Source organism: Streptomyces lasalocidi, from assembly GCF_005280215.1.
GTDB classification, from domain to species: Bacteria; Actinomycetota; Actinomycetes; order Streptomycetales; family Streptomycetaceae; genus Streptomyces; species Streptomyces longwoodensis.
Genome location: NZ_SZNQ01000001.1, coordinates 898,987 through 1,014,329, shown reverse-complemented (window position 1 = coordinate 1,014,329; position 115,343 = coordinate 898,987). Strand labels below are relative to the sequence as shown.

Sequence of the window (115,343 nt, the reverse complement as noted above, 5' to 3'; positions counted from 1 at the left end):
GGGCGGCGTGGGCATCGCGGCCGGGCTCCAGGCGCTGTTCCCGGCGATCGGCTTCCCCTTCCCCGACGGCGACCTGGTCGTCACGGCCCTGTCCCTGACCCTGCCGCTCGCGGTCGGCGTCCTGGTCTGCCTCGGCTCCGCCCTGCTGCCCGCCGTACGGGCCGGCCGCACCGCGCCGCTGGCCGCCCTGCGCGACACGGCCGTGGACACCTCCGGCGCCTCCCGCACGCGCGCGGTGACCGGCACCGCGCTGGCCGCGCTCGCCGTGGCCGCGACACTCACCGGCGTCCTGGTCTCCCCGTCGCTCTGGCTGGCCGGCACCGGCGCCGTCCTCGCCCTGGTCGCCTTCGTCGTCCTCGGCCCGGTCGCCTCCCGCACCGCCGTCCGCGTCCTCGGCGCGCCCCTGGACCGGCTGCGCGGCGTCACCGGTGCCCTCGCCCGGCGCAACGCCCTGCGCAGCCCCCGGCGAACCGCCGCCACCGCGAGCGCACTCATGATCGGCGTGGCCGTGGTGGCGCTGTTCACGGTGTTCGGGGCCTCGCTCAAGGCCACCATGGACCAGACCGTGGCGCGCTCCTTCGCCGGCGACGTGGCCGTCAGCACGCCGTCCTTCGGCGCGGGCGGCAGCGGACTCAGCCCCCGGCTCGCCCCCGCGATCGCCGCGCTGCCCGAGGTCGACACGGCCGTGGGACTGGGCCGGGGCGTCGCCGAGGTGAACGGCCGCGGACGGGCCCTGACCGTCACCGACCCGGTCGCCCTCGGGCGCACCTTCGACCTCGGCACGGTCGACGGCTCCCTCGGGCGGCTGGGCACCGACGGTCTCGCGCTCACCCGCACCGAGGCCGACCGCCTGCACCTGGGGCTCGGCGACACCGCACGGCTCGCCTTCACCGACGGCACGCGCGTGCCGTTCACCGTCCGCGCGGTCTACGGACGCTCCGAACTCGCCGGCGACTACGTCATCACCCGCGCCGCCTGGGCCCCGCACCGCACCCAGGACGCCGACACGCTCGTCGCCGTCTCCTTCCGCGCGGGCGTGAGCACGGCCGACGGCAGGGCGGCTGTCGAGAAGGTCGCCGACCGGTACGGCAACCCCGAGGTGCAGACCCGCGACGAGTACGCCCGCTCCTCCGCCGGCGGCATCGACATGATGCTCACCCTCGTCTACGCCCTGCTCGCCCTCGCGGTGCTCATCGCGCTGCTCGGCATCGCCAACACGCTGACCCTGGCCGTCCACGAGCGCACCCGGGAACTCGGGCTGCTGCGGGCGGTCGGCCAGACCCGCGCCCAGCTGCGGGCCATGGTCCGCTGGGAGTCCGTCCTGGTCGCCGCGTTCGGCATGACCGGCGGTCTGGTCCTCGGCGCCTTCCTGGGCTGGGTCCTGGTGGAGGCGTCCGACGGCACCAGCGACACCGCGTTCGCCTTCGCGGTGCCGCCCGTGCAGCTCGCGGTGGTGGCCCTGGTGGGCCTCGCGGCCGGCGCCCTCGCGGGCCTGCGCCCGGCCCGCCGCGCGGCCCGGCTGGACGTCCTGCGGGCGGTCGCGACGGAGTGACGCAGGCGGGGCGGCCGCGACGGAGTGACGCACGCGCTGGGGCGCGCCCGCCAGGGCTGGGATGGACAGGGAAACGTACGTCAGCCGGGACCCGGGCGTACGCCGGCCTACGCACCCTCGGGAGGCGGCACACCTGGAGGCGGCCCCGCCGAGGGCAGCGAGCGCGCCGAGCGCGCCCGGGGCACCGGGCGCATCCGGCGCAGGGGCGAGGGTCTCACCGCCCGGTCAGCCGACAACGGCGGACCGGGCGGGAGCATGGGCGGGCGTGCGGACGTCGAGCGGGTCGGCGACCGGGTCGACCTCGATCTCCGCGAAGCGCCGCGGGGCCTTCTCCGGCACCGGGTGGCGCACCGGCAGCGTCGGCAGCACGGCGGCCGCGTCGAGCGCGGGCAGCGTGAACCAGACGACCTTGCCGGTGTCCCCGTCCGGGCGCGCGCCCCAGCTCTCGCTGACCGCGGCCACCAGCGCCAGGCCGCGCCCGCCGGTGGCGAGCCGGTCGGCGACCTCCATCACCGGGAGCGTCGGGTCGTGGTCGTGCACCGAGACGGTGAGCCGGTCGAGCAGCAGCTCCAGCTCCACGGTGCACGTCTTGTCGGGTTGCGCATGCAGGTGGACGTTCGTCAGCAGCTCGGTCACACCGAGTGCGGCGCGGTCTATCAGGGCGTCCAGATGCCAGTAGCGCAACTGCGCGGATACGATTCTGCGGACCTGGCCGATCCGCGACGGCAGGGCTTGGAGCTCCACCGTGCAGTGCCTGCTTGGGTTGCTGATCACGGCTGCGACTCCCCGACGTGAGGTCCGGAAGAACACGGAGTTCGGATCGATCCAGCAGTGCGCCTGCACAGGGCGGCCGCCTGCTGTCGTGGCCGGCGGGCTGGTTCGCAGCGTTATCGCCGGTAAACCCAGAGTGACGTGAGAACAGCGTGACGCAAGGGGTGGGAGCGCGCAACTCGCGGTCACCGCGCGGCCACCGGGCGCGTCCTCCTCAGCCACCCCGTCCCGCGGCCCGGCGCACCGCCTCGATGAACCGGCCCGCCGCGGGTGGCCCGGGCTCGCCGGGAGCCGGGTCGTGCGCCCGCAGGGTCAGCAGGTACCGGTGACCGTTGAGGTCCGCCAGCGCCCGGCCCGCGGACGCGCACCACGGCCTGGACGCGCGCACCGCCTGCACGGGCGCGCTGTCGATCTCACTGCCGTGGCTGGTGAGCAACTCGAGCCTGCCGCCGCTGATCCGGACCTGCCCGGCCCGGGTGAGCGAGCGCAGTCCGCGCCCGATCCGCACCCCGGTGGCCGTGAACTCCGGCTCCGCCATGCCTGCCTGCCCCTCGTGCGTGGCTGTGCCGGCCCGTGCGCCCGCGGGGCGTTCCGCGGTGGTGCCACGGTGCGTTCCGCGGCGGTGCCATGGTCCTCGTCCGCGGTGGTGCCGCGGTGGTGGCATGGTGCGTTCCGCGGTGGTGCCGTGGTGCGTGGCGCGGTGCGTTCCGTGGTGCGTCGGAAACCGGCTCCTGTCGTGGTTCCTGAGCCCCCGTGCGGTGTGCAGTCTGCCCGGCCCGCGTGGCGAGCACCAGGGTGCGTGAGGCCTCGCCGCGGACCTCCCGGAGCACTCGCGCGAATGCGCCCCCCGGGTCGTCGCACACCTGTCCGGATGCTCGCCCCAGGCTCTCCTTTGAGGCGCTCAAAGTGGTGTTTATGCAGGTGAGAAGCGTGCGGACGGTGTCTATGATCGGTGTGTCGGCCACGCCCGGGGCGCGGTCGGCGCCCGGCGTAAGGAGCCACGACGTGAGCACCACCCAGCAGACCAGGAACGGCGCGACTTTCGACACCCTCGACGTCGACCGCACCGACGGCGGCTACCGCGACTGGCTGAAAGAGGCCGTCCGCAAGGTCCAGGCGGACGCCAACCGCTCGGCCGACACGCACCTGCTGCGCTTCCCGCTCCCCGAGGCGTGGGGCATCGACCTCTACCTCAAGGACGAGTCGACCCACCCCACCGGCAGCCTCAAGCACCGCCTCGCCCGCTCCCTGTTCCTGTACGGCCTGTGCAATGGCTGGATCCGGCCGGGCCGCCCGGTGATCGAGGCGTCGAGCGGCTCCACGGCGGTCTCGGAGGCGTACTTCGCGAAGCTGATCGGCGTGCCGTTCATCGCCGTGATGCCCCGCACGACCAGCGCCGAGAAGATCCGCCTGATCGAGTTCCACGGCGGGCAGTGCCACTTCGTGGACGACCCCCGCACGATGTACGAGGAGTCCGCACGCCTGGCGGCGGACACCGGCGGCCACTACATGGACCAGTTCACCTACGCGGAACGGGCCACGGACTGGCGCGGCAACAACAACATCGCCGAATCCATCTTCCGCCAGCTGGAGTTGGAGCGGTTCCCGGAACCGGCCTGGATCGTGGCCACCGCGGGCACGGGCGGCACCTCCGCGACGATCGCCCGCTACGTCCACTACATGCAGCACGACACCCGCATCTGTGTCGCCGACCCCGAGAACTCCTGTTTCTTCGAGGGCTGGACCACCGGCGATCCGGACGTCACCTGCGACTGCGGCTCACGCATCGAGGGGATCGGCCGGCCCCGCATGGAGCCCAGCTTCGTGCCCGGCGCCGTCGACCGGATGATGAAGGTGCCCGACGCGGCCAGCGTCGCCGCCGTCCGCGCCCTGGACCGCGCCATCGGCCGCCGGGCCGGCGGCTCGACCGGGACCGGGCTGTGGAGCGCCCTCAAGATCGTCGCCGAGATGGTCGCCGACGGACGGCGCGGCAGCGTGGTCACCCTGCTGTGCGACCCGGGCGACCGCTACCTCGACAAGTACTACTCCGACGCCTGGCTCGCCGAGCAGGGCCTGGACATCGCTCCGTACAGCGCGGCGATCGAGTCGCTGCTGGCGACAGGGGTGTGGCCGGACTGACGGGCGGGGCCGACCGGACCGAGGAGGGGATCCGTCGCTGACCAGCCGCGCTGACGGGCCGTCAGTCCTCGTTGCCCGGGCCGGAGTCGCCGGCCAGCACCAGCTCCCGCAGGTGCTCGGAGATCTCCACGCGCGCGTCGGCCGGCAGCCCCGCGTCCGTCACCAGCGTGTCGACCTGCTCCAGCGTCGCGAACGAACTCAGCCCCACCACACCCCACTTGGTGTGGTCGGCGACCACCACCACCCGGCGCGCCGAGTGCACCAGCCGGCGGTTGGTCTCGGCCTCGGCGAGGTTGGGCGTGGACAGCCCGGCCTGCGGCGATATGCCGTGCACCCCGAGGAACAGCAGGTCGAAGTGGAGCGTGGCGATCGCCTGGTCGGCCACCGGGCCCACCAGCGAGTCGGACGGGGTGCGCACCCCGCCGGTCAGCACCACCGTGGCCGCGCCCTGCCGGGGCCCCGAGGTGCGCTGGGCCGCGTGGAAGACGTCGGCGACGCGCACCGAGTTCGTCACCACGGTCAGATCGGGCACGTCCAGCAGGTGGTGCGCCAGCGCGAAGGTCGTCGTACCGCCCGAGAGCGCGATCGCGCTGCCCGGCGTCACCAGACCGGCCGCGGCCCGCGCGATGTCCTCCTTGGCGGTCTGCTCGAGGCCCGACTTCGCCTCGAACCCGGGTTCGTGGGTGCTCGCCTCGACGACCGGCACCGCGCCGCCGTGCACCTTCTCCAGCACGCCCTGCCGGGCGAGCGCGTCCAGGTCGCGGCGCACGGTCATGTCCGACACGCCGAGCTTGCGGGTCAGCTCGTTGACGCGGACGCCGCCGCGGCGCCGTACCTCGTCCAGGATCAGGGAGCGACGCTGCTCCGCGAGGAGGTTCTGATTCTCACTCACGTACGCTCCGGTCCTTTCGCCTCAAGCCGATCGACTGCGTCCCGGTGATCCGGTGATCCGGTGTCCGGGTGGCCGGACGCCCCGGTGTCCCGGTGTCCGGCCGGTCCCGCCGTCCCGGACGGACGCGTGCGGGCGTCCCATCCTCGCACGCCAGGCCCCGGGCGGCGTCACCACCCATCCGACGCGCGCATGTCACCCCACGGTCCCGGGACCGTTCAGGGGGCCGGCGCACCGGTCCGCGGATCGGAGGAGATTCGGTGACGACGCGTGCGCGACGGGGCACGAAGCGACATCCTTGATGTCCGCACGGAGCCATCCCGACGGCGCGTCACGGGGGAAGTGGCAGCAGTGGAAGACGTCCTTTCCGACGGGGCCGCCCGCCCCGCCCGGCCCGCCCGACCGGGCGCGGCCCTTGAACTCCTCGTCCACGGAGTGGGCGGGACCACGCCCGAGCAGATGCTCGGCGATCCGCGGACCGTGCGGATCACCGGCGACGACACGGCCGCCGTCCACCGGCGCGCGGACGACGTCGACGCCGAGAACGGCCCCGGCGGCGCCCCGGACCGGCCCGTCCCCGAGGCGTACGTCTGGTGCAACCTGACCTCCGGCAACGGCAGCCGCGCCCTGTGGCTGCTCCTGCTGCCCTTCATGGTCGTCAACCTCGCCCACTGGATGCGCCCGCCGGCCCACGAGCACACCCGCCTGGTCCGGCTGTACGGGCTGCTGGTCCGCCTCGCCGGACTCACCCTCACCGTGCTGCTCGTCGCCGCCGCCTGCGAGGTCGCCCTGGACCTGACGGCCTGGCAGTGCGCCGGCACGCGCGCGTGCGCCGAGCGGCACACCTGGCTGGGCTTCCTGTCCCCGGCGCTCTCCCACGGCGGCTGGTGGAGCATGCCGGGCCGCCGGCTCGCCCTGGCCGCGCTCGTCCCGACCGCCCTCACCGTCCTGCTGTGGTACCTGTCCCACCGCACCTGGCGGGCGTACGAGTCCCGCGAGCCGCTGACCCGCGCGCCGGAGGCCGAGCACCAGCCGGGGCCGACCGCGCTGGGCCGGCCCGGCTTCTGGTACGGCCGCCGGCTGGTGGCCCGGCTGCGGGCCGCCCACACCGCGGCCGGCCTGCTGACCGTCGCCGCGGCCGTCGGCACCGCCGCGGCCCGCGAGGACCGCCGGCCGGGCGGCCCGGCCCTGCTCGACGCGCTGGGCTGGTGCCTGGTGGCGGCGCTCGTCGGCGGCGCGGCCGCCGTCGTGTGGGTGGTGTGCCGCCGGGGCCGCAGCGAACACCGCCTCGACCGCGCCCTGGACGCCCACCTGGTACGGCGTCTGCCGCTCGCCACGCTCGTCCTGCTCGGCCTGACCACCGTGTACGCAGGCTGGTCCCGCCCCGGCTGGCACGACGCCGACCGCCTCCCCGGCGACACCACCTTCGGCGCCCTCGCCCTCGGCCAGGGCCTGACCGTGCTGGCCCTGGCACTGGTCGCGGCCCTGCTGCACCGGGCAGCGGCGGGGGGAGGGGCGGCCCCGGAGCAGCGGAGCGGGCGTGACTGCTGCGACGGCGGCACGGGCGGTCCCGCAGCAGGGGCCGGTGCCCGGGCAGGAACACCACAGGGCGCGGAGCCGGCCCCGGAGGGCGGCGCGACCGCCCCCGACGAGGCCCCCACCACCCGCGGCCGCGTCGCCCTGTACGGGCTCGGCGGCCCCGCCGTCGCCATGCTGGCCTGCGCCCTCGGGGCCGTGATGTCCGGCGGGGTGGCGCAGCGGGTCGCCGACTGGCTGGACGGCACGCAGAGCTCCTTCGACGGCCCGCCCGCCCTGCTGACCTGGCAGGCGTCCGTGATCCCACTGGTCCTGCTGGTGCTCCTCACGCTGGCCGCGCTGCTCGGCCGCGCCACCTGGCACCGCGCCCGCGCCGAACGCGCCGAGGTGCGCCGCGCCTACGGCATCGCCGACGGCGGTGACCCCGGCCGCACCGGCACCATCGCCCGGGCCCGGGCCATGGCACCCCTCACCGACCGCGCGCCGCTCCTCGTGGGCGTCACCGCGATCAGCACGCTGCTGCTGGGCGCCGGGGCGATCGTCGGGGCGCTGGCCACCGGGCGGACCCCCGGCCGGGCCACCGAGGGGACCTACCCCTTCGTCCACGGCGCCGCCCAGACCGCGCAGGCGCTCGGCTCCTGGCTGATAGGACTCGGCTTCCTGCTCTTCGTCACCTGGGGGCGCCGCGCCTACAAGGACCCTTCCGCCCGGCGCACCATCGGCATCCTCTGGGACGTCGGCACCTTCTGGCCGCGCGCCGCCCACCCCTTCGCGCCACCCTGCTACGCCGAGCGCGCGGTGCCCGACCTGACGTGGCGGATGGCCACCTGGACCCGCGAGACCGGCGGCCGGCTGGTGATCTCGGGGCACTCCCAGGGCAGCGTCCTGGCGGCGGCCGCCGCCTGGCAACTGGAGCCGCGGGACCGGGCGCGTGTCGGGCTGCTGACCTACGGCTCGCCCATCGAGCGCCTCTACGGCCGCTGGTTCCCCGCCCACTTCGGGCCGGCCGCGCTCAGCGCCCTGCACCAGGACGTCGACTGCTGGCGCAACCTCTACCGGCTCACCGACCCCATCGGCGGCCCCGTCCGGCTGCCGGGCACCTGCGGCCCCGCCGTGGACCGCGCGCCGCTGAAGGACCCGCTGGAGTACGGCCGCACGGCCCGCCACCCGCTGCCCGCGCCCCTGCTGGGCCACTCCGACTACCAGGCGGACCCGGCCTTCGCGGAGGAACGCGCCCTGCTGCTGGGCCGCCTGCTGCCCCTGCCCGAACCCCGCCAACCGGGCGCGAGTTGAGGACGGCGGGACCGACACACGCGCGTGCTACGGGAGTTCGGGCAGGTCCTCCGGGAACAGCAGGGTCAGGTCGTCCGTGCTGGGCTCGGCCACCTGGGCGACCCGGCTGGCGTGGCGCTCCACCATCGCCTCGAACGTCTGGCGCGCGGTGCGGCCGTTGCCGAACGCCGGGCCCTTCGGGAGCGCGGTGAAGTACTTCAGCAGGGCCTCCGGGGTGCCGGGCGCCGGCCGGTACTCGTGCTCCTCCGCCTGCTGCTCCACGATCCGCAGCAGCTCCTCGGGGCCGTAGTCGCCGAAGGTGATGGTGCGCGAGAACCGCGACGCCACACCGGGGTTGACCGACAGGAAGCGCTCCATCTCGGCGGTGTAGCCGGCGACGATCACCACGACCGACTCGCGGTGGTCCTCCATCAGCTTCACCAGCGTGTCGATGGCCTCCTTGCCGAAGTCACGCCCGGCGTCCTCGGGGGAGAGGGCGTACGCCTCGTCGATGAACAGCACGCCGCCGCGCGCCCGTTCGAACGCCTCCTGGGTGCGGATCGCCGTGGAGCCGATGTGCTCGCCGACCAGGTCCACCCGGGACACCTCGACCAGGTGCCCCTTCTCCAGCACCCCGAGGGAGGCGAGGATCTCGCCGTACAGCCGGGCCACCGTCGTCTTGCCGGTGCCGGGGGAGCCGGTGAAGACCAGGTGCCGCTTGACCGAGGCGGCCTTCAGGCCCGCCTGCTGCCGGCGCCGGCCCACCTCGATCATGTCGGTCAGCGCCCGCACCTCGCGCTTGACGCTCTCCAGGCCCACCAGCGCGTCGAGTTCACCCAGCACGTCCTGCGAGGTGCGGACCGGCTTCTCCGGCTCCGGCACGTCCGCCAGGGGCCCGGGAACGGTCACGCGCTGCTCCGGGACGGCACCGAGCAGCCCCGGCGACCCGCCCCCCGTCTGCACCGCGGTCTCCGCGACCGGCGGCGGCGTCGGGCGCAGCCCCGCGCTCTCGTCGCTGCTGCAGTCCTCGACCACCGGACCCGAACCGGGCGTCGCGTCCGCTCCGGCGTCCGCGAACTCGTAGCCCCCGCGCGCGCAGCGCTCCGTGCGGCACCGTCTGAGCGTCGTACGGCAGCCGTCTATCACGTGGAAGCCGTAGCCGCCGCTGTTGGTCACCCGGCAGTTGAGGAAGCTGCCCCGGCCGCCGGCCGACACGTAGAAGCCGGCCTCGGCGGGGGAGTCGACCGTGCACCGCTCGACGGTGGGGTCGGCGCCCTTGGTGACGATCACACCGGTCTGGGTGCCGTCCACCGTGCAGTTGTTCAGGGTGCCGCCGCTGCCGTGGTCGCGGAACCACGCGCCCGTGGCCGCGTCCCGGATCCGGCAGTCGTCGAGCTGGGCGGTCGCGCCGTCGCTGACCGACACCGCGGTGTTGCGCACCTGCGACAGGTCGCTGTCGACGACGTCCGCGCGCGAACCGCGGTCCAGGACGAACAGCGCGTCCGGCACGTCGTGGACCCGGCAGGAGTCCAGCACGGCCGTGGCGCCGTCGCTGACCCAGACGGCCGGGTAGTCGCCGGTGCTGTCGAAGATCTCGCACTGGTGGGCGTCCACGCGCGTGCCGGGGTCCCACACCGACAGCCCGTTGCGCCCGAACTGGCGCACCGTCGTGCGCGTCAGCGTCAGCACCGACCGCGAGCGCAGGTCGATGGCGTTCTCCGGGATGTCGTGGATGCGGCAGTCGGCGAGCGTGAGCACCGCGTCGGTGTCCAGGGTGACGCCGTCCGCGTCGGTGCGGTGCACGTCGCAGTCGGTCAGGTGGGCGGTGGCCCGGCCGGTGACCTGGACACCGCTGCCCCGCACCTCGTAGATCTCACAGCCGACCGCCTCCAGCGCGGAGTTGTCGCCGGTCGCGCTCAGACCCGTACCGGACGCGTGGTGCACCCGGCAGCGGTCCAGGCGGGGGTGCCCGCCGCCGCGCACCGCGACGCCGGCCTGCCCGGCCGCGACCACCTCGCACTCCTCGAACACACCGCCACCGCCGTCGAGCACGGCGATCCCGAGACCCGCCGGGTTGTCGACGGTGCAGCGGCGGACCGTGGGGCGGGCGCTGCCGCGCACCTCGATACCGGCCGCGGACCGCGTGACGATCCGCAGGTCCGTCAGCTCGGGCGTGCCCTCCTCGACGAGCAGCGCGGGCGCGGCCGCGTCCTGCCCCTCGATGTGCAGGTCCTGCACCACGGCCGAGGCCCGCACCGTCAACGGCACGCCGTCCACGGGCGCGAGGCGCACCGACCCGGGGGAGCCGTCCGGCCCGCGCAACGTCACCGCCCGCTGCACCACGAGGTTCTCCCGGTAGGTGCCCGGGGCGATGGTGAGCACGTCGCCGTCCGCCGCGGCCTCCAGGGCGGCGGCGAGCGATGCGTACTCACCCGTGCGGCGGCGCCACCGCGATGTGCCGGTGTGCGTCACCTGGACCGTGCCCTGTGCCATGGCGTTGCTGCGCCCCCACCTCGTCGTACTGATGGCTCGTCGCCCCCGGGGCGCCCTGGGGCTCCCTGATGCGCGGGTCGATGCCGAAAGCCTCGGCCGGTCCACCGTAGCGTGCGCGGGGACGGTGGGTTGACCGGAGGCGGAAGGCCGTCAACTGCCGGTACCGGTCCGGCCCCAGTCCGGTCCGACCTTGCTCCACGCCTGGTCCCACCGTGCGTACCGGCGCCGGACCAGGCGCCAGACGATCAGGCGTCTGACCGCCTCCACGGTGCCGGCGGTGAGGAGCGCCCCGCCGACGCCGGCCAGCACCGCGTGCGTGGTCGCCGTCGCCGGGTCCAGGGGACGGGCCGTGACCCGGCCCCGCCGGTCGGTCCACAGCCGGAAGTGGTCCCCGGCGCGCGGCTTGCCGAGGTCGGCGATCACCGCGCCGTGCCGCGGCGTGCCGTCGGGAGCGGTCCAGTCGGCGAGGACCCGGCTGTGGGCGTCCCGCCCGGAGGCCGCCTCGGGGTCGATGCCCAGCGTCGCGTCGTCCAGCTCGCGCACCACCGTGGCCGTCACCTCGTGCCGGGACGACTGCTGCCGGCGCACCGCGTCCTGCAACGCGCCCTGGGCGGTGGCCCCGAGGAGACAGCCCGCGACGGGCGCCGCCAGGAGGACCAGCAGCAGGGCCGACAGCGCCACCCATGCCTCGACCAGGTCCGTCGTGCGGCGCAGCGGATTGTGCCGCCAGCGCCAGAGCCCGCCGATCGCTCGCACGTCCCGCACCCCCTTCCCGCTCCGTGATAACCCCCCGGGGAGCCGTTCGCCCGCCCGGCGGCCGAAGAGAGAGCGACATCACTCGCCGCCCGGCCCTCTCACGAACGTCTCACGACATCCCCAACGACGCGGAGCCGCAAGAGGGTTCCCGGCCGACGGGGCACGAGCGGGTGAGGTGCGGGAGGGAGGAGCGGGAAGGGGTGCAGGGGAGCAGGGGACGCCGTGGGTCAGTCCAGGACCTCGACGGGATCGCCGACCCGGATGGTGCCCCGGGACAGCGGGACCAGGTTCTGTCCGAACACCAGCTTGCCGTCCACCCGGCGGTGGCGGCCCAGCGTGCGCAGCGGCTCGGTGCCGCGCGCCGCCGTGACCTGGTCGGTGGTCGTCACCACGCACCGGCCGCAGCTCTTGGCGACGCGGAAGGGCACGTCACCGATGGTCAGCCGGGACCAGCCGTCCTCGGCCCAGGGCTCGGTGCCCGTCACGACGACGCTCGGCCGGAACCGGTTCATCGGCAGCGGGCCCTCCTCGGCGTGATCGCCCTGCGCGATCAGCGCGTTGAGGGCGTCGAGGGACGCGGTGGTGGTGACGAGCAGCGGGTAGCCGTCGGCGAAGCTGACGGTCTCGCCGGGCAGCGCGAACTCCGGGTCGACGGGTCGGCGCGTGGCCGGGTCGTCCATGTGCACCAGCCGGACGCTCTCGCCGAGGTGGGCGCTGCACCACGCGTGCGCGGCGGCGTCGGCGAGGACGCCCTCCACCTTGTCGCGGAAGATCTCGACCGTGACCGTGCCGACCGGCTCGGGCACCGCGACGTCCAGTGCCGGCCGGCCGGGCGCGGACAGCCGGAGGCCGCCGCCGGGCAGGAGCTCGGCGGCGGCCAGGGCGACGTGCGGGTGCCGACGCTGGGTGACGACCTTTCCCCCGTCGTCGATCAGTGTCCAGCGTCGGTCCCCGGCCAGTCCCCAGGGCTCCACGTCGGCCTCCCGGGGCGCCAGGCCCCGGAACGCCTTGACCGGATGGACGTGGATCGACTGCAGCTTCGCGTTCCCCATGGGCTCATCGTGCCAGGTGGCACCGGCCCGTGGGGAGCGGGCTCAGTAGCCCCGGTACTGCTGGTTGTTGTACGGGTCCTGGTAGGGCGCGGGCGCGGGCCGCGGGGCGGCCGGACGCATCGCGTCGTACCCCATGCCCGGCGCGGCCGGCCGCGGCTGCTGCGGCTGGGCCTGCGGTCCCGGGTAGCCGCGCGGCGCGGTGGCCTGCTGCGGGATGTAGGCCGCGGGCGCCTGCTGGAGCGGGGCGGGCTGCGGCGCCTGCGGATACCCGTAGGAGCCGTAGGAGCCGTAGGAACTGCCGTAGGACGGGGCCGCCGGGAGGGCGGGCAGCGCCGAGGGCAGCGCGGGCAGGCTGCTGCCCGTGTCGTACGCGGCGGGGACCCGGATCGGGGCGATCTGCGGGGTGCCCCGCTCGGCCACGAGCGAGTCGTAGATCGGGGTGTCCGGGAAGGAGGCGGAGGAGTAAAAGCCGCCGCCATAGGTGGAGCGGGGGGAGGTCATGGCACATAAGTTAAGCCCACGATGTGCTGGTTGGGGAGACCGATAAGAGGGTTGTTTTCCGTGTCGGTAACAACCCGCTGTCCCCAATGCGAGCGAACGCGGCGAAAAAGGGCGGCCAACGCGGGCCGCATCCGGTAAAAGCCGAGTTCCCGGCCGGTTACCGGCGGTCGGGGCCGGACGTCCATGGCCTCCTTCGCCCTTCTGCCCCCTCCTTCGCGTCCCATGCATGGGAGTTCGGCCGGGCACCGCATAGGTTGGCCGGTGGACACAGTCGTGGGCGCGGGAACGCGCACGCCGATGCAGACGAGGGGGCGGACATGTCAATGCCGAAGGGGTCGAACACGCCGGTGCCGACGGCGGCCCTGCGGGTCGAGGTGGGCTGGCGGTCCGGGCCCGGCGTCCCCGACGCGGACGTCTCGGCCCTGCTGCTGGCCGGCGGCAAGGTCCGCTCCGACGGGGACTTCGTCTTCTACAACCAGCCCGCGCACTCCTCCGGTGCCGTGCGCCACGAGGGCAAGCGTCCCGCCGGCGGCCGGACGACCGACACGCTCCTCGTCGACCTCGCGCGCGTGGAGCCCGCGGTGGAGCGGATCGTCCTCGCCGCCTCCTCCGACGGCGGCACCTTCGGACAGGTCCCCGATCTCGCCGTCGAGGTCCGCGACGCGGCGCAGGGCGGCGTGGTCGCCCGCTTCGACAGCACCGGCGCCACCGTCGAGACGGCGTTCGTGCTCGGCGAGTTCTACCGCCGCCAGGGCGCCTGGAAGTTCCGCGCCGTCGGCCAGGGGTACGACAGCGGACTCGAGGGGCTGGCCACCGACTTCGGCATCACGGTCGACGAGCCGCAGCACGCGACGCCCCCGCCGGCCCCCGTCACGGCCCCGCGCCCGCCGGTGGCACCGCCCCCGCCCGCGCCGGTGCCCGCCCCGCCGGTCACCGTCCCGCCGCCCGTCCACAACGCCCCGCCGCCCCCGCCCGCCCCGCCGGTCCGCCTCTCCAAGGTCACGCTCACCAAGGCCACGCCCTCGGTGTCGCTCACCAAGCAGGGCGGCACCTCCGGCGCCCTGCGCGTGAACCTCAACTGGGAGGTGCGCAAGCAGTTCTCCGGCTGGGGTGCCAAGCGCGGGCGGGCCGTCGCGATGCACAACGACCTCGACCTCGACCTGTGCGCCCTGTTCGAACTCGCCGACGGCAGCAAGGGCGTGGTGCAGGCCCTCGGCAACGCCTTCGGCTCCCTGCACCTGCCGCCGTACATCCACCTCGACGGCGACGACCGCACCGGCGCCGTGGCGAGCGGCGAGAACCTCACCGTCAACCTCGACCACCGCCAGGACTTCCGGCGCATCCTCGTCTTCGTGACCATCTACGAGGGCGCCCGGTCCTTCGCAGACCTGCACGCCACGGTGACCCTGCAGCCGCAGTTCGGCGCCGCGATCGACTTCTCCCTCGACGAGTGCACCGTCCCGTCGACCGTGTGCGCCCTCGCCCTGATCAGCAACCAGGGCGGCGACCTGGTCGTCCAGCGCGAGGCCCGCTACCTGGTGCCCGAGCGCGGGGTCAGCCCGCAGCGCACCGTCGACCGCGCCTACGGCTGGGGCATGAACTGGACGCCCGGCCGCAAGTAGGGCTCAGCCCTCCTCGGTGACGGCGTCCGGTCGGGCGTAGGTGCGGCCCTTCCAGGCCGCGCCGCGCCCGCGGTAGTGCTGCACCGCCGAGTCCACCGTCATCAGCAGGTAGAGGAACGCGGTGAACGGCAGCAGCGGAGCCGGCCACAGCGGCTGCCGGTAGTAGCGGAGCATCGGCGCGTACGTGCCCGTCATCACCAGCCACGCCAGGCCCCCCGCCGCCGCCGTCACCGCGTCACCGGCCACCAGCCCGGCGAGGAGCGCGAGCGGCGGCACCAGGTACACCAGGGCCAGGCCGAGGACGGTGCCGAGCAGGACCAGCGGGCTGTGCCGCAGCTGCGCGTAGGCGCTGCGCGACACCATCCGCCACAGGTCGTGCAGCCGCGGGTACGGACGCACGCTGTCCACCCGGTCGGCCAGCCCCAGCCAGATGTGCCCGCCGCCGCCCTTCACCGCGCGGGCCAGCGCCACGTCGTCGATCACCGCGTGCCGGATCGCGTCCGGGATCCGGGCCCGCTCGACCGTCCCGGCGCGCACCAGGACGCAGCCGCCCGCCGCGGCCGCCGTGCGCGAGCCGCGCCGGGCGATCCGGCGGAACGGGTACAGCTGGGCGAAGAAGTAGACGAAGGCCGGCACCACCAGCCGCTCCCACAGGCTCTCCACCCGCAGCCGCGCCATCTGCGACACCACGTCGAAGCCGCCCGCGCCCGCCGCCGCGACCAGCGCGCGCAGACTGTCGGGCGCGTGCGCGATGTCGGCGTCCGTGAGCAGCAGGTACTCGGGCTCACGCGCGCGTGCCAGACCGATGCCGTGCCGCACCGCCCACAGCTTGCCGGTCCAGCCGGTCGGCGGCTCACCCGGCGAGGTCACGGTCAACGGCAACCCGCCGCAGCGGCGCGCCAGCTCCCGGGCCAGCTCCCCGGTGCCGTCGATACTGCCGTCGTCGACGAGGAAGACCTCCGCCCGGCCGGGGTAGTCCTGGGCGAGCAGCGACGGCAGGCTGTCCGGCAGGACGGCGGCCTCGTCGCGCGCGGGGACGACCACGCACACCGACGGCCAGCGCTCCGGCTCCCCGCCGGGCGGCAGCCGGACGTCGGTCCGCCAGAAAAAGGCCTGGCACAGCAGGAGCCACACCCACGCGGCGAGGGACACCACGGCGATCCACACGAAGGCGCTCACGGCCGCAGTCTGCCCCACCGGACCGGGCGGCCGGCGCCCATCGTCTATCGTGGCCGGGTGAAGATCGCGCTCATGGACTCCGGAATCGGGCTGCTGGCGGCCACCGCCGCGGTACGGCGCCTGCGACCCGACGCCGATCTCGTGCTCTCCCTGGACCCGGACGGCATGCCCTGGGGACCGCGCACCCCGCAGGACCTCACCGCGCGGGCCCTGGCCGTCGCCGAGGCGGCCGCCGCCCACCGGCCCGACGCCCTGATCGTCGGCTGCAACACCGCCACCGTGCACGCCCTGCCCACGCTGCGCGCCCGCCTCGAGCCCGCGGTGCCCGTCGTCGGCACCGTCCCGGCGATCAAGCCGGCCGCGGCCGGCGGTGGCCCCGTCGCCATCTGGGCCACCCCCGCCACCACGGGCAGCCCTTACCAGCGCGACCTCATCCGGGACTTCGCCGACGGCGTGAGCGTCACCGAGGTGCCCTGCTGGGGACTGGCCGAGGCCGTCGAACACGCGGACGAGTCCGCGATCGACGCGGCCGTCGCCGCGGCCGCCGCGCTGACCCCCGACGAGGTGACCACCGTCGTGCTCGGCTGCACCCACTACGAACTGGTCGCCGAGCGCATCCGCACCGCCGTGCAGCAGCCCGGCACGCCCCCGCTCGTCCTGCACGGCTCCGCCGGCGCGGTCGCCGCGCAGGCCCTGCGCCGCCTCGGCGCCGACCCCGCCCCGGGCGCTCCGGTCACCGGCACGGTGACGGTGCTGCTCAGCGGCCGCGAGGGCGCCCTGCCCGAGCCCGCCCTGGCCTACGCCGAGGGCCGGCTGCTGCGCACGGTGAGCCCCGCCTCCTGACCGCGGGTCACCGGCGCGGACCGTCGGCCGGTCGGCGCAGTCACGCTCCGCCACGACCTACCGGCGCAGCGAAACCTGAGTAACCTCATAGCCATGCGGGACCACCTCCACGGCATGCAGCACCCCCACCCCGACGTCTGGACCGGGCGGGCCACCAACCGGTTCCAGTGGCTGCTCGCGCTCGCCGGCGCCGCCTTCCTGGCGCTCGGCATCCAGCTCGCCGTGGACTCCGCCTGGACGTCCGGCGTCGCCCCCCTCGTCATGTCCGTCGTCGGCTGCATCGCCGCCGGACTGCTGGTCATCTTCGGCACCCTCGCCTTCGTCCACGTCGACCTCAAGCTCGACAAGGAGTGCGTCGAGGTGCGCTGCGGCCACATCGGCGTACCGCGCCGCCGCATCCCGCTGACGCACGTCGCCGGGGCCGAGTTCGAGCCACACGTGACCCCGCGCCACTGGGGCGGCTGGGGTTACCGCTGGCGCCCGCACCAGGGCACGGCCGTCGTGGTGCGGCGGGGCGAGGGCGTGGTGCTGCGGCTGTGGGACGGCCACACCTTCACCATCACCGTCGACGACGCGGAGGCCGCGGTCGGCGCCATCCGCGCCCGCCTGCGCAGCGGGGCGACGGGCACGGCGGCGCACTGAGGCGACCGCACCGGCCGGGAGGGCGATCGGGCTGCGCTGTCGGCGCCGGCGTCCACCGCCGTACACTCCCGGAGTGACCGTCTCCGCACCTCCCGTCGGCCCGTCGGACCAGCTGGAGCCCCAGGCCACGCGGCCTTCGGGCACCGCCCGGCTGCTGCGTCTCGTCCCGGCCGCCGTCGCGGCGCTCTCCGGAGTGCTGCTCTACGTCAGCTTCCCGCCGCGCACCCTGTGGTGGCTGGCCCTGCCGGCGTTCGCCCTGTTCGGCTGGGCGCTGCGCGGCCGTGGCTGGAAAGCGGCCCTCGGACTCGGCTACCTCTTCGGGCTGGGCTTCCTGCTGCCGCTGCTGGTGTGGACCGGCGTCGAGGTCGGCCCCGGACCCTGGCTCGCCCTGGTCGCCGTCGAGGCGGTCCTCGTCGCCCTGGTCGGCGTGGGCGTGGCGGCCGTGTCCCGGCTCCCCGCCTGGCCGCTGTGGGCGGCGGCGCTGTGGACCGCCGGAGAGGCGGTCCGCGCGCGGGTGCCGTTCGGCGGCTTCCCCTGGGGCAAGATCGCCTTCGGCCAGGCGGACGGCGTGTTCCTGCCGCTCGCCGCGGTGGGCGGCACCCCGGTCCTCGGCTTCGCCGTCGTCCTGTGCGGGTTCGCGCTGTACGAGGCCGTCCGCCTCGCCCTGGACAAGCGCCGCACGCGCGAGGTGAGCCGGTCGGCCGCCGCCGTCGCCCTGCTCGGCGTGGCCGTGCCCGTGGTGGGCGCCCTCGCGGCGCGTCCCCTGGTCAGCGACCGGGCGGAGGACGGCACCGCGACGGTCGCGGTCATCCAGGGCAACGTCCCGCGCCTCGGCCTGGAGTTCAACGCCCAGCGCCGGGCCGTGCTCGACTACCACGCGCGCGAGACGGAACGGCTGGCCGCCCGGGTCGCGGCGGGCGAGGTGGCCCGGCCCGACTTCGTGCTCTGGCCGGAGAACTCCTCCGACATCGACCCCTTCGCCTACGCCGACGCGGCCGCCGTGATCGACAAGGCGGCCAAGGCGATCGGCGCGCCCATCTCGGTCGGCGGCGTCGTCGAGCGCGACGGCAAGCTCTACAACGAGCAGATTCTGTGGGACCCGGTCAAGGGCCCCACCCAGACCTACGACAAGCGCCAGGTGCAGCCGTTCGGCGAGTACCTCCCGCTGCGCTCGCTCCTCGGCGCGATCAATGAGAACTGGACCACGATGGTCCGTGAGGACTTCAGCCGGGGCAGCAGGCCCGGGGTGTTCGACCTCGACGGCACCGAGGTGGGGCTCGCCACCTGCTACGAGGCCGCCTTCGACTGGGCCGTGCGCGACACCGTCACCCACGGCGCCCAGATGATCTCCGTGCCGAGCAACAACGCCACGTTCGACCGCAGCGAGATGACCTACCAGCAGCTCGCCATGTCCCGCGTGCGCGCCGTCGAGCACAGCCGCACGGTCACGGTGCCGGTCACCAGCGGGGTCAGCGCGATCATCATGCCGGACGGCAGGATCACGCAGCGGACCGGCATGTTCGTGGCGGACTCCCTGGTCCAGGAGGTGCCCCTGCGCTCCTCCGAGACCCCCGCGACCCGGCTGGGCATCCTGCCGGAGGTGCTCCTGGTGCTGATCGCCGCGGGCGGCGTCGGCTGGGCGGTCGGCGCCGGCCTGCGGGGGCGGCGGTCCCGTTAGGGTCGGGGCATGGCGACTCCCGACTTCATCCGTACCCTGCGGGCCTCGGCCGGACGGCAGCTGCTGTGGCTGCCCGGTGTCACGGCCCTCGTCTTCGACGACGAGGGCCGTGTGCTGCTGAACCGCCGCACCGACACGCGCAAGTGGTCGGTGATCGGCGGCATCCCGGAGCCCGGCGAGCAGCCCGCCGCCTGCGCGGTGCGCGAGGTCCACGAGGAGACGGCGGTGCGCTGCGTCGTCGAGCGGGTGGTCCTGGTGCAGGCCCTGACCCCGGTGACGTACGAGAACGGCGACGTCTGCCAGTTCATGGACATCACCCTGCGCTGCCGCGCCGTGGGCGGTGAGGCTCGGGTCAACGACGACGAGTCGCTGGAGGTGGGCTGGTTCGCGGTGGACGCGCTGCCCGAGCTGAACGAGTTCGGGCTGACCCGGATCAAGCAGGCCCTGTCCGACGCACCCACATGGTTCGACCCCACTAGTCCTTTCTGAGATATAGGCGGCGCCCACATGTGGCGGGGGCGGAGTGGTGCCTAGGGTCGAAGCATGACCTCGCCCCACGCCGTCCCCGGCCCTCACGCCCCCATGCTCGACCTCGGCGGCCGTACCGCGCTCGTCACCGGCGCCGCCGGCGGCATCGGCCGCGCCTGCGCGCTGCGGCTCGCGGCCGCCGGGGCGAAGGTACGCGCCGTCGACCGCGACGCGCGGGGAGTCGAGGCACTCGCCGAGGACGCCGCCCACCTGCCGGGCACCGTCGAGCCGCACGTCCTGGACCTGACCGACCTGGACGCCGCGGAACTGGCCGCCCACGGCACCGACGTGCTGGTCAACAACGCCGGGCTGCAACTGGTGCGGCCCCTGCAGGAGTTCCCGCCGGACGTCTTCCACACCGTGCTCACCGTGATGCTGGAGGCCCCCTTCCGACTCATCCGCGGCGCCCTGCCGCACATGTACGGACAGGGCTGGGGCCGCATCGTCAACATCTCCTCCGTGCACGGACTGCGCGCCTCGGCCTACAAAGGGGCGTACGTCGCCGCCAAGCACGGCCTGGAGGGACTGTCCAAGACCGCCGCCCTGGAAGGGGCCCCGCACGGCGTCACCTCCAACTGCGTCAACCCCGGCTACGTCCGCACCCCGCTGGTCGCCCGGCAGCTCGCCGACCAGGCGCAGGCCCACGGCGTCCCCGAGGAGCGCGTCCTGACCGAGGTGCTGCTCCAGGACAGCGCCGTGAAGCGGCTGATCGAACCCGAGGAGGTCGCCGAGGCCGTGGCCTACCTGTGCAGCCCGCAGGCGTCCTTCATGACCGGCACGTCGCTCGTCCTCGACGGCGGCTGGACCGCGCACTGACCCCCGGCCCCATGGCATCCGGAGTTTTCCACAGGGCTGACGGCGCGGGACGGCCATGGGGAATCCTGTGACCATGTCCCGCGATCCCGTGCAGTCCGCCGAGCGCCCCACCGATGACGGTGCGGCGCCGCCCGGCGACGCCGAGGCGCCCTTCCTCGACCTGCTGGCCCGGGGCGCCACCGCCGACGCCTACGAGCAGCCGGTGCTGCGCGCCCGCGCCGAGGGCCGGCCCGCCGAGCGGATCGCCGCCCTGGAGCACGCCAAGCTGCTCGCGCTGCGCGTGCGCGCGGAGCTGGAGGGCCGGCGCCGGCGCGAGGCCGAGCTGTCGGCGCTGTTCGAGACCGCCCACGACCTCGCCGGACTGCGCGACGTGGACGCCGTCCTGCAGGCCATCGTGCAGCGCGCCCGCTCGCTGCTGGGCACCGACGTCGCCTACCTCAGCCTCAACGACCCGGTGCGCGGCGACACCTACATGCGCGTCACCGAGGGCTCGGTCGCCGCCCGCTTCCAGCAACTGCGCCTCGGCATGGGGGAGGGACTGGGCGGACTGGTCGCCCAGACGGCACGGCCCTACGTCACCGACGACTACTTCCGCGACGAGCGCTTCCGGCACACGACCACCATCGACGCCGGCGTGCGCGACGAGGGCCTGGTCGCGATCCTCGGCGTGCCGCTGATGCTGGGGCCGCACGTGATCGGGGTGCTGTTCGCCGCCGACCGGCGGGCCCGGGTCTTCGAACGCGAACAGATCGCGCTGCTCGGCTCCTTCGCCGCGCTCGCGGCGGCCGCCATCGACACCGCCAACCTGCTCACCGAGACCCGCTCCGCGCTCGCCGACCTGGAGCACGCCAACGAGATCATCAAGGACCGCAGCGGCGTCATCGAGCGCGCCTCCGACGTCCACGACCGGCTCGCCGAGCTGGTCCTGCGCGGCGGCGGGGTCCACGACGTGGCCGCCGCGGTCTCCGAAGTCCTCGACGGCACCGTCGAGTTCACCGAGGCGGACGCCGCGCCCGCCGACGCGCTGGAGGCCTCCCGCGCCGAGGGCCACGCCGTGCCGCACCGCGACGACTGGATCGCCGCGGTCACCGCGGGCGGTGAACTCCTCGGCGCCCTGGTGCTGCGCGGCCACCCCGGGCTCGACCCCGTCGACCAGCGCACCCTGGAGCGGGCCGCCATGGTCACCTCACTGCTCCTGCTCGCCCGCCGCTCCGCCGCCGAGGCCGAACAGCGCGTGCGCGGCGAACTCCTCGACGACCTGCTCGACGCCCGCGACCGCGACCCCCGGCTGCTGCGCGAGCGCGCCGCGCGGCTGCGCGCCGACCTGGACGCCACCCACGTGGTGCTGGCCGCCCGCCTGGACACCTCGGCCCCCGACGCCGACCACGAGGCGGACGCCCGACGCCGCCTGTGGTCCGCCGCCTCCCACCTCGCCGCGACCCGGCAGGGCCTGGCCGCCGCCCGCGACGGCGGCACCGTCCTGCTGCTGCCCCTCGCCCCCGGCGACACCGCCACCGACCTCGCCCGCCGCACCGCGCGCCACCTGGGCACCGCCGTGCACGAACCGGTCACCGTCGGCGCCTCCGCACCCGTGGCCCACCCCGCCGCCGACCCGGACGCCGTGGTCGCCGGGTACGAGGAGGGCCGCCGCTGCCTGGACGCGCTGCGCCTGCTGGGCCGGGCCGGCGACGGCGCGGCCGCCGAGGACTTCGGCTTCCTGGGCCTGCTGCTGGCCGGGGACCGGGACATCGGGGGCTTCGTCGAGCGCACCATCGGCCAGGTCGTCGCCTACGACGCACGGCGCGGCACCGACCTGGTGCGCACCCTCGACGCCTACTTCGCCTGCGGCATGAGCCCGGCTCGCACCAAGGACGCCCTGCACGTCCACGTCAACACGGTCGCCCAGCGCCTGGAGCGCGTCGGCCGCCTCCTGGGCGACGACTGGCAGAGCCCGGCCCGCGCCCTGGAGATACAACTGGCCCTGCGCCTGCACCGGTTGGCGGCCCCGGCCCAGAGCTGAACCCGCGTCCCGCGTCCCGGGACCCACCCGTACGGCACCGGCCCCCGCACGCCGGGCGCGTACGGGGGCCGAGGAGCGATGCCGGTGATCCGGGTCAGGCGCCCGCGGTCCGGGCGTCGGCCGCCGGGGCGGGGGCATCCCCGGTCGCCTCCGCCTCCGTCTCCGCAGCGTCTGCCGCGTCGACGTCGGCCAGGTCCCGGTGCCGGGTCTCCTTGGCGACTCCGACGGCGAGCAGCGTGAGCAGCACCGCGGCGATGACGTACAGGGCGATGGGGGTGGAGGAGTCGTAGTCCGACAGCAGGGCGGTGGCGATCAGCGGTGCCGGGGCGCCCGCCGCGACGGAGGCGAACTGGGCACCCATGGAGGCGCCGGAGTAGCGCATCCGGGTGCCGAACATCTCGGAGAAGAAGGCGGCCTGGGGCGCGTACATCGCGCCGTGCAGCACCAGGCCGACGGTGACGGCGAGGACCAGGTTGCCGAAGCTCGCGGTGTCGACGAGCCGGAAGAACGGGAACATCCACAGCCCGATGCCGGCCGCGCCGAACAGGTACACCGGACGCCGGCCGACGCGGTCCGAGAGCGCACCCCAGGCCGGGATGACGGCGAAGTGCACGGCGGAGGCGATGAGGACGGCGTTCAGGGCGGTCTGCTTGGACATGTCCGCGGAGGTGGTCGCGTAGACCAGGATGAAGGCGGTGATGACGTAGTAGGAGATGTTCTCGGCCATCCGCGCGCCCATCGCGACGAGCACGTCCCGCCAGTGGTGGCGCAGCACGGCCACGAGCGGCAGCTTCTCGGCGGCGTCCGCGCCGCGGGCGGCCCTGCGGGCCTCGGCGGCGGCGAGGGCCTGCCGGAAGACGGGCGACTCGTCGACGGACAGGCGGATCCACAGCCCGACCATGACCAGCACCCCGGACAGCAGGAACGGCACGCGCCAGCCCCAGCTGGTGAACGCGTCGTCCGAGAGCACCGCGGTCAGCAGGGACAGCACGCCGGTCGCGAGCAACTGCCCCGCGGGCGCGCCGGTCTGCGGCCAGGAGGCCCAGAAGCCGCGTCGGCGTGCGTCGCCGTGCTCGGACACCAGCAGCACGGCGCCGCCCCACTCGCCGCCGAGCGCGAAGCCCTGCACCAGCCGCAGCAGGGTCAGCAGCACGGGGGCCGCGGTGCCGACACTGGCGTGGGTCGGCAGCAGCCCGATCGCGAAGGTCGCCCCGCCCATCAGCAGCAGGCTCAGCACCAGCAGCTTCTTGCGGCCGAGCCGGTCCCCGTAGTGCCCGAAGACCAGCGCCCCCAGCGGCCGGGCCGCGAAGCCCACGGCATAGGTCAGGAACGACAGCAGGGTCCCGACCAGCGGGTCGGAGCCGGGGAAGAACAGCTTGTTGAACACCAGGGCGGCCGCGGAGCCGTAGAGGAAGAAGTCGTACCACTCGATCGTGGTCCCGATGAGGCTGGCGGCGACGATGCGCTTGAGGTTCGCGGGCGTCGGGGGAGCGGATGATGCTGCGGAGGCCATGTGCGCCACTTCCTCGTGTGCGGTGGGGACGGTACGTATCGCCACACCGTAGGAATCCGCAGGTCAGGCGCACATGTGGCGGGGCAACATAGTTAGCGGGTCAGCTATGCGCGCGGCCACCATGCCGGCTCATGCACAGGTGGTTCAGGGGAAGGGTCGGTCGTGTCCGGAAAGAGTCCGGAAAGGGTCAGCCACCGCTCAGAGCACGGGGCTGATGTCGGGGGCGCCGAGCCGTACCGCGTCGGCGGTCCGGTCGTCCGGCTGCTGCTGGGCCTCGCGTTCGGCGGCCACCCGCTTCAGGTAGTGGTCGACCTCACGGTCCCGGTCGGCCTGGTCCCATCCCAGGTGGGGCGCCATCAGTTCCGCGACGGTCCGCGCCGCGTCCACACCGCGGTCCCAGGACTCGATGGAGATTCGCGTCCGCCGGGCGAGCACGTCCTCGACGTGACGGGCGCCCTCATGGGTCACCGCGTACACGGCCTCGACCCGCAGGTAGTCGTCGGAGCTCGGCAGCGGCTCGCCGAGCGAGGGGTCGGCCGCGACCAGGGCGAGCAACTCGTGCACCAGGGAGCCGTAGCGGTTCAACAGGTGCTCGATGCGGGCGACGTGCAGCCCGGAGGCCTCGGCGAGGTTGTGGCGGGAGTTCCACAGGGCCGGGTAGCCGTCGGCGCCGAGCAGCGGAACGCGCTGCGTGACGCAGTCGGGCACCTTCTCGTCCAGGCCGCGGACGGCCTCGTCGACCGCGTCCTTGGCCATCACCCGGTAGGTCGTGTACTTGCCGCCGGCCACCACGACGAGACCGGGCACCGGGTGGGCGACCAGGTGCTCCCGTGACAGTTTGCTGGTCTCCGCGGCCTCGCCCGACAGCAGGGGACGCAGACCGGCGTAGACGCCTTCGACGTCCTCCGGGGCCAAGGGCGTGGCCAGGACGCTGTTGACGTGCTCCAGCAGATAGGTGACGTCCTTGGAGCTGAGGGCGGGATGGGCCTTGTCGAGGGTCCAGTCGGTGTCGGTGGTCCCGATGATCCAGTGCCGCCCCCAGGGGATGACGAACAGCACGCTCTTCTCGGTGCGCAGGATGAGCCCGGTGCGGGAGTTGATCCGGTCACGGGGGACCAGCAGGTGCACGCCCTTGGAGGCGCGGACGTGGAACTGGCCGCGCGTACCGGCGAGGGACTGGGTGTCGTCGGTCCACACGCCGGTCGCGTTGATCACCTGCTTGGCCCGCACCTGCGTCTCGTCGCCGGTGTCCAGATCCGTGACGACGGCTCCCACCACCCGCTCGCCCTGCCGCAGGAAGCGGCTGACCCGGGTGCGGTTGGCGGCCAGCGCTCCGTAGGCGGCGGCCGTGCGGACGAGGAACATGGTGTGCCGGGCGTCGTCGACCTGGGCGTCCCAGTACTGGATCGCGCCGACCAGGGCGTCGGAGCGCAGCGCGGGCGCCTCGCGCAGGGCCCGGCGCTTGAGCAGGTGGCGGTGGTGGGGCAGGCCCCGGGAGGTACCGGAGGCCATGGCCATGGTGTCGTACAGCAGCACGCCGGCACCGACGTACGGCCGCTCCCGGATCCGGTGTTGCAGGGGGTAGAGGAACGGCACCGGACGCACCAGGTGCGGGGCCAGGACCTGGAGCAGGAGCCCGCGTTCCTTCAGGGCTTCGGCGACGAGCCGGAAGTCCAGCATCTCCAGGTAGCGCAGGCCGCCGTGGATGAGCTTGCTGGAGCGGCTGGACGTGCCCGACGCCCAGTCCCGGGCTTCGACCAGGCCGACCCGCAGGCCCCGGGTGGCGGCGTCCAGGGCCGCGCCGGCGCCGACCACGCCGCCCCCGACGACGAGGACGTCGAGCTCACCCTCCCCGAGGCGGACGAGGGCCTCCGCTCGGGAGCCGGGCGAGAGAGCCACCGGGTTCGCCATGGTCTCCTCCTCGTGCAGCGTGCAGCGGGTGCGGGCGCGGGGGCGGCCGGCGCGCGCGGCGCGGGCGGCCCCCTCCGGTCGCGGCCGCTCCCGGCCGGGACCTATTCGACCTTGGCCCAGTCGAGCGTGCGCTCCACCGCCTTCTTCCAGCCCGCGTACTGCTCCTCGCGCTGATCCTCGGACCACTGGGGCTCCCAGCGCTTGGACTCCTGCCAGTGGGTGCGCAGTTCGTCCGTGTCCCGCCAGAAACCGGTGGCCAGACCAGCGGCGTAGGCGGCGCCGAGCGCGGTGGTCTCGGCGACGACCGGGCGGCTGACCGGGACGCCGAGGACGTCGGCCTGGATCTGCATGCACAGGTCGTTGGCCGTCACACCGCCGTCGACCTTGAGCACGTCCAGGTGGACGCCGGAGTCCTGCTCCATGGCCTCCACCACGTCGCGGCTCTGGTAGCAGATGGCCTCCAGGGTGGCCCGCGCCAGGTGGCCGTTGTCGTTGTACCGGGCGAGGCCGACGATCGCGCCGCGGGCGTCGGAACGCCAGTAGGGGGCGAACAGGCCGGAGAAGGCGGGGACGAAGTAGATCCCGCCGTTGTCCTCGACGGTACGCGCGAGGCGCTCGCTCTCGGCGGCGTCGCTGATGACCTTCATCTGGTCGCGCAGCCACTGCACCGCGGAGCCCGTGACGGCGATGGAGCCCTCGAGTGCGTAGATCGCCGGGCTGTCGCCGAACTGGTACGCCACGGTGGTCAGCAGGCCGTGCTGGGACCGCACCAGTTCCGTGCCCGTGTTGAGCACCAGGAAGTTGCCGGTGCCGTACGTGTTCTTGGCTTCGCCGGGCGCGTAGCAGACCTGCCCGACGGTGGCCGCCTGCTGGTCGCCGAGCACACCGGTGATGGGGATGGCCGCCCGCAGCGGCCGGGACGTACGGGTCTGTCCGAACGCCTCCCGGTGGGAGGACGGGTTGATGGTCGGCAGCATCGCCCGGGGGACGCCGAAGAAGCCCAGCAGCTCGTCGTCCCAGTCGAGGGTCTCCAGGTCCATCAGCATGGTGCGGCTGGCGTTGGTCACGTCGGTGGCGTGGACGCCGCCGTCGGGTCCGCCGGTGAGGTTCCACAGCACCCAGGCGTCGGTGTTGCCGAAGAGGGCGTGGCCCTGCTCGGCCGCCTCGCGGACCCCGTCGACGTTCTCCAGGATCCACTGGATCTTGCCGCCCGAGAAGTACGTGGCGGGCGGCAGTCCTGCCTTGCGGCGGATGACGTCGCCCTGGCCCGAGCGGTCCAGCGCTGCCGCGATGGAGTCGGTACGGGTGTCCTGCCAGACGATGGCGTTGTAGTACGGGCGGCCGTTGCGCGGGTCCCAGACGACGGTCGTCTCCCGCTGGTTGGTGATGCCGATGGCCGCCAGGTCCTCCGCCGAGAGGTTTCCGTTCCGGAGCGCGGTCTGGATCACCGAGTTGGTGCGCTCCCAGATCTCCACCGGATCGTGTTCGACCCACCCCGAGCGCGGGAGGATCTGTGAGTGTTCCAGCTGGTGCCGCGCCACCTCGTTGCCGGCATGGTCGAAGATCATGAAACGGGTGCTGGTGGTCCCTTGGTCCACCGCGCCGACGAAGTCCGCCATGGGATGCCGCCTCTCCTAGGGCTCTCCCGGGGCGGCCGGAACACGGCCACCCCGGGAGCCGGTCAGCTCTCGTCCGGGGCCGGGACCCGTCCCGCGGGCTCCGGCTCAGCGGTCGGCAGGAACCGGCCGATGAAGAACTTGTACAGGGCCGCCCCCAGCAGGCCTCCGATCAGCGGACCGACGATCGGTACCCAGAAGTAGAAGTTCCCGTACTGATCTCGCCACGCTCCGCCGTACCCGGTGAGGAAACTGGCCAGCCGGGGACCGAAGTCGCGTGCCGGGTTGATCGCGTAACCCGCGTTGGTGCCCCAGGCCATACCGATGGCCACGACGATCAGACCGACGATGAACGGTGCCAGGTTGGCGCCTGGGGGCGTGTTGAGCAGGTCCGTGACCGCCAGGATCAGCAGCAGCAGGATCGCGGTGCCGATGATCTGGTCGCGGAAGGCGCCCCATTCGTGGACCGGCAGGTTCGGGTTGCCGTTGGCGGGCAGGGTGGAGAACACGCCCTGCGTCTTGATCGTGTGGGTGGGATCCGCCTTCGCCAGCGCCTCGGTGTAGTTCCACCGGACGAGCAGGGCCGCCACGAAGGCGCCGGCCGTCTGGGCCAGCGCGTAGGGGGCCACCTTGCTCCACGGGAAGCCCTTGAACGCCGCCAGCGCGACCGTCACCGCGGGATTGAGGTGCGCACCGCTCAGCCTCGCCGCGACGTACACACCCAGCGTGACGCCGAGGCCCCAGGCCCAGGCGATGCTGTCGTGGTTCCCGAGGCCGCCCGGCGGAGTCGTGAGGGCCCCGCCGGCGACCACCTGGGCCACCACGCCACACCCGAAGAGGATGAGGATCATCGTGCCGGCGAATTCCGCTGAAAGCTCGCCGACCAGCCCTGATCGCTTGAGTCGCTCAGCCATGGAAGCCCGCTTCCCGCCGGCCCAAGGGTCGGCCGTCGACTGCCCCGAGTCCTCGGGACATCATTTTAGGACTGGTCGGGGCCATCAGCGCGCTGGGCGCTGACGGCCCCGGGCGCGACGGCTCCGGGCGCGCGTCGCCGCGCGGTGCGGCCGCACCCGGGCGGGCGGCACCGGGCACGCGTCGCGGATGTCCACGGCGTGGCGGCACACTGTTCGTGTGGCGTGCGATCGCGCACGTGCCCGCCCGCCACCGGCCGTGCCCGAGCCGTGCGGACACCGGGCGCGGGCCCGGCCGCCGGTTCCACCCGGGAGGTCCCATGAAGATGCTGATCAACAGTCCGGAGACCGTGGTCGCCGATGCCCTGCGGGGACTGGCCGCCGCCCACCCGGAGCTGGACGTGGACGTGGACCGGGGGGTGGTGGTCCGGCGGGACGCCCGGGACGGCGGGCACGTCGGCCTGGTCTCCGGCGGCGGTTCCGGGCACGAGCCGCTGCACGCCGGGTTCGTCGGGTACGGGATGCTGTCGGCCGCGTGTCCCGGCGAGGTGTTCACCTCGCCCGTCCCGGACCAGATGCTGCGCGCGGCGAAGGCCGTAGAGGCCGGGCAGGGCGTGCTGTTCGTCGTCAAGAACTACACCGGGGACGTGCTGAACTTCCAGATGGCCGCCGAGCTCGCCGAGGACGACGGCGTCCGGGTCGAGCAGGTCCTGGTCAACGACGACGTCGCCGTCACCGACAGCCTGTACACGGCCGGGCGGCGGGGCACCGGGGCGACCCTGTTCGTCGAGAAGATCGCCGGGGCGGCCGCCGAGGAGGGCGCACCGCTGGAGCAGGTGGCCGCGATCGCCCGGCGCGTCAAAGCGTGCTCGCGCAGCTTCGGCGTGGCGCTGAGCGCCTGCAGCACTCCCGCGAAGGGCGGCCCGACCTTCGACCTGCCGGACGGGGAGATGGAGCTCGGGGTCGGGATCCACGGCGAGCCGGGCCGGGAGCGGCGCGCGATGATGCCGGCCCGGGGCATCGCGGAGGTCGCGGTGGGCGCCGTGCTCGAGGAGCTGGTTGAGGTGGCTCCGGCCGACGGGCCTGTCCTGGCCCTGGTCAACGGGATGGGCGCCACGCCGCTGCTTGAGCTGTACGGGTTCCACGCCGAGGTGGTCCGGCTGCTGGAGGCGCGGGGCGTGCCGGTGGCGCGGGCGCTCGTGGGCAACTACGTCACGTCGCTGGACATGGCGGGCTGCTCGGTGACCCTGTGCCGGGCCGACGCGGAGCTGCTGCGGCTCTGGGACGCGCCCGTGCAGACGGCCGCGCTGCGCTGGGGCCGCTGAGCGCGGTCGCAGCCGGTCCCGGAGAGGATCCATGGTCGCGGACGTGCGAGAGCCCGGCCGTCGGCGCAGACTGACGGGGTGACCGGTACGCACCTGACGCGGGGTCGGAACGTCGCCACCGCCGGCCGGGCCGCCTCACAGCCGCTGGCGCTCGCCGCGATGATGTGCGCGGTGTCGATGACGTTCATCGACCAGACCATCGTCTCCATCGCGGCCCCCAGCATCGTCTCCGAACTGCGCCTGTCCGGCTCGGGGATGCAGTGGGTGGTCAACGCCTACCTCCTGTCGCTGGCCGCCTTCTTCGCCCTCGGCGGCCGGCTCGCCGACCTGTGGGGCCCCCGCCGGGTCGTCGTCCTCGGCACGCTCGTGTTCGTCGTGTCCTCGGCGCTGTGCGGCTGCGTGCCCGCCGGTGACCACGCCCTGGCGTGGCTGATCGTCTTCCGCGCCACCCAGGGCCTCGGTGCCGCGCTGCTCTTCCCGGCCGCGCTGGCGGTGGTCGTGGCGGTGTTCCCCGTGGAGCGCCGCGGCCGGGCGCTCGCCCTGTTCTTCGGACTGACCGGTGCGCTGACCGCGATCGGGCCGCTGCTCGGCGGCTGGCTCACCGCCTGGACCTGGCGGGCGATCTTCTGGGTCAACGTCCCGGTCGCCGTCGTCGCCCTGGTCCTCACCGTCCTCGCCCGCATCTCCGACCGCCGCCGCGACGAGCGGCTGGACGGCGTCGGCGCCGTGCTCGTGGCGGTCGGGATGGGCCTGAGCGTGCTGGGCTTCCAGCAGGCGTCGGCGTGGGGCTGGAGCAGCGCCGCGACCTGGGGCTGCATCGTCGGCGGCCTCGCCGTGCTGGTCGTCTTCTGCCGTTACGAACTGCGCACCCGACACCCGCTGATCACCCTCGCGGTGTTCCGCGACCGGGCGTTCACCGTGGACGCGCTGGTGCTGTTCTTCGCCATGACGGCGTTCGTGCCGCTGTTCTTCTTCGCCTCGGTGTACGCGCAGGTGTCGCTGAGCGCCTCGCCCAACCAGGCGGCCCTGTACCTGCTGTACGTCTTCGCCGGCTTCGCCCTCGCCTCGCAGTGGGGCGGCCGCATCCTCGACAAGCGGGGTGCCCGACCGGCCCTGAAGACCGGCTGCGTCGTCGGCGCCGTGGGCTTCTACCTGTGGGCCGGCAAGCTGACCGACCTGTCCATGCACGACCAGTGGCCCTACGCCGCGCTCGCCGGCGCCGGCATCGGCTTCGTCCTGGCACCCGCCTCGACGGACGCGGTCAACCGGTCCATCGACGCCTCCTACGGCGAGGTCACCGGGATCACGCAGACCGTGCGCAACTATGCCGCGAGCATCGGCCTCGCCGTCTTCGGCACCCTGCTGACCCACTCCCTGACCGACCACGTCGTGGACACCCTGGAGTCGCGCGGCCTGTCGTCCGGCGCCGCCCACGCCGTCTCCCGGGACGTCGCCCAGGCGGTCACCGGCAACCCGGACGCGCACCGCCCCGGCGGCGACGGAGCGACGGCCACGACCATGCGGGACGCGATGGCGTCGATCCGCATGGACTTCGCCGAGGCCAACCAGTGGGTGTTCTACGGCATGGCCGCCGCCATGGCCCTCGCCTTCCTCGTCGCCCTCCGCCACCCCGGCGGCGTCGCCCCGGCCCAGGGCGCCGACGCCGCGAGCGAGGGGGTGAGCAGCACGGGAGGTGCGGAGCCGGGGTCGTCCGGGAACGAACGCGACCCGCGTCCCGGCGGATGAGAAGCCGCGCTTGCCGACCCCTCGGCAATCTCCCGCATCGTGCGTGACCAGACGCCGCGAGGGGCACCCGGAGCGGGCGACGGAGGGAGCCCGACATGGCCGATGGTGATTTCTACACACGCGACCGTCCCGATGACGCGACCCTGCCGGAGGACCGGCCCCGGGGAGGTGGGCCCGAGGACTCACCCCGCCGGCGGACGAAGCCCGTCTGGCTGGTGCTCCTGCTGGTGGTGGTCATCGCCGTACTGCTGGCCGTCTTCCTGCCGTGAGGACAGGCCGGCCGCGAACGAGAAGGTCCGCCGGGCGCACCGCCCGGCGGACCTTCCTGTGCGGGGTGCGCGGCTATCCGCGGCGGCCCGCCGGGTCCTGCGCCGGCTCGTCCTCGCCGGAGGCCACGGCCGGGTCCGCGCCGTGGGCGCCCGCCGGTGCCCGGTCGGCGTGGCCCGGCCACCAGGCGGCGTGCCCGATCAGGGCGGTCAGGCTCGGGGTGAAGAACATCGCCATGACGAACGCGGCGATCGCGATGCCGAACGAGACCGCGAAGCCCATCTCGGTGAGCAGCGAGTTGCCCGCCAGCATCATCGTGGCGAAGGTCGCCGCCAGGATGAAGCCCGCCGCCGCGACGGTCGGACCGGCGTGCCGCAGGGCCATGCCGGCCGCCTCGCGCGGATCGCGGCCCTCGCGGGCCTCCTCACGGAGCCGGGCGATCATCAGGATGTTGTAGTCCGTGCCGATGGCCACCACGAACAGATACATGATCACCGGGAGCATGAACATCAGCCCCGGGTGGCCCTGGCCGTTCTGGAAGATCAGCACGGTGGCGCCGAGCGTCGCGCCGAAGCCCAGACCCACCGAGGCGATGAGGTACCAGGGGGCGACGACACTGCGCAGCAGCAGGCCCAGGATGAGCATGATCAGCACGGCGGCGACCGGGAACACCGTCCGGTAGTCGTGGTTGACGGCCGCGTCGATGTCCTTGTAGATCGAGGACATGCCGCCCACCAGCGCCTCGGTGCCGTCGGGCGCGTTGGCGTGGGCGACGTCGCGCACCTCGCCCACCGTGTCGATGGCCTTGTCCGTCGACGCCTCGTACTTGAGGGTGACGGTGAAGTCAGCCGTGGTGCCGCCCTGGTTGACCTGGCTCAGCTTGGCGTCGGCCACGCCGTCCACGGCGCCCAGCTTGCGGGCGTAGGCGTCGAAGCCGGCCTTGTCCAGCGGCTTGCCGTCGGTGCTGCTGAGGTAGACGTCGGTGGGTGCGGCCGCGCCCGCCGAGTACGCCTTCTGCATCTGGTCCTGGACGACCATGGACTCCTTGGTCTTCGGCATGGAGCCCGACGCCAGGTCGAAGGTGGCGTGGAAGCCGAGCGTGCCCAGCGACAGCACCAGCAGCACGATGCCGGAGAGCGCGGCGGTCAGCGCCGGGCGGCGCTGCACCCCGCGGCCGAGCGCGGCGAAGCGGGCGTTCTCCGGTTCCTTCTGCCAGGACTTGGACGGCCAGAAGACCTTCGGGCCGATGAGCGAGACCACGGCCGGGATCAGCGTCAGGCCCGCGATGAGGGTGACGGTGACCGCGATGGCCAGGGCCGGGCCCATCTGCTTGAGGAAGCCGAGCGTGGAGAGCACCAGCGCGAGGAAGGCGATGATGACGGCGCCGGCCGCCGAGGCGATGGCTTCACCCACCCTGGCCACCGCGTTGATCATGGCCTGCTTGGGTTCGTCACCGGCGCGCAGGCGTTCGCGGTAACGGAACATCAGGAACAGGAAGTAGTCCGTGCCCACGCCGAACAGCACGACGATCAGGATCGACGAGACGGAGCTGTTGGCCTGGAGGTCGAACAGCTTGGTGGCGTACGCGATCAGCCCGTTGGCGATGGCGGAGACCAGGCCGATCAGGATCAGCGGCAGTACCGCGAGGATCGGCGCCCGGAAGATGATCAGCAGGGTGACCAGGATGATCACGAACGTGCCGATGCCGATCAGCGCCTCGCCCCGCTTGGACGAGTCCTGCTGGTCGAGGGCCTGCGCCGCCGAGCCGCCGAGCTTGGCCTCCAGCCGGGTGCCCTTGGTGAGCGCCTTGACGTCCTCCCGCAGCACCTTCGCCGCGTCCGCCTGCTTGGGCTGGCCGGCGTTCTTGCTGTCCATCTGCACCAGGGTGAGGGCGTACCTGCCGTCCTTGGACGGCTGGCCGGGGATCACCCGCTGTACCTGGTCGATGTGCTTCTTGCCCAGCTCGGACGTGATGCGGGCCACGTCCTGCTGGTCGGCGGCGGTGAGCTTGCCGCCGTCGGTGCGCTGGTAGAGGGCGATGGCGGACGGGGTGAAGGCGCTGGGGAACGCCTTCTGCTGCACGTCCGCCGCCTTGATGGACTCGTAACTCTTCGGCAGGAAGCTGCTCTCGTCACTGCTCGACGGCAGTCCGGGAGCCGTGGCCACGATCGCCACTGCGGCGATCAGCCAGGCCACGATCGTCCAGACGGGATGTCGGACGACAGTGTTGCCAATACGTCGGAACATGCGGAAGGTCCTCCTGGACAGGAAGATCACCGCAGCCCGGGGAGCGGACCCTGGCACCGGCGACCTCGACCGGCCCGCCCGACGGGCCGGTCGCATCGTTTGCTGAGGCTCACATCGTAGTGGTGCGCAAGATCACTCCGCCGCGCACCCCGGTCTGGACACGGGCCGCCGACCCGACTTAGGCTTTCTGTCCAGAAGTGGACACGTCGTCCAGGAGCGCCACCGGAGGCGATCGGTGGGCGTGCCCGTACGGCGTCGGACAACGAGCGACGGGGGCGTCCCATGGGCGGAGCGCACGACGACGATGAGGCCGACGAGCACCTGGTCCGGGAGGCCGAGAAGATCGCCGTCGCCCTGGGGCGGATGTTCCCCGGTCTGTGCGAGGTCGTGCTGCACGACCTGCGCGACCCGCAGCACGCCATCCGGGTGATCGAGAACAACCTCTCCGGCCGGGAGGTCGGGGACTCCGCGACCGAGCTCGGGCTGGCCCGGATCGCCGACCCCGACTACCCCGGCGTGCTCCAGAACTACCCCAACCGGTTCCCCGACGGACGACCCGTCAAGAGCACGTCCATCGGCATCAAGAACGCCGCCGGCCGGTACGTCGCCGCCCTCTGCCTGAACCTCGACGTCTCGGTCCTCTCCCCGGTGACCCTCGCCCTGTCCCAGCTCGTCGCCACCGACGCCGACCACCCCACGCAGCCCCCGGAGACCCTGCGCGACCGCAACGCCCGCGAGCTGCGCCGGGCCGTCGAGGCGCTGTCGGCCGAACGCGCAGCGACCCCCCGCTCGCTGGGCCGCGCCGACAAGCGCGCGCTGGTGCGCCGGCTGCACCACGACGGCTGGTTCGACCAGCGGGAGGCGGCGCAAACCATCGCCGACCTGCTCGGGGTGTCCCGGGCGACCGTCTACAACTACACCAAGTGACCCCGAGCAAGAGGACACGCCATGGCCGCCGTACCGCCCGTAACGTTCGACGACGTCCGCGGGGCCGCCGCCCGCCTGCGGGGCACCGCCCACCGCACCCCCGTCCTCACCTCCCGCACCCTGGACGAGCGGGCCGGCGCCGAGGTGTTCGTGAAGTGCGAGAACTTCCAGCGGGTCGGCGCCTTCAAGTTCCGCGGCGCCTACAACGCCGTCGCACAGCTCACCCCCGAGCAGCTGGCCCGGGGCGTCGCCGCGTACTCCTCGGGCAACCACGCCCAGGCCACCGCCCTCGCCGCCCGCGAACTCGGCACCACCGCCGTCATCCTGATGCCCGAGGACGCGCCCCGCTCCAAGCGCGAGGCGACCGCCGGGTACGGCGCGGAGATCGTCACCTACGACCGCTACACCGAGGACCGCACCGCGCTGGGCGAGGCCCTGGCCCGGGACCGGGGCCTCGCCCTGATCCCGCCGTACGACCACCCGCACGTCATCGCGGGACAGGGGACGGCCGCGCTGGAGCTGCTCGAGGACACCGGCGCACTCGACGCGCTCCTCGTGCCCGTCGGCGGCGGCGGCCTGATCGCGGGCAGCGCCACCGCCGCCAAGGCGCTGCACCCCGGCGTCCGGGTCATCGGCGTCGAGCCGGAGGCGGGCGACGACACCCGGCGCTCCCTCGCGAGCGGCGAACGGGTCGTCATCCCCGTGCCGCGCACCATCGCCGACGGACAGGCCCTGGCCACTCCGGGCGAGCTCACGTTCGCCCTGAACCGGCGCCTGGTCGACGACGTCGTCGTGGTCTCCGACGAGGAGATCGTCCACGCCATGCGGTTCGCCTTCGAACGCCTGAAGATCGTCCTGGAGCCCAGCGGCGCCAGCGCCCTCGCCGCCCTCCTGGCCCACCGCGTCACCCCCCGCCCCCGCCGGATCGGCGTCATCGCCTCCGGGGGCAACGTCGACACCGCACGGTTCGCCGAACTGCTGGGCGGCTGAGGTGTGAGGACGGACGGTCCACCGACGGTTCGGCGCGTGCCGAACCGTCCGGCCCGTAGCGTGCGGAGTCCTGCGCGGGAGGTGCCCGCGCCGATGACCTCGGAGGCCCCGGTGCCGGAGACGGACCTGAAGCAGCGACTCGTCGAGCGGTTCCAGGAGGTCAACGGCGACCATCCGATGACCGACGCGGACGACGTGTACGTCAGCGCGCAGTTCGTCGCCCTGGAGGAACTGTGCGCGGTCCACGGGCGCGAAGCCGACGCGGTCCGCCGGCTGATGCTGAGCCGGCGTCTGCCGCTCCCGGGATACCTGCGCTCCGACGGTGCCGAGATGGTGCCGGCCGACCTGTTCGCCCTCGCCGACGAGGCCGGCGGCGAGGACCTGCTCGAAGCGTGGTTCACCGCTCACTGGGCCGACCCGATCACCGGGAAGGCCGAGTGGGAGGCGTATCTCAGCGGACAGTACGTGTGCCTGCACTCGGTGACCCCGGCCACCATCCAGCGCAAGGATCACCTGACGGCCGCGATCGGTGGCGCAGTGCACGAGCCGGCCGCCGGCTCCGCCCCATGGTCCGAGCGGCTGCACAGCCTGGTCGACGAACTCGACACCCTGGAGCCGGCGTTCACGGCCTACGACCGCTTCCGGTTCGGCGGACCCACGTCCCGGGACACCTGCATCGACGCCGTGCGCGCCCGCTTCCCGCGCCCGTGACCCGGAGCCCCGGCGGTCACGGCCCCGCGGCCTGCCGCTGCCGAAGGCCACGGGCACCCAGGCCGGACGCGTCGATTGTGGGGCCGCACTCCATATCGGGGGGCGGCCCCCGCTCCTACCGTCCCTCCGCATGACACCGACCAGAGCCGCACACCACCGCATCGCCACCGCGCTCGCGACGCTGCTCGTCGCCCTGGGCCTCGGCCTGGGCGCGCCCGGCAGGGCCGCCGCGTCCTCCCTCCAGGAAGTCACCGGCTTCGGCACGAACCCCGGCGCCCTGCGCATGTTCCGCTACGTCCCCGACGGACTGCCCGCCGGCCGGCCCGTGGTGGTCGCCCTGCACGGGTGCACCCAGAACGCCGCCGGGTACGGCGCCGGCTCCGGCTGGCTCCAACTCGCCGACCGCTGGAAGTTCTCCGTCGTCCTGCCGCAGCAGCAGACCGCCAACAACGCCTCGTCCTGCTTCGACTGGTTCCAGACCGGCGACATCCAGCGCGGCCAGGGCGAGGCCGCCTCCGTCGCGCAGATGGTCGACCGGCACCTCGCCGACGTGGGCGGGGACGCCTCCCGGGTGTACGTCACCGGGCTGTCGGCGGGCGGCGCGATGACGGCCGTGATGATGGCGGCCTACCCGGACAGGTTCGCCGCCGGCGGGGTCGTCGCCGGGCTGCCCTACGGCTGCGCGCAGGCCGCCGGATCGCCGTACGTGTGCATGTACGTCGGAGCCACCCAGACCCCGCGGCAGTGGGGCGACCGGGTGCGCGCCGCCGACCCCGGCCACCCGGGCCCCTGGCCGAGGCTGACGGTCTTCCAGGGCACCGCCGACTACACCGTCAAACCGGTGAACATGACCGACCTGGTCGGGCAGTGGACCGACGTCCAGGGCGCCGACCGGACCGCCGACGTCAGCGACACCGTCGGTGGGTACCCGCACCAGGTGTACCGGGCGCCGTCGGGTGCCGTCGCCGTCGAGACCTACAGCATCACCGGCATGGGGCACGGCCAGCCCGTCGACCCCGGCAGCGGCCCGACGCAGTGCGGGACGGCCGGTGCCTACCTCCTGGACGTCGACCTGTGCGCGGCGTACCGGATGGGGACGGCCTGGGGACTCGACGTGGCGTGATTCCGCCGACCGGGGGACCACGGACCTGACGAGGCGTCAGCCAGAACCGTGTCGCCAGGCGCTTCTCCGTCAAGCGCGGCGCGCACCTCCCCGGGGTTTCACCCGGATGCCCCGCGTTGCGGGCCCGACACGCCGGGACGGCGTTCACCCGCCTGAGCATCCCGAGTGGTGCGAGCCCGGGGCCTGGCTGACGGTGGTTCAGTCAGGGCCGGGTCGGTACAGCTGACGAAGAGCCAGCTGCCCGGTCGTGGCGGAAGGACCCTCACATGCGTTCTGTTCGCATCATCCTCGCCACCGCGGTGGCGTCGGCGTCCCTCGCCGTCGCCGCTCCCGCGGCCTTCGCGGCCGGAGGTGACTGGGACCACGACTCCTCCTCGTACAGCAAGGAGAGCAAGGAACACGGATCCTCCACCAAGGAGCACGACGCCGGCGGGAGCCACGACGGCCCGCGCGGCGGCATGCACACGGGTGGCGGTGCGCTGACCATGACGAAGGGGGACGACCCCGGCGCCCGCGACCCCAAGTTCGACCCGGAGACCTACAAGGACAAGGACAGCGACCACGGCGGCTCGTCCTGGACCAAGGACGAGGGCGGCGAGTCCTCCTCCTGGACCAAGGAGAAGGACAACGAGGGCTGGAGCGGCGACCACGAGAAGCCTCGCGGCGGGATGCACACCGGAGGCGGCGCGCTGGCCGCGCCCACCGTGACCGCGGGCGGTCTGGCCGTCCTGGCCCTCGCAGGGACCGGCCTGTACGCCGCGCGCCGCAAGAAGTCGGCCCACGGCCTGGCCTGATCCATGCCGGACGCGATAGAGCCGCGGCCGCCACCGGTGCATCGTGTGGCGGCCGCCCGGCGTCTGCGCCCCGTCCGCCCTCCTGCCGTGCCCCCAGAGGTGATCCTCGATGACCGTCCCTCCCGCTTCCCCCTCCGGCGACGAGCCCGAACCGGCCGGCCAGGGGTCCCGCGGCGGCCTGACCGTGCTGTGCGCCGTGGCCCTGCTGCTCGTGGCGATGAGCCTGCTCGGCGGCCGTGACCGCGCCGCCGACGACCACGGCACGGCGGCCGCCGCGTCCCACCGGCCGGCCGTCCCGCAGGCCGCCGCCCCGGCGTCGCCCCCCGGTGACGCGCCGGTGCGCGAACTCCCGCGGTCGCGGCCCGTGCGGCTGCTCATCCCGAAGATCGGGGTCGACGCGCCGTTCACCGAGCTCGCCCTCGGCTCCACGGGCCAGCTCAAGCCGCCGCCCGCGAACGACACCAACCTCGTCGGCTGGTACGCCGACGGCGCCTCCCCGGGTGAGCTCGGCACCGCCGTCATCGCCGGGCACGTCGACACCAAGACGTCGGCCGCCGTCTTCGCCAACCTCAACGAGCTGAGGAAGGGCGACGTCTTCCAGGTCCTGCGCGCCGACGGGCGCAAGGCGACCTTCGAGGTCGACACCGCCCAGACGTTCGCCAAGGACGACTTCCCCAGCGAGCGGGTGTACGGCGACACGCCCGACGCCCAGGTCCGGCTGATCACCTGCGCGGGCGACTACGACCGCACGGTCCGCGACTACAAGGACAACCTGGTGGTCTTCGCCCACCTGGTCTGACCCGCCCCGGCGGGCCCGGCCGGACAGCCCCTCCGCCGGTCCCGCCGGTCACCCGCGCAGTCCACACGAATCGCGCGCCGCAGCCGACCGGCACAGGATCGAGTCGCGCCCACGGCGTCCCCCTCCGGCGCCCCCGTCCCCCCCAGCGCCCCGTCCCCTCCCCGTCGAAGGAGTTGTGCCCAGGATGACCACCACGTCCGCGCCCGTCTCGCCGCCGCCGACCGGACAGGCGTCGCAGCGCGTGTCCCAGTCCGTGTTCGACGGCTCCCTGCTCCGCGTCATCCTCCTGATCGACGTCCACGACGGCGCCCAGCAGCAGTTCCTGGAGGCGTACGAGCAGCTCTGCAACCAGGTCGCCTCCGTCCCCGGGCACGTCAGCGAGCAGCTGTGCCAGTCGATCGAGAACCCCTCCCAGTGGCTCGTCACCAGCGAGTGGGAGAGCGCGCTGCCCTTCCTCACCTGGGTGAACAGCGAGGAGCACGTGCGGATGGTCCAGCCGCTGCACAGCTGCGTCCGGGACACCCGCTCGCTGCGCTTCCACGTCGTCCGCGAGATCGGGGGCGCCGGGGCGCAGAACGCCAAGGGGAGCCTCCAGGCCGCCCCGCGCATCGGCGACGGGGTGATCCGGCACGCGCTCACCTTCACGGTGAAGCCGGGCAGCGAGGACAAGGTCGCCGAGATCCTCGCCGGCTACGCCTCGCCCGAGCCGCGCGTCGACGACACCACCCGGCTGTGCCGGACCTCCCTGTTCCTGCACGGCAACCGGGTGGTGCGCGCGATCGAGGTGCGCGGCGACCTGCTCGCGGCCCTGCGCCACGTCGCCCGGCAGCCCGAGGTGCGGGCCGTCGAGGAGGCCATCAACCCCTACCTGGAGCAGGACCGCGACCTCGACGACCCCCAGTCCGCACGCGTCTTCTTCACCCGGGCGGCACTGCCCGCCGTCCACCACGTCACGGTGGAGCAGGAGGACCCGACGGCCCAGCGGCACGCGCTGTTCTACCCGGCCCGGCCGGAGTGCGGGATGCGGCTGGCCGAGGAGCTGGCCCGGCACGACGAGGCGGCGGCGGACGACCCGCGCAGCCCGGTCCTGGGCAGCACGATCTTCCAGCGGGACGACGTCGTGGTACGCCTGCTCGACGTGCGCTTCGGCCTGGACGACGAGGGTCTCGGGCGGTGCCTCGGGCTGTCCGGGGCCGCGCAGGTCAAGGAGCTGACGACGCTGCTGGACGGCCCCGACGCCGTCGGCGTCCAGGACGGCGACCTCCCTCGGATCGTGGAGCTGGCCCGGATGAGGGCGGTCACCGACCGCCGCTCGCCGCAGGACTGACCCCCGCCGCACACACCACGGCCGGCCGGGCCCGCGGGAAGCGGGCCCGGCCGGCCGTGGTGCCGGGGGACGTCCTCGGGGCGTCCCCAAGGAGCCGCCCCGGCCCAGGTCACTTCGGGACGGTGCAGTCGAACGCGTGCAGGTACGAGTTGACCGGCCGCACGTCGTCGACGACCAGCCCCGCCCCGGTCAGGCGGGAGATCATGCTGTCGGTGGTGTGCTTCGCCCCGCCCACGTTCAGCAGCAGCATCAGGTCCATCGCGGTGCTGAACCGCATCGACGGCGTGTCGTCGACGAGGTTCTCGATGACGACGACCCGGGTGCCCGGACCGCCGGCCTCGACGACGTTGCGCAGCAGGCGCGCCGTGCTCTCGTCGTCCCACTCCAGGATGTTCTTGATGATGTAGACGTCGGCCTTGACCGGAACGGCCGTACGGACGTCGCCGGGCACGATCCGCGCCCGGTCGGCGAGGTCGCCGCCGGGCATCAGCCGCGGCAGGGCGTTCTCGACGACCCGCGGCAGGTCGAGCAGACTGCCGTGCATCGACGGGTACTTGTCGAGCAGGCTCGCCACCACGTGGCCCTGGCCGCCGCCGAGGTCGGCGACCGAGGCGCAGCCCGAGAGGTCCAGCAGCGCCGCGACGTCCCGCGCCGACTGCTCGCTGGAGGTCGTCATGGCCCGGTTGAAGACGTCCGCCGACTCGGGGGCGTCCTCGTTGAGGTAGGTGAAGAACTCCTTGCCGTACAGGTCCTCGACGACGTTGCGGCCGGTGCGCACCGCCTCGTCGAGCTTCGGCCAGGCGTCCCACGTCCACGCCTCCGTGCACCACAGGGTGATGGCGCGCAGGCTGTGCGGGTCGTCCTCGCGCAGCAGCCGGGAGGTCGCGGTGTGCGCGTACGTCCCGTCCGGCTGCTCGGCGAACACGTCGTAGCAGGCCAGCGCCCGCAACAGCCGTCGCAGCGGCTTGGGTTCGGCCTTCACGGCGGCCGCGAGGTCCTCGACGGTCATCGGGGTGTCGCCGAGCGCGTCGGCGACGCCCAGCCGGGCGGCGGCGCGGAGGGCGGCGGCGCAGGCCGCCCCGAACGCGAGCTCCCTGAGCCGCATGGGCGGCGGCGGAGCAGTCGGTGCGGTCGTCATACCGCGTCCTTCCTGGGAGTGGGGGTGGGGTTCGTGCCGGCGCTGCGGCGGGTCAGCACAGGCCCGCGGGCTGCGAGGCCCGGCAGGTGTTGTCCTGGAAGGTGTTGTCGACGCCGGACCGCTCGTCGACGAGGTCGGCCGGGGAGTTGCCCTGGAGGTGGTTGCCGGTGACCCGGTTGCGGTCGTTGGTGGCGCCGACCAGGCTCTTCAGCAGGACGATGCCGCCCGACGCGGGCGAGGTGCCCACGTTGTCGCGGACCTCGTTGCCGGTGACGAGGGTGTCCTCGGCGCCGGTGAGGACGATGCCCGACCCTTGCAGGGCGAACAGCCGCGCGGTCTTCGGGCACGACTTGTTGTTGGCGACGACCTGGTTGTCGCGCACGGTGAGGGCGCCGGCCCGGGGCTTGTTCTCGTCGCCGACGACGAACACGCCCGCGCAGTTGCCGGTGACCCGGTTGTGGGCGACGGTCAGGTCGCGCAGCCGGCGCACGGTGACGCCGATCCGGTTGCCCTCCAGCCGGTTGTGCTCGACGACGGTGCCGTCGGTGTCCGTGGCGCCCTGCTCCTCGGCGACGCTGTTGGCCAGGAAGAGGCCGGCGTCGCCGTTGTCGCGGGCGGTGTTGCCGCGGAACGCGCCCCGGACCGACTGCTCCTGGGCGATGCCCCACACCCCGTTGCGCACCGCGGTCATGCCGCGCACGGTGAGGCGGTCGGTGTACGTGGCGTGCAGGCCGTCGTGGCTGAACCCGGACACGGTCAGCGAGGCCACGGTGACGTCCTTGAGGGGGTGGCCCGCGGTCCCCGTGACGCAGATCCCGTTGCCGGCCGCGGCGCAGCCGGCGGCGGCCTTCTGGGTGGCCGGTTCGACGACCGTGCCCCGGCCCATGCCGCGCAGGGTCAGTCCGGGCGTGCTCACCGTGACGCTCTCGTGGTAGGTGCCGAGCGAGACGAGGACGGTGTCGCCGGGCTCGGCCGCGTCCACGGCCCGCTGGATCGACTCGCCCGGTTTGACGACGTGGAGCGCATGACCGGCGGAGGGGGGAGCGGCACCGAGGCCCGCTCCGAGGATCGCCGCGGTGCATGCCAGATATGCGATGCGAGAGTTCGGCATAATCCGTACGATATGCATGCGTTCCGGGTGTTTTTCCGGATAGACCCGTCCGGTGGCGTGTCCCGCACCGGCGCCCCTGCGTCAGTCCGTGCGGCCCGTCGCCGCCACCCCGATGCCCAGGCCGATCATCGTGAGGCCGCCGGCTCCGCCGATCAGGGACAGGCGGCGCGGGGAGCGGGCGAACCAGGTGCGGGCGGTGGCCGCGGTCAGGCCCCACACGCTGTCCGACGCCAGGGCGATGGCGTTGAAGACCAGGCCGAGCAGCAGCATCTGGGCCACGACGTGCCCCTGCCCCCGGTCGACGAACTGCGGCAGCACGGCCGCGAAGAACACGATGGTCTTGGGGTTGGCGACCCCCACCGCGAACCCCTCCCACAGGGTGCGCAGCCGGCCCCGCCCGGCCCCCTCCGCGGCGAACGCCGCCCGCAGCGAACCGCGCCGCCGCCAGGCCCGGACGCCCAGGTACACCAGGTAGGCGGCGCCGGCCAGCTTCAGGCCGGTGAACACCAGCACGGACCGCTCCACGAGCGACCCGACGCCCAGCGCCACCGCGACCACGAGGACGTAGGCGCCCAGCGTGTTCCCGACCACGGTGGTCAGCGCGGCCCGGCGGCCCTGGGCGAGGGCCCGGCCGACGACGAAGAGCACGCTGGGTCCGGGGACCACGATCAGCAGGAAGGACATCGCCGCGAAGGCGAGCAGACGGTCGGTGGAGGGCATGGGGCCATGGAAGCACGGCGGTGGACCGACGTTCCTGCCCTTTTTCCGCATCCCCGGCGGGAGCCGGCCGCCCGGCTCAGGGGGCGGCCGGCTCCTCATGGGGTGAGCGGGGTGCTCACGGGTAGGAGGTCAGGTTCGCCACGTTCGTCGCGGAGTTGGACGGGCCGCCCGTGCCGTTGACGACGTGCCGGATGGTGCCCGTGCCGCCCAGGGACACCGTCACCATGCTGGTGAACCGCACGTTCGGGTTGTTCGGCGCCTCGATGGCGCGCTCGGCGGCGACGGACGGGTTGACGTTGAAGTAGCAGTAGCTGCCCAGCCCGTACGCCTGGTGGGAGGTCACCGAGTCGGCCACCTTGTAGGCCGCGTAGCCCTGGGTGGAGCCGTTGGTCCAGGCCGCCTGGTTCGGCGGGTCGTACGGCATCTCGTTCTGGTAGAAGTACGTGCGGCCGCCGTTGCCGTTCCACACCGTCTGGTACTTCTGGTAGTGCTCGACGAACAGGCCGTACATGGTGACGTCGTCGCCGTTGACGACCAGTCCGGTGTCGGCCGTGTTGCTGGTCCAGCCGACGCCGCTGCCGTGGTCGGCCCGCCAGATCCACATGTGGTCGCCGATGACGTTGTCGCTGTTGACGACGAGGCTGGTGGTGGCCCGGCCGACGCCCGCGCCGCCGACGCGGAAGTACACGTCGTGCAACGAGGTCGGGTTCGCCGCGTGCGAGGCGGCGGAGCCGGTGGGGCCGACCTCCACCAGCGTGGAGGAGTTGGTGGTGCCCGCGTCGATGAGCAGCCCGGCGATCTTCACGCCGTCCACGTCGGCGACCTTGAGCGCGGTGACGCCGTTGTCCGGGACGAAGGTGGCGAGGCCCAGCCCGAGGACCACGGTGTCGGCGCGGTTCACCTGCAGCGTCTGGTCGAGGTGGTAGACACCCGGGGTGACCAGCAGGTTCTTGCCCGCCGCGAGCGCCGCGTTGATCTGCGCCGCGGTCGCGCCCGGCTTCACGACGTAGAAGGTGTCCAGGGACAGGGAGCTGCCCGCGGGTGTGCCGCCGGCCCAGCTGGTCGCCGTGGAGTTGGTGCGCACGGACGGCACGAACACCCGGTAGGCGCCGCCGCCGTCGACGTAGAGGAACGGCTTCTCCCGGCTGACCGGGGTCTGGGCGACCGTCGTGTACGGGGGCTTGGGGAAGCTGGTGCCGGGCACGCCCTGGCTGCCGACGAAGACCATGTTCCAGTTGGAGCCGGTCCAGCTGCCGAGCTGGGAATTGCGGGTCAGCCACTGCTGCTGGCTGCCCGAGTTGACCTGCCCGTCGACCTTGCTGTCGGCCAGCAGGCCGCCGCTGGACCAGCCGTTGTCGTCGAGCGCGAGGTTGCCGCGCAGGTGCATCCGGCGGTACGCCGCCGCCTGCGAGACGGCCCAGCGGTCGCTGCCGCCGGTCGGGTTGACGGAGAGGTTCTCCGCGCCGCGCCAGAAGTTCTGCGTCGCGTTGCCCTGGAACCAGTCGGCCTCCGCGTGCACCGCGCCGTTGACGGTGACCGCGTCGGGGGAGAGGCCGAGGCCCAGCACCTGGGTGTAGAAGCCCACGTTGACGTCGGCGGAGTAGGCGCCGGGCTTGAACATCACCGCATAGCGCTGGGAGCCGAACTGGTTGGTCTCCTGCTGCTGGAAGATCGAGTTCAGGCGGCCCTGGATCGTTGCGGAGGACATCGACGGGTCGAACACGACGACGTTCGGGCCGAGGTCGGGGTTGCTCGACTGGGTCACGGGAACCACCTGGAAGCGCTGGGCGGCCGTGCCGTTGCAGGGGTACTGCACGAACTGCACGCTGTCGGCGGTGGACGCGCCCGGGTCGTCCAGGCACTTGCCGCTGTTGCGGTTGACGAAGTGGTAGGCGCCGCCGCCCTCGTCGACCGGCAGCCACTGCTGGTTGGCCCCGCCGCCGTAACTCCACAGGTGGACCGGGGCGTTGTCGGCGGTGGACACGTCGGCCACGTCGGCGACCTGGTTGCTGTCGTTGCGGTTCGCGAGGCGGACGTAGCCGTCGCTCGTGGCCGTCAGGGACCACTGCTGGGCGGTGCTGCCGTTGCAGGAGTACTGCTGGACGGCCGTGCCGTTGGCGGTCGCGGCCGCGCGGGCGTCCAGGCACCGGCCGCTCGCGGCGTTCATCAGCGTCGCCCAGCCGGTGGGCAGGGCGGTGGGCGCGGCCTCGGCCGGGGCCGCGGTCAGCAGGGCCGCGGCGGTCGTGGCCAGCACCGCCGTGACGACGGTGGCGCGGCGGCCCGTCCGTGGCGGACGTGAGAGGGGGGACACCAGCTCTCCTCGGGGGTGGGGGATCAGGAGGTGCCGGTGAACCTAAAGGTATGGACCACTTACGTCAAGAGGTGAAGTAAGGTTTGACGGAAGGGGGTTGGCGTGGTGCCGCCCCACCGGGCGCGCCCGGGCACGGCGAAGGCCCGCCCGGAGCCGGTCCGGACGGGCCTTCGGGCCCCGACTTCCCCCGGGCTCAGGACGGCTGGTCGGCCGGCCGCGGGCGGCGCGGGATGCCGAGGGCGCACACCGCCCCGGCGAGGACCACCGCGACGCCGACCCACACCGCGGGGTGCAGGCCGTCGACGAACCGCTGCGGGTCCCGGGTGGAGCCGTGGGCGACGAACACCGTGCTCAGCACGGCGATGCCGAGCGCGCCGCCGATCTCGCGGACGGTGGTGTTGGCGCCGGACGCCTTGCCCGCGTGCTCCTTGGCCACCGAGCCGAGCACCACCGCGGCCGTCGGCGCGAAGACGAAGCCCATGCCGATGCCGGCCACGATCATCGGCCCGACCAGCGAGGAGTACGCGGTGTCGGTGTCGGCGACCAGGTTGATCCAGCCGAGGCCGACGCCCTGGAGGAACAGGCCGAGCGCCATCAGCCGACCACCGCCCACCTTGTCGGTGAGCAGGCCCGCCACCGGGGCGACGAACATCGGCATCAGCGTCCAGGCGAGGGTGCGCACCCCGGCCTCCAGCGGGGTGCGCGGCGGCACGATCTGGAGGTACTGGGCGAGCAGGAACAGCGAGCCGAACACACCGAAGTACATCGTCGCGGAGACCACGTTGGTGAGGGTGAAGGCCCGTACCCGGTAGAACGACAGCGGCAGCATCGGCTCGTCGGTGCGCGCCTCCCAGGCGACGAAGAGGGCCAGCAGGACCGTGCCCGCGGCGAACGCGCCGAGCACCTTGCCGGAGGTCCAGCCGTCGGGCTCGCCGTGCACGATGGCCCACACCACCGCGCACAGTCCGGCCGCCGCCAGCAGCATGCCGACGAGGTCGAGCCGCACGCCCGGCAGCGAGCTCTCGCGCAGCGCGAACAGCACCAGCGGGATGGCGACGACGCACACCGGCACGTTGATCCAGAAGATCCACTGCCAGTCGAGGCCGTCCACCACGGCGCCGCCCACCACCGGTCCCATGGCGACCGCCAGGCCGCTGACGCCGGACCAGACGCCCAGCGCCATGCCGCGCAGCCGCTCGGGCACGGCCTGGGACAGCAGGGTCAGCGACAACGGCATCACCGCGGCGGCGCCGAAGCCCTGGATCGTGCGGAAGGTGATCAGCTGGGCGCTGGTGTCGGACAGGCCGCAGCCGATGGAGGCCAGCGTGAACACGACGATGCCGACCACGAAGACCGCGCGCCGGCCGAACCGGTCGCCGAGCGCGGCGCCCGTCATCAGCAGGCAGGCGAAGCTGAGGACGTAGGCGTTGACGAACCACTGCAGTTCCTGCGTGTTCGCCTTCAGGTCGACGGCCAGGGTGTGCAGGGCCGTGGAGACGACGAGGTTGTCGAGCGCGACCATGAACATCGGCACGCTGCACGCGACGATCGCGAGCCACAGCGGCACGCGGCGGCCCTCGGGGGCCGGGGCCGGGGCCGGGGCCCGGCCGGCGTCGAGGACCGGGCTCTCTTCGGACAGGGTCATGAGGATCTCCAGGGGGAGGGTGAACCGTCGGCGGGGGGTCAGGCGCGCGCGGCCTGCTCGGCCAGGCGGCGCTTGGCGTCGGACCAGTCGATGGGCAGCTCGGCCGCCGGGACCTGCCAGAACGTGAAGACCGAGTCCTTCATCACGGGCCGCAGGCCGATCATGATCGACTTGTGGGGCTCGGTGCGGGCGTAGGTGTAGAGCGCGTCCTTGTCCTGCCAGGCCGACAGGGTCCAGAAGGTGCGCTTGAGGGGCTCGGCGATCAGCGAGGCGCCGTAGGCGCCCGGGGCGCGGCAGACCTGCTTCCAGGAGGCGAGGGACTTCACGAAGAAGCGCGGGACGTCGGAGGGGGAGCGGACCTCCAGCCGGGACGCCATGACGAACGCCTCGGCGTCCGGGGCGGGGGTGTGGACGGTGGTCCAGCGCAGGGTGGGCATGGCTGCGGCCTTCTTCGGGTGGGAGGGCGGGGCGGCGGGCGTCGGGCAGGGCGGGGGACCCGAGGGGACCCATTGGATACCTTCACTATCTATGTTAGACAGTAGAGGTATCCAGTTTCCAGAGCGGGGCGGAGCCGATCCGATGCGCATCTCCGAACTGAGCCGCCGCAGTGGCGTCTCCGTGACGACGATCAAGTACTACCTCCGTGAGGGCCTGCTCCCGCCGGGCCGCCAGACCGCCGCCACCCAGGCCGAGTACGACGACCAGCACCTGCGCCGGCTCCGGCTGGTCCGCGCGCTGACCGGGGTGCGCGGGCTGTCGGTGTCCACCACCCGCGAGGTGCTGGACGCCCTCACCGAGCACACCGGCGACACCCACCTGGTGCTGGGCCTCGCCCTCGGCGCCGTCCGCCTGTCCGACGAGACCGCCGAGCACCCCCCGGAGACCGCCGAGGTCGACGCCCTGGTCAAGGAGCTGGGCTGGGCCGTGAACGAGGCCGCCCCGGCCCGCGCCACCCTCGCCGAGACCCTCGCCTCGCTGCGCTCCCTCGGCGTCCCCGTCGACGCGCACACCCTGCTGCCGTACGCCCGTCTGGCCGAGCGGACCGCCGTGCTCGACCTCGACCAGCTCACCGGCCTGGACGACCCGCTGGAGGCCGCCGAGCGCGCCCTGCTGCTGACCGTCCTCCTGGAGCCCGCGCTGATGGCGCTGCGGCGCATGGCCCAGGAGAACGAGTCGGCACGTCGGCACGCCGCCGAATAGCCCCCCGCGGCTCAGGCGCCCAGCTCCCGCAGCAGCTGGGCCGCGGCCTCCTTGCCCGACGAGAACGCGGCCTCGTGCGAGCCGATCTGGTCGTGGTACTGCTGCTTGGAGTGGAAGTAGGAGCCGCACAGCTTCACCCGCGGCCCCTCGTTGACCTGGTAGATGGTCCGCTGCGCCTCCCGCAGCGTCATGTCGATCACCGGGTGCTCGTAGGGGAAGGAGCGGATCACCGTCTCCTCGCGGACCTCCAGCGGGTAGTCCAGTGTCACGAAGTAGTCGGTGTCGGACGTGAATCCGTGCAGCTTGTTCATGTAGTAGGCGACGTACGTGCGCGGCTGCCCGTCCACCGTCACCTTGCCGTAGTTCCACGCCTCCCAGCGGTCGCGGTCGCCGGGCATCACGGAGGCGTCGGTGTGCAGGATCACCGACGAGCGGTTGTAGCGGATCGGGTCGAGCAGCGCGCGCTGCCGCTCGGTGGGGTTCTCCAGCAGGCCGCGGGTGACGTCGCCGTGCGTCGCGGCCACCGCGTAGTCGAAGCGCTCCTCGCCGGAGGCGGTTCGCACGAGGACGCCGTCGGCCTCCTGCCGGATCGAGGTGACCGGCTCGGACAGCCGGGTCTTGGGGTCGATCGCGGCGATCGCCTTGCGCACGTACGACACCGAACCGCCGGTCACCGTGCGCCAGTCGACGCGTCGGCCGCCCAGGCCGCCCTCGTCGTGCGCCATGAAGAACGCGATCACCGTGGTGGCCGGCATCTCCCAGATCAGCTCCGCGGGCACCGACCACACCGCGCTGCACAGCAGGATGAAGTAGCCGTGGCGGAACTCCTGGCTGTAGCCGCCCCGGTCCAGGTACTCGCCCATCGGCAGGTTGGTGCGCTTGCGGAAGAAGTCCCGCCGGCCCTCCTCGTGGAAGCGCCGGGCCTCCCGCCAGATCGTCCGGAAGTACTCCGGGTAGCGGGCGCGGATCTCCTCCTCCGGCAGGTCCAGTTCGTCGCTGCCGTACTGGAACCGGCCGTCCAGGTCGAAGAAGTTGAACCCGCTGACCAACTGCTGGTGGGCGACGCCCAGTTCCTCGAAGAAGGCACCCAGGTTCGGGTAGGCGGGCTTGTTGAACACCACGAACGCGGTGTCGATGCCCAGGACCCGGCCCGCGTCCTCGACCTCGACGGTGTTGGCGTGGCCGCCGAGGCGGTCCTCGCGCTCGAACAGGGTGATGTGGGCGTGCTCGCGCAGGGCGTAGGCGGCGGAGATACCGGCGACGCCGCCGCCGACGACGGCGATGCTGGGCTTGTCGGACATCAGGACTCCTTACGGGGTGGGGTCAGCCGGAGAGGGTCACGGTGTGCAGCCCTCCGGGCCGGGAACGCTCGGTGGCGACGGCCACCACGTGCTGCGGGGTCGGTCGGATCAGGTCGAACTGCCAGCCCGCCAGGTGTCGTCCGCTGTCGTGGACCTCGATGCGGGGGCCGGGCAGACCGGTGAAGGCGAAGCCGGACAGGGTGCGGCGCAGCCCGGTGCCGAGCGCCTTGAGGTAGGCCTCCTTCAGCACCCAGTACGCGGCCACCCGCGCCGCCCGCGCCCGCTCGTCGGTGAGGGCCGCGAGGTCGGCGCGCTCCGGTGCGGCGAAGTGCCGGGGCAGGTGGGCCACCGCGTCCGGGCCCGCGGGCGAGCGCTCGGCGTCCACCCCGCAGGCCCGGCCGGCGTCGGTGACCACGCAGGCGATCAGCCCGTCGGTGTGCGACAGGTTGAAGCGCAGCCCGGTGCCGGCCGGGGCGCACGGCTCCGGCCGGCCGTCCGGGGTGGGCCGGAAGCGCCAGGCCGCCGCCGGGAGGCCGGAGACCGCGCCGAGCGCGTGCCGGGCCAGCAGCAGTGCGGCGGCCCGGCGCAGCCGGCTGCCCGGTGCGAGCGGGCGCTCGCACCGCGCCCGCTCGTCGTCGGTCAGCAGGGCGGTGCCGCCCATGCGCGCCACGAACGCCCCCGTGGCCGCCTCGGGCAGCAGCCACAGGTGACGGTCCGTCAGGTCCACGCGGGTGACGGTGCCGGTCGGGGGGCCCGGGGCCTGCTCGTCGGCCATGTCAGCGGCCGGCCGCGGCGAGGTCGCCGCGCTCGGCCAGCGGGAACTGCCAGTACGAGAACAGCCGGTCCTCCCGGTGCAGGTGCCGCAGCACCCGCATCACCTCGTCGACCGCCGCCGCGTCGGTCACCGCCTCGTGCGGCCTGAGGTGCCGGCGGATCCGCTCCAGCTGCAGGAGCAGCAGCGCCCCGCTGGGCAGCGGGTCCTCCAGCGCGGCCGCCGAGTGGACGTGGGTGTGCACGCACGCGGCGGCCGCGTGCAGCAGGCAGTACTCCTTGGCCAGGTCGAACAGCTCGGCCGACTGGCCGAAGTCCCGGCCCAGGGCGGCCTTCAGCGCCCCGGCCCGCTCGCGCACCGAGTCGCCGTGCGCGAGGAGTTCGGCGGCCACCTCGGCGGCCCGCTCCAGCCACCGCCGCTCCTCCCGCTTGGCCTCCCCGGCCAGCCGCCGCAGCCGGGCCAGCGCGGCCGGCGCCGCGATCAGCGCGTCGTCGCGGCCCCGGGAGAACAACTCCTGGTCCCACGGCCGGTACAGCGGCAGCTCCCGGTCGATGCCGAACAGCACCTCGGCGTGGCCCTCCGCCTCGGCGCGCACGTCCGGCCCGGCGTCCCGCGCGGTGGCGAGCAGCCCCTCCAGCTGGAGCGCGATGTTCTTGAGGTTCACCACGGTGTTGCCGTCGGCGAAGTTCGCCACCGGCAGGTCGCGCAGCATCTTCTGGTGGATGGCGTAGTGCGGCTGGTCGCGCAGGTAGAACCGGGCCCCCAGCACCACGTTGAGCTGCGCGAAGGTGCGCTCCAGCAGCGTCGGCACGAAGTACTTCACCACCGACGACCACACACTGGTCTGCTCGGGCACCACCTGCAGCGCGCGCACCGCGCCGAGGCTCACCGCGTCGGCGACCATGAGGTCCGCGAAGACCTCGGCCAACTGCCGCCGCGAATAGGGGATGTCGCTGACGGTCCGCCCGAACACCTCGCGGCGCTCGGTGAAGTCGAGCGTCACCCGCAGACCGGTGTCCACCGCGGACAGGGCGATCCCGCTGATCAGCGCCCGCGCCGTCTGCGAGGTCTTCAGGGCGATCTCCAGGCCCTGCCCCGGCTTCCCGAGCAGCGCGGAGTCCGGCACGAACACGCCGTCCAGCCGGAAGCCGCTCATGTCGAGGCCGCGCAGCCCGTGCATGCGCTCGCGCGGCAGCTCGTCCACGCTGCCCGCCGGGGTGGCGCGCTTGTCGAGCACGAACACCGAGTAGCCGCCCGGGCCGCCCCGGGGGTCGGTGCGGGCGTGGATGCTCAGCCCGTCGGCGACCCGGCCGTTGCCGATCAGCCACTTCTCGCCGGTCAGCAGCCAGCCGCCGTCGGTCTTCACGGCGGTCGTCTCGTTGGCGGTCAGGTCGCTGCCGTGGCGGCGCTCGGACAGCCCCCAGGCGTACCGGGTGCCGTGCTGGACGGCCTTGACCAGCGCCCGCTTCTGCTCGTCGGTGCCGGCGATCCAGGCGGGCATGAAGGACAGGCTGGTGATGATGAACGCGGTGGCGGTGGTCGGGTCCCGGCGGGCGATCAGCCGCATCAGGTTGAACCCGGTCTCCACGTCACCGGCCTTGCCGCCCTGGGCGCGGGGCAGCGAGTAGTCGGCGGCGCCCCAGCGCTGGAGCAGGTTGACGAACTCGTAGGGATAGTCCTCGCGTTCGTCGTACTCCAGCACGCGCGCGTACGGCATGCGGCTCGCCGGGTCGTGCGGGTCGCCCAGGTGGCTCTCCAGCCGCCGGGCGAGCTCGGTGAGGTCTTCCTTGGGCACGATGGGTCTCCGACGGTCAGGCGAGGTGGACGGGCAGGACGCTGAACAGGCGGTTCGCCGCGTGCAGTTCGACGGCGAGGTCCGCCGCCGGCAGGAGCGCGGCGGCCTCCCGGCGCGGGTCCGTGCCGTCGGCGCGAGCGAGGAGGTAGGCCAGGCAGGCGCCCAGCCAGGCGGGGGTGAACGTCGCGCGGGCCGGGTCGGCCCACGCCAGGTGCACGCAGCAGGCGGCGGCGTGCAGCCAGGCGTAGCGCTCCGCGAGGTCGACCGGGCCGGTGTCCCGGTCGGCGCCGGCGAGCTCGGCGGGGAGCCCGCCGACCGCGGTGACCAGCCGCGTGACCAGGTCCGCGGTGGTGAGTTCGCCGTCCGCCGTCAGCCGGGCGAGGACGTCCGGCGCGGTGTGCGGAAGGGCGGCGGTGACCGGGTCGTGGCCGCGGGCCGTCAGGTCCAGGCGGTCGGGGGCGTAGGGCGGGAGCGGGGCGGTCAGGTCGAAGACCGTGCGGACCTCCCGCACCGCGCGCTCCGCCCCTTCGCGGTCCTCCCCGCCGAAGTGCCGCAGCGACGGCAGCTGCGCGGCGAAGGCGCGCAGGTTCGCCAGGGTGCTCGTGTCGATCACCCGCACGATCGCCGCGTCCCGCTGGAGCTTCTGGAACAGGCCTCCGCCCGGGCCCTCGGTGCGCAGCACCGCCCGCGTCGCGAGGACCGTGCCGCAGCGGCGCAGGGCGTCCTCCGTGCTCTCCGCGACGACGTGCTTGGCCGCGCACCCCCAGACGCTGAACACCTCGGGGGCCACGTGGATCCCGCGCGCCGCGGCCAGCGCGACCGCGTCGGCGGCCAGCAGGGCGGCCGAGGCCACCGCCACCTCCCGCCGCGGGTACGGCGAGCGCAGCACGGTCGTACGGCCCACCCGCCGCCGCGCCGCGAAGTCCAGCGTCAGCCGCAGGGCCGTGTCGGCGCAGCCCAGGCTGCCCGCCATGGACATCACCCGGACCACCTGCTGGGCCTTCATCACCGACTCCAGCGCCTGGCCCTCGGCGCCGACCAGGGCGTCGGCCGGCACCGGGAAGCGGTCGAAGCGCAGGTGGGCGAAGTCGATGCCGCGCATCCCGCTCGCGGGCACGGCCGGGCTCCGCTCGTACCGCCCCGCCCCGTCGGGCAGGTCCAGCAGGACCGCCGAGAAGGCGCCCGGTCCGCGTTCACCGGTCCGCGCCACCAGGTACACCGCCTCGCAGCGCCGGCCGAGGCCCACCATCCACTTCTCGCCCGTCAGCTCCCAGCCGCCGTCCACCGGGGTCAGCCGGGCCGTGTTGGCCAGCAGGTCGCTGCCGTGGTCGGCCTCCGACAGGGCGAACCCGACCGCACCGCCGCGTGCCAATATCCCGGCCGCGTGCTTGCGCTGCTCGGGGGAGCCGTGCAGCGCCAGACAGGTGGCCGCCGTGATGCCGAACATCGTGCCCGGCATCACGTTCAGGTCCCGGCGGGCGGCCGTGCGCACCAGCAGCATGCTGTGCTCGAACGACACGAAGCGGCCGCCCCACTCCTCGGGGAGGTAGTCGAGGTGGAAGTCGGCCTCCCGCAGCGCGGCGCACAACTCTACGGGGAACGCGTCCTGTTCGTCGCGGGCGACGGCCGCGGCGAAACCGTACGGCCCGGCCTCGTCGTAGGGGTCGCCCAGCAGGCGCTCCAGTTCCTCGGGGCTCACCGGGCCCCCTCCAGGGTCGGCGCCTCCAGCGGCACCGGACGGTAGTCGGACACCGACGCCGGGAACCGCACGCCCGCCACCCGCAGCTGGGCCAGCCGGGTCTGGAAGGCGGCCCCGCGCATCAGGTGGTGGGCGACGTCGGCGACCCGGCGGTTGCCCGGCGCCTTCAGGTAGCTGGCGGTCACCCAGTCGTTGAAGGCGCCCATCGCCGGACCGCACCACACCTGGTAGTCCAGGACCCGGTCCGGGTCGCCGACCGTGGACCAGCGCGAGGCCATGCCCAGGTACCAGCGGAAGACCAGGGCCATGCGCCGCTTCGGGTTGTCCGCGGCCCGGGCCAGCTGCTCGGGGTCGCGGCGGCTGAAGTAGCCCACGCAGTCCTGCCAGACGTCGTCGAGCGGGCGGCGCAGGATCTGCTTCTCCAGCCGGGTCCGCTCCGCGTCGGGCAGCGCCTCCAGGCCGTCGTACGCCTGGTACAGCTCGTACAGGCGCTTGGCGCGCATCGGGAACAGGGTGCCCTTCTTCAGCACCTGGAGCTCCACGCCCATCTCGAACATGTCGGCCGCCGGCGCCATCTCGCAGTCGGCGATGCCGGCGTCCGCGAGCAGCGCCTTCGTCGCCTTCGACGCGCCGGACTCCACGCACGACTGGTTGACCGAGCCGGTCACCACGTACGCGGCGCCCATGGCGAACGCGCCCGCCACCGACGTGGGACAGCCCAGGCCGCCCGCCGCCCCGACCCGGATCGGCACGGGGTAGCGGTGCTCGCGCTGGACCGTGTCGCGCAGCCGCAGGATCGTCGGCAGCAGCGCGGTCAGCGGCCGGCGGTCGGTGTGGCCGCCGGAGTCGCCCTCCACGGTGATGTCGTCCGCCATCGGCACGTACTTGGCGAGGTCGGCCTGGTCCGCGGTGATCAGGCCCTGGTCGAGGAGCGCGCTGACCAGGGTGGCCGGGGCCGGCCGCATGAACCGCTCGGCGGTCTCCGGCCGGGACACCTTGGCGATCAGCCGGTGCTCGGCGACGACCGCGCCCGACGGGTCCCGGCGCAGTCCGCTGAGCCGGTACCGCACCACGTGCGGGCTGAGGTTCATGAACGCTGACGCCTCGACGCAGCGCACCCCGTGGCGCAGGAACAGCTCCACGGCCTCGCGCTCCAGGCGCTCCTCGCTCGGACTGTGGATCAGGTTCACCGCGTACGGCAGCCCCGGGATTTCGGCCGCGAACCGCACCAGGGCCTTCTCGATGGTCTCGGGCAGCAGTCCGGCCGCGCCGAAGGAGGCCAGGAAGCCCTCCCGGGCCAGCGCGACCACCAGGTCGGCGGAGGCGATGCCGCCGGCCATCGCGCCCGCCATGTAGGCGTGGCCGACACCGTGCGCGGCCAGGAACGCGGGCGAGCCGAGCGTGCGGGCCGGCAGCGCCGGGGCCGCCGCGAGCAGCGGCACGCCCGCGCCCGTGGTGGGCCCGCCGCCGGACACCGCGCCGACGCCGGACGGGGTGCGCACGACGAAGCAGGGCCGGTCGAGGTCGGCCAGGGCCTGGTAGATGCCCGCCGGGTCGGTGTGCGGGCCGCTCTCTCCGTGCCACCGCAGGGGAGTGGTCTGGGTCTGCATGACGGGGGTCGTCTCCTCGGGCCCGGTCAGGCCTGGTCGCGGGTGTCGTCGGGACGGACCTCGATGGCCACGTCGGTCAGCTCGTAGATGCGCAGGCCCGGCTTCCACAGGTCGGCGTCGGCGATCACGACCAGCCGGTCGCCGTCCCGGCGGACCTCCTTGACGTGCACGTCGAAGCGGAGTTCGCCGTCGTGGCGCAGGATCTGGCCGCGGTACTTCCAGCTCATCGGCACGTTCGTGGCGAGCGCGAACCGCGGCCGCTCGATGCCCTCGGCCAGGCCCTTCTCCAGCACGTACAGGCGCAGCGCCTGGAGGATCGCCTCCACGCCGAGCGAGCCGGGCATCACCGGGTCGCGGTGGAAGTGGCAGTCGAAGTACCACTCGTCGGGGCGGATGCTGCGCAGCCCGTGCAGGTAGCCCTTGCCGTGCCGGCCGCCGTCCTCGACCAGGTCGACGTGGTCGACGAGGTGGAAGTGACCGCCGGGCAGCCGCAGCTCGCCGCTGAACTGCGGCGCGTCGGCGGGCAGTTCGATCCGGCGGACGCCGGTGGGCGCCGCCTGCTCGATCCAGGGCGCCACGTACGTGCCGTTGTCCAGGCCGACCTGGTGGGCGAGGGCCGCCTCGCTGAAGTAGCCGAAGAGGGACTCGCCGGTGTAGAACACCTCGCCGTCGGCGGACAGTTCGTAGCGGAACTTCTGCAGGACGGCCCCCGTCACGGCGCTGGTCATCAGCAGCGTGGAGTGGTGGCGGACCGTCCTGCCGCGCAGGTCGATGTCCTTGACCAGGGTGGCCCGGCCGTCGAGGTTGCGGATGGAGTACTCGGTCTCCGGCTGCTTGAGGGTGGCGCCCAGGTAGTAGCCGAGCAGGATCGCCGCCTGGAGCGAGGTCTCCATGTACACGCAGTTCGGCATGTGCGGGTGGGAGTTCTCGGCGTAGTACCAGGCGTCGGCCGGCGAGTCGTACTCGGTGACCATCTCGGCGCCGGGCCTCAGGTCGCCGCGCGTGCCGTCCAGGCGCATGATGCGGTCGACGAACTGGAAGTCCCCGTTGGGGATGTAGGGCGCGCGGCTGTCGCGGTACACGTCGAACTCCGGGCCCATCGCGGTGCCCAGGTCGCCCTTGGCAGCGTGCGCGAGGTGCAGCTCGTTGATCATCGCGGGCTCGCCGGAGCGGTTGCGCCGCCCCAGGAACTCCGGGACACCGCCGAGCGGCGGCCGGTACGGGGTGCCCTCCTTCTCCCGGATCTGGATGCCGAAGTTGCGCATCCGGATCACCGGCTTGTCGCCGAGGTACACCAGGATGTCGGCGATCACGGAGGGACGCGGCAGCAGCGTCAGCTCCATGACCTCGATCTCGTAACGGATCTCGGAGTGCGCCGGCGTGATCTGGCCGCGCACCTGCACCTCCGTCTCCAGCCCGACGATCGTCTGGAAGCGGGCGTCGGGCAGCACCAGGTGCATGCCCTGGTGCAGCAGGTACGCCTGGAGGGTCTGCACCGCGCCTTCGGCGACCATCGAACCGGCCAGCACCGGGTCGTCCGGGAAGTGGCACTCGAAGTACCAGGCGTCCGGCTCCAGCCGCTTGTACGCGGTGATCGCGCCGAGGCCGCGCGGGCCGCCGGTGCGGTCGATCAGGATCTCGTCGACCATCCGCAGTCGCGCGTCCGGCAGCCGCAGCGCCGGGTTCAGGCCGGGGTCCTGCGCGTGGTGCGGCCCGAAGACGTCCCCCGGGCGCCCGTCGGCCAGCACTTCCAGGTCGGCCGCCGTCAAGTGGTTCCTGTCGGTGTGCGCCAGCGGCTTGAACCAGGTCTTCGTCAGCGCCGCCCGCTGCTGCCGCTCCTTCTCGGTGACGACCACCCCGAGCGGGGTGGCGAGTTCGGCCTCGGAGAAGAAGCCGGCGCAGGCGTCCTTGAGTTCGAGGATCAGCTCGCCGTCGGCGTAGCAGAGGTAGCTGAAGAAGAAGAGGGTGGTGTCGCCCTGGCGGACGAACCGGTTGATGGAGATGTCGTAGCGCAGGGTCTGGCCGGTGCGCGGCAGGTCGCCGTGGAAGACCAGCTTGCTGTCGAGCAGCCGGTAGACCCGCTCGCCCCGGTTGCGGAAGTCGATGCCCAGGTAGCTGATGAGCAGCAGGTCGCACTGCCCGGCCTCGATGGCGACCGCCGGCGGCACCCCGCCGTCGACCGCGTACCAGGCGTCCTCGGGGACGTCGTACTCGGTGCGGATGAACGACGGTTCGTACACCCCGGTCTCGGCCTCCAGGGCGGTGACCCGGGTGACGAAGTGGTACGGCGGCGCGGGCAGCCGGACCCGCTTGGCGTAGCCGTCGACCGGCGCGAACCCGGGCCCGAAGACGTCGGCGATGCGGCCGGTGGCGAAGGCGAGCAGCTGCTGCTCGTCCCAGATGACACCCGGGGTGCGGGCGGGGCCGGTGGGCGCCGGGCCCGTGGGTGCGTCGGGGGCGGGGGGCACGGGCGGTGCCGCCGGGGCCGCCGTCGCGTCCGGGGGAGCGGCGGCGGGCAGTGCGGGCTGCGGCGCGACGGGCGGGAGCGGCCGGGGCCCGGCGGGGAGGGGGCGCGGGGCCGGGGCCACGGTGGGCGCGGGCGCCGTCGCGCGCGGGTCGAGCAGCGCCTCCGCGCGGGCCAGGGTGTGCTCCTGGAGGACGCGCTGGGTCTCCATCACCACGGAGTGGGTGGCGACCATCTGCCGGCGCAGCTCCTGCACCAGGTCCGCGGCGGCGGTGCCGCCGGAGCGGGCGGGGCGCGGCGGTGCGGCCCCGGCGGCGGCCGCGGGACGGGGGCGGGTGCCGGACACGGCGAACCCGGAGGATGACGGGGAAGCGGGGGACACAGGGGTCACGGCGGACGACGGTCCGGCGGGCACGGCGGCCGCTCCCGGCTCCCGCGGGCCGCGCGGGCCACGGGGCTCCTGCGGTTCCGGTGTCCAGGGCAGGAACGCGATCGGCTCACCGTCGAAGGTGATGACCTCGGCGTCGTCGAGGGTCGGATCGGCGGGCATCGGGTCGGTTACCTCCAGCGGAACGGCCGCGACGGGGGCGGGCCGTGCGTCCTTGACGTCGACTGCGGCGCTCGCGGGCGCGGGTGCCGTACGGGCGGCCGGTGCGGCGGACACCGCGGCCGGTGCGGCGGCGGCCCGCGCGGCGACCCCGGCCGGGATCGGCGCGCCCCCGCCCACCGGCACCCGCAGCAGGGCCGGCCGGGCCTTCGGGGCCACCGGGTCCGGGCCGAGCAGCCCGGCCAGGTCGACCGGCAGTCCGTGCGCCGTGAGCCGGGCCGCGAGCTGGGCCACGGACCGGGCGGCCGGCACCCCGCGCCGGTCCACGGGGACGGCGACGTGCTCGGCGTCCCCGAGGGTGTCGCGCACCCAGCGGGTGCAGGTCGCGCCGGGGCCCACCTCGACGAAGTAGCGGAAGCCCCGGTCGTGAGCGGTGCGCACCAGGCGCGGGAAGTCGATCGTGCCGCGCAGGGTGTGCGCGATGCGGCGGGCCACCTCGGCGCGGTCCAGGGTGTCCACGGTGTCGTAGTCGTAGGCGCTGAGCAGCTCCAGGCCGCCCGGCGAGCCCGTGGGGTGGTCGTTGAGCTCGGCGAGGCCCGCCAGCTCCCCGTCCACCACCGGGCAGTGCATGACCGACCCGACGGGTGAGCGGGCCGACGGGCAGCCCAGCTCCTCGATCAGCGCCCGGCACTGGACCGGGTCACCGGCGACGACCGCCTCGGTGGGCGTGTTGACGTGGGTGAGGAACACCCGGTCGTAGCGGGCGAGCGCCTCGGTGATCCGGTCCGCGGACTCCAGCAGCACGAAGCTGCCCCACACCGCCGCGTCCGGGGTGTCCTCCGGCAGGCCCCACAGCTCGCGCACCGTGCGGCGCGGGCCGGTCAGCCGGTCGCGGAACAGCGGGGTCGCGCTGATCCGGTCGTCGCGGCGCGCCGAGCGCAGCCAGCCGCCGGTCGCGAACAGCATGCTCGACTCGCCGAGGCTGTAGCCGAACGCGCCGTGCGCCGGCACGCCCAGCAGCTCGCGGACCAGGTCCGTGTAGAGGACGGCGAACGTGGTGCCGGTGGCGAGCATGAACGGGACGTCCTCGCCCAGTTCGCCCTCCAGCGCCATCAACGCCCGCCGGTCCAGGGCCTCCTGGGAGCGGGGGTAGAGCTGCGCGGCACGGAACATCCGGTCGGGGTCGGTGGCCTCCGCCTCGAACCGGGTGAGCAGCGAGGGGAACGCCCGGAAGAGGTCCTGCCCCAGCCCCGGGTAGGAGTTGAAGGCACCCGGGTAGACGAGCGCCACCTTGCCCTGCGGCCCGATCGGCCGCGGGGCGAAGCAACTGCCCGCCGGTGTGGTCCACTCCTCGCCCCGGGCGTACGCGTCCGCCAGGTGACGGGTCGCCAGCTCCAGCTGCTCAGCCAGTTGTTGAGCGTCCCGGCCGACGAGCACCACCCGCAGCGCGCTGCCCGGCAGCCGCTCGGCCGCGGCGCGGGCCAGTCGGTAGGGATCGGCGCCGCGCTCCAGCAGCTCCTGGTGCCCGGCGACCTCGGCGAGCAGCCCGTCCACGTCTGCCGCGCCGAGCGCCAGCAGCACCGGGGCGCCGGCCCGCCGCCAGTCGGACGGCACGAGGTCCCCGCGGGTGCGCTCGGCGGACAGCACCACGTGACCGTGGGCGCCGTCGGAGCCGATCACGCTGACCGCGGCGTACCGCCGTTCGTCGTTGCCGCCGCGCAGCCAGGGCCGCGAGGCGTCCGGCACGTGGAAGGCGGAGGCCGCGAAGTGGCCGGCCAGCTCCGGGTCCGGCCGCCGCCAGCCGGGTACGCCCGGCAGGTAGCCGTGGTGCAGGCACAGCACCGCCCGCAGCAGCCCGGCCATCGCCGACGCGGCCTGGGCGTCGCCCACCTGCGCCTTGGCGCTGCCCAGTGCGACCGCCCCGGACCCGGCCGGGTACACGCGGGCCAGACCGGCCAGCTCGGCCGCGTCCTGCGCCTGCGTACCGCCCGCGTGGGCCTCCAGGTAACCGACGTGCGCCGGCCCGATCCCGGCCTCGGCCAGGGCCTGCCCGGCCGCCTCCGCGAGCGTCGCCGCGTCCGCCTCCGGCAGCACGCCGTCGACGGGGGCGCAGTGCCGTACGGCGACGGAGTCGATCCGCGCGTACACCCGGCGCCGCACCTCACCCGCGCGGGTGACGACGACCGCGCCCGCGCCCTCGCCGATCCGGCGGCCCCGCTGCCCCTCGCCGAAGCTGAGGCCCGCACCGGCGACCGGGGCGGCGCCGCGCAGCAGCAGGTGTTCGGGGGAGCCCGCCAGGTCGACGGCGCCGACCAGCACCGCCTCCACCGTCTCGTCCAGCAGCAGCAGCCGGGCGATCTCGAGCGCCTCGGCGGTGCCCGCGCCGTCGGAGGAGACCGTGAACGACGGCCCGGTCAGGTTCCACAGCGAGGAGATGCGGCTCGCCATGATGTTGCCGATGTAGCTGAGCACCTCGTTGGCGACGATCGGCTCGTGCACCGCGTCGCGCGTGGCGGCGGCCAGCGCGGCCCGCTGCTCGTCGGTCAGTTCGAGACCGGCCTCGGCGTAGGCGCGGCGCAGGAAGTCGCCCAGGCCGTGCCGGGCCAGGTGCAGGTGGGCGCTCGGCTCGATCTCCATCGCCACCACGACCGCGACCCGCCGCGGCGCGGGCGCCTTCTGCCCGGCCGGCACGCGCCGGTCGTAGCCCGCGTCGCGCAGCGCCTCGTCGGCGACCTTGGACATCAGGGCGTGCTGGAGGTTGTAGTTGCGCAGGTCGGCGGGCGGGATGCGGTGGTCCGCCGGGTCCACGTCCACCCGGTCCACGAACGCGCCCTCGGGCAGCCGGTCGCGGTCCAGGCCGGCCCGCTGAAGGGTGCCGCCGGCCGTGTCCTCCAGGCCCCGCCAGCGGTGCTCGGGCAGCGGCCGGAACGCGTCCGAGCCGTCGTACAGGGCGCGTTCGAAGGCCGCGGCCGAGTCGAGGGTGCCGAAGTGGGCGCCCATGCCGACCACGTCCAGCGCGGGCGGCTCGACGGGCTCCTCCCCGGGCGCCCCGCCCGGCGAGGAGGGCTGCGGGGAGGGCTGCTGGGAGAGCACCACGTGCGCGTTGGTGCCGCCGAAGCCGAAGGCGGACACCGCGGCGCGCCGCGGACCCGGCCGCTCGTCGGGCCAGGGACGCGCGGCCCGCACCAGCGGCAGGTCCGCCGCGAGCGGCTCCTCGACGCCGATCGTCGGGGGCACCTGCCCGTGCGCCATCGACAGGATCACCTTCAGCAGGCTGCTCAGGCCCGCCACGGTCAGCAGGTGCCCGAGGTTGCCCTTCACCGAGCCCAGCGGCGGCACCCCGCCGCGCGGCCCGAACCAGGACGCGACCGACTCGGCCTCCGTGCCGTCGCCGATCGGCGTACCGGTGGCGTGGCACTCCAGGTAGTCGACCTCGTCCGGCCCGAACCCGGCCCGCGCGTAGGCCAGTTCGTACGAGCCGAGCTGGCCCGACGGGTTAGGCACCAGCAGGTGGCGGCCGGCGCCGTCGTTGGACAGTCCGATACCGTCGACGACCGCGTAGATCCGGTCCCCGTCCGCGAGCGCGTCCGCCAGCCGCCGCACCGCGACCATGCCGGCGCCCTGTCCGGTGAGGATGCCGGTCGAGCGGGCGTCGAAGGGCTGGCTGACGTCGTTGTCCGGGTAGGCGTGCAGGTCGGAGAACGACAGGTGGATCAGTGTCGGGTCGGGCGCGCACACCCCGCCCGCCAGCATCAGGTCGGCCTGCCCGGCCGCCAGGTGGTCGCAGGCCAGCTTCAGGGCGTACAGCGCGGAGGAGCAGGCGGCGTCCAGCGCGTAGCGGGGGCCGCCCAGGCCCAGCGCGGCGGCCGTGATGCGGGCCGGTGCGCCGCTGACCCGGGCGTCGGCGGGGTGCACCGCCGACGGGTCGAGCAGCGGTGCCGGCGCGGGCGCCGGGTGCCCGGCGCGCCGTACGCCGTCCAGGACCGCCTCGTGGACCAGCGGCAGGCTGATCCGCGCGGAGGCGGGCGTCGGGAAGGAGTAGTCGCCGATCACCAGGCCGGTGCGGGCGGTGAGGCCCGGGCGGCCGGCGTGGCCGCTGTCGCGCAGCGCCTCGCGGGCCACGTGCAACGACCAGTGGAAGACCCGGTCCAGGCCGGCGAGGTCACCGGCGTCCAGCAGGAACCCGGTGGGGTCGAAGTCGAATCCGGTGACGAAACCGCCCCGCAGGCAGGTGATGGCGTGCGCGGGGTCCGCGTCGCGCGGGTCGGGCGCCGGACCGAAGACGTCCGGGCCGCCCTCCCGGCGGCTGTCGACGCCGTCGCGCAGGTTGCTCCAGAACGCGTCGGGAGTGTCCGCCCCGGGAAACAGGCAGGAGATCCCGACGATCGCGAACTTGCTCATTGGCAGCTGTCTCCTCGCTTCTTGTGCTCGTTCGCCCGCGGGGCGCCCCGGCCGGTGCCGGGGGCCGCCGGTGCCGGGCCCGTCGGACCCGTGCACCCGCGCCCCCGGCACCGGGGCGTCCCGTCCGGCTCACTCGCGAGTCGGCTCAGCGGCCCGCGAACTTCGCGGCCAGCTGCGGGGTGGACACCAGGGACACGCCGGAGAACCGGGCCAGCACCCGCCCGTCGGCCGCGCAGGCCGTCACGGTGAGCGTGGCGCCCGTGCCGTTCACCGACACCGGCTCCGCCACCACCAGGAACGGCTCGCCGTCCGGCAGCGCCTCGAACAGCTCGACGTCCGCCACGCCCATCGGCAGGCTCGCCGTGTCCCGGTGCTGGCGCATCCACACCAGCGCGGCCTGCAGCAGCAGGTCGGCGGTGCCGGGCGCGTACCGCTCGGAGGCCAACGCCCCGCCCTGTGGCCGGTGTTCGGTCAGCGCGCACTCCACGACCAGGCGCGACTCGGCCGACTCCAGCACCCGGCGCAGCCCGCGCAGCGACGGACCGTGGAACAGCGTGCCGTCCTCGTACAGCCCCCGCGCGTCACGGCCACCGCCGAGCGCCGGCAGCCCGGAGACCTGTACGGTCCCCTCGGCCGCGGCACCCCACTGCACCCGCGCCGCGTAGTGCGGCCGTACGGTGCCGTCGGCGCCCTCGGACACGATCCGCACGTCGGCCTCGGCACCGTCCGGCGTCGGGTCGACCGCCAGCCGGAACCGGGCGCCCTCCAGACCGCCGTCGAACACGACGCCCTTGTGCACGGTGAAGTCCCGCACCCGCGCGACCGTCCGGCCCGTCAGCCGTTCGACGGCACCGGCGGCCCAGCCCAGGGCCGCCGCGGCGGGCAGCACCGGGGCGTCACCGATGACGTGGTCGGCGACCAGCGGCTCGGCCGCCAGGGCGTGCAGGTCCCGCTCCAGCACGGCCGCGGCCGCGGGGGCGGTGTCCTCGCGCACCGACAGGGGCGTCGTCGGACCGAGGACCGTCACCACGTCACCGGACCGCTCCGGGGCGAACTGCTCGGCGAACAGCCGGGTTCCGGTGTCCTCGGGGATCAGCGCGATGCCCCGCTCCTCGAACACCGCCTTGATCTGCGGCGACACCATGCCGGAGTCCCAGGCGCCCCAGTTGAGCGAGGAGACGTGCGCCCCGGGGTGCCGGCCCTTGAAGGACGTGGCCCAGGCGTTGAGCACCTCGTTGGCCATGGCGTAGTCGGACTGGCCCCGGTTGCCGAAGAACCCGGCGACCGAGGAGAACAGCACCACGTGGCGCAGCCGTCCGGCCTCCAGCGCGGCAACCACCGAGCGCAGGCCGCCGAGCTTCACGGAGAAGACCCGGTCGATCTCGGCCGCCTTCTTCGCGGCGATCAGCTGGTCGGCGAGGACCCCGGCGCCGTGCACCAGACCGGTGATCCGCTCCCGGTACGGGGCGAGCGCGGCGGCCGTCGCGGCGGCGTCCGTGATGTCCACGGCCAGGTACGCGACCTCGCTGCCGGCCGCGCGGATCTCGGCCAGCGTCCGGCGCACCTCGCGCTCGCCGACGACCGCGCCGTAGAGCTGCTCGACGCGCTTCGGGGTCGGCTTCTCGCCCGAGGCCTTCAGGTGCGCCACGGCGGCGGCCTTCAGCGCGGCCACGTCCGTCAGGCCGTGCGCCCACGCGGGCTCCTCGCCCAGCGCGGTCCGGCCGAGGAGCAGCAGGCCGGGGCGGTGGGCCCGGGCGAGGGCGGCGGCGCAGCGGGCGGTGATGCCGCGCCCGCCGCCGGTCACCACGAGCAGGTCGTCCGCGCTGAGGGCGGCGCCGGTCGCGGCGGGCGCCTCGGCGCCGGGGGTGAGGGCGACCCGGCGGCGGCCGTCCCGGCCCACCTGCACCGGGGCCGGGGCCGCGTCCTGCGCCTCCTGAAGGACCAGCTCCGCCGCCTCGGCGGCACCGAGCCCGGGGGCCAGGTCGACCGCGCGGCAGAACAGCTCCGGTGCCTCCACGGCGAGGGTCTTGACCAGACCGCCGACGCCACCGGCGGGCACCGCGTCCTCCTCGACCCCGGTCAGGCCGAACGAGCCGTCGAGCCGGGTGACCGTGACGAAGGCGGCCCGGTGACCGGCCCGCGCGGCGGACGTCAGCGGCGCGACCAGGTGCTTGGCGACCAGCAGCGTGTGCGCGAGCCGGCGGGTCCCCTCGGCCCACGGCAGCCCGTCCGCGGCGGCGAACACCACCGCGAGGTGAACCTTCTCGTCGCCCAGCTCCTCCAGGCGCGAGGACAGTTCGGTGGCGCCCCAGCCGGCGAGCGGCAGGTCCGTGGCGCCCTCGACGCGCTGCGGGACACCCGGCAGCCGCAACGCCCGCACCTGCCAGCCGGCCGCGGCGAGCCGGGCCGCCGTGGCCCCGGCGACCTCGCTGCCGTCGTCCACGACGAGCGCGGTCGCGCCCTGCGGGTAGGCGTCCACGAGACGGTCGGGGAGGGGCAGGTCGACCAGACCGGCGTGACCGCGGCCGATGGGGGACGGGGCGGGGGCGGGGGCGGCGGTGGAGGGCTCGGCGGGGGTGTTCGGGGCGTTGGTCGGGGTGGTGGTGAGGCCGGTGACGAAGTCGGCTATGTCGGCGAGGGTGCGGAGTTCGGCGAGTTGTTCGGGGCCGACGGGGGTGGGGCTGGGGAACTGTTCCTGGAGGACGCCCATGATTTCGACGCGCTTGATGGAGTCGATGCCGAGGTCGGCTTCGACGTCCATGGCGAGGTCGAGCATGTCGGCGGGGTAGCCGGTCTTCTGGGCGACGATGTCGAGCAGGGCGGCGGTGACGTCGGCGGGGGAGGCGGTGGAGGTGGCCGGCGCGGGGGTGGCCGCGGGCTCGTGCGCCGCGTCCGCCGGGCCACTGCCCCCGAGCTCCAGCACGAAGCCCACGATCTCGTTCAGGGTGCGGAGTTCGGCGAGTTGTTCGGGGCCGACGGGGGTGGGGCTGGGGAACTGTTCCTGGAGGACGCCCATGATCTCGACGCGCTTGATGGAGTCGATGCCGAGGTCGGCCTCGACGTCCATGCCGAGGTCCAGCATGTCGGCCGGGTAGCCGGTCTTCTGCGCCACGATGCCGAGCAGCGCGGAGGTGACGTCGGCGGTGCTGAAGCCGGCCCGCGCGGGGGCGGCCGTCGCGGTGGCGGTCGCGCCGACGGTGACCGGGGCCGCGGCGGCGTGCGGAGCCCGCGCGGTCGAGCCGCCGAGGCTCAGCACGAAGTCCACGATCTCACCGAGCGTGCGCAGTTCACCGAGTTGTTCGGGACCGACGGGGGTGGGGCTGGGGAACTGTTCCTGCAGCACGCCCATGATCTCGACGCGCTTGATGGAGTCGATGCCCAAGTCCGCCTCCACGTCCATGCCGAGGTCGAGCATTTCCGCCGGGTAGCCGGTCTTCTGCGACACGACGTCGAGCAGGGCGGCGGCGACCTCGTCGGCCGAGGCGCCCGTCACCGACGTGCCGTTGTCGGGGCGCGCGCCGTCGGACGGGCCCTGGGGGGCGGCCGGGGAGACCGGCGCCGAGGGGGACTGCGGGGTCACGGCCTCGGGACGGGCCGAGGGGGCCGGAGCCGCGGTGGCGGGGGCCACCGGCGCGATCGGGGCCGCCTGCTCCACCGGCGCCGGCGGAGCGGCGGGAACGGCCGGGGTGACCGGAGTGCCCGGGGCCGGCAGCGCGGCCGGTGCCGCGGGGGCCTCCTGGACGGCCGGGGCCACGGGCGCGGCCTCCGTCAGCGCGCCGATCTCCAGCGCGGCCATCTCCCGCAGGATCTCGTTGGCCCGCAGGTGCGTGCGGCCGATGGCCAGCCCGTGCTCCTTGACCGAGGCCACACCGGGGAGCACCGCGTCGACGCGGTCCTGCTCGTCGGCGCGCTCCAGCAGGCCCATCATGCGCTGGGCGCTGGCCAGTTGGCCGTGCAGGTAGTCGTCGTGGAGCGCCAGGTGGTCGGCGATCAGCGAGGAGAGCCGATCGGGCGCGGGGGTGGGCTGTTCGTCTTCCACGAGTTCGCTCTCCAGTACGTCGGCGGAGGCGGCGTGCGCCGCGGGGGCCGGGGCCGGCGCGCGCTCCGGTCGCTGGGTGACGACGGCCGTCACCAGGGGCTGGGCGGTGGTCCCGGCCGGCGCCGGGGCGGGCACGGCGACCTCGACGGAGGGCGCGGGCCGCTCGGCGACGGGGGCGGGCGGGACGGTCGCGGGGGTACCGGAGCCGGGCAGGGCGGGGGTCCCCGGGCCGGAGGCGCCGACGGGCGCGGGGGAACCGGCAGCCGCAGGCAGGTGGGCGGGCCGCTCGATCCGGTAGCCGTTCTCCAGCGCGTCCCGATAGGCGGCCCGGCGGGCCTCCGGCACGTGGTTGATGCCGTTGAGCGGCACGGTCATGCCCTTGACGGGCTCCTCGGCCGGCGGCTCGGCGACATAGCGGTCGGTGGTCGCCAAGGGCAGCCCCAGGACCGCCAGTTCGGCCACCGCGCGCTTCAGCGTCAGGTCGGCGTCGCCCTCGCTGCCCGGGTCCAGCCGGACCGCGAAGTGCTCGCGCTCGCCGAGGATGCGGTCGACCAGCTTGGTCAGCACGTTCTTCGGGCCGAACTCGACGAACGTGCGGAAGCCCGCCGCGTACATCTCCTCGACCCGCTCGGCGAACTCCACCGGCTCGACCAACTGCCCCACCAGGGTGCGACGGTTGGCCTCGACGTCCGAACCGTACGACGCCCCGGGCGAGTTGGCGTAGACCGGACGGCGCGGCTCGCGGATCTCGGCGTCCGCGACGGCGCGTCCGAACGCCTCGACCGCGTGCCCCACGAACGGCGTGTGGAAGGCCGCCGAGACCGGCAGCCGCAGCGCGCGCACGCCCGCCTCACCGGCGGCGGCGACGAAGCGCTCGACGGCGTCGGTGGCGCCGCCGACCACGATCTGGTCCGGGGCGTTGCGGTTGCAGACCACCAACTCGGCGAAGCCCGCGAGCAGTTCCTCGACCCGCTCGGGGGAGGCGGTGACCGCGGCCATGGCGCCCGGGTCGAAGCCGCTCTGCGCGGGCGGGGCCATCGCCGCGCCCCGGGCCCGGGCCAGCGCGAAGTAGGTGGCGTCGTCGAGGGCGCCGGCCGCCCACAGCGCGGCCAGCTCGCCGAAGCTGTGCCCGAGGAACCCGTCGGCGTCGAAGCCGAGTTCGGTCAGGTAGCGGTAGTGGCCGGCGGCCAGCGCGCCGATCGCGGGCTGCGCGTACTCGGTGCGGCGCAGCGCGCCCTCCTGGGCGGTGCGCGTCGCCTCGTCGAACGCGGGCGGCGGGAACGCCACCCGGGACAGCGGGAGTCCGTCCTCCCCGAAGGCGGCGTTGGCGGCGTCGAAGGCGGCGCGCAGCGGGGGCAGCGCGAGCACGGCGGTACGGCCCGGCTCGACGTACTGGCTGCCCTGGCCGGCGAACAGCGCGGCGACCTTGCCGGTGGGCGCGGCGGCGGCGCGGAAGTGGATGCCCTTGGGGTGCGACCAGGCGTCCGCCGTCGGCCGGGCGCGCAACTGGGCCACGGCCAGGGCGCGCAGCTCGGCGAGCTCGGCCTCGGACCGGGCGACGAGCGCGAGCCGCGGGTGTCCCGCAGGGGCGGGCGTGGTGCGCGGTGCGGCGCCCTCCTCGACGGCCCGTGCCAGCGCGTCCACGTCGGGTTCGTGCCACAGGTGCACCCGGCTCACCGGGAACATCACCCGCAGGTCGTCGCCGTCGCCGTGCTCCTCCAGGACGACGTGGAAGTTGGTGCCGCCGAAGCCGAACGACGACACCGCCGCCCGGCGTCGCGGCCGGCGCGGGTCGCGGATCCAGGGGCGGGTGCGGGAGCTGACGTAGAAGGGGCTGTTCTCCCAGTCGATCGCCGGGTTGGGCCGCTCGACGTTGATGGTCGGCGGGAGCAGCTTGTGGTGCAGGGCCAGCGCCAGCTTGATCATGCCGGCCGCACCGGCGGCCGCCTTGGTGTGCCCGATCTGCGACTTGACGCTGCCGACCGCCGCGTACTGCTTCTCCTCGCCGCTCTCGGACACCACCGCCGACAGCGCCGACAGCTCGGTCGCCTCACCGACCGCGGTGCCCGTGCCGTGCGCCTCGAACAGCTCGATGGAGTCGGGGGAGACGTCGGCGTCCTCGTAGGCCCGGCGCAAAGCCGTCATCTGCCCTTCCTTGCGCGGCGCGTAGATCGACTTGAACCGGCCGTCGCTGGAGGAGCCGATGCCGCGCAGGACGGCGTAGATCCGGTTGCCGTCCCGCTCGGCGTCGGACAGGCGGCGCAGCGCCAGCATGCCGATGCCCTCGCCGATGAGCGTGCCGTCGGCGTCCGCGTCGAACGGGCGGATCAGCCCGGACTTGGAGAACGCGGGCGTCTTGCTGAAGCACAGGTACATGAAGATGGTGTTCTCGGCGTCGCAGCCGCCCACCAGCATCGTGTCCGCGCGGCGCTCCAGCAGGTCGCTCACCGCGGCCTTGACCGCGCCCAGGGAGCTGGCGCAGGCCGCGTCGATCGTCATGTTCGTGCCGCCGAGGTCGAGTCGGTTGGCGATGCGGCCGGCCACGACGTTGCCCAGCATGCCGGGGAAGGAGTTCTCCTCCCAGGGGGCGAAGGCCAGCTTGAACTTCTCCGCGATCTCCTCGGCGTCCCGTTCGGTGAGGCCGCAGGAGCGCACGACCTCCTTGAGGACCGGGGTCTGCAGCCGGGCCGACAGCGGCTGGGTGAGCTGGTTGGCGCCGGTCACGCCCAGGACGACGCCGGTGCGCGAGGCGTCGTACCAGTCCTGGTCGGCGCCCGCGTCCTTGAGCAGGTCACGGGCGACGACCAGGCTGAGCAGCTGCAGGACGTCGGTGACCTCGAGGGTGTTGGGCGGCAGCCCGAACTCCAGCGGGTTGAACGGGACGGTGGGGATGAAACCGCCGCGCTTGGAGTACGTCTTGTCGGGCGCGGAGGGGTCGGAGTCGTAGTGCTCCGACACGTCCCAGTGGGTCGCGGGGACGTCCTCGATGCAGTCGGCGGCGGAGACCACGTTCGCCCAGAACTCGCGCAGGTCGCGCGACTTGGGGTACAGGGCGGACAGGCCGACGATCGCGATCGGGTCGCGGGCCAGCCGGCGGTCGAGGTCGGATGCGTGCGAAGCGTTCACGGCGAGGCTCTCTTGGTCGGACGGCGGGACCGGTGACGGTCCCTGGTCGGTTCGGGGCCCTGCGGGTGACGCGCAAGGGTGAACGGGCCGGCGCCCCACCCGGCTGACCGTGCCTGTACGGCACCGGTACCGGTGTCGGGCGCCGCCCATGACGGACGACGATCTGCGCGGACGCGGTCCCACGGGGGACCGGCCCTGCGGGTGCCGGCGGGTTCGGCGTGGCGGCCGGGGACCGCCGTGCGGGCGGAACCGGCGTGACGGTCGGAGAGCCACGGGCCCTGCCCGGCGAGGCCCACCGGGCCCGGGGCCCTCCGACCGGCGGATGACCCCCGCCCCCGCCCCGCCCCACAGGGCGGTCGGCGCGCGACCCCGCGGACGGCTACGCGCCCCGCAGCAGCCGGGCGATCGTGTCCACCGCGTCAGGGTGGTCGAGCATCGTGTAGTGGTCGCCCGGGCACAGGTGCACGGTCAGGCCGTGCGGCGCGAGCGGCAGCCAGCCGAGCGTGTCGTCGCCCGGGACCAGACTGCGCTCGGCCTTGACCAGCACCACGGGCAGGGGAGCGGGGGCGGCCCGGTGGGGCGCGGTGAGCCGGTTGTTGCGCAACAGCCCGTCGACGTAGGTGTCGTAGAGCTTGCGCAGCCCCGGCAGCGGGGTGTCGGGCAGCAGCGCGCCGGAGGCGACCGCGGCGTCCAGGACGACCGGGAGCCCGTCGTCGACCGACCGGCCGTCCAGCGCGCCGGGGGCGAGCCGGACCGGGCGGCCGCGCTTGGCACCCAGGTACATGCTGAACCAGTCGAGCAGCAGCCCCGGTTCCAGCGCGTCGTCGGGCTGCTTGTACTCCTCGGTGGGCGCGATGCTGTCGAGCAGCACGAGCCGCGCCGGACGCCGCTCGGCCGGCAGCGCGTCGGCCATCGCCACGGCCAGCACACCGCCGAACGACCAGCCCGCGAGGGTGTACGGGCCCGGTGGCGGTTCCACGGCCGCGAGCAGCCGCTCGGCCAGCCCCGCCACGGTCGTCGCCGCCCGGCCCCCGGTCAGTGCCGCCTCGGCGTACTCCGGGACCGCGCCCAGGTCGAGCACGGTCAGCCCGTCGCCCTCCGGGAGCGCCCCGGCCAGTGCCCGGTACACCGTGGGGGCCAGGGCCCCGGGGTGGACGAAGAAGACCGTGCGCCCGTCGGGTGCGGCGTCCCGGAACCGCCGGACCACCGGGGGACGCAGCTCACGCGGCGGCCGCACGCTGCGTGCTCTCCTCGGCCAGGTACGCGGCCAGGTCCTTGACGGTCGGGTGGTACCAGAGCGTGGTGGTGCTCAGCTCGAAGCCCAGCCAGTTCTCCAACTCGCCCGCCAGGATGAGCGCCTCGGTGGAGTCCAGGTCCAGCTCGTCGAAGTACACCTCGCGGGAGACCTCGGAGGGGTCCACGCCGAGCCGGTGGGCGATCTTCTCGATCAGCCAGGTCTCGGCCTCGTCGGGGGTCACTGCGGCCATGATGCGTCGTCCTTCCCGGGGGCGCGGCGGAGCCGGCCCCGAACCGTGCGAATGGTGGTGCCCGCACACCGCGCGGCGAGGGCCTGCGGCGGGGGTCACGGCACGCCGGGGGAAGCCCGGCCGAGGGCTTTCGGCCGGACCGGCGCGCGGAACCGGAATCCGTGAGTTCCGGGGCGGGAAAAGGGGCGGGGAACGCGGCGATGCTCCGTTTTCCGGGAATCGCGGCACCCCGACGGAAATAACAACTCGTCAGTAGGTCATACGCTGTACGGTCGATCCTCGTCGATCGATGGATTGGTCCGGACTTGTGGGCCCACACGTCTGCTGTGCCGTCGGAGTGGTCGCCCGAAGCACGCAGGCCACAGTCTTGCCATCGGGCCGAATCCCGAACAACCGCCCTTCCGAAGAGTGGAAAGAATTCCGTGTTACGGCCGTCGGGCGCATGCGGCCCCGCAGGAAGGGCAGATGACTGGGTCCCGCTCGCCCGCCGACCGCCCCACGGCGTGCCCGCCGCCCGCCCCACGGCGTGGCCGTCCCCGCCCGGCTACCGCGCCTGGGCTGCCCGTGCCTCACGCCGGAAGGCCCCCGGCGTCATGTTGACCCGGCGGGTGAAGAACTTGCCGAAGTTCGTGACCTCGGAGAACCCCAGCCGCCGCGCTATCGCCCCGATGGGCAGGTCGGTGTGACCGAGCAGCCGGCGCGCCTCCAGGGCGACCCGGGAGTCGATCACGTCCTTGGCGGAGGTGCCGGCGACGGCGCGACAGGCCCGGGACAGGGCGCGCGTACTGCAGTTGAGGGCGGCGGCGTAGTCCTCCACGAGCCGGGTGACGGCGTAGGAGCGGTCGAGTTCGCGGCGGAACCTCAGGAACAGCTCGCCCTGTTCACCGCTGACGGCGGCGCCCGGCTCCTTGTGGCGCCGGCGGCACATCTGGTCGATGTGCAGCATGGCGACGGCCAGCAGGTGCTTGAGCAGTTCCTCGCCCAGGCCCTGGTCGGGCCGCTGGAACTCCTCCCGTAGCAGGCTCACCACCCGCCGGAAGGCGAGGAGTTCGGAGCCGTAGAGCTGCCAGTGCGTGGGGCGCAGCACGTCGTCGAGCATGCCGACGCGGGCGCTCAGGTGCAGGGGGAAGGTCTCGGTGAACATGATGACGTCGGCGTCCATGTCCGTCCGGGGGGAGAACTCGATCACCTGGTTGGGCCGGGTCCAGACCAGGGTGCCGGGGTGGCACTCGAAGCGGCTGGAGTCGACGGCGAAGCTGCCGGACCCCGAGGTGACCACGAGGATCTGGTGGAAGTCGAGGCGGTGGGGCGAGGCGAGGGAGGGCACCGAACCCTGGTCGCGCAACTCCCGCAGGGTCGTCATCGCGAGGTCGAGACCGGAACGCCAGGCCGGGACGTAGGGGAACACGGGCAGGGGTAACGATGCGAAATCGACCATGGGCGTTCCGGAATCGACCTTTCATTGGCCACTTGAGGCTTCAATGATAGGGGTGGTCGCCCGAATACAGCTCGAATCCGGAGGCAGCACGCACACCTGACAGCACCACTGTGAACGTGAAGGTGAAGGGAATCTGAACGGGATGACCACTCCCCACTCCGCCCCGCCGGAGCGCTCAGTCGTCGACCGGACGCTCAGCATCCTCGGCGCCTTCGACCGGGACAACCGCACCCTGTCACTCAGCGACATCAGCAGGCGCTCGGGACTGCCCGTCGCCACCGTCCACCGCATCGTGAACAAACTCCACGGCTGGGGCGCCCTGGAGAGATCCGCGGAGGGCGGCTACAGCATCGGGCTGCGCCTGTGGGAGACGGCGGTCCTCGCGCCGCGCGCCTCCACGCTGGCCGAAACGGCCCAGCCCTACCTCATCGGCCTGCAACGGCAGACCGGGGGCGTCGCGACCGTCGCCGTCCGGGACGGCCGCGAGGCCGTGTGCCTCACCTTCGTCTCCAGCGACCCCGACCCCGGCCCCTACGACGCTCCGGGGCGCCGGGTGCCGCTGCACGCCACCGCCCTGGGCCTGACCCTGCTGGCCCACGCCGGTTCACTGGCGCAGCACGAGGTGTGCGCGGGCCCGTTGCGGGCCTACACCCCGAAGACGGTCACCGACGGCCCGACGCTCACCCGGTGCCTCGCCAAGGTGCGGCGGGAGGGCAGCGCGCTGGTGCACGGCGCGTTCGCCCCGGGCCGCGGCGGCTTCGCCGTCCCGGTGCGGGATGCCCGGGGCGCGGTGGTCGCGGCGGTCGGCGTCATCGGCCCCGTCCCCCTCGTCCAGCCGGCCAAGGTCGCCGGACCCGTCCACGCGGCGGCCACGATGATCTCCCGTGCCATGCGGACGGAGGGCGCCCGACTGGCCGAGCTGGGCGCGTGACGGGCACCGTGACCGGGCCCCGCCGTGGCGCGCCCGGTCAGAAGCGGGGCGTCGTCTCGTAGCGGGGCCCCAGGTCCGGGCGGTCGCTGCCGGCCAGCTCCGTGGCCCTGCGGTGCACCCGGACCAGGTCGTGCAGCAGCCGGCGGGTGGCGTCCTCGGCGAGGCCCGCCCGCCGGGCGATCTCCTCCAAGTGGACGGCCTCACCGCCCCGTTCCTCCTCCGCGGCGGTCAGCGCCCCGAGGACCTGCTCGTGCCGGTCGGTCCAGTCGATGTGCCCGGGGCCGGCGTCGTCCGGTGGCGCCACGAGCGCCGCCGGGTCCATCAGCTCGCCGTCCGTCGTCCTGCGCACCACGCACACTCCATTCGTCGTGGGTCCGGCGCTCCGGACAGGGGGTCACCGGGCACCGGGTCGGGTAGGAGTGGACCGGGTAACCACATGCGCCCCGGTATTCACCCGGACAGGACAGGCGGACGACGATGACGGACCCCGGCAGATCCACGGACCCCGACGGCGGATCCCCGGGCCCGGCCGCCGGCCGCACCGGCGCCCCGCCGCGGGACCGTGCGCTCCAGGTGGAGACCCACGGCCTCGACGTCATCGCCGAGAGCGAGCGCAAGGGCGGCCCGCGCACGCTGTTCTGGCCCTGGTTCGGGGCGAACGTCTCGGTGTTCGGCATCGGTTACGGCGCGTTCGCCCTGGGCTTCGGCATCTCCTTCCGGCAGGCCCTGCTCGCCTCCGTGCTCGGCATCGTCTTCTCGTTCCTGCTCTGCGGCCTCGTCGCCGTCGCGGGCAAGCGCGGCTCCGCACCGACGATGGTCCTCAGCCGCGCCGCGTACGGCGTGCGCGGCAACCGGCTGCCCGCGGCGCTCTCCTGGATGCTCACCGTCGGCTGGGAGACCGTCCTCGTCGCGCTCGCCTCGCTCGCCACGGCCACCGTGTTCGACCGGCTCGGCTGGGGCGGCGGCACCGGCACGAAGGCCGCCGCGCTGGTCGTGGTGGGCGCACTCACCGTCGTCGGCGGGGTGATGGGCTTCGACCTGATCATGCGTCTGCAGACGGTCATCACCGTGGTCACCGGCGTGCTGACGCTCGTCTACGTCGGCCTCGTCGCCGACCACGTCCACACCGGCGCGGTCACCGCGATCCCCGACGGCTCCGCCCAGGAATTCGTCGGCGCACTGGTGTTCATGATGACCGGCTTCGGCCTCGGCTGGGTCAACGCGGCCGCCGACTACTCCCGTTACCTGCCGCGCTCCGCCTCCGGGGCCGGCGTGGTCGGCTGGACGACCTTCGGCGCGAGCGTCGCCCCGCTGCTGCTGACCGTCTTCGGCCTGCTGCTCGCGGGCTCCTCCGAACAGCTCGCCACGGCCGTCGCGGCCGACCCGGTCGGCGCGCTCACCACGATCCTGCCGACCTGGTTCCTGGTGCCGTTCGCGGTGGTCGCCGTGCTCGGCCTGGTCGGCGGCGCGGTCCTCGACATCTACTCCTCCGGCCTCGCCCTGCTCTCCGCGGGGCTGCGCGTCCCGCGCCCGCTCGCCGCGCTGGTCGACGGTGTGCTGATGATCGCCGGATCGCTGTACATCGTGTTCGTCGCCGACGACTTCCTCGGCCCGTTCACCGGCTTCCTGACCACCCTCGGCGTGCCCGTCGCCGCCTGGTGCGGCATCGTCCTCGCCGACCTCCTCCTGCGCCGCCGCGACTACGACGAGGCCGACCTCTACCGGCCCCGCGGCCGCTACGGCGACGTCCCCGCCCTGCCGCTGCTGCTCACCCTGGCCGCCACCGCCCTCGGCTGGGGACTGGTCGCCAACGCCTCCGCCGACTGGCTGACCTGGCAGGGCTACCTGCTCGGCCCCCTCGGCCTCGGCGGCAGGGACGGCTCCTGGGCCTACGCCAACCTCGGCGTCCTCGCCGCCCTGGCCCTCGGCTTCCTCGGCACCCTGGCCCTGGGCCGGCACCGGGTGCGCGCCCAGGAGGCGCAGGGCGCGAGGGAGGTGTCCGTGTGACCGGCGCCCCGGCCCACCTGGCCGTCATCGACATGCAGCACGTCTTCGCCGACCCGGCGAGCCCCTGGGCGGCCCCCCGTTACGCGGAGGCGGCGGCGGGCGTACGACGGCTGCTGCCGGCATTCGCCGACCGGGTCACCTTCACCCGCTTCCTGGCCCCGGCCGAGCCCACCGGGGCCTGGCGCGCCTACTACGCCCGGTGGGCGTTCGCCCGGCAGCCGCCGGACGCGCCCCTGTGGCGGCTCACGGACGAGTTCGCCGCCGTGGCCCGGGACGTGCTGGACGCGTCGGCCTTCGGCAAGTGGGGCCCGCCGCTCGCCGAGCGGGTGGTCCCGGGACAGCGGCTGGTGCTCGCCGGGGTCAGCACCGACTGCTGCGTGCTGTCCACGGCGCTGGCGGCCGCCGACGCGGGCGTCGAGGTCCTGGTGGCCGCGGACGCCTGCGCCGGCGCGGACGACGCCTCGCACGCCCGGGCGCTGGAGGTGATGGACCTGTACCGTCCGCTGGTCCGGGTCACCGACGTGGCGGAGCTGCTGGCCGGAGCCGACCGGCCGACCGGGTGTGCGGGGGATCGGCGGCCGCGCTCCTGAATGATCCGTGCCGTCCCGGGTACGCGAGGCCGGATGACATCCGGACGGCCTGGTTCCGGACCCGGCCGCAGGACCGCCTCCACCAGGAAGACCTGCCATGGACACACCCGCCAACAACTTTTCCCCCGCCCGGCGGGCGCTGGACGCGCTGGCCAAGGACGCCGAGGACCCCACCGCACTGGACACGCTCGCCCACAGCGAGGTGCTGGTGCCGGTGCCCGACGACACCACCGACGAGGACGCCTCCGACCCGACCGCGGTCGCCCTGCCGGTGCTGGAGCAGCCCGGCAGCGCACCCGTGGTGCCGGTCTTCACCTCCGAGGGGGAGATGACCGAGCTGCTGCCCTACGTCTCCCGCTACCGGCTGATCCCGCTGGGCGCCCTCGCCGAGCAGTGGCCCGAGGGCGAGCTGTCGCTCACCATAGACGCGGCCGGCGACCACGGGCTGACCCTCACCTCGGAGGGAGTGCGCACCCTCCTGGTCCGCTGACCCTGCGCGAGCGGCCCGTCAGAGCCCCGGGGGCCGCTCCCGCAGCGTGCGTTCCAGGACGCCCCGCTGCAGGGGCAGCACCTCGTCGTGCAGCTCGCGGCCCCTGCGGGTGAGGGCGACCCACACCCCGCGCCGGTCCTCCGCGCACACCGAGCGCTCGACCAGGCCCTCCTTCTCCAGCCGGCCGATCAGCCGGGACAGCGCGCTCTGGCTGAGGTGCACCCGCCCGACCAGGTTCTGCACCCGGCACTGGTCGCCCTCGCGGGGCGTCTCGGAGGCGAGGATGTCGAGCACCTCGAAGTCGCTCGCCCCCAGGCCGTGCGGGTGCAGTACGCGGTCGATCTCGCACATCGTGCGCGCGTGCACCGACAGGATGTCCCGCCACTGTTCCTCGAGGCCCGCCCCGGCCGTCGTTGCTCCCATACACCCGACGGTAACACCGTTCCGGGCATTTGTTGCGTGTGCAACTAGTGTGGGTGCGGGACAACTGAAGGACCGGTTCCGCCCGGCTCAGGCGACCGGGTCCTGGAGCAGCCCGATCAGGTTGCCGTCGGTGTCCTTCACCGACGCGATCAGCCGGCCGTTGCCCACGTCCTGGGCGTCCTGCAGCAGCTCGGCGCCGCCCTCCAGCAGCGCCGCCAGGCGGTCCCTGAGGTCGGTGACGTGCCAGTAGGGGACCGGGCCCGTCATGCCCTTGGCGTGCCCGTGGGGGTCGAGGCCCACGTCCTGCCCGGCGGCCTTGAAGCCGACGTAGTACGGCTCGTCGGCGTACGGCTCGACGCCGAGCAGCGCACGGAACAGCTCCCGGGCGCGGTCGCGGTCCTTGACGGGGTAGATGATCGTCTGGACGCCGGTGGTGGTCATGGCGTGCTCCTTCGTCCCTGCGGGGAACCGGCCGCGGCGGCCGGTGGTCCCCACGCTAGGCAGAGCACCCCCCGCCCCGCTTCTCCGATCCTGACCGCTTGCCCGGCACGGGCACGGGCGCCGGCGGCCGCGGCTCAGGTCGAGTCGCGCAGGACCAGCTCCGTCGGCAGGATCACCGCCGCCGGCTCCTCGCCCGCGATCTGCGCCAGCAGCAGCCGCACCATCTCCGCGCTGATCCGGTCGTAAGGCTGGCGGACCGTCGTCAGGGCGGGGACCGCCTCCGTCGCCGCCGTGGAGTCGTCGAAGCCGCCCACCGACACGTCCTCGGGCACCCGGCGGCCCGCCCGGCGCAGCGCCGTCAGGGCACCCTGGGCCATCAGGTCGGACGCCACGAACAGCGCGTCCAGGTCCGGCGCCCGCGCCAGCAGCCGCTCGGTACCCGCCTCACCGCTGGCCCGGCTGTAGTCGCCGGTGACGACGAGCCGCTCGTCGACCGGGAGGCCCGCCTCGGTGAGCACCTCCTGGTACCCGGCCAGCCGGTCCACACCGCCCGGGGTGTCCAGCGGCCCGTTCACCACGCCGATCCGGCGCCGGCCCAGCGACAGCAGGTGGCGCACCATGTCCCGGGCGCCGTCGCGGTCGTCCGCCGCCACGTAACTCACCTTGCTGCGCAGCCCCATGGGCTTGCCGCACTGCACCAGCGGCACCCCCGCCCCGCGCAGTTCCTCGGCGACCGGGTCGCCGGAGTGGCTGGAGACCAGCAGCACCCCGTCGACGTGGCCGGCCGTGATGTACCGCGTGATGCGCCGCCGTTCGTCCTTCGTGCCCGCCAGCATCAGCAGCAGCGGGATGTCGTGCGCCGCCAGTGCCTGGGTGCAACCGCTCAGCAGGACGTTGAAGTTGGGGTCCTCGAAGAACCGCTCCTGCGGCTCGGTCAGCAGGAAGCCGACCGAGTCGGAGCGGCCCGTGATCAGCGAGCGGGCGTGCCGGTTGACGACGTAGCCGGTCCTGCGGATCGCGGCGTCGACCGCCTCCTGGGCCGCCGGACTGACGTAGTGGCCGCCGTTGAGCACCCGCGAGACGGTGCCGCGCGAGACCCCCGCCTCGCGCGCCACGTCGTGGATCGTCGGTGGCCGGCGCCGGCCCCCCGTGTTGCTCATGGTCATGACTTTACGGCCCCGGACAGCAGATCCAGGCTCCAGAAGCGCTGGACCACCAGGAAGAGCACCACCAGCGGCAGGACCGCCAGGAACGCCCCGGTGATCACCAGGGTGTACAGCGCCGGGCTGTTGGCGCCCTGCTCCAGGAGCGTGTACAGACCGAGCGTGATGGGGAACTTCTCGTCGTCGCTGAGCATGATGTAGGGCAGCAGGAAGTTGTTCCACACCGCCACGAACTGGAACAGGAACACCGTCACCAGGCCCGGCACCATCATCGGCAGCGCGATCCGGGTGAAGATCCGCCACTCGCTCGCCCCGTCCATCCGCCCCGCCTCGACCACGTCGGCCGGCACCGCGGCCGCCGCGTAGATGCGCGCGAGGTACACGCCGTACGGGGACAGCAGCTGCGGCAGCAGCACGGACCAGTAGGAGTCGGTGAGATTCGCCTGGGCGAGCAGCAGGTACTGCGGGACGGCGAGGATCACCGGGGGCATCAGCACGCCCGCCAGCAGCACGTTGAACACCGTCTCGCGGCCCCGGAAACGGTACGTCGCGAGCGCGTACCCGCTGAACGACGACACCACCGTGGACAGCAGGGCACCGAGCCCGGCGTACAGCGCGGAGTTGCCCATCCAGGTCCAGTAGACGCCGTCGCGGTAGGAGGTGAGGTCGCTGAGGTTGTCCGCGAAGCCGGTGCCCGGCAGGAACGTGAAGGTGGAGAACAGCTCCCGGCCCGACTTGGTGGACGCGATCACCACCCAGGCCACCGGGAGCAGGGTGTAGAGCGCGCCGATCAGCAGGGTCAGCGTGGGGATCCACGCGATCCGGCGGCGCCGGCGCGGGCCGGGCCGGGCGGTGCCGGTGGCGCCCGCCACCGACGGGGCCTCACGGACGGCGAGGGAACTCATCGTGCCTCCTGCTTCTGACGCCGGTTCGCGGCCCGCAGGAACCCGAAGGACAGCACGAGCGTGACGAGGGCGATGACCACGGCCTCGGCGGCCGCCTGGTGGATGTCACCGGACCCGAATGCGTCCCGGTACACCTTCATCAGCGGACTCCACGTCGTGGACACGGAGTTGGTGAGGGGCTTGAGGGTGGTCGGCTCGCTGAACACCTGGAGGGTGGCGATGATCGAGAAGAAGAAGGTCAGCACCAGCGACGGCACCACCATCGGGATCTTGACCCGCAGCGCGATCTGCAGCGGAGTCGCGCCGTCCAGCTTCGCCGCCTCGTACACCTCGGCCGGGATCGCCTGCAGCGAGGTGTAGATGACGATCATGTTGAAGCCGGTGCCGCCCCACACCGCGATGTTCGCGAGCGCCAGGTACAGCGGTCCGCCGTCCAGCAGGCCGGGCTGCGGCAGGCCCACCTTGTCCAGGACGTAGTAGAAGGGACTGACGTCGGGCAGGTACAGGAAGCCCCACAGCAGCGCGGCGACCACACCGGGGACGGCGTAGGGCAGGAAGATCGCGAGCCGGGTGAAGGGGGCGAGCCGCACCCTCTCGGTGTCGAGCAGCAGGGCGAACAGCAGCGCCAGGCCCAGCATCACCGGCACGACGAGGCAGCCGTAGGCCAGCACGCGCAGCGCGCCGTCGGCCAGTTCGCCGTCGCCGAGGGCGTCGGTGTAGTTCTCCAGGCCGGCCCACACCTCCTTGCGGGCGCCCGAACCGAGGCCGAGCCCGGAGACGTGCACCTTGTGGAGGCTGAGCCAGACCGCGTAGCCGATGGGCAGCGCGAAGAACAGTGCGAACAGGATCGCCGCCGGGAGGAGGAAGCCGTACGGGGCCGCCCTGACCCCGTACGACGTCCGGCGGTCCGGCGCTGTCACTGCGCGACCTCGAAGCCCTGCTTCTTCATGTCGGCGACGGTGTCCGCCTGCACGGTCCTCAGGGCGGCGCCGAAGTCCGACTTGTTCTTCGCGGCGGCGCCGAAGGCGTCCTTGAAGGACGTGTAGGCGACGTTCACGTTCGGGCCCCAGGCGGAGGGGGCCGTGGTCTTCGCGATCCGCGCGGCGAGGGTGTAGAAGTCGGGCTGGTCGGCGAAGTAGGCCGGCGGCGTGGTGAAGGCACCGCTGAGCTGGGCGGACGTCGAGGCCGGATAGATGCCGCCCTCCTTGGCGAGGGCGTTGAGGGCGTCGCCGTCGGTGTTCAGCCAGGCGGCGAACTTCGCGGCGGCGTCCTGGTGCCGGGAGTCGGTCGTCACGGCGGTGGAGGACCCGCCCCAACTGCCCGTGACGTCCTCGCCCTTGGACCACTGGGGGAGCGGGGCCATGGCCCACTTGCCCTCGGTGTCGGGCGCGGCCGTGGTCAGGGTGCCGGGTGCCCACACCGCGCTGACCCAGGCGATCTGCTGGCCGGTGTTCAGCGCCTTGTTCCAGGCCGGCGTGTACATCGGCTGGTTGTCGACGGCCCCCTCCTTGACCAGGCCGCCCCAGAAGTCGGCGACCTTGCGGGTGGCCGCGTCGTCGACGGCGACCTTCCAGGTGTCGCCCGAGGTGGTCCACCAGCGGGCGCCGGCCTGCTGGGCGAGGCCCGCGAACAGCCCCGAGTCGTTGGCCGAGAACGTGGTCAGGTCGACGTCCGGGGCCGCCTCCTTGAGCTTGCGCGCGGTCGCGGCGAACTCGTCCCAGGTGGTCGGCACGGTCAGGCCGTACTTCTCGAACAGGTCGGCCCGGTAGTAGAACATCATCGGGCCGATGTCCTGGGGGACCGCGTAGACCGCGTCGGTGCCGAGCGTCGTCTGCTGCCAGACGCCCTCGGCGAACTTGCCCTTGGCGTCGCCGACGTCCCGGGAGATGTCCGCCAGCGCGTCGTTGCTCACCAGGGTGGGCAGCGCCTGGTACTCCGCCTGCACCAGGTCCGGGGCCTTGCCCGCCTTGTGCGCGGTGAGGATCTTGGTGACCAGCGTGTCGCCGGACGCCTGCTTCTTCACCGTGACGGTGATCCGGTCCTTCTTCCCCGGGCCCTCGTTCCACAGGTCGACGACCTTGTCCATGCCGGGCGTCCAGGTCCAGTACGTGAGCGAGACCGGACCGGACCCGGCGGCGTCGTCGGAGGAGCCGCAGGCGGCGAGTGCGCCGGCGCCGAGGACGAGGGCGGCGGTGGAGGCGGCGCAGCGGTGGAGCCGGCGGCCCTTCGCGTTGGGCATGGATTGTCTCCCCTGACCGGGGTCCCCGCCCGCTGCGGGGACCTGCCGTGCGGACACATCAGGGCAGGTCCCCGCCCGTCGCGAGGACCTCCCCGGTGTCTGTGAGCGTTCACAGTAGAGAAACATCCCGGACACTTGTCAATGGTTGTTGCTGTGCGGTTATGTGGGTCTCACGCCACCCTTTGTGTGTGTGCACGTTCCCAGTCGATCGATCACCCGGGAGAGATTCCATGCCGGAGACCACCCCCAGGGGCCTCACCAGGCTCGCCTTCGGCGGGGACTACAACCCCGAGCAGTGGCCGGAGGACGTCTGGCGCGAGGACGTCCGGCTGATGCGGGAGGCCGGCGTCACGATGGTGAGCGTCGGGATCTTCTCCTGGGCCCTGCTGGAACCCGCCCCGGGGGAGTACGACTTCGGCTGGCTCGACCGGGTCCTCGACCTGCTGCACGAGCACGGCGTCCGCGTCGACCTGGGCACGCCCACCGCCGCCCCGCCCGCCTGGTTCTACCGCGCGCACCCCGAGGCGCTGCCCGTGACCGAGCAGGGCGTGCGCCACGAGTTCGGCTCCCGCGCCGCCATCTGCCACAGCAACGCCGACTACCGGGCCGCCGCCGCGCACATCACCACCCGCCTCGCCGAGCGCTACGGCGACCACCCGGCGCTCGCCCTGTGGCACGTGCACAACGAGTACGGCGTCCCCGTCTCCGCCTGCTACTGCGACTCCTGCGCGGCCCACTTCCGCCGTTGGCTGCGCGCCGTCCACGGCACGGTCGACGCGGTCAACGAGGCCTGGGGCACCGCCTTCTGGGGCCAGCACTACACCGACCTGGAGCAGATCAACCCGCCGCGCGCCACGCCCACCGTCGGCAACCCGGCCCAGGCGCTGGACTACCGCCGCTTCGCCGACGCCACCATGCGCGAGAACTTCGTCATGGAGCGGGACGTCCTGCACCGGCTGTCCCCGGGCGTGCCGGTCACCACCAACTTCATGACCGCGCTCAGCCAGTGCGACTCGGTCGACTACTGGGCCTGGGGCCGCGAGGTCGACCTCGTCACCAACGACCACTACCTGATCACCGACGGCCGCCGCACCCACGTCAACCTGGCGATGGCCGCGGACCTCACCCGCTCGGTCGCCGGGGGAGCGCCCTGGATCCTGCTGGAGCACTCCACCTCGGGCGTCAACTGGCAGCCGCGCAACCCCGCCAAGGCCCCCGGCCAGATGGCCCGCAACTCCCTCGCGCACGTCGCCCGCGGCTCCGAGGGCGCGATGTTCTTCCAGTGGCGCCAGTCCCGGCGCGGCGCCGAGAAGTTCCACTCCGCGATGCTCCCGCACGGTGGCACCGACACCCGCGTGTGGCGCGAGGTCGTCGAACTCGGCGCCTCCCTCGACGCGTTGGCCCCCGTCCGCGGCACCCGCACCGAGGCCGACGTGGCGGTGCTGTGGGACTGGCACTCCTGGTGGGCGCAGAACCTCGCCTGGCGCCCCAGCGAGGACCACGACGCACGCGAACGCGCCGACACCTTCTACGAGGTGCTCTACGACCGCCACCTCACCGTCGACTTCGCCCACCCCGAGGCCGACCTGTCCCGTCACCCGCTGGTCGTCGTGCCCGCCCTGTACCTGATGACGGAGGCGGCCGGGGCCAACCTGCGCGGGTACGTCGAGGGCGGCGGCACACTCGTCGTGTCGTACTTCTCCGGCATCGTCGACGCGCACGACGCCGTCCACGCGGGCGCCCACCCCGGCGCGCTGCGCGACGTCCTGGGCCTCACCGTCGAGGAGTTCTCACCCCTGCTCCCGGGTGAGACCGTCCGCCTGACCAGGCCTGACGGCCCCGACCTGAGCGGCGACGTGTGGACGGAGTTCGTCGTGCCGCGCGGCGCCGAGCCCGTGTGGTCCTACGCCGACGGACTCACCGCGGGCCGCCCGGCCGTCACCCGCCACCGCCTCGGCGCCGGCACCGCCTGGTACGTGTCCACCCGCCTCGGCCACGAAGGCCTGGACGCGGTGCTCGGCCGGGCCGCCGAGGACGCGGGCATCGCCCCGCGCGCCGAACTGCCCCGGGACGTCGAGGTCGTGCGCCGCTCCGGGACGGGCGGCACCTACCTCTTCGCCCTCAACCACACCGCCACCGACGCCAAGGTGCCGCTGGAGACGTCCGGCACCGAACTGCTGACGGGCGAACGCGCCGCCGGCCGCCTCGCGGTTCCGGCGGGAGCCGTCCGGGTCGTACGACTCGACGGCTGAGGTCCCGGTCCGGGCCCGCCCCGCTGCACGCACGCGCCGTGTGCGCCGCCGGGGCGGTCCGGACGGCAGGGCCCACACCGACTCCCCTCCGCCCGTGGAGCCGCGAGCCGCGGGCGGAGGGGGCTCCGGGGGGCTCCCCCTCGCCCCACTAGGGACCACGAGGGACCACGAGGAACCCCCTCCCCACTTCGTCGAAGGGACGACGGACGACGATGTTCCATCCCAGACGCACCCTCAGGGCCCTGCTGCTGCCGCTGGCCGCCGGGCTCACCCTCCTCGCCCTGCCCGCACCGCCCGCGGACGCGGCCTCGACCCTCACCAACGGCGGCTTCGAGGCCGACGGCACCGGCACCGCCACCCCGGCCGGCTGGTCGAGCTACTCGGCGTCCGGCCAGACCTCCGCCTCGTTCACCGAGTCCGGCGGCCACGGCGGGAGCCACCGGCTCACGCACTGGGCGTCCACCGCCTACAAGGTCGAGACGTACCAGTACCTCTCCGGGCTGACCAACGGCACGTACACGCTCACCGCGTGGGTCCGCTCCGGCGGCGGCCAGAACGCCGCCTACCTGGCCCTGCGCAACTGCGGCAGCGCGGAACAGCGCACCGACCTGCCGATCTCGTCCAGTGACTGGATCCGCGTCGTCACGTCGGTCAAGGTGACGTCCGGTCAGTGCACCATCAGCGTCAACAGTGACGCGAACGCGGGCAACTGGATCAACGTGGACGACCTCACCTTCGCCCCGGGGTCCACCGGCACCTCCGTCCACGGCGCCGACATCTCCTCCCTCGCCAAGAGCGAGGCCAAGGGCGGTGTCTACCGCACCGCTTCGGGCACCGCCGACGACGCGGTCACCATTCTCCGGGACGCCGGCATGAACTACGCCCGGCTCAAGGTGTGGGTCGACCCCGCCGACGGCTACAACACCAGGACCCAGGTGCTGGCCCTGGCCAAGCGGATCAAGGCCGCCGGCATGAAGCTGCTGGTCGACTTCCACTACTCCGACACCTGGGCCGACCCGGGCAAGCAGACCAAGCCGGCCGCCTGGGCGAACCACTCGTACAGCCGCCTCAAGACGGACGTGTACAGCCACACCTACGACGTGTTGAACGCGTTGAAGGCGCAGGGCACCACCGCCGACATGGTGCAGGTCGGCAACGAGATCAACGGCGGCATGCTGTGGTCCGAGGGCTCCACCAGCAACTTCTCCCAGCTCGCCGGGCTGCTCAACTCCGGGTACGACGCGGCCAAGGCGGTCTCCTCCGCCACCCGGGTCGCGCTGCACCTCGCCGACGCCGGCGACGACGGCACGGTGCGCTGGTGGTTCGACAACGCCACGACCTACGGCGTCAAGTACGACGTGATCGGGCTGTCCTACTACGGCTATTGGCACGGCTCCCTGGCCGCCGCCCAGGCCACCCTCGACGACACGGCCTCCCGCTACGGCAAGCCGGTGTTCGTCGCGGAGACGGCCTACCCGTTCCGCCTCGACAGCGACGACGCGCTCACCAACCAGATCGACACCACGGGCGAACTGGTCGCCGGCTACCCGGCCACCGTGACCGGCCAGACCAGGTGGATGAACGACGTCGCGAGCATCGTGGAGGCGGTGCCGGGCGGCCGCGGCCTTGGCGTCTTCTCCTGGGAGGCCACCTGGACCGCCGTCACCGGCAATGGCTGGGACCCGGCGGACGCCACGTCCGGCAACGGCTGGGAGAACCAGGCGCTGTTCGGCTACGACGACAGGGCACTGGCGTCGATGGCGTGGTTCAGACACCGGTGAGCCGCGCCCGGCGGAGCTGACCCGACACCACACCAGGGACCCGACCGCACCCGCGGCCGGGCCCCCGGTGGCTCCGTCGCCATCCCGCCGCGCCCGTGTCCCTGGCAGTCTCCTCGCCCATTCCGCCGGGCCGCATTCTCCGCGGAGGGACGGGACGTGGCGGCGGCGCTCAGACCTCCCCGGGTGTCACGAGCCCCGACTCGTACGCCACTATCACCAGCTGCGCCCGGTCACGTGCCCCCAACTTGCCCATGATCCGGCTGACGTGGGTCTTCGCGGTGAGCGGGCTGAGCCCCAGCGCTTCGGCGATCTCGGTGTTGTTGAAGCCGCGCGCGACCAGGGTGAGCACCTGCCGCTCCCGCTCGGACAGCCCGTCCGGGCCGCCCACCGCCGACATCGAGGCGTCGGGTGCGCGCAGGAAACGGGCAATGAGCCGCGAGGTGGGTCCTGGGGAGAGCAGGGAGTCCCCGGCGGCCACGGTCCGGATGGCGTCGAGGAGTTCGGCCGGCCGGATGTCCTTCACCAGGAAGCCGGACGCCCCGGCCCGCAGCGCATCGACGATGTGCTCGTCGGTGTCGTACGTCGTCAGGACGAGTACCTTCACGCCCGCCAAGTCCTCGTCGGCGGCGATGAGCCGGGTCGCCTCGATGCCGTCCAGGTCGGGCATGCGGATGTCCATCACGACGAGGTCGGCCCTCGCGGAACGGGCGAGGTCCACGGCCTGCCGCCCGGTGCCCGCCTCGGCGACCACCTCCATGTCCCCGGCGGACGCGACGAGCATCGCGAACGAGGCCCGTACGAGGGTCTGGTCGTCGGCGAGCAGGACACGGATCGGCATCGGAGCCGTCACGAGGGATCCTCCCGGGGCAGCGGCAGCTCGGCGGTCACTTCGAAGCCCACGGTGGGTCCCGGACCGGCGTCCAGTGTGCCGCCCACGCTACGGGCCCGCTCACGCATCCCCACCAGCCCGAACCCCGGCGGGCCGCCGACGGCTCCCTGTCCGTGCCCCACCCCGTTGCGCACCGCGCTGCCCACCCCGTGGCCCGTCCCCGTCCCCGCCCCGTCGTCGGCGACGGTCACCCGCAGGGTCCCCTCCGCCGCCCGCAGTCCCACCCGGACGGTCAGGTCGTCGCGGCCCCCGTGGCGTACGGCGTTGGTGAGCGCCTCCTGCACGATCCGGTAGGCGGCGGCGCCCACCGAGGGCGGTACGCCGTCCGCGTGGACGGACAGTTCGACCTCGGCCCCGGCCACCCGGGCCGCCTCCGCGAGCGCGCCCAGCCCGTCCAGCCCGGGCAGCGGCCCGCGCCCCTCCGGGGAGCCGAGCCCGGATCCGGAACTCGCTCCGGAGCCGGGTTCGGCCACCCACTCCCGTTCCCCTCCGGCACTCACGCCCACCTCGTCCGCCCGCAGCACCTCCAGCGTCGTGCGCAACTCGCCCCGGGCCGTCCGGCAGGTCTCCGCGATGTCGTCGAGCGCCTGGGCGACCGCCTTGCGGTCGAGCCGGTCCGGATCCGCGGTGAGGACGTGGGCCGCCACGGACACCCGCACACCGATCAGGGTGATGCTGTGCGCGAGCAGGTCGTGCAGGTCGCGGGCGATCCGCAGCCGTTCCTCGGCGACCCGGCGCCGCGCCTCCTCCTCCCGGGTCCGTTCGGCCCGTTCGGCCCGCTCGACGATGGAGGCGACGTACTGGCGGTAGAAACGGGCGTCGACGCCGAAGAACAGGACCGCGATGACCCAGCCGGAGATCCGCAGGAGCTCCAGTGCCCCGTCAGGGTTGGTGAAGCTGTTGATGATCAGCGTCGGGCCGAGGACGACGACGGCGGTGAGCAGCGAGCGGCGTACCGTGCCGGTCGCCGCGACCGTGTAGAGCGCCAGGAGGGTCGCGGGGATCGGTACGGCGTGGTTGTAGTCGAGGACGTGGTACGGGGTGACGCAGGCCGCCACCGCGCACAGCACGAGCAGCGGACGGCTGCGCCGCCACACGAGCGGCACGTGGGCGCCGGCCAGCAGGGCCCAGCCGGGCGGACCGAGCGGGAGTCCGTCGTCGACGAGCAACGCGAGGACGCCGGCCAGCACGGCGACGCCCACGGCGAGGAACGCGTCGTTGCGGGTGCGGTGCGGCGCGGTGAGCGGGTCCCGGTTGACGACCGCCATGACGCGCTCGATCCGCCGGGGCCGCGCGTCACCCCGTACGACGGTGGTTCTCAGGTCCCCTGCGGCTGAGGTCGCTCCCCGATCTTGCACGGCTCCATCTTCCGTCATGGGAGCGCCCCTCCGGCAGGAGGCCGGAGGGGCACCCGGTCGGCTGTGGTGAGGTGAGCCCGGCAGGTCAGGGCGCGCCGACCTGTTCCGGCTGCCGCGGCGGCTCGGTCGGTTCGGACGGCCCGGCGCCGGGCGCCGGTTCGCGGGAGAGAGCGCCCGGCCACCACATCTTCCGGCGCAGGGCGACGCTGGCACTGGTCACCAGGTACGTCCGTACGAGGAAGGTGTCGAGGAGTACACCGACGGCGATCACGAAGCCGAGTTCGACGAGTTGCACCAGCCCCATGTTCATCAGCACGGCGAAGGTCGCAGCGAGGACCAGGCCGGCCGAGGCGATGACGGCGCCCGTGCTCCGCAGGGCGATGAGCGCGGCGGCCGCCGGTTCCGCGCCGGCCAGGGACTCCTCCCGCATCCGGTGCATGAGGAAGATGCCGTAGTCGACACCGAGGGCGACGAGGAACACGAAGGACAGCAGCCCGAGCCCCGGATCGGTTCCCTCGAGGCCGAGGACCGGTCCGAAGGCCAGCCCGCCGATCCCGAGGGCCGCGCCCCAGACCGCGACCACGGCGGCCACCAGGACGAGCGGCGCGACGAGACTGCGCAGCAGGACGAACAGGATGAGCAGCACCGAGACGAGGACCAGGGGTACGACGATCTTCGTGTCCCGGCTGTTGGTGTCCTCCAGGTCGATCTGCTCGGCGCTGTCCCCGCCGACGTACGAGCCCTTCAGCCTGCTGCGCAGCGACTTGATGGTGGCGGTCTCTCCCGCCGACTGGGGTGTGTCCTTCGCGATGACGGAGATCTCCGCCCAACCGTGCCCGGTACGGCCCTTCTCGGCGCTCTCGACTCCCCGGGTGTCCCGGATCGTCGCGAGGGTCCCATCGACGCGGTCCGCCGGGGTGATCACGTCGATGGGCTGGGTGCCGCGCTCGGGGTAGGCCCGGGCGAGGATCCCCATGGCGGTGACGGCCTCGGGCTCGGTGACGAAGGAGTCCTCCTGCTTGACCGGTCCCGGCAGGTTCAGCGTGCCGAGGGCGAGTGCGCCGAGCAGGACGGCTCCGGTCGCGAGCACGGTCAGCGGCCTGCGTCCGGCGGAGTCGCCCATCGCGGCGAACAGGCTCCGCCGCTGTGCGGGTTCGCTGCCGTAGGCCGGTACGAGCGGCCAGAAGACCCGCCGGCCGAGCAGTACGAGGACGGCGGGCAGCAGCGTCAGCATCGCGATCAGCGCGCACAGCACACCGACCGTGCCGAGCGGGCCCATGCCGCGGCTGCTGTTGAGATCGGCGGCGAGCAGGCACAGCAGGCCGGCGGCGACGGTGCCGGAGGAGGCGAGCACAGCGGGCCCGCAGCCGCGCAGGGCGGCGACCATGGCCTCGTACGGGCGCTCGATGCGCCGCAGTTCCTCCCGGTAGCGGGAGACGAGGAGCAGCGCGTAGTCGGTGCCCGCGCCGAACACGAGGATCGTCATCACGGCGGAACTCTGGCCCGTGACGGTGGTGCCGAAGGCCTGGTTGAGCCCGTACGCGACGCCCATCGACAGGAGGTCGGCGATGCCGGCGACCACGAGCGGCACGAGCCACAGCACCGGGCTGCGGTAGATCAGGATGAGCAGGAGGGCGACGACGGCGACGGTGGTGTAGAGCAGTGGCCCGCCGAGTGAGTCGTAGACCTTCCCGGCGTCGGTGCCGAGCGCTGCGGTGCCGCCCACCTCGACGCTCAGCCCGTCCTGGCCGCGGGCGATGCCCCGCACGTCCTCGACGAGCGCGTCCCGCAGCTTCTCGTCGTGCCCGGGTTCGTTGCTGACGACGGGGTACATGAGGGTCGTACCGTCGTCGGACGGAATCCCCTCGGGCGCCCCGCCGACCAGCTGATGCGCTGCGGCGATCTTCTCGACCTGCCCGGCCGCCACCCGCCGGTCGTCGGCGTTCAGCCCGCCGTCCCGGTGGTACACGATCACCATCTCGGTGCTCTCGCCCCCGGGCAGCGCGTCCTGTATCCGGGCCACTCGGGTCGAGTCGGCGCTGGAGGGCAGGTAGTCGGTGGCCCGGTCGTGCTGCACGTCGGCGAGCTTCGCCGCGAACGGGCCGGCCAGCGCGAGCACGGCCACCCACAGCCCGAGCAGCGCCCAGGGCACGGCCCGCCTGCGTCCCACGCCCTTCGTGGGCGTCTTCCCGACGGTCATGAGCAGATCTCCCTCGCTACGACGACTACCGATTCAGCTGTCAGCCTTCCGGCACGGGGAGGGACTTACGTCGGACGGGAGGGGGAGCCCGCGGGTACTGCCTGGGGTGGCGGGGGGTGCGGATTACTCCCCCGGGAGTAAGGGGAGTCGCGGGTGCGGGTTCGCCTGCGGGTGGGGCGGAGCGTCGAGGGCGTCATGAGTCCGAGCCGTCGAGCATCCAGTCGCACACGGACCGGGCGACTCCGGCCACCGCTGCCACGGCGAGGCGTCCGACGAAAGCCAGGACGTTCCTGATGCGGCGGCGGGCCGGTCGTTCGGCGGATCTGTCGTTCTCCATGGCGTGTTCCCTCGGTGAGTTGAGCCGGCAGCTGGTTGCCGCCGGGCGACAGGGCCATTGACGAGCTTCCGGGGGGTTTCCGGCGAACTGCCTCGGCAGGCGGGGGGAGTGATTAGCCTGGTCATCGGGACTGTTCCGACTTTTCCGGGCGGTGCTGCGCCGGAAGCCGGAAGGGCTGGGGGGACACACCATGGGCGTTGCCGGACCGCAGTCGAACGAACTCTGGTACGCACTGCAGGCGTTGCACGAGGCCGCGGGGAAGCCCTCCCCTCTGGCGCTGGCCCGGCACGTGCCGGTGTCGAAGACCACGCTGTACGACTGGCTGGGACGCAAGGCGATCCCCGACGAGGCGAGTGAGCCTGCCGCGCTGCGTCTGGTGAGGGTGCTGGAGGAGAAGGCGGCGGACCGGGGCGCCTCCTACTCCGCACTGTCGCGCGGCGAATGGCACAGGCTGCTGTCCGAGGCGCGTGCGGAGCAGCCCCGGGGCGGCCGGAACCGCACCAGGTCAGGGCCTCGTCGAGCGGACGGCCCAGTCACGCTTCCCGCGCCCGCGCCCGCCGGTTTCGGCGGCCGGGACGAGGAGGTGCGAGACCTCATGGACTGGCTGAACCCGGCCAAGGACTCCTCGCCGCCGGGACCGGGGCAGGCGGCGGCAACGGCTTACACGGTGGCGGGGATGGGCGGTGTCGGGAAGACCGCGCTGGTGCTTCGAGCAGCGCATACGGCGCAGGAGCGCGGCTGGTTCACCGGAGGCATCCTCTTCGCGGACGTACGCGGCTACAGTCCGGACGGTGAGACGGACGCCGGGGCGCTGGCCGGCCGGTTCCTGACCGACCTGGGCCTCAGGCCCCAGGACGTGCCCGCGACGGCGGAAGAGCGGTGCGACGCCTGGCGTGAGGCGCTGCACGACCTGGCCCGGCAGAAGCGGCCGCTCCTCGTCGTCCTGGACAACGTGCGGACGGGAGGGCTCGTGGCCCCCCTGCTGCCGCCGGCGCCGCACAAGGTCGTCATCACCTCCCGCAGGACCCTGTCGGACCGCGGTGCACGATCCATCCGCCTCGCCCCCCTCGACACGTCCGAGGCGATCGCCCTGCTGCACCGGGGGCTGACCGCGGGGGGAACCCGCGACGAGCGCGTCACGACGCAGCCGGACGACGCACGACGGCTGGCCGAGTTGTGCGGGCACCTCCCGCTGGCCCTGATGATCACCGCGCACGTGTTGCGCGACGAGTCCGGGCGAACCCTGGCGGACCAGGCCGACGAACTCGCCGACACACGCACCCGTCTGGACGCGTTGGAGTACGAGGATGTGGACGAGCAGGGGCGCCCCCTTGAGGTCCGGGCCGCATTCGAGCTGTCGTACCGGCACCTGAAGGCGGAACAGGCCCGGGCGTTCCGTCTGCTGGCCGCCGCGCCCGGTCCCGACCTGCACACCGCGGCCGCGACCGCGCTGGTGGGGCGAGCCCACACGCGCCGATTGCTCGCCCGCCTGCACTCCGCGCACCTTGTGCAGCTGTCGGCCGGTGACCGGTGGTCGATGCACGACCTGGTGCGGTTGTTCGCCGACGAGCACGGACTCGGGTGCGCCGAGGAGGACGCGCGCGACGCCGCTGTGACGCGTCTGCTGGACCACTACCTCACGTCGGCCAGAGCGGCGGTCACGCAGGTGGCGCCCAGGACGGTGGTGGACCGCTCCGGCCTCTTCCGTGACCGCGGCGCGGCGCTCGACTGGCTCGACGCCGAACACCCCAATCTGGTGGCGGCCGCCCTGTCCCCCGCGGCCGGACCGCACCCCGCCGGTGCCGTTCTCCCCTTGGTCCTCGCCCCCTATCTGAATCACCGCAGGCATTTCGACGACGCGGTCGCCGTGGCCCGGTCCGCCGCGGAGACCTGTCGCGGGCGGGGGGACGTTCGAGGCGAGAGCAGCGCTTTGAACAATCTGGGACTCGCGCTGTGGGAGACGCGACGGTTCCAGGAGGCCATCACCGCTCACCGACGGCAGCGCGACCTGGCCGAGAAGAACGGAACCGCGCACGACAGAGCCACGGCGCTGAACAACCTGGGGCTCGCTTTCACGGGAGCACAGCGCTACCAGGCGGCCGCCAACGTCCTGTACGAGGCGCACGCGTTGTTCACCGCGACGGGCGACGACCACGCCGCCGCCCGGGCCCGCAACAATCGGGGGACGGCCTTGCAGCAGCTGGGGCGCATCGCGGAAGCCGTCACTGCTCATACCGAAGCCGCCAGGACGTTCGCCGTTCACGACGACCGCCAGTTGATGGGTTCGGCCCTGGCCAACCTCGCGGCGGCCCTGCGCAGCGCGGGCCGGCACGAAGACGCCGTCGCCCTGCACCGTCAGGATCTCGCCATCTGCCGTGAGCTGGGCAACCGGCACGGTGAAGGGCAGGGGCAACTCGGCTTGGGCCTGACCCTGTTGTCGGCCGGGGCCCTGACGGGTGCCGGCAAGGCCTTCGCCGCCGCTGCCGCAATCTTCCGGGAGACGGGCGATCGCCGGCGGGAGGCCGAGGCCTGGGGCAACCTGGGACTCGCACGCTCAGCCGGTCCCGAGCCGGACGGTCAGGCACTGGAGACGGCGGCCGCCCTGTTCCGGGAAACCGGAGACCTGGACGACGAACGCCGCGCCTTGCTGCACCGGGCGAGACTGGGGCAGTCGGCCGACGAACAGAAGCAGGACTGACGACCTCGGTGGGTGGCGTCGGCCTGGGCGTTCGGTCCCGGCCAAGGCGGCGCGAGTGCCGGACAGCGCGGCGTCCGCTGCGCCAGAGTGGGAGTGACGCGGCAGCAGCGACCCGTCGAAGGGGACGGAGGAACGACGATGCCGAGCACTCCCGTCGGGCAACGACGCCTGGCCATCCTGGAGTTGCTGAAGGACCCGGTCCGGCACTTCCCGCCGCCACGGCACACCGACCCCGAGGCGGACGGGGTCACCGCGGCCGCCGTCGCCACCCGGCTCGGCGTGGACCGCACGGTCGCCGACGCCCACCTCTCCCTCCTCGCCGCCCTCGGCCTGCTGCGCACCAAGCGGATCCGCCGCCGCACGCACTACCGGCGCGACGAGGTCCGCATCGCCGAGGTGGCCCGCATGTTCGAGAAGGGCTGGTGACGGGGGTCGGCGAGGCAGGCCGGCCGGAACACCCCGTCCACACGACGACCGCTTCCGACCGGAAGGCCCCCCGCCCATGCACCGTCCCACGCCCCTCGTCCCCCTCCGCTACGTGGCCCTCGGCGCGACCGGCCCCGAGGACGTCGTGTCCGACCCCGAGGGGCGGGTGTTCACCGGCGTGTCGGACGGACGGGTCCTGCGGATCGACGGCCTGGACGACCCGGCCAGGGCCCGGGTGGTGCGCGTCGGGGAGACGGGCGGCCGCCCCCTCGGCCTCGAACTCCTCCCGGACGGCGACCTGCTGGTGTGCGACGCCTGCGGCGCCCTGCTGCGCCTCGACCCGGACACCGGCCGGACCCGGGTGCTCGCCGAGGAGGCGGCGGGGGAGCCGCTGCGGTTCTGCAGCAACGTCGTCGCCCTGCCCGACGGCAGCGTGTACGTCACCGTCTCCAGCCGGGTGCACCCGCTGCGGGACTGGATCGGCGACCTCGTCGAACACACCGGCACCGGGCGCCTGCGGCCCCCGGTGCCGCCATGGCTCACCCCTCGCCGTCGTCGCGTCCGCGGCCCGTCCCCGTCACCGGCTACTGAGCGCTCCTCCCGGTTCGAGGCCGTGGTCGTGGACGTACCGGGCCAGGGCAACGCGGGAGCGGATGCCGAGCTTGCCGTAGATGCGCCGGAGGTAGTAGTTGACCGTGTGCGGGGAGAGGTGCACGCACTGGGCCACCTGACGGTTGGTCAGGCCCCGGGCGACGAAGTCGGCGATGGCGCGCTCCATGTCCGTCAGCGCCTCCGCGTCGCCGGCCGGTGCGGGCTGCCGCCGGTGGGCCGCGGCGTCGACGAGGGTCGTCCGGCCCACGTGGTCGCGGGTGGTCCACGGACCGGGCCGGGGCGGGGACACCTGAGGTACGGCCCCGGGGGCCACCTGCCGCTCGTCCAGCAGGGCTGTCAGGTCCTCGGCCGCGTCGGCCCGGGTCCAGGCGTCGCCGTGCTCCGCCGCGACCCGCGCGATCCCCTCGGGGTCGCACTCGAACAGGCTGCGGGCGTACACGGCGGCCAGCCGGACGTCGGGGGTGTCCGGGTTGTCCGCCGCCAGCTTCTCCACGGTCCTCAGGGCCGTGTCGGCGAGCGCGGGATCACCGGCCCGGCGGGAGAAGCGGACGAACCAGGCCGCCGCGCCCGGCTCGGTCAGCAGCAGCAGGCGCGAGGACGGCAGCGGCACGGGGGCGGCGGCGAGCAGGCCGGCCGCCTCGCGCACCTCGTTGCGAGCGGCGTGCAGCAGCACGTCCAGCCAGTGAAAGCACAGAGCCAGGTACGGAACGGCCTCCAGGGCCGCCCGGTGTTCCCGGCAGCGGGCGAGGTGCCCGGCCGCCGGCCCCGTGTCGCCCGCGAGCAGGTCGGCGCGGCACAGCGTGGCCCACGCCCAGGCCGCGAGGCCCGGCAGTCCGCTGTCGGACGCGGCCGACCCCGCGTCCCGCGCCCGCCGTCGGGCGGCGTCGAGGTTCCCGGCCCGCAGCTGCGCCGCCGCCCGCACCAGGTCCGCGGCCGGCCGGTGAACGGCGTCCTCGCTCTCCGCCGACACCTGCCCGAGCAGTGCCTCCGCCTCCTCGGTCCCGCCCAGCGCGACGAGTTTGGCCGCCAGTGCCAGCCGGGGGTACGCGCCGTCGCCCGCCGGGACGGGCGGCAGCGGCTGGTCGACGGCCCGGCGGCCCCAGTGGAGGGCTTGCGTCGTACGGCCCTCGGCCCACTCCAGACCGGACAGGACCACTGCGGCCGGCCGCGCGGCCGCCGGCCCCGCCCCCGCCAACTGGTCGATCACGGTGTCGGCCCAGGCGTCGGCGAGCGGTACGGAATCGGCCGCCGGCCTGGCCCGGTCCGCCCCGAGCACCGCGTCCGCGTGCCCGCCCGCCAGAAGGAAGTCGGTCATCAGGCCCCGTAGGACCAGCTCCTCCGGGGCAGGGGGCCGCCGGTTGAGCGCGCTGCGGACCAGCAGGACGGCCGACTCGGTGTGCCCGGTGCGCAGCAGCGTCCGGATCGCGCCCGTCGTCCCCGCACTGCCCGGCGACACCGGTGCGTCCTGCTGCCGCGTGCTTTCCCGGCGCCCCAGCTCGGCCAGCCCCAGCTCGGCCGGCCACCGCTCGGCCGTGCCCGGGTCGGCCGCAGCGTGGACGGGAGCGCCGGGCCGGGCCGCGCACCGCTGCGCCTCCTGGTGCAGGGCCGCCCGCACGGCCGCCGGGATCGACTCGTACACGGCCCGCCAGACCAGCGGCTGCTGGAAGCTCACCCCGTCGTCGGCGAGGGTCAGCAGCCCGGCCGCCACCGTCTCGTCGAGGGCGGGCAGCAGGGCGGCGGTGCCGGTGCCGAGCATGGCCGCCGCCTGCGACAATGGGAAGGTGCGGCCGAGGACGGTGCCGACCCGCAGCAGTTGCACCGAGTCCTTGGACAACTGCCGCAGGTGCTCGTCGACCGCGGCCCGCACCCGCGCCGGAAGCTGCCGCGGGGTGAGGCGGATCAGCTCGCCCTCGGGCCCGATACGGCCCTCCTCGGCCAGTCCCGTGACCAGTTCCACGATCAGCCGGGGATTGCCGTGGGCGCAGTTCACCACGTCCAGCAGCCCGGACCTCGGCGGTACACCGATGAGGTCGCGGACCAGGCCGTGGACCGCCCCGCCGGTCAGTGGCGACAGCTCCAGCGTGACCACCTGGGCGTCGGCGGCCCCGCAGGGCGTGGTCTGGGCCGTGGCGGCGTGGGCGAGCAGCAGCGTCGGCGACGACGCGGGGTCCTGCCGGATGGTCCGCAGCAGCGTCTGCAGCTCACTCGCGGTCAGGGCCGCCACGTCGTCCAGGACCAGCAGGGCGCGGTCGCCGGGAGAGTGCGGGCGGTGGGCCAGCACCGACCTGAGGTCCGCCGTGCGCGGATGGTGGACAGCCAGTCCGCGCCGGCGTGCGTGCCGCGCCGCCTCGCTCAGCAGTCTGGTCTTGCCGACGCCGGTCTGGCCGCTGACGACCAGGATCCCGGGCACGTCGGGTCGCGACCGGTCGAGGAAGCCCGCGATGTGCCGCTGCTCCTCCTCGCGTCCGTGCAGCCTGACTTCGGGCATCAGTACCCCCGTGAAGACGTCCAGGACCAGGAAAACCGTCGGCCCGGGGATCGCCCGGACCGTTGTACCGGGAATCAACCATTCCCCATGCAGCGGCCCGACGCGGTGACGTCTCTCACAATCGCACCCGATTGTCTTGTTTCGCTCCGGTGCCAGCGGTAGCCGGCTCCGGTGGAGCGGTCAGCCCACGGTCACCCCCAGCGCCTCCGTCAGCAGTCCGCCGACGATGCGCGGCCCGTCCTCGGTCAGCACGGACTCGGGATGGAACTGCAGGGAGGCGAATCCCGGGCCGCGCAGCGCATGGATCTCGCCGGTCTCCGCGTCCCGGCTGACCTGTACCCTGCCTGTCCCGGGACGGTCGATCCCGTCGCCGTCGCCGCGCGCCGCGAAGGTGTTGTAGAAGCCGACGCGTTCCCGGCGCCCGAACAGGTCGATCTCCCGCTGCACGCCCTGGTTCGGCACCGGGCGGCGGACGATCTCCAGGCCCAGCAGCGCACTCAGCACCTGGTGGCTGAGGCAGATGGCGAGGAAGGGACGGCGCTCCCGCAGCAAGGCGCCGACCGCCGACCGCAGATGGGCGATCTTCGGGTCGTCCGCGTCGCGGGGATCACCGGGACCGGGGCCCATGACGACCAGGTCGTAGCCGTCGACGTCGTAGGGCTCGTCGAAGCGCCGGACGGTCACCTCCGGGCCCATCGACCGCAGTTGGTGGTCGATCATCGCGGTGAAGGTGTCCTCGGCGTCGACGACCAGCACCCGGCGCCCCTCCAACGTCGGCACCGTGCGCTCCGGCCGGCCGCCGGCACCGAGCCAGAACCCGGCGATTGTCTCGTTGCGCCGGGCCAGCGCCTCGCGGACCTGCGGATGGTCGGCGAAGCCGTCCGGGCCGCGGGACTCGAGCGCGGCGAGCAGTCCTGCCGCCTTCGCCCGAGTCTCGGCGACCTCCGCCTCGGGGACGGAGTGGCGCACCAGGGTGGCGCCCACCCCGATCCGGACCCGCCCGGCGGTGTCGATGTCGGCGGTGCGGATGAGGATGGCGGAGTCGAGCGTGCGGCCGCCGTGCCCGTCCCGGCCGATGAGGGCCAGGACCCCGCTGTAGTAGTCGCGGCCCCCCGGTTCGTAGCGGGAGATCACCTTGGTGGCGCTCTCCAGCGGGCTGCCGGTCACCGTCGGCGCCAGCAGCGTCTCGCGCAGGATTTCGCGCACGTCGCGGGTGGTGCGGCCCTCGATGAAGTACTCGGTGTGCGCAAGCCGGGCCATCTCCTTCAGGTACGGCCCGACGACCCGCACGCCCGGCTCGCAGATCCGAGCCATCATCTTCAGTTCCTCGTCCACCACCATGTACAGCTCGTCCGACTCCTTGGGGTCGGCGAGGAAGGCCATCACCTCGGGCAGCGCGGGGCCGGAGGCGGGATAGCGGTAGGTGCCGCTGATCGGGTTCATCACGGCGGTGCCGTCAGCGAGGCTGATGTGCCGCTCCGGGCTGGCCCCGACGAACGTACGGCCGCCGGTGTGGACCAGGTACGTCCAGTACGCGCCGGATTCGCGCTCCAGCAGCCGCCGGAAGAACGACCAGGCGCTGAGCGGGCCGTAGTCGCTGATGTCGGCGACGAACGACCGCTTGAGGACGAAGTTGGCGCCCTCGCCACGGCCGATCTCCTCGTCGATGACCCGGCGCACCAGACCGGCGTAGCGCGCGTCGTCCGGCTCGAAACGTTCACCGGTGAGGGCCACGGGCCGGTCGGGGAGCCGGCGCAGCGCCTCGGCCAGCGGCAGGCGCTCCTGGGCGGTGATGGCCATGGTGAGCAGGGGCGCGCCGTCGTCCGGGGCGGCGAACCCGCGCTCACGGACCTGCCGGTAGGGGACGATGGCCAGCACGTCGTGCCCTGCGCCCGCCCCGGCCGCCGGTTCCGGCAACGGGATCGCTGCGAACGTGTCCACCTCGGACACCTCGCCGAGCAGCACGTCGAGGGTGTCACCGGCCCGCTCGGGGCGGTGCAGCAGCGCGTAGGCGGGCGGCTGTTCGCGCAGCACCCGCGACAACAGGTCCTCGGTCATCGGAGCCCGCCCCCGTCCCGTCCCGTCTCGTCCAGGGCGGCCAGCAGGGACTTGGTGGTGCTGACCTGGGCGCAGCGCCCGGCCGCGTACTCCAGCGCCATCCGGTGGTGCGCCTCGGAGAAGTCGGCGACGGCGTCGGCCACCAGGAACGGCCGGATGTCGTGGGTGAACGCCTCCACGGCGGTCATCAGTACCCCGACATGGGCGTACACCCCGCAGATGACGAGTTGATCGCGGCGGTGCCGGCGCATCAGGTCCAGGAGGTCGGTCTTGAAGAACGCGCTGTAGCGCCACTTGGTCAGCAGCCAGTCGTCCGCCGCCGGGGCCAACTCCGGGACGACCTCCCGGTCCTGCGGGGCGGGCGTCATGCCCGGCCCCCAGAAGTCCGCGAGCAGACCGCGCTGTTCGGGGGTCATCCCGCCTGGCTGCGCGGTGTAGGCGACCGGTATGCCGAGGGCGGCACAGCGGTCACGGAGCAGGGCCGCGTTGCGCACCAGGTCGTCCCCGGGCGCCTGGCCCGCCGGGAACGAGCGCAGGAAGAAGCGCTGCATGTCGTGGACGAGCAGGACGGCCCGCCCGGGGTCCACCGTCCAGTCGGCGGTGTTCGGCGGCAGTTCGCCCTGCGTGGGCATCGGATAGGGCACGGTGGGGGGAATCCCTGCCATCGGTTGTCTCGTCTTCCTTCCGTTTCCGGTCCGCCGGGTCAGCCGCGCCAGGCCGACGCGACGGTGATCGCCTGGCGCGGGTTGAGGCGGGGGTCGCACAGGCTCGTGTACTTGGTGGCGGTGTCCTGGAGGTCGTCCCGGCCGGCCACGCACTCGGTGACCTCGTCGGGGGTGGTCTCCAGGTGGAGCCCGCCGGTGACGCCGCCCGCGCCGCTCACCGCGGTGTGGAACCCCTCGACCTCCTGCACGACGGTCCTGACCAGCCGGGTCTTGAGACCGCCGGGGCCGGTCACCGTGTTGCCGTGCATCGGGTCGCTCAGCCACACCACCGGGTGTCCCGCGGCGCGGACGGCGCCCACCAGCGGCGGCAGCCGGTCGCCCACGACGTCGGCGCCCATCCGCGCGATCAGGGTGAGCCGTCCCGGTTCCCGTCCGGGGTCCAGCCGTTCGCACAGCGCCAGCAGTTCGTCCGGGGTCATGCCGGGGCCGACCTTGCAGGCCACCGGGTTCGCCACCGAGGCCAGCAGGGCGACATGGGCGCCGTCGAGCTGTCGGGTGCGCTCACCGATCCACGGCCAGTGGGTGGAGGTGAGCAGCGAACGGCCGTCCGGCTGCCGTCGTACCAGCGGCAGTTCGTAGTCCAGGAGCAGGGCCTCGTGGCTGGTCCACACCGGTGCGCCGGAGCGTGGCCGGCCGCGCCGGGCGGGCCAGCCGAGCAGTTCCATGACGGTCCCGGCGGCCAGGTACCCGGTCAGCAGGCGCGAGGGATCGGGGCGGCGCAACTCGGTGTCGGGCTCGGGGGAGTTGACCATGTGGCCGCGGTAGACGGGCAGTTCCACGCCGCCGACGGTCTCGGTGGGCCGGGAGCGCGGTTTGGCGAACTGGCCGGCCAGCCGTCCCACGCGCAGTACCGGGCGGTGCGCGGTCATGGCCATGGTGCCCGCCAGGACGTCCAGCAGGCCCGCCTTGCGGGCGACGTCCTCCGGTGTGCACTCGTCCCAGTCCTCCGCGCAGTCGCCGGCCTGGACGATCTGCAGGGTCCCCGCCGCGGCCTCGGCGAGGTGGGCCCGCAGGTCGGTCACGTCCTCGTAGGTGACCAAGGGGGGTGCGGAACGCAGCCTTCTGCGTACGCGTTCAATGGCTTCGGGATCGTCCCAGTCGGGCTGTTGCAGAGCGGGTAAGGCAGCGAGGGATTCCGTTGATACGGCCATGCCGTGACGGCTCCGTCCGGGTGTGGGGGGCGGGTTGTCGTCGGGATCGCCTGGTCAGATGCGGTCAGAGGTGGTCAGGCGCGGTCGGGCCGGTGCGCGGCGCCGTCGAGCGCACCGCCCTCCAGGGCCGCCCGGGCCACGGCGGAGGCGACCGCGGGCATCACCCTCGGATCCAGCGAGTGCGGCACGATCCGGTCCGTGGCCAGGTCCGCGGCGGCGACCTCCGCGATCGCCTCGGCCGCGGCGAGCTTCATGCCGTCGGTGATCCGCCGGGCGCCCGCGTCCAGCGCACCGCGGTAGATCCCGGGCGACGCCAGGGTGTTGATGACCTGGTTGGGGAAGTCGCTGCCGCCGGTACCCACCACCGCGGCGTACCGTGCGGCGGTCCGCGGGTGGATCTCCGGTACCGGGTTGGAGAGCGCGAGGACGATCGCGTCGGGAGCCATGGACGCGATCAGTTCCTCCGGCACGGTCGCGCTGGACACCCCGACGAAGACGTCGGCGTCCCGCAGCGCCTCGGCGAGCCCGCCGCGCAGCGCACGCGGGTTGGTCCGTCCGGCCAGCGCGGCCTTCGCCGGGTTCATCCCGGCACGGCCCGGGAAGAGGATGCCCCGCGAGTCGAGCACGGTGACGTCGGTGAGGCCCGCCGCCAGCAGGATCCGGGCGCAGGCGACCCCGGCCGCGCCGGCCCCGAAGACGACGACCCGCTGCCGGGTCAGCGGCCGGCCGACCACCGTGCACGCGCCGCGCAGCGCCGCCAGCACCGCGATGGCCGTACCGTGCTGGTCGTCGTGCATCACCGGACAGTCCAGCGCCCGCACCAGCCGGTCCTCCAACTCGAAGCACCGGGGCGCCGCGACGTCCTCCAGGCTGACCGCGCCGAACGACGGACGCAGCCGCACCAGCGTGTCGACGATCTCGTCCACGTCCGTGGTGTCCAGCACCAGCGGTATCGCGTCCAGCCCGCCGAACTGCTTGAGCAGCGCGGCCTTGCCCTCCATGACAGGCAGCGCCGCGGCCGGCCCGACGTCGCCGAGGCCGAGCACCGCGGTGCCGTCGGTGACCACGGCCACCAGCCGCCCGGCCCACGTGTAACGGTCGGCGAGTTCCGGTTCCCGCGCTATGGCCTTGCTGACCGCGGCCACGCCGGGGGTGTAGGCGATGGACAGCGCCCGGGAATCGTGGAACGCGGTGGTGACCCCCACGCTCAGCTTTCCGCCTTCATGAGCAGCGAACACCTCGGCGTCCGTCACCGGGTTGTTCACCCCGACTGCGGTCATGGTGAAACCCCTTCTCTTCGGCAGGTCACCCAGGACGCTAGTCGAACGCCCTGTTCGGCCGCACTACTCGACCGGGTAATCCGCACGAGCCGGCCTTTCTGCTCACTCGGGTAGTGGTCACCCGGAAAGAAGAGGAAACACACTGTCGATACGCCTGTCCGGCAGAGAGAAAGCGAGCGCCGAATGCCCACACTCATCGTCAGTAATCAGCGCACCGAGGAAATGGTGGGTGACCTCGAACTCCTGGATCCGGAATACCGGCTGTACGTGGGGAACCAGGCCCAGCGCATGGCCTGGTGCCTCCAGGACGGCGATGTCCTGGTCCTGCCCATGGCCGTGAGCGAGGACTTCCTGCGCTACGTCACCGCCGCCCTCGGCATCGCCCGGGACTCGGTCGAGGTGCTGGTGCCGCCGACCGGCTGCTTCGGCGAGGGCGTGCTGTCCCAGGACCGGCTCACCGACGAGGGCTTCCTCACCGCGCTGCGGCAGGCCGTGCAGAGCCGCGGCGTCGACCGGGTCCTGCCCTTCCACTTCGACAGCTCCGTCGCCGAACTGACGCGCACGCTCGGCCTCGACAAGGCCACCCCCGGCTTCGGCTTCCTCGACCAGGGCGGCGGCCGGCTGCTCAACAGCAAGGCCACCTTCCGCGCCCTGGCCGGCGGCACCGGCGCCCCCGTCCCGCCCGGCGGGGTGTTCTCCGCCCGGCAGGAGGCCGCCACCTACCTGTGGGACCGGCTGCTGTCCCAGGGCCAGCCCGCCATCCTCAAGCAGGACTTCCACGTAGCCGGGTTCGGCAACGAGATCGTCAGCCCCACCCCCGGCATCGACCCGCTGGGCGCCCAGCGCGCGGTGGTCACCGCGAGCCGCGCCGACCTCGACGCATACCTGACCGAGCGCTGGCCCTGGCTCACCGACGGCGGACGTAACCGCGTGGTGATCGAGCAGTACGTGCCGGAGTCCGCCCCGATCTACGCCGAGGTGCGGATCGAGGAACACGGTGTGGAGTTCACCGGGCACGGCGAGATGCGGATGAAGCCCGTCCTCAACGGCCTCATAGTGCCCGCCCCGTCGGCGGAACTGCCCGCCTTTCCCGGCTTCCTGGACGCCGCGCGGCGGCTGTGCTGGCCGATCCACGCGATGGGCTACCGCGGCATCGTCAGTATCGACGCGATCGTCACACCCGACCGGAACATCCTCATCAATGAGTTCAACTGCCGTACCGGTGGCTCCACCCACATCCACCGGATCGGCGAACGGGTCGTGGGCGACGACTACTTCACCGAACGCGTGCTGGTCGAACTGCGCCGCTGCACCTTCCCGCCCTTCCCCACCGCCGTCCGGGCGCTGGTCGAGCGGGGTCTGGCCTACGACCCCACGACCCGCACCGGCGTGCTCATCACCGTCGACGACGACAGCCCGTCCGGCGGCTTCGGCGAGTACTGCGTGATCGCCCGGGACGCCGGGCAGGCGCGGGAACTGGAGCAGGCCGTCGCCGACGTGCTGACCCCTCTGTGTGCGAAGGACTGATCGCGTTGTCCGCACGACCCGGCTACCGGGACCTGATGACCCGTGAACTGCTGTTGTGGGCCCTGGTCTCCCTGGCCAGCAAGGTCCCTGTGGCCATGGCCCCGCTGGCCCTGGTCTTCCTCAGCAGGGAGAGCCCGGGGGGCTACACCCTCGGCGCGAGCCTGGCCTCCGCGTACGTTCTCGGCGAGGTCGTCGGCGCCCCCCTGCTCGGCACCCGGCTGGGCCGCGGCGGGATGCGCCGGCAGCTCTCCGCCGGGCTGCTGGCGGGCGCGCTCGCCTTCGGCGCCCTGCCCTTCGCGCACTCCGCCCCCTCGCCCGTCCTGCTGGCCCTCGCCTTCCTGGCCGGCGCCGCGCCGGCGGCCTGCCCCGGCGGCCTGCGGGCCGCGCTGACCCGGCTGGTCGACGACGACCTGGTGCCCCGCGCCCTGAGCGCCGAAGCCACCCTCACCCAGTGCGTCTGGGCCGCGGCCCCCGGCCTGGTGGTCCTGCTGGCCCTCCAGGTGGACCCCGGCGCCCCGCTGCTGCTGGGCGCGCTGCTCGCGGCCACCGGCTCCCTGCTGCTGCTCCGCCTCCCGGAGCCCAGGGCCCCCGAGCCCGCCGGGCGCTCCGCCGCGCCGATGACCCGGACCCTGCTGTCCGGCTGGCCCGTGTACCTCACCAGCGCGGCCGCCATGGCGATGCTGGCCACCGCCGAACTCGTCCTGCCCGCGCTCCTGGAGGACCGGGACATCGCCGTCGGCTGGTCCGGCCCGCTGCTCGCCGGGTTCGCCCTGGCCAGCGCGGCCGGCGCGCTCTGCTACGGCCTGCGGACCTGGCCCGGCTCGGTACGGGTGCAGAGCCTGGTCCTCCTCGCCGTCACCGCCGCCTGCGTCTGCCTGATCACCCTGCTGCCGGGCCTGGGCGGCATCGCCGTGGCCCTGCTCCTCGCGGGTGCCTTCCAGTCCGGCGTGATGGTCACCCGCAACCTCAGCCTGCGCGAACGCCTGCCCGAACACGCCCACGCCTCCGCGTACTCGGTGATGTACGCAGTCCAGGGCGTGGGCTACAGCGCCACCGCGTCCCTGTCCGCAGTGGCTCTGGACCTGGCGTCCCCGTCGGTGGCGATCCTCGGCGGTGTCGCCATCACCCTCCTCATCACCGCCGTCAGCGCCTTCGCCGAACGCCCCGGTCGTCCCGCGCGGCGCCGGCAAGGGGGTGACCGCGCGGCCTCGGCGCTGTGACGTCGTCCGCAGTACGCGAGCGAGACCGGACCGATGCGGTTCGGTCTCGCGGGTGCTCAGGGCGCGGCTGCTACAGCTGGAACTCGAGGTGCTCGATGTCCGTGAACCGGACCTCCTTCAGGCTGCCGACGCGGCGGCCGCCGGGAGGGCTGGCGCGACCAGCGGAACATCCGGCGACGGCTCGACCGGGGCGCCGATCCGGAGGCGCTGCCGGGCGGGGAACGGCCCCTGACCGGGCTGTGCAGCCCGCCGTCATGCACCGCGAGTGGGGCGCGCCCGCGTACTGGCCCTACTCGGGAGTTCGCTCAGTGCGGCGGTGGGGCACCTCCCGCGCGAGCGAAGCCGAGCGTGGGGGAGCGTGCCGGGCGTCGCCGGGCAGGTGTGACTTTGCGGACACGGCCTAGGCTGGTGCCCGGCCGCGATCACCCCCCGTGAGGTGGGCGGAACCGGCCGGGCAGGAGACGTACCGCATGACAGCGCAGGAAGCCGGGAGTGTCCGTACCGCCGCGCCCCGGCGCCCCGGGAGCGGGCAGCTCCCCGTGGTCGGGGTGGTGGCCGTCGGGGGAGGGCTCGGCGCGCTCGCCCGCTACGCCGCCGCCCAGGAGTGGCCCACGGCGCAGGGCGGCTTCCCCTGGACCACCTTCTGGGTGAACGTCGTCGGCTGCGCCGTCATCGGGGTGTTCCTGGTGCTGATCACCGAGGTGCTGACCGCCCACCGCCTGGTCCGCCCGTTCTTCGGCACCGGGGTGCTCGGCGGGTTCACCACCTTCTCGACGTACGCCGTCGACCTCCAGCGGCTGTTCGACGCCGGTCACGCGCGTACCGCCCTCGCCTACCTCGCCGCCACCCCGTGCGCGGCGCTCACGGCGGTGTGGCTCGCGGCCACGGCGACCCGCCGCGTCCTGCTCAGGAGGCCACGATGACCGTACTCACCGGCCGTGCCCTGCGGCTGACCGTCCTCGTCGGGGAGAACGACACCGTGCACCGCCGGCCCCTGTACGCGGAGGTCGTGCACCGCGCCCACGCGGCCGGGCTCGCCGGGGCGAGCGTCTTCCGGGGCATCGAGGGCTTCGGCACCTCCTCGCGGATCCACACCTCGCGGCTCCTGTCGCTCGCCGAGGACCTGCCGGTGGCGGTCGTCGTCGTGGACACCGAGGAGCGCGTCCGCGCCTTCCTGCCCCAGCTCGACGAGCTGCTCACGGACGGTCTGGTGACCGTGGAGGAGTGCGAGGTGGTCCTGCACCGGGCCTCCCGCCGGACGCCCGGGGGCGCCGCTCCCGCCGCCGGCCGCGGCGACGAGGAAGCGGACGGAACGGACAGGAAGGGTAAGAACTCGTTGTGAACTGGCTGGTGGTCGTGGCCGGGGGCATGATCGGCGCCCCGCTGCGCTATCTCACCGACCGCGCGGTGCAGTCCCGCCACGACTCGGTCTTCCCCTGGGGCACCTTCGTGGTCAACGCCGTCGGCTGCCTGGTCCTGGGCGTGCTGACCGGCGCCGCCCCGGGCCCCGACCTGCGGCTGTTCCTGGGCACCGGACTGTGCGGGGCGCTGACGACGTACTCGACGTTCTCCTACGAGACCCTGCGGCTGGCCGAGACCGGCGCGGGCCTGGCCGCCACCGTCAACGTCGTGGCGAGCGTGACCGTCGGTCTCGGCGCGGCCTTCGCGGGGGTCTGGCTCGGACAGGCGGCCTGAACGCGGGGGCGTCGGCTCGTACCCACGCCTGATAGGACTGTCTACCGCACTGTCGTCGACCCGCAGAACTGGACCCCATGAGCGCCATCTCCGTCGGCCAAGCCGTCATCCTGGGAGCCGTCGAGGGAGTGACCGAGTTCCTCCCCGTCTCCTCCACCGGCCACCTGAAGATCACCGAGGGCCTCATGGGCATCCCGGTCGACGACGACGCCGTCGTCGGGTTCTCGGCCGTCATCCAGGTCGGCGCGATCGCCGCCGTGCTCGTGTACTTCTTCAAGGACATCGTGCGGATCGTCTCCGCCTGGTTCCGGGGTCTGAGGCACAAGGAGGAGCGCTACCACCACGACTACAAGTTCGCCTGGTGGGTGATCGCCGCGACCGTCCCGATCGTGGTGGTGGGCCTGGCCGCCAAGCCTCTCATCGAGGGCCCGCTCGCCTCGCTGTGGGTGGTGGCGGGTTCCCTGATCGTGGGGTCCGGCGTGATGTGGGCCGCCGACCAGATGGGCCGCCACAAGCGCGGTGAGGACGACACCTCGTTCAAGGACGCGATGCTGGTCGGCAGCTCCCAGATCCTCGCGCTGCTCTTCCCGGGGTTCTCGCGCTCCGGCGCCACCATGTCCACCGCGCTCATCCTCGACCTGGACCGGGTCGCCGCCACCCGGCTGTCGTTCTTCCTCGGCATCCCGGCCCTGACCGGCGCCGGGCTGTACGAGCTGAAGGACGCCCTCGGCGCGGGCGTGGGCGCGGCCCCGCTGGCCGTCGGCACGGTCGTGTCCTTCGTGGTCGCCTACGCGTCCATCGCCTGGCTGCTGAAGTTCGTCGCCAAGCACTCCTTCAACGCCTTCGTGATCTACCGGCTGGTCGTCGGCGTCCTGCTCTTCGGCCTGCTGGGCGCCGGGGTCCTCGACAGCTGACCCGTCGGTCCGGGCCGCACCGGGGCGTGCCACCGCCTGGCGGGTGGCACGCCCCCGCGCGTCCCGGGACCCTCCCGCGAGGGCACCGCTTGACAGCACCGGCCGCCGCCACGGACCATCTCTCCCGTGAACCTGTCAGACAGCCAGACAGGTGGGTCCGGGCCGCGGCGCGTCAGCGCCATGGAAGCCGTCCTCACCCACCTGCGCGGCGCCATCGAGCGCGGCGAGTACGCCGTGGGGGACAAGCTCCCCTCCGAGGCCGAGCTGTGCCGCACCCTCGAGGTGTCCCGGCCCGTGCTGCGCGAGGCCCTGCGCGCCCTGCAGACCATGGGTCTGACCGTCTCCCGCACCGGCAAGGGCACCTTCGTGGTCGCCCACGCCGTGGAGGACCCCACCTTCGGCGACTACGCGGCCAGCGACCTGCTGGAGGTGCGCCGCCACGTGGAGGTCCCGGTCGCCGGGTACGCCGCCCTGCGCCGCACCCCGGAAAACCTCGACCACCTGGCGCACCTCCTCGACCGCATGGAGCGCGAGACCGACACCACCGCGTGGGTCGCGATGGACACCCTCTTCCACCTCGCCGTCGCCGAGGCCGCCCAGAACCCGGTCTTCCGCCGCGTCATCGAGGAGATCCGCGACGCCCTGGCCCGCCAGTCGGCCTTCCTCAACGAGCTGGGCGGCCGGCGCGAGCAGTCCAACCGCGAGCACCGGGCCATCGTGGAGGCCCTGGTCGACGGATCCGAGCACGACGCCGTCCAGGCGATGAGCCACCACCTCGACCGCGTCGAGACGACCCTCACCGACATCGTGCGCTCCCCGCGCACGACCGCCCCGGACACCGGAACCACCCCGTGAGCGGGCAGCACCCCGGGACGCGACCCGTCCCGCGCCCGCCCACGTCGGCGCCGTCCGCGGCACACTCGCGCACGTCGACGCCGTCCGCGGCACACCCCCGCCCGGGCGGGCGCACCACCCCCGCGCCGCACCCCGTCCCGTCCACCCACCAGTGAGCAGGCAGTGATGTACAGCAGTTCCCTCGCCGACCCCCCCGTCGTCCGTGAACCCCTCCACGTGCCCGTCGCCCGGCTCGTCCGCGGCGGGGTGACCGAGGGCGTCCACCACGGCTCCGTCGTCGTCCTCGACGCCGATGGTCAGGTCGCCCTCCAGCTCGGCGACATCGAGGCCGCCTTCTACCCGCGGTCCGCCCTCAAGCCCGTCCAGGCCGTCGCCATGGTGCGGGCCGGACTGCCGTTGGAGGGCGAGCTGCTCTCGCTCGCCGCCGCCAGCCACTCCGGCGAGGAACGCCACCTCGACGGCGCCCGCCGCATCCTCGCCCTGGCCGGCCTCACCGAGGACGACCTGCGCAACGTGCCCGACCTGCCGTACGGCCCCGTCGTCCGCGACGCGTGGGTGCGCGAGGGCCGGCCGCCCTCCCGCCTCGCCCAGAACTGCTCCGGCAAGCACGCCGCCATGCTGTACACCTGCGTCCTCAACGGCTGGTCCCTGGAGGACTATCTCGACCCCCGCCACCCGCTCCAGCAGGCGATCGCCGAGATCGTCGAGGACCTCACCGGCCAGCGGATCGCCCGGGTGAGTGTCGACGGCTGCGGCGCGCCCCTGTTCGCGGTGTCCCTGCACGGCCTCGCCCGGGCCGCCGCCCGCATCACCACCGCCGCCCCCGGCACCCCCGAGGCCCGGGTCGCCGACGCCGTGCGCGAGCACGCCGAGATGGCCTCGGGCGCCGGGCGCGACGTCGCCGCGCTGATGCGGGCCGTCCCCGGACTGCTCGCCAAGGACGGCTTCGAGGGCGTCGAGGTGGCCGCGCTGCCCGACGGGCGGGCGATCGCCGTCAAGATCGCCGACGGGGCGGACCGGGCCCGCGTCCTGGTGGCCGCCGCCGCGCTGGCCCGCGCCGGCGTCGACCCGTCCCTGCTCACCGGGTTCGCCGGGATGCCGCTGCTCGGCGGCGGGCGACCGGTGGGCTCCCTGGGGCCGGTGGCCGCCCTCGACCCGGCCGGCCCCGCCGCTCCGTCGGACGGCTCCGAGCGGGCCCCCGCCGGCGTGTGCGCGTAGCGCGACCCGCCCCCGCCGCCCCGCCCCGCGTCCCCGACCCCCTCCGCACCTCGGAAAGAGGCCCGTTCCTCCATGACCGCCCCCACCCGCAGTGAACACGACCTGCTGGGCCACCGTGACGTCCCCGCCGACGCGTACTGGGGTGTCCACACCCTGCGCGCCACCGAGAACTTCCCCATCACCGGCACCCCGATCTCCGCCTACCCGCACCTGATCGACGCCCTGGCCGCCGTGAAGGAGGCCGCGGCGCTCGCCAACGAGGAGCTCGGGCTGCTGGAGCCGAGGAAGGCCGCGGCCATCGTGGAGGCGTGCCGGGAGATCCGGGCGGGCAAGCTGCACGACCAGTTCGTCGTGGACGTCGTGCAGGGCGGCGCCGGCACCTCGACGAACATGAACGCCAACGAGGTCGTCGCCAACCGGGCGCTGGAGCTGCTGGGTCACGCGAAGGGCGACTACCGCCACCTGCACCCCAACGAGGACGTCAACCTCGGCCAGTCCACCAACGACGTGTACCCCACGGCCGTCAAGGTCGCGACGGTGTTCGCGGTGCGCGGGCTGCTCAAGGCGATGGCCGTGCTCCAGGACGCCTTCGCGCGCAAGGCCGTCGAGTTCCGCGACGTGCTGAAGATGGGCCGCACGCAGTTGCAGGACGCGGTGCCCATGACGCTCGGCCAGGAGTTCTCCGCGTACGCCGTCATGCTGGACGAGGACCGGCTCCGGCTCGCCGAGGCCGTCGAGCTGGTCCATGAGATCAACCTCGGCGCCACCGCCATCGGCACCGGCCTCAACGCCCCCGCCGGGTACGCCGAGGCGGCCCGCCGTCACCTCGCCGCGATCACCGGCCTGCCCCTGGTCACCGCCGCCAATCTCGTCGAAGCCACCCAGGACTGCGGCGCGTTCGTGCAGATGTCCGGCGTGCTCAAGCGGATCGCGGTCAAGCTCTCCAAGAGCTGCAACGACCTGCGCCTGCTGTCCTCCGGCCCGCGCGCCGGCCTGGGCGAGATCAACCTGCCGCCGGTGCAGGCGGGTTCGTCCATCATGCCGGGCAAGGTCAACCCGGTGATCCCGGAGGTCGTCAACCAGGTGGCCTTCGAGGTCATCGGCAACGACGTCACCATCACGATGGCCGCGGAGGCCGGCCAGCTCCAGCTGAACGCCTTCGAACCGATCATCCTGCACTCCCTGTCGGAGTCCCTCACCCACCTGCGCGCCGCCTGCCTCACGCTCGCCGAGCGCTGCGTGTCCGGCATCACCGCCAACACCCGGGCGCTGCGGGCCTCGGTGGAGAACTCCATAGGCCTCGTCACCGCCCTCAACCCGCACATCGGCTACGAGGCCGCCACCGAGATCGCCAAGGAGGCCCTCGTCACCGGTCGCGGCGTCGCCGAACTCGTGCTGGAGAAGGGGTTGTTGCCCGCCGACCGGCTGGCCGACCTGCTGCGCCCCGAGGTGCTGGCGGGCACCGGCTCCCCGCTCCCCGGCACCGGCTCGCCCCTCCCGGGCGGCGCCCCGCCCCTGCCCGGCAGCGCCCCGGCCACCGGCCGCCGCTGACCCCCCGCCCCTCCCGCGGCTGAGCGCCGGGACCGGCCCGGAGGCACAATGGCGATCATGACCACGACGTCGTCGCTCGCCTTCCAGCCGGTCCTGGAGCGCATCGCGGAGGAGATCGAGCGGACCCCCGGCCGCGGCCGCCCCGCCGACTACATCCCCGCGCTCGCCGCCTGCGACCCGCGCCGCTTCGGCATGGCCGTCGCGGAGCTCGACGGCACGGTGTACGGCGTGGGCGACTGGCGGCAGCCGTTCTCGGCGCAGTCCATCACCAAGGTGTTCACGCTGGCCCTGGACCTGGCCCGCGAGGGCGACTCCCTGTGGGAGCACGTGGGGCGCGAGCCCTCCGGCAACCCCTTCAACTCCCTGGTGCAGCTGGAGTACGAGAACGGCATCCCGCGCAACCCGTTCATCAACGCGGGCGCCCTGGTCGTCACCGACCGCCTGCACACCCGTACCGGCGACGCGGCCGGCGAACTGCTGGCGTTCCTGCGCACGGAGAGCGGCAACCCCGCGCTCGGCTTCGACCAGGAGGTGGCCGCCTCGGAGTCGGCGCACGGCGCCCGCAACGCAGCCCTCGCCCATTTCATGGCGTCCTACGGCAACATCGACAACCCCGTGCCGGTGCTGCTGGAGCAGTACTTCCGCCAGTGCTCCGTCGCGGCCTCCTGCGCCGACCTCGCCCTGGCGACCACGTTCCTGGCCCGGCACGGCATCCGCTCCGACGGCTCGCGGCTGCTCAGCCGCAGCCAGGCCAAGCAGATCAACGCGATCATGCTGACCTGCGGCACGTACGACGCGGCCGGCGACTTCGCCTACCGCGTCGGGCTGCCCGGCAAGAGCGGCGTCGGGGGCGGCGTCATCGCGGTGGTGCCCGGCCGCTGCACCCTGTGCGTGTGGAGCCCGGGCCTGGACGAGCGCGGCAACTCGGTCGCCGGCGTGGCGGCCCTGGACCGCTTCACCACCCTCACCGGCCTGTCCGTGTTCTGAGCGGACGGGTCCGGCGTGCTCACGGGCGCGGCTCGGGATCGCCCCGGGAGGCGAGCCCGCACGCCGCGGTCACGCGCAGGCCGTCGGACCGCTGGGGAGACGTCGCTTTCCGGCCACCCGGTCCCTGCACACTGGCCGGGTGTTGGCCATGGCGCACCCCGTCGATCTCCGCCGCTGCCAGGTGCTCGGCCTGGGCGGCACCGCGTGTCTCGCGTTCGGCGGCGAGACGGCCGGTGCCCTGCCTGCCCGCGAGCTCCTGGCCCCCTCCTCGCCCCGGGCCGTCCTCGGCCTGGTCGGCGTCTACTTCGGCCTGGTCCTGCTGACCGCGGCCTGGGCGCTGCTCGGCCGTCTGGTGGGCGGCGCCGACCGGCCGACCCCCCGGGCGCTGGCGCTGGTCCTCGCCGTCTGGGCGGCGCCGCTGCTCCTCGCGCCGCCGCTGTTCAGCCGGGACGTCTACAGCTACCTGGCGCAGGGCGCCATGGTCGACGCCCACTTGGACGTCTACGCCCACGGCCCCGCCCGGCTCGGCGGGCCCCTCGCCGACGAGGTCGCCCCGCTGTGGCAGCACACCGGCGCCCCGTACGGCCCGGTGTTCCTCGCCCTCGCGGCCGCCCTGTCGGGCCTCACCCGGGGCGGGCTCCCCGCCGGACTGCTCGGGATGCGCCTCGTCGCCCTGCTCGGCGTGGCGCTGATGGCCGCCGTGCTGCCCCGCCTGGCCCGGCACTGCGGCGCCGACCCGTCCGCCGCGCTGTGGCTGGGCGTGCTCAACCCGCTGGTCCTGCTGCACCTGGTGGCGGGCGCCCACAACGACGCCATGATGCTGGGCCTGCTGGGCCTCGGCCTGGTGGCCGCGCTCGGTCGCCGCCCGGTCCTCGGCGCCGTGCTCGTCACGCTCGCCGCCCTGGTCAAGGCGCCCGCCGTCCTCGGTCTGGCGGTGATCCTCGTGGTGCAGCTGCGGGCCGGCCGCCGTCCGGTTCCGGCCGTGCTGACGACCCTCGCCGCGACCGCCGCCACCACGGTCGCGGCGACGGCGGTCGCGGGCACGGGCTACGGCTGGATCGGCGCCCTGGACACCCCCGTGTCCGCGCAGAACTGGGCCCTCACCAGCCTCCTCGGCCGTGCCACCCGGTCCCTGCTGGAGCACCTCGGCAGCGACCTGGCCCCGCTGGCCGTGCCCGTCTGGCACGCCCTCGGCCTCGCCCTCACCGCCGGCCTGCTGGCCGTCATCTGGTGGCGGCTGCGGCCGCGCCCGGTGTACGCGCTCGGTCTGAGCCTCGCCGCGGTCGCCGCGTTCGGCCCGGCGATCCGCCCCTGGTACGCGCTGTGGGCGCTGTTCCTGCTCGCCGCCGCCGCGCCCAGCGCCTCGGTGCGCCACCGCGTGGGGGCCGTGGCGGGGGTCCTGGCCCTCGCCGTCCTGCCCGACGGCGGTCCGGCCGGCGCCGACCAACTGCTCCTTGCCGTCTCGGGCGGGGCCCTCGCCGTGGTTGTGCTGTGGCAGGCCCGGCTGGCCGCGGGGCCCGCGGTCTCGGCGCGCACGGCATGAGGGCGCCCCGCACCGCGCGCGGCCGGCTCGCGCTGGTCGTCGTCCTCGCCGCCGCCGTCACCGCCTTCACCGCGACCGTGCCGCTGCTGCGTGACTGGTTCGACCTGCGCGTCTACCACGGCGCCGTCGACGCCTGGGTCCACCACGGCGGCCGCCTCTACGACTACCGGGTCCCGGGCACCCCGTACGGCTTCACCTATCCGCCGTTCGCGGCGGTCACCATGCTCCCGATGGCACTGCTCGGCCTGGGCGCCGCCGTCGCGCTGTGCCTGCTGCTCGACCTAGCGGCCCTCGCCTGGGTGCTGCGGGTGCTGGCCGGACCGTCCTGGCGGCGGCACGGCTGGTACAGGGCCGCCCTGGCCGCCTGTGTCCTCGCCCTGTACGAGCCGCTGCGCGACACCGTCAGCTTCGGGCAGGTGAACGTCCTGCTGCTGGCGCTGGTGCTGACCGACGCCTGGCTGCTGGCGACCGGCCGGACCCGCTGGGCGGGCGTCGGCATCGGCCTCGCCGCGGCGGTCAAACTCACGCCGGCGCTGTTCATCGGGCTGCTGCTCCTCGCCCGCCGCCCGCGCGCCGCCGGTCTGGCCACCGCGGTCGCCGTCGCGGCCACGGGGTTCGCCGCGCTGGTCGCCCCGGACGCCTCGCGCTTCTACTGGACCGAGGCGATGTGGGACACCGGCCGGGTGGGCCGCCTGGACTACGTCTCCAACCAGTCGCTCCAGGGCGTCCTGGCGCGCCTCGGCGTGGGGGGCCACACCGTGTGGGCGGTGTGCGCGCTGGCCGTACTGGCCGTCTGGGCCCGCCGCTCGCGCCGGGCGGCGGCCGCGGGCGACTGGCCGGCGGCGTTCGCGCTGACCGGCCTGACGGCCTGTCTGGTCAGCCCGGTCACCTGGGTGCACCACCTGGTGTGGGTGCTGCCGGCGTTCGCCGTGCTGCTCCGCGCCGGGCACCCGCGCGTGGCGGGCGCCCTGTACGCCGTGATGTGCACCAGCGTGGTGTGGCTGTGGTTCGACGACGCCTCGGGCGTCGACGGGTTCCTCGGCGCCAACACCTACACGTGGGTCACCCTCGGGCTGCTGCTGTTCCTGC

General features: G+C 73.8%; 86 protein-coding genes and 2 pseudogenes (2 of these 88 only partly in view). 42 read left to right on the top strand and 46 right to left on the bottom strand.

The genetic code is table 11. The annotated features are described in order from the left end of the window. Positions 1–1,552: the 3' portion of an ABC transporter permease gene (locus E4U91_RS04345; RefSeq protein ID WP_137305312.1), read on the top strand. The gene continues 1,010 nt to the left of window position 1, outside the view; 1,552 of the gene's 2,562 nt are visible here — the last part of the coding sequence; its start codon lies beyond the left edge, outside the window; the stop codon is at positions 1,550–1,552. A gap of 225 nt (positions 1,553–1,777) precedes the next feature. Here the strand turns inward: E4U91_RS04345 and E4U91_RS04340 are convergent, their stop codons facing one another. Next, on the bottom strand, positions 1,778–2,326 hold the full coding sequence (locus E4U91_RS04340) for an ATP-binding protein (RefSeq protein ID WP_137305310.1): 549 nt from the start codon (positions 2,324–2,326) through the stop codon (positions 1,778–1,780). 211 nt (positions 2,327–2,537) lie between these two features. Next, complete coding sequence (locus E4U91_RS04335) at positions 2,538–2,861, bottom strand: hypothetical protein (protein WP_137305309.1); 324 nt, start codon at positions 2,859–2,861, stop codon at positions 2,538–2,540. A 467-nt stretch (positions 2,862–3,328) separates the two neighbouring features. On the opposite strand from E4U91_RS04335, the gene cds1 reads away from it, so the two are divergent. Continuing rightward, positions 3,329–4,462 carry an L-cysteine desulfhydrase Cds1 gene (cds1, locus tag E4U91_RS04330; RefSeq protein WP_137305308.1) on the top strand — a complete coding sequence of 378 codons (1,134 nt, stop codon included), beginning with the start codon at positions 3,329–3,331 and terminating at the stop codon, positions 4,460–4,462. 61 nt (positions 4,463–4,523) lie between these two features. Here the strand turns inward: cds1 and E4U91_RS04325 are convergent, their stop codons facing one another. Next, positions 4,524–5,354, bottom strand: coding sequence for a DeoR/GlpR family DNA-binding transcription regulator (locus E4U91_RS04325; protein ID WP_137305307.1), 831 nt, complete (start codon positions 5,352–5,354; stop codon positions 4,524–4,526). Positions 5,355–5,702: 348 nt separating this feature from the next. Here E4U91_RS04325 and E4U91_RS04320 point away from each other — a divergent pair, with 348 nt between their 5' ends. Then, entirely contained in the window at positions 5,703–8,180 is a 2,478-nt protein-coding gene (locus E4U91_RS04320; RefSeq protein WP_137305306.1) for a lipase family protein, read from the top strand. Positions 8,181–8,207: 27 nt separating this feature from the next. Here the strand turns inward: E4U91_RS04320 and E4U91_RS04315 are convergent, their stop codons facing one another. From E4U91_RS04315 to E4U91_RS04300, 4 genes are all read right to left on the bottom strand, one after another. After that, positions 8,208–10,652 carry a right-handed parallel beta-helix repeat-containing protein gene (locus E4U91_RS04315; protein ID WP_137305305.1) on the bottom strand — a complete coding sequence of 815 codons (2,445 nt, stop codon included), beginning with the start codon at positions 10,650–10,652 and terminating at the stop codon, positions 8,208–8,210. A 150-nt stretch (positions 10,653–10,802) separates the two neighbouring features. Continuing rightward, positions 10,803–11,408 (bottom strand): Rv1733c family protein, encoded by a 606-nt coding sequence (locus tag E4U91_RS04310; RefSeq protein ID WP_137305304.1) that lies wholly within the window; start codon positions 11,406–11,408, stop codon positions 10,803–10,805. Positions 11,409–11,635: 227 nt separating this feature from the next. Next, positions 11,636–12,460 (bottom strand): MOSC domain-containing protein, encoded by an 825-nt coding sequence (locus tag E4U91_RS04305; RefSeq protein WP_137305303.1) that lies wholly within the window; start codon positions 12,458–12,460, stop codon positions 11,636–11,638. Between the two features lie 42 nt (positions 12,461–12,502). Then, entirely contained in the window at positions 12,503–12,961 is a 459-nt protein-coding gene (locus E4U91_RS04300) for a DUF6643 family protein (protein WP_137305302.1), read from the bottom strand. A 323-nt stretch (positions 12,962–13,284) separates the two neighbouring features. Here E4U91_RS04300 and E4U91_RS04295 point away from each other — a divergent pair, with 323 nt between their 5' ends. Next, positions 13,285–14,583 carry a TerD family protein gene (locus E4U91_RS04295; RefSeq protein WP_137310660.1) on the top strand — a complete coding sequence of 433 codons (1,299 nt, stop codon included), beginning with the start codon at positions 13,285–13,287 and terminating at the stop codon, positions 14,581–14,583. Positions 14,584–14,586: 3 nt separating this feature from the next. Here the strand turns inward: E4U91_RS04295 and E4U91_RS04290 are convergent, their stop codons facing one another. Continuing rightward, positions 14,587–15,762 (bottom strand): glycosyltransferase, encoded by a 1,176-nt coding sequence (locus E4U91_RS04290; RefSeq protein WP_137305301.1) that lies wholly within the window; start codon positions 15,760–15,762, stop codon positions 14,587–14,589. Positions 15,763–15,819: 57 nt separating this feature from the next. On the opposite strand from E4U91_RS04290, the gene E4U91_RS04285 reads away from it, so the two are divergent. The 6 genes from E4U91_RS04285 (at position 15,820) to E4U91_RS04260 (ending at position 22,289) form a co-directional block, all read left to right on the top strand. Continuing rightward, positions 15,820–16,605: a glutamate racemase gene (locus tag E4U91_RS04285; RefSeq protein WP_137305300.1), complete on the top strand. Its 786-nt coding sequence runs from the start codon at positions 15,820–15,822 to the stop codon at positions 16,603–16,605. A 93-nt stretch (positions 16,606–16,698) separates the two neighbouring features. After that, the gene (locus tag E4U91_RS04280) at positions 16,699–17,247 is read left to right on the top strand and encodes a hypothetical protein (protein ID WP_137305299.1); all 549 of its coding nucleotides are present in this window, start codon (positions 16,699–16,701) and stop codon (positions 17,245–17,247) included. Positions 17,248–17,320: 73 nt separating this feature from the next. Then, positions 17,321–18,925 (top strand): apolipoprotein N-acyltransferase, encoded by a 1,605-nt coding sequence (gene lnt, locus E4U91_RS04275; RefSeq protein WP_137305298.1) that lies wholly within the window; start codon positions 17,321–17,323, stop codon positions 18,923–18,925. A gap of 9 nt (positions 18,926–18,934) precedes the next feature. After that, the gene (locus E4U91_RS04270; RefSeq protein ID WP_137305297.1) at positions 18,935–19,414 is read left to right on the top strand and encodes an NUDIX hydrolase; all 480 of its coding nucleotides are present in this window, start codon (positions 18,935–18,937) and stop codon (positions 19,412–19,414) included. Positions 19,415–19,468: 54 nt separating this feature from the next. Continuing rightward, positions 19,469–20,269 carry a 3-hydroxybutyrate dehydrogenase gene (locus E4U91_RS04265; RefSeq protein WP_137305296.1) on the top strand — a complete coding sequence of 267 codons (801 nt, stop codon included), beginning with the start codon at positions 19,469–19,471 and terminating at the stop codon, positions 20,267–20,269. 73 nt (positions 20,270–20,342) lie between these two features. Continuing rightward, positions 20,343–22,289 (top strand): helix-turn-helix domain-containing protein, encoded by a 1,947-nt coding sequence (locus E4U91_RS04260; protein WP_137305295.1) that lies wholly within the window; start codon positions 20,343–20,345, stop codon positions 22,287–22,289. Between the two features lie 94 nt (positions 22,290–22,383). On the opposite strand, the gene E4U91_RS04255 is transcribed toward E4U91_RS04260, so the two are convergent. From E4U91_RS04255 to E4U91_RS04240, 4 genes are all read right to left on the bottom strand, one after another. Beyond that, positions 22,384–23,802 (bottom strand): MFS transporter, encoded by a 1,419-nt coding sequence (locus E4U91_RS04255; RefSeq protein ID WP_137305294.1) that lies wholly within the window; start codon positions 23,800–23,802, stop codon positions 22,384–22,386. A 198-nt stretch (positions 23,803–24,000) separates the two neighbouring features. Continuing rightward, entirely contained in the window at positions 24,001–25,713 is a 1,713-nt protein-coding gene (locus tag E4U91_RS04250) for a glycerol-3-phosphate dehydrogenase/oxidase (protein ID WP_137305293.1), read from the bottom strand. Between the two features lie 101 nt (positions 25,714–25,814). After that, positions 25,815–27,332 (bottom strand): glycerol kinase GlpK, encoded by a 1,518-nt coding sequence (glpK, locus tag E4U91_RS04245; protein ID WP_137305292.1) that lies wholly within the window; start codon positions 27,330–27,332, stop codon positions 25,815–25,817. A gap of 62 nt (positions 27,333–27,394) precedes the next feature. Next, complete coding sequence (locus E4U91_RS04240) at positions 27,395–28,243, bottom strand: MIP/aquaporin family protein (RefSeq protein ID WP_137305291.1); 849 nt, start codon at positions 28,241–28,243, stop codon at positions 27,395–27,397. 317 nt (positions 28,244–28,560) lie between these two features. Here E4U91_RS04240 and dhaK point away from each other — a divergent pair, with 317 nt between their 5' ends. The 3 genes from dhaK (at position 28,561) to E4U91_RS38010 (ending at position 31,580) form a co-directional block, all read left to right on the top strand. Next, positions 28,561–29,565: a dihydroxyacetone kinase subunit DhaK gene (gene dhaK, locus E4U91_RS04235; protein WP_137305290.1), complete on the top strand. Its 1,005-nt coding sequence runs from the start codon at positions 28,561–28,563 to the stop codon at positions 29,563–29,565. 159 nt (positions 29,566–29,724) lie between these two features. Then, positions 29,725–31,311 (top strand): MFS transporter, encoded by a 1,587-nt coding sequence (locus tag E4U91_RS04230; RefSeq protein ID WP_137310659.1) that lies wholly within the window; start codon positions 29,725–29,727, stop codon positions 31,309–31,311. Between the two features lie 95 nt (positions 31,312–31,406). After that, positions 31,407–31,580 carry a hypothetical protein gene (locus E4U91_RS38010; protein WP_168218065.1) on the top strand — a complete coding sequence of 58 codons (174 nt, stop codon included), beginning with the start codon at positions 31,407–31,409 and terminating at the stop codon, positions 31,578–31,580. 73 nt (positions 31,581–31,653) lie between these two features. Here E4U91_RS38010 and E4U91_RS04225 read toward each other — a convergent pair whose 3' ends face one another. Further along, entirely contained in the window at positions 31,654–33,825 is a 2,172-nt protein-coding gene (locus E4U91_RS04225; RefSeq protein ID WP_137305289.1) for an MMPL family transporter, read from the bottom strand. Positions 33,826–34,107: 282 nt separating this feature from the next. Between E4U91_RS04225 and E4U91_RS04220 the strand changes: the two genes are divergently transcribed. The 7 genes from E4U91_RS04220 to E4U91_RS04190 all read left to right on the top strand — a co-directional run bounded on the left by E4U91_RS04220 (position 34,108) and on the right by E4U91_RS04190 (position 40,496). Beyond that, positions 34,108–34,752 (top strand): helix-turn-helix transcriptional regulator, encoded by a 645-nt coding sequence (locus E4U91_RS04220; RefSeq protein WP_137305288.1) that lies wholly within the window; start codon positions 34,108–34,110, stop codon positions 34,750–34,752. A 21-nt stretch (positions 34,753–34,773) separates the two neighbouring features. Beyond that, positions 34,774–35,742: a threo-3-hydroxy-L-aspartate ammonia-lyase gene (locus E4U91_RS04215; RefSeq protein ID WP_137305287.1), complete on the top strand. Its 969-nt coding sequence runs from the start codon at positions 34,774–34,776 to the stop codon at positions 35,740–35,742. A gap of 93 nt (positions 35,743–35,835) precedes the next feature. Next, positions 35,836–36,453: a DUF6058 family natural product biosynthesis protein gene (locus E4U91_RS04210; RefSeq protein ID WP_206666903.1), complete on the top strand. Its 618-nt coding sequence runs from the start codon at positions 35,836–35,838 to the stop codon at positions 36,451–36,453. A gap of 130 nt (positions 36,454–36,583) precedes the next feature. Continuing rightward, on the top strand, positions 36,584–37,576 hold the full coding sequence (locus E4U91_RS04205; protein WP_137305286.1) for an extracellular catalytic domain type 1 short-chain-length polyhydroxyalkanoate depolymerase: 993 nt from the start codon (positions 36,584–36,586) through the stop codon (positions 37,574–37,576). A 266-nt stretch (positions 37,577–37,842) separates the two neighbouring features. Then, positions 37,843–38,370 carry a hypothetical protein gene (locus tag E4U91_RS04200; RefSeq protein ID WP_137305285.1) on the top strand — a complete coding sequence of 176 codons (528 nt, stop codon included), beginning with the start codon at positions 37,843–37,845 and terminating at the stop codon, positions 38,368–38,370. Between the two features lie 109 nt (positions 38,371–38,479). Beyond that, positions 38,480–39,169: a class F sortase gene (locus E4U91_RS04195; RefSeq protein ID WP_137305284.1), complete on the top strand. Its 690-nt coding sequence runs from the start codon at positions 38,480–38,482 to the stop codon at positions 39,167–39,169. 184 nt (positions 39,170–39,353) lie between these two features. Next, positions 39,354–40,496: a SchA/CurD-like domain-containing protein gene (locus tag E4U91_RS04190; protein ID WP_137305283.1), complete on the top strand. Its 1,143-nt coding sequence runs from the start codon at positions 39,354–39,356 to the stop codon at positions 40,494–40,496. A 109-nt stretch (positions 40,497–40,605) separates the two neighbouring features. On the opposite strand, the gene E4U91_RS04185 is transcribed toward E4U91_RS04190, so the two are convergent. The 6 genes from E4U91_RS04185 to E4U91_RS04160 form a co-directional block, all read right to left on the bottom strand. Next, on the bottom strand, positions 40,606–41,634 hold the full coding sequence (locus E4U91_RS04185) for a methyltransferase (RefSeq protein ID WP_137305282.1): 1,029 nt from the start codon (positions 41,632–41,634) through the stop codon (positions 40,606–40,608). Between the two features lie 52 nt (positions 41,635–41,686). Then, positions 41,687–42,745, bottom strand: coding sequence for a right-handed parallel beta-helix repeat-containing protein (locus tag E4U91_RS04180; protein WP_137305281.1), 1,059 nt, complete (start codon positions 42,743–42,745; stop codon positions 41,687–41,689). Between the two features lie 81 nt (positions 42,746–42,826). Beyond that, positions 42,827–43,465 carry a LysE family translocator gene (locus tag E4U91_RS04175; protein ID WP_137305280.1) on the bottom strand — a complete coding sequence of 213 codons (639 nt, stop codon included), beginning with the start codon at positions 43,463–43,465 and terminating at the stop codon, positions 42,827–42,829. 115 nt (positions 43,466–43,580) lie between these two features. After that, positions 43,581–45,776: an RICIN domain-containing protein gene (locus E4U91_RS04170; RefSeq protein WP_174867751.1), complete on the bottom strand. Its 2,196-nt coding sequence runs from the start codon at positions 45,774–45,776 to the stop codon at positions 43,581–43,583. Between the two features lie 193 nt (positions 45,777–45,969). Beyond that, a complete protein-coding gene (locus E4U91_RS04165; protein WP_137305279.1) occupies positions 45,970–47,421 on the bottom strand; it encodes an MFS transporter in 1,452 nt (483 codons plus the stop codon). Positions 47,422–47,459: 38 nt separating this feature from the next. Further along, entirely contained in the window at positions 47,460–47,858 is a 399-nt protein-coding gene (locus E4U91_RS04160; protein WP_137305278.1) for a DUF3291 domain-containing protein, read from the bottom strand. Between the two features lie 142 nt (positions 47,859–48,000). On the opposite strand from E4U91_RS04160, the gene E4U91_RS04155 reads away from it, so the two are divergent. Next, entirely contained in the window at positions 48,001–48,621 is a 621-nt protein-coding gene (locus tag E4U91_RS04155) for a MerR family transcriptional regulator (protein WP_137305277.1), read from the top strand. Positions 48,622–48,632: 11 nt separating this feature from the next. On the opposite strand, the gene E4U91_RS04150 is transcribed toward E4U91_RS04155, so the two are convergent. The 10 genes from E4U91_RS04150 to E4U91_RS04105 form a co-directional block, all read right to left on the bottom strand. Then, a complete protein-coding gene (locus tag E4U91_RS04150) occupies positions 48,633–49,922 on the bottom strand; it encodes an NAD(P)/FAD-dependent oxidoreductase (RefSeq protein ID WP_137305276.1) in 1,290 nt (429 codons plus the stop codon). A gap of 22 nt (positions 49,923–49,944) precedes the next feature. Further along, entirely contained in the window at positions 49,945–50,697 is a 753-nt protein-coding gene (locus tag E4U91_RS04145; RefSeq protein ID WP_137305275.1) for a 4'-phosphopantetheinyl transferase family protein, read from the bottom strand. A 1-nt stretch (position 50,698) separates the two neighbouring features. Next, positions 50,699–52,489 (bottom strand): acyl-CoA dehydrogenase family protein, encoded by a 1,791-nt coding sequence (locus E4U91_RS04140; protein ID WP_206666902.1) that lies wholly within the window; start codon positions 52,487–52,489, stop codon positions 50,699–50,701. Between the two features lie 16 nt (positions 52,490–52,505). Beyond that, positions 52,506–54,188 (bottom strand): acyl-CoA dehydrogenase family protein, encoded by a 1,683-nt coding sequence (locus tag E4U91_RS04135; RefSeq protein WP_137305274.1) that lies wholly within the window; start codon positions 54,186–54,188, stop codon positions 52,506–52,508. Then, positions 54,185–55,798, bottom strand: a complete 1,614-nt coding sequence (locus tag E4U91_RS04130; RefSeq protein ID WP_137305273.1) for a PfaD family polyunsaturated fatty acid/polyketide biosynthesis protein — start codon at positions 55,796–55,798, stop codon at positions 54,185–54,187. Before E4U91_RS04130 ends, E4U91_RS04135 begins: the two co-directional genes overlap by 4 nt. A gap of 26 nt (positions 55,799–55,824) precedes the next feature. Beyond that, positions 55,825–63,210, bottom strand: a complete 7,386-nt coding sequence (locus E4U91_RS04125) for a beta-ketoacyl synthase N-terminal-like domain-containing protein (RefSeq protein ID WP_137305272.1) — start codon at positions 63,208–63,210, stop codon at positions 55,825–55,827. A 145-nt stretch (positions 63,211–63,355) separates the two neighbouring features. Then, positions 63,356–70,375, bottom strand: coding sequence for a type I polyketide synthase (locus E4U91_RS04120; protein WP_137305271.1), 7,020 nt, complete (start codon positions 70,373–70,375; stop codon positions 63,356–63,358). Positions 70,376–70,754: 379 nt separating this feature from the next. Next, positions 70,755–71,612 carry an alpha/beta fold hydrolase gene (locus E4U91_RS04115; protein ID WP_137305270.1) on the bottom strand — a complete coding sequence of 286 codons (858 nt, stop codon included), beginning with the start codon at positions 71,610–71,612 and terminating at the stop codon, positions 70,755–70,757. Then, positions 71,596–71,862 carry an acyl carrier protein gene (locus E4U91_RS04110; RefSeq protein ID WP_067227881.1) on the bottom strand — a complete coding sequence of 89 codons (267 nt, stop codon included), beginning with the start codon at positions 71,860–71,862 and terminating at the stop codon, positions 71,596–71,598. Before E4U91_RS04110 ends, E4U91_RS04115 begins: the two co-directional genes overlap by 17 nt. A 544-nt stretch (positions 71,863–72,406) precedes the next feature. Next, a complete protein-coding gene (locus E4U91_RS04105) occupies positions 72,407–73,300 on the bottom strand; it encodes an AraC family transcriptional regulator (RefSeq protein WP_137305269.1) in 894 nt (297 codons plus the stop codon). 142 nt (positions 73,301–73,442) lie between these two features. Here E4U91_RS04105 and E4U91_RS04100 point away from each other — a divergent pair, with 142 nt between their 5' ends. After that, on the top strand, positions 73,443–74,231 hold the full coding sequence (locus E4U91_RS04100) for an IclR family transcriptional regulator (RefSeq protein ID WP_137305268.1): 789 nt from the start codon (positions 73,443–73,445) through the stop codon (positions 74,229–74,231). Positions 74,232–74,268: 37 nt separating this feature from the next. On the opposite strand, the gene E4U91_RS04095 is transcribed toward E4U91_RS04100, so the two are convergent. Then, positions 74,269–74,583, bottom strand: a complete 315-nt coding sequence (locus E4U91_RS04095) for a helix-turn-helix domain-containing protein (RefSeq protein WP_206666901.1) — start codon at positions 74,581–74,583, stop codon at positions 74,269–74,271. 125 nt (positions 74,584–74,708) lie between these two features. Between E4U91_RS04095 and E4U91_RS04090 the strand changes: the two genes are divergently transcribed. From E4U91_RS04090 to E4U91_RS04080, 3 genes are all read left to right on the top strand, one after another. Then, a complete protein-coding gene (locus E4U91_RS04090) occupies positions 74,709–76,238 on the top strand; it encodes a purine-cytosine permease family protein (protein ID WP_137305266.1) in 1,530 nt (509 codons plus the stop codon). Next, entirely contained in the window at positions 76,235–76,828 is a 594-nt protein-coding gene (locus E4U91_RS04085) for an isochorismatase family protein (RefSeq protein ID WP_338326661.1), read from the top strand. Before E4U91_RS04090 ends, E4U91_RS04085 begins: the two co-directional genes overlap by 4 nt. 97 nt (positions 76,829–76,925) lie before the next feature. Beyond that, positions 76,926–77,318 carry an SseB family protein gene (locus E4U91_RS04080; protein ID WP_137305265.1) on the top strand — a complete coding sequence of 131 codons (393 nt, stop codon included), beginning with the start codon at positions 76,926–76,928 and terminating at the stop codon, positions 77,316–77,318. An 18-nt stretch (positions 77,319–77,336) separates the two neighbouring features. Here E4U91_RS04080 and E4U91_RS04075 read toward each other — a convergent pair whose 3' ends face one another. The 6 genes from E4U91_RS04075 to E4U91_RS04050 form a co-directional block, all read right to left on the bottom strand. After that, entirely contained in the window at positions 77,337–77,741 is a 405-nt protein-coding gene (locus E4U91_RS04075; RefSeq protein ID WP_137305264.1) for a MarR family winged helix-turn-helix transcriptional regulator, read from the bottom strand. 87 nt (positions 77,742–77,828) lie between these two features. Next, positions 77,829–78,182, bottom strand: coding sequence for a VOC family protein (locus E4U91_RS04070; RefSeq protein WP_137305263.1), 354 nt, complete (start codon positions 78,180–78,182; stop codon positions 77,829–77,831). Between the two features lie 134 nt (positions 78,183–78,316). Beyond that, complete coding sequence (locus E4U91_RS04065; protein WP_137305262.1) at positions 78,317–79,348, bottom strand: LacI family DNA-binding transcriptional regulator; 1,032 nt, start codon at positions 79,346–79,348, stop codon at positions 78,317–78,319. After that, positions 79,345–80,250 (bottom strand): carbohydrate ABC transporter permease, encoded by a 906-nt coding sequence (locus E4U91_RS04060; protein ID WP_137305261.1) that lies wholly within the window; start codon positions 80,248–80,250, stop codon positions 79,345–79,347. Before E4U91_RS04060 ends, E4U91_RS04065 begins: the two co-directional genes overlap by 4 nt. Continuing rightward, positions 80,247–81,170, bottom strand: coding sequence for a carbohydrate ABC transporter permease (locus E4U91_RS04055; RefSeq protein ID WP_137305260.1), 924 nt, complete (start codon positions 81,168–81,170; stop codon positions 80,247–80,249). The genes E4U91_RS04060 and E4U91_RS04055 overlap by 4 nt, the downstream gene beginning before the upstream one ends. Then, on the bottom strand, positions 81,167–82,489 hold the full coding sequence (locus E4U91_RS04050; protein WP_137305259.1) for an ABC transporter substrate-binding protein: 1,323 nt from the start codon (positions 82,487–82,489) through the stop codon (positions 81,167–81,169). The genes E4U91_RS04055 and E4U91_RS04050 overlap by 4 nt, the downstream gene beginning before the upstream one ends. Positions 82,490–82,719: 230 nt before the next feature. Between E4U91_RS04050 and E4U91_RS04045 the strand changes: the two genes are divergently transcribed. Continuing rightward, positions 82,720–84,741: a beta-galactosidase gene (locus tag E4U91_RS04045; RefSeq protein ID WP_137305258.1), complete on the top strand. Its 2,022-nt coding sequence runs from the start codon at positions 82,720–82,722 to the stop codon at positions 84,739–84,741. 212 nt (positions 84,742–84,953) lie between these two features. After that, positions 84,954–86,522 (top strand): glycoside hydrolase family 53 protein, encoded by a 1,569-nt coding sequence (locus E4U91_RS04040; protein WP_137305257.1) that lies wholly within the window; start codon positions 84,954–84,956, stop codon positions 86,520–86,522. A gap of 169 nt (positions 86,523–86,691) precedes the next feature. Here the strand turns inward: E4U91_RS04040 and E4U91_RS04035 are convergent, their stop codons facing one another. The 4 genes from E4U91_RS04035 to E4U91_RS38005 all read right to left on the bottom strand — a co-directional run bounded on the left by E4U91_RS04035 (position 86,692) and on the right by E4U91_RS38005 (position 91,306). Beyond that, the gene (locus E4U91_RS04035) at positions 86,692–87,360 is read right to left on the bottom strand and encodes a response regulator (RefSeq protein ID WP_137310654.1); all 669 of its coding nucleotides are present in this window, start codon (positions 87,358–87,360) and stop codon (positions 86,692–86,694) included. Positions 87,361–87,368: 8 nt separating this feature from the next. Further along, positions 87,369–88,679 carry a sensor histidine kinase gene (locus E4U91_RS04030; RefSeq protein ID WP_137305256.1) on the bottom strand — a complete coding sequence of 437 codons (1,311 nt, stop codon included), beginning with the start codon at positions 88,677–88,679 and terminating at the stop codon, positions 87,369–87,371. 175 nt (positions 88,680–88,854) lie between these two features. Next, entirely contained in the window at positions 88,855–90,969 is a 2,115-nt protein-coding gene (locus tag E4U91_RS04025) for an MMPL family transporter (RefSeq protein WP_137305255.1), read from the bottom strand. Positions 90,970–91,162: 193 nt separating this feature from the next. Next, on the bottom strand, positions 91,163–91,306 hold the full coding sequence (locus tag E4U91_RS38005; RefSeq protein WP_168218064.1) for a hypothetical protein: 144 nt from the start codon (positions 91,304–91,306) through the stop codon (positions 91,163–91,165). Positions 91,307–91,496: 190 nt separating this feature from the next. On the opposite strand from E4U91_RS38005, the gene E4U91_RS04020 reads away from it, so the two are divergent. The 3 genes and pseudogenes from E4U91_RS04020 to E4U91_RS38865 all read left to right on the top strand — a co-directional run. Next, the gene (locus E4U91_RS04020) at positions 91,497–94,004 is read left to right on the top strand and encodes a tetratricopeptide repeat protein (RefSeq protein WP_137305254.1); all 2,508 of its coding nucleotides are present in this window, start codon (positions 91,497–91,499) and stop codon (positions 94,002–94,004) included. Between the two features lie 138 nt (positions 94,005–94,142). Beyond that, positions 94,143–94,430, top strand: a complete 288-nt coding sequence (locus tag E4U91_RS04015) for a helix-turn-helix domain-containing protein (RefSeq protein WP_137305253.1) — start codon at positions 94,143–94,145, stop codon at positions 94,428–94,430. A 76-nt stretch (positions 94,431–94,506) separates the two neighbouring features. Then, positions 94,507–94,977: pseudogene (locus E4U91_RS38865) on the top strand (SMP-30/gluconolactonase/LRE family protein); the annotation flags it as partial. A 30-nt stretch (positions 94,978–95,007) separates the two neighbouring features. Here E4U91_RS38865 and E4U91_RS04005 read toward each other — a convergent pair. The 5 genes from E4U91_RS04005 to E4U91_RS03985 form a co-directional block, all read right to left on the bottom strand. Then, positions 95,008–97,530: a helix-turn-helix transcriptional regulator gene (locus tag E4U91_RS04005; protein ID WP_137305252.1), complete on the bottom strand. Its 2,523-nt coding sequence runs from the start codon at positions 97,528–97,530 to the stop codon at positions 95,008–95,010. Positions 97,531–97,710: 180 nt separating this feature from the next. Further along, entirely contained in the window at positions 97,711–99,588 is a 1,878-nt protein-coding gene (locus E4U91_RS04000) for an anthranilate synthase family protein (RefSeq protein WP_137305251.1), read from the bottom strand. Then, positions 99,585–100,253 (bottom strand): isochorismatase family protein, encoded by a 669-nt coding sequence (locus E4U91_RS03995; RefSeq protein ID WP_137305250.1) that lies wholly within the window; start codon positions 100,251–100,253, stop codon positions 99,585–99,587. The genes E4U91_RS04000 and E4U91_RS03995 overlap by 4 nt, the downstream gene beginning before the upstream one ends. A gap of 38 nt (positions 100,254–100,291) precedes the next feature. Beyond that, on the bottom strand, positions 100,292–101,464 hold the full coding sequence (locus tag E4U91_RS03990) for a 3-deoxy-7-phosphoheptulonate synthase (protein ID WP_137305249.1): 1,173 nt from the start codon (positions 101,462–101,464) through the stop codon (positions 100,292–100,294). A 74-nt stretch (positions 101,465–101,538) separates the two neighbouring features. Then, entirely contained in the window at positions 101,539–102,744 is a 1,206-nt protein-coding gene (locus tag E4U91_RS03985; protein WP_137305248.1) for an NAD(P)-dependent malic enzyme, read from the bottom strand. Positions 102,745–102,927: 183 nt separating this feature from the next. Between E4U91_RS03985 and E4U91_RS03980 the strand changes: the two genes are divergently transcribed. Both E4U91_RS03980 and E4U91_RS03975 read left to right on the top strand, forming a co-directional pair. Continuing rightward, the gene (locus E4U91_RS03980; protein WP_137305247.1) at positions 102,928–104,271 is read left to right on the top strand and encodes a preATP grasp domain-containing protein; all 1,344 of its coding nucleotides are present in this window, start codon (positions 102,928–102,930) and stop codon (positions 104,269–104,271) included. 5 nt (positions 104,272–104,276) lie between these two features. Beyond that, a complete protein-coding gene (locus E4U91_RS03975) occupies positions 104,277–105,491 on the top strand; it encodes an MFS transporter (protein ID WP_241678502.1) in 1,215 nt (404 codons plus the stop codon). Between the two features lie 70 nt (positions 105,492–105,561). On the opposite strand, the pseudogene E4U91_RS03970 reads toward E4U91_RS03975, so the two are convergent. Beyond that, positions 105,562–105,633: pseudogene (locus E4U91_RS03970) on the bottom strand (telomere-protecting terminal protein Tpg); the annotation flags it as partial. 328 nt (positions 105,634–105,961) lie between these two features. Here E4U91_RS03970 and crcB (E4U91_RS03965) point away from each other — a divergent pair. From crcB (E4U91_RS03965) to E4U91_RS39750, 10 genes are all read left to right on the top strand, one after another. Then, the gene (crcB, locus tag E4U91_RS03965) at positions 105,962–106,414 is read left to right on the top strand and encodes a fluoride efflux transporter CrcB (protein ID WP_137305246.1); all 453 of its coding nucleotides are present in this window, start codon (positions 105,962–105,964) and stop codon (positions 106,412–106,414) included. Continuing rightward, a complete protein-coding gene (locus tag E4U91_RS03960) occupies positions 106,411–106,833 on the top strand; it encodes a DUF190 domain-containing protein (RefSeq protein WP_137305245.1) in 423 nt (140 codons plus the stop codon). The genes crcB (E4U91_RS03965) and E4U91_RS03960 overlap by 4 nt, the downstream gene beginning before the upstream one ends. Continuing rightward, positions 106,830–107,186, top strand: a complete 357-nt coding sequence (crcB, locus tag E4U91_RS03955) for a fluoride efflux transporter CrcB (RefSeq protein ID WP_137305244.1) — start codon at positions 106,830–106,832, stop codon at positions 107,184–107,186. Before E4U91_RS03960 ends, crcB (E4U91_RS03955) begins: the two co-directional genes overlap by 4 nt. Before the next feature lie 77 nt (positions 107,187–107,263). Then, entirely contained in the window at positions 107,264–108,100 is an 837-nt protein-coding gene (locus E4U91_RS03950) for an undecaprenyl-diphosphate phosphatase (protein WP_137305243.1), read from the top strand. Positions 108,101–108,226: 126 nt separating this feature from the next. Then, entirely contained in the window at positions 108,227–108,955 is a 729-nt protein-coding gene (locus tag E4U91_RS03945) for a FadR/GntR family transcriptional regulator (protein WP_137305242.1), read from the top strand. 165 nt (positions 108,956–109,120) lie between these two features. Further along, on the top strand, positions 109,121–110,173 hold the full coding sequence (locus E4U91_RS03940) for an asparaginase (protein WP_137305241.1): 1,053 nt from the start codon (positions 109,121–109,123) through the stop codon (positions 110,171–110,173). Positions 110,174–110,245: 72 nt separating this feature from the next. Further along, on the top strand, positions 110,246–111,724 hold the full coding sequence (aspA, locus tag E4U91_RS03935; protein WP_168218063.1) for an aspartate ammonia-lyase: 1,479 nt from the start codon (positions 110,246–110,248) through the stop codon (positions 111,722–111,724). 48 nt (positions 111,725–111,772) lie between these two features. After that, positions 111,773–112,711: a glutaminase gene (locus tag E4U91_RS03930; protein WP_168218062.1), complete on the top strand. Its 939-nt coding sequence runs from the start codon at positions 111,773–111,775 to the stop codon at positions 112,709–112,711. A gap of 148 nt (positions 112,712–112,859) precedes the next feature. Next, the gene (gene mptB / locus E4U91_RS03925; RefSeq protein ID WP_137305239.1) at positions 112,860–114,254 is read left to right on the top strand and encodes a polyprenol phosphomannose-dependent alpha 1,6 mannosyltransferase MptB; all 1,395 of its coding nucleotides are present in this window, start codon (positions 112,860–112,862) and stop codon (positions 114,252–114,254) included. Next, positions 114,251–115,343, top strand: the 5' portion of a protein-coding gene (locus E4U91_RS39750) for a glycosyltransferase 87 family protein (RefSeq protein ID WP_137305238.1). 278 nt of this gene lie beyond the right edge of the window; the window shows 1,093 of its 1,371 coding nt (coding positions 1–1,093); its start codon is at positions 114,251–114,253; its stop codon lies off the right edge, out of view. Before mptB ends, E4U91_RS39750 begins: the two co-directional genes overlap by 4 nt.

Coding starts and splice junctions, on each gene's coding strand:
- E4U91_RS04060 (WP_137305261.1), bottom strand. CDS start 80,250: ATGAGTTCCCTCGCCGTCCGTGAGGCCCCGTCGGTGGCGGGCGCCACC.
- E4U91_RS04065 (WP_137305262.1), bottom strand. CDS start 79,348: ATGACCATGAGCAACACGGGGGGCCGGCGCCGGCCACCGACGATCCAC.
- E4U91_RS03950 (WP_137305243.1), top strand. CDS start 107,264: ATGAGCGCCATCTCCGTCGGCCAAGCCGTCATCCTGGGAGCCGTCGAG.
- E4U91_RS04130 (WP_137305273.1), bottom strand. CDS start 55,798: ATGCAGACCCAGACCACTCCCCTGCGGTGGCACGGAGAGAGCGGCCCG.
- E4U91_RS04020 (WP_137305254.1), top strand. CDS start 91,497: ATGGGCGTTGCCGGACCGCAGTCGAACGAACTCTGGTACGCACTGCAG.
- E4U91_RS04080 (WP_137305265.1), top strand. CDS start 76,926: ATGGACACACCCGCCAACAACTTTTCCCCCGCCCGGCGGGCGCTGGAC.
- E4U91_RS04185 (WP_137305282.1), bottom strand. CDS start 41,634: ATGACGACCGCACCGACTGCTCCGCCGCCGCCCATGCGGCTCAGGGAG.
- E4U91_RS04315 (WP_137305305.1), bottom strand. CDS start 10,652: ATGGCACAGGGCACGGTCCAGGTGACGCACACCGGCACATCGCGGTGG.
- E4U91_RS04100 (WP_137305268.1), top strand. CDS start 73,443: ATGACCACTCCCCACTCCGCCCCGCCGGAGCGCTCAGTCGTCGACCGG.
- E4U91_RS04335 (WP_137305309.1), bottom strand. CDS start 2,861: ATGGCGGAGCCGGAGTTCACGGCCACCGGGGTGCGGATCGGGCGCGGA.
- E4U91_RS04040 (WP_137305257.1), top strand. CDS start 84,954: ATGTTCCATCCCAGACGCACCCTCAGGGCCCTGCTGCTGCCGCTGGCC.
- E4U91_RS04205 (WP_137305286.1), top strand. CDS start 36,584: ATGACACCGACCAGAGCCGCACACCACCGCATCGCCACCGCGCTCGCG.
- E4U91_RS38005 (WP_168218064.1), bottom strand. CDS start 91,306: ATGGAGAACGACAGATCCGCCGAACGACCGGCCCGCCGCCGCATCAGG.
- E4U91_RS04110 (WP_067227881.1), bottom strand. CDS start 71,862: ATGGCCGCAGTGACCCCCGACGAGGCCGAGACCTGGCTGATCGAGAAG.
- E4U91_RS04175 (WP_137305280.1), bottom strand. CDS start 43,465: ATGCCCTCCACCGACCGTCTGCTCGCCTTCGCGGCGATGTCCTTCCTG.
- E4U91_RS04305 (WP_137305303.1), bottom strand. CDS start 12,460: ATGGGGAACGCGAAGCTGCAGTCGATCCACGTCCATCCGGTCAAGGCG.
- E4U91_RS04030 (WP_137305256.1), bottom strand. CDS start 88,679: ATGGCGGTCGTCAACCGGGACCCGCTCACCGCGCCGCACCGCACCCGC.
- glpK (WP_137305292.1), bottom strand. CDS start 27,332: ATGGCGGACTTCGTCGGCGCGGTGGACCAAGGGACCACCAGCACCCGT.
- E4U91_RS04045 (WP_137305258.1), top strand. CDS start 82,720: ATGCCGGAGACCACCCCCAGGGGCCTCACCAGGCTCGCCTTCGGCGGG.
- E4U91_RS03930 (WP_168218062.1), top strand. CDS start 111,773: ATGGCGATCATGACCACGACGTCGTCGCTCGCCTTCCAGCCGGTCCTG.
- E4U91_RS03995 (WP_137305250.1), bottom strand. CDS start 100,253: ATGGCAGGGATTCCCCCCACCGTGCCCTATCCGATGCCCACGCAGGGC.
- E4U91_RS04050 (WP_137305259.1), bottom strand. CDS start 82,489: ATGCCCAACGCGAAGGGCCGCCGGCTCCACCGCTGCGCCGCCTCCACC.
- E4U91_RS04230 (WP_137310659.1), top strand. CDS start 29,725: ATGATGTGCGCGGTGTCGATGACGTTCATCGACCAGACCATCGTCTCC.
- E4U91_RS04255 (WP_137305294.1), bottom strand. CDS start 23,802: ATGGCCTCCGCAGCATCATCCGCTCCCCCGACGCCCGCGAACCTCAAG.
- E4U91_RS04000 (WP_137305251.1), bottom strand. CDS start 99,588: ATGACCGAGGACCTGTTGTCGCGGGTGCTGCGCGAACAGCCGCCCGCC.
- E4U91_RS03985 (WP_137305248.1), bottom strand. CDS start 102,744: ATGACCGCAGTCGGGGTGAACAACCCGGTGACGGACGCCGAGGTGTTC.
- E4U91_RS03980 (WP_137305247.1), top strand. CDS start 102,928: ATGCCCACACTCATCGTCAGTAATCAGCGCACCGAGGAAATGGTGGGT.
- E4U91_RS04035 (WP_137310654.1), bottom strand. CDS start 87,360: ATGCCGATCCGTGTCCTGCTCGCCGACGACCAGACCCTCGTACGGGCC.
- E4U91_RS04300 (WP_137305302.1), bottom strand. CDS start 12,961: ATGACCTCCCCCCGCTCCACCTATGGCGGCGGCTTTTACTCCTCCGCC.
- E4U91_RS04190 (WP_137305283.1), top strand. CDS start 39,354: ATGACCACCACGTCCGCGCCCGTCTCGCCGCCGCCGACCGGACAGGCG.
- E4U91_RS04200 (WP_137305285.1), top strand. CDS start 37,843: ATGCGTTCTGTTCGCATCATCCTCGCCACCGCGGTGGCGTCGGCGTCC.
- E4U91_RS04005 (WP_137305252.1), bottom strand. CDS start 97,530: ATGCCCGAAGTCAGGCTGCACGGACGCGAGGAGGAGCAGCGGCACATC.
- E4U91_RS04015 (WP_137305253.1), top strand. CDS start 94,143: ATGCCGAGCACTCCCGTCGGGCAACGACGCCTGGCCATCCTGGAGTTG.
- E4U91_RS04125 (WP_137305272.1), bottom strand. CDS start 63,210: ATGAGCAAGTTCGCGATCGTCGGGATCTCCTGCCTGTTTCCCGGGGCG.
- E4U91_RS04155 (WP_137305277.1), top strand. CDS start 48,001: ATGCGCATCTCCGAACTGAGCCGCCGCAGTGGCGTCTCCGTGACGACG.
- E4U91_RS04025 (WP_137305255.1), bottom strand. CDS start 90,969: ATGACCGTCGGGAAGACGCCCACGAAGGGCGTGGGACGCAGGCGGGCC.
- E4U91_RS03940 (WP_137305241.1), top strand. CDS start 109,121: ATGTACAGCAGTTCCCTCGCCGACCCCCCCGTCGTCCGTGAACCCCTC.
- E4U91_RS04270 (WP_137305297.1), top strand. CDS start 18,935: ATGGCGACTCCCGACTTCATCCGTACCCTGCGGGCCTCGGCCGGACGG.
- E4U91_RS04150 (WP_137305276.1), bottom strand. CDS start 49,922: ATGTCCGACAAGCCCAGCATCGCCGTCGTCGGCGGCGGCGTCGCCGGT.
- E4U91_RS04075 (WP_137305264.1), bottom strand. CDS start 77,741: ATGGGAGCAACGACGGCCGGGGCGGGCCTCGAGGAACAGTGGCGGGAC.
- E4U91_RS04265 (WP_137305296.1), top strand. CDS start 19,469: ATGACCTCGCCCCACGCCGTCCCCGGCCCTCACGCCCCCATGCTCGAC.
- E4U91_RS03990 (WP_137305249.1), bottom strand. CDS start 101,464: ATGGCCGTATCAACGGAATCCCTCGCTGCCTTACCCGCTCTGCAACAG.
- E4U91_RS04105 (WP_137305269.1), bottom strand. CDS start 73,300: ATGGTCGATTTCGCATCGTTACCCCTGCCCGTGTTCCCCTACGTCCCG.
- E4U91_RS04250 (WP_137305293.1), bottom strand. CDS start 25,713: ATGGCGAACCCGGTGGCTCTCTCGCCCGGCTCCCGAGCGGAGGCCCTC.
- E4U91_RS04070 (WP_137305263.1), bottom strand. CDS start 78,182: ATGACCACCACCGGCGTCCAGACGATCATCTACCCCGTCAAGGACCGC.
- E4U91_RS38010 (WP_168218065.1), top strand. CDS start 31,407: ATGGCCGATGGTGATTTCTACACACGCGACCGTCCCGATGACGCGACC.
- E4U91_RS03960 (WP_137305245.1), top strand. CDS start 106,411: ATGACCGTACTCACCGGCCGTGCCCTGCGGCTGACCGTCCTCGTCGGG.
- aspA (WP_168218063.1), top strand. CDS start 110,246: ATGACCGCCCCCACCCGCAGTGAACACGACCTGCTGGGCCACCGTGAC.
- E4U91_RS04195 (WP_137305284.1), top strand. CDS start 38,480: ATGACCGTCCCTCCCGCTTCCCCCTCCGGCGACGAGCCCGAACCGGCC.
- E4U91_RS04280 (WP_137305299.1), top strand. CDS start 16,699: ATGCGGGACCACCTCCACGGCATGCAGCACCCCCACCCCGACGTCTGG.
- E4U91_RS04160 (WP_137305278.1), bottom strand. CDS start 47,858: ATGCCCACCCTGCGCTGGACCACCGTCCACACCCCCGCCCCGGACGCC.
- dhaK (WP_137305290.1), top strand. CDS start 28,561: ATGAAGATGCTGATCAACAGTCCGGAGACCGTGGTCGCCGATGCCCTG.
- E4U91_RS04220 (WP_137305288.1), top strand. CDS start 34,108: ATGGGCGGAGCGCACGACGACGATGAGGCCGACGAGCACCTGGTCCGG.
- E4U91_RS04215 (WP_137305287.1), top strand. CDS start 34,774: ATGGCCGCCGTACCGCCCGTAACGTTCGACGACGTCCGCGGGGCCGCC.
- mptB (WP_137305239.1), top strand. CDS start 112,860: ATGGCGCACCCCGTCGATCTCCGCCGCTGCCAGGTGCTCGGCCTGGGC.
- E4U91_RS04225 (WP_137305289.1), bottom strand. CDS start 33,825: ATGTTCCGACGTATTGGCAACACTGTCGTCCGACATCCCGTCTGGACG.
- E4U91_RS04260 (WP_137305295.1), top strand. CDS start 20,343: ATGTCCCGCGATCCCGTGCAGTCCGCCGAGCGCCCCACCGATGACGGT.
- E4U91_RS04165 (WP_137305279.1), bottom strand. CDS start 47,421: ATGACCCTGTCCGAAGAGAGCCCGGTCCTCGACGCCGGCCGGGCCCCG.
- crcB (WP_137305246.1), top strand. CDS start 105,962: ATGACAGCGCAGGAAGCCGGGAGTGTCCGTACCGCCGCGCCCCGGCGC.
- E4U91_RS04180 (WP_137305281.1), bottom strand. CDS start 42,745: ATGCCGAACTCTCGCATCGCATATCTGGCATGCACCGCGGCGATCCTC.
- E4U91_RS04240 (WP_137305291.1), bottom strand. CDS start 28,243: ATGGCTGAGCGACTCAAGCGATCAGGGCTGGTCGGCGAGCTTTCAGCG.
- E4U91_RS04210 (WP_206666903.1), top strand. CDS start 35,836: ATGACCTCGGAGGCCCCGGTGCCGGAGACGGACCTGAAGCAGCGACTC.
- E4U91_RS04295 (WP_137310660.1), top strand. CDS start 13,285: ATGCCGAAGGGGTCGAACACGCCGGTGCCGACGGCGGCCCTGCGGGTC.
- E4U91_RS04090 (WP_137305266.1), top strand. CDS start 74,709: ATGACGGACCCCGGCAGATCCACGGACCCCGACGGCGGATCCCCGGGC.
- E4U91_RS04145 (WP_137305275.1), bottom strand. CDS start 50,697: ATGGCCGACGAGCAGGCCCCGGGCCCCCCGACCGGCACCGTCACCCGC.